We start from the raw sequence: 110,923 nt of genomic DNA, 5'->3' as shown, positions 1-110,923 counted from the left end.
ATGCCGGGGCCGTGGTCGACGACGTCGATGCGCACGTCACCGCCCGAGCGGCGCGCCTCGAGCCGCACCTCCTCGCCGGTCGGGGAGTGCCGCACCGCGTTGTGCAGGAGGTTCGCCACGACCTGGTGCAGGCGCTCGCGGTCGGCGGGCACCGTCAGGTCGGGCGGCTCGACGACGACGGGGAAGCGCAGCCCGCGCTCGGCGCCGACGAGCGCGGCCTCGTCGGCCGCCTCCTGCAGGAACTCGCGCAGCGGGAGGTCGGTGATGTCGAGGCCCACCGCGCCGGCCTCGACCCGCGAGAGGTCGAGCAGGTACGCGACGAGCCGCCCGAGCCGCTCGGTCTGGGCGAGCGCCGCGCGCATCGTCGCGGGGTCGGCCTCGCTCACGCCGTCGACGATGTTCTCGAGCTGCGCCTGCAGCGCCGTGACCGGGGTGCGGAGCTCGTGCGAGACGTTCGCGACGAGCTCGCGGCGCAGCGTGTCCGCCGACTCGAGGTCCTCGGCCATCGTGTTGAACGCCGCCGCGAGCTGGCCGACCTCGTCGTGGCTCGTGGCCTGCACGCGCTGGGAGTAGTCGCCGCTCGCCATCGCGCGCGCCGCCGCGGTCATCTCGCGCAGGGGCGACGTCATGCCGCGCGCGAGGACCTGCGTGACGACGAGCGAGAACGCGACGGCCAGCGGGAGCGTCCGGCTCGGGCCGAGCGAGTTGTGCAGGCCCAGCCACGTGACGAACGCCGCGAGGGTCACGGTCGCCGCGACGAGGATGCCGAGCTTGATCTTGATCGAGCGGAAGCTGTCGAGCGGGCGCACGTCCGGGAGCAGCGGCCGGCGCCCGTCCGCGCGCGAGTGCCGGGGGACCCCCGCGTTCACGGGGCCGGTGACGCCGAGGGTGCCGTCGCCGGCTCGAACGCGTAGCCGACGCCGTGCACCGTGCGGATCAGGTCCGCGCCGAGCTTGCGCCGCAGCGCCTTGACATGCGAGTCGACCGTGCGGGTGCCGCTCGCGTCGACCCAGTCCCAGACCTCCGCGAGCAGGCGCTCGCGGGTCAGGACGGTGCGCGGCGTCGCCGCGAGGGTCAGCAGCAGGTCGAACTCGGTGGGCGTGAGGTGGACCTCCTCGCCGGCCCGGTGCACGCGGCGCTGCGCGCGGTCGACGACGACGTCCCCGACCGTGAGGGGCGGGATCGCGTCGGGCTGGGTCGCCTGCAGCGCGGCCGCCTGCGCCGCGCGCTCGGTGCGCCGCAGCAGCGCCTTGGTGCGGGCGACGAGCTCGCGCATCGAGAACGGCTTGGTCATGTAGTCGTCCGCGCCGACGCCCAGGCCGATGAGCATGTCGGTCTCGTCGTCGCGCGCCGTGAGCATGAGGACGGGCACGGGTCGCTCGGCCTGCACGCGCCGGCACACCTCGAGGCCGTCGATGCCGGGCAGCATCACGTCGAGCACGACGACGTCGGGCTGCAGCCGGGCCGCGGCCTCGACGCCCGCGTGGCCGTCGCCGACCGTCTCGACGCGCCAGCCCTCCGCGGACAGGCGCTGGCTGATCGCCTGCGCGATGGCGGGCTCGTCCTCGACGACGAGGACGGTCGTGGTCGCGCCGGTGGTCTGCGCCGGGCCGCCGGCGCCGGGGGTGCTCGAGATCGCCATGCGCCCAGGGTGGCACAGGCCCGTCGGCCCGCGACGCACCCGCCGCCCGTGCCGATCCTGTGCCGCGGGCGCACGCCGGATGCCGCGCGGTCCGACGTTCCGTACGATGGTCCGACCATGAGCAGCTCAAGTAGCTGCCGGCGTCCTGCCCGGGCCTCCGAGCCCGGGTGCGACCATGCCGGCCCCTCCACTGCCCTCGTCCCCCGTGCCCTGACGACCGCCGCCGTGCCGTGCGGTCCGTCGGCCGTGCGCCGTCCCGTCGGTGACAGCAGCGTCCCCGCCGCCGGGAGGTCCGCGTGCTGACCGAGTGGCTCCTCGTCGGCCTCGGCGTCCTCCTGACCGCCGGCACCGCCGTGTTCGTCGCGAGCGAGTTCGCGCTCGTGACCCTCGACCCGGGCCTCGTCGAGAAGGACACCCGGCCCGACGACAAGCGCGGGCAGTCCGTCGTCAAGGCCCTGCGCCGGCTCTCGACCGAGCTCTCCGGAGCGCAGGTCGGCATCACCGTGACGACCATCCTGCTCGGCTACACGACGCAGCCCGCGGTCGGCCGGATGTTCGGCGGCGTGCTCGCCGACTCGTTCCTCGGAGCGGCCGTCGGGGGAGCGGTGTCCGTGCTCCTCGCGATCATCCTGGTCAACGGCTTCTCGATGCTGTTCGGCGAGCTCGTCCCCAAGAACTTCGCGTTGAGCCACCCGCTCGGCACCGCGCGCGCCGTCGCGCCCTTGCAGCGGGCGTTCACGACGGCGCTGCGCCCCGTCATCGCGTTCTTCAACGGCAGCGCCAACGCGCTCCTGCGCCGCGTCGGCGTCGAGCCGCGCGAGGAGCTCTCGGGCGGGCGGTCGCCGCAGGAGCTCGCGTCGCTCGTGCGTCGGTCCGCGGCCGTCGGGACGCTCGACGAGTCGACCGCGACGCTGCTGACCAACTCGATCGACTTCGAGGAGCTCACCGCCGTCGACGTCATGACCGACCGCCAGCGCATGGTCGTGCTGCGCCGCGAGCACACCGCGGCCGACGTCATGACCCGTGCGCGCGAGACGGGTCACTCGCGGTTCCCCGTGATCGGCGAGAGCCGCGACGACATCGTGGGCGTCGTCCACCTGCGCCGCGCGATCGGCGTGCCGTTCGACCGGCGCCCCGAGGTCCCCGTCGCCGCGCTCATGGTCGAGACCCCGCGCGTCCCCGAGACCGTCCGGCTCGGCCCGCTGCTCGTCGAGCTGCGCGACCTCGGGCTGCAGATGGCCGTCGTGGTCGACGAGTACGGCGGCACCTCCGGCGTCGTGACGCTCGAGGACGTCATCGAGGAGCTCGTCGGGGACGTCGCCGACGAGCACGACCGCCGGCGCGCGACGAGCGCCCGGCGCATCGACGGCTCCTGGGCGCTGCCCGGGCTGCTGCGCCCCGACGAGCTCACCGAGGTGACCGGCCTGACCGTGCCCGACGACGGCCCCTACGAGACGCTCGGCGGGCTCGTCATGGCCGTGCTCGGCCGCGTGCCGCAGGTCGGTGACGAGGTCGTCGTCGACGGCGTCCGGCTGCGCGTCGAGCAGATGCAGGGCCGGCGGGTCGAGCGTCTCGTCGTGCAGGCCGCGCCCGACGAGCCCGACGACGAGAGCGACGACGCCCCGCGCACGTCCGGCGCACGCGGGGGTGAGCGCGCATGAGCTCCGAGGTCGCACTCCTCCTCGGCGTCCTGCTGCTCGCCGGCAACGCCTTCTTCGTCGGCGCCGAGTTCGCCATCCTCTCCGCGCGCCGCAGCGCGATCGAGCCGCTCGCCGCCGCCGGGGACCGGCGCGCCAAGACGGTCCTGTGGGCCATGGAGCACGTCTCGCTCATGCTCGCGTGCGCGCAGCTCGGCGTGACCGTGTGCTCGACGAGCCTCGGCGTCGTCGCCGAGCCCGCGATCGCGCACCTCATCGAGGACCCGCTGCACGCGCTCGGCGTCAGCACCGACCTCGCGCACCCGATCGCGTTCGTCGTCGCGCTGCTGATCGTCGTGTACCTGCACGTCGTCCTCGGCGAGATGGTCCCCAAGAACCTTGCGGTGTCGAGCCCCGACAAGGCCGTGCTGTGGTTCGGGCCGCCGCTCGTGTGGCTCGGCCGGGTCGTGCGCCCGCTCATCCACGCGCTCAACTGGCTCGCGAACCACGTCCTGCGGGCGTTCGGCGTCGAGCCCAAGGACGAGGTCGCCTCCGCGTTCACCGCCGAGGAGGTCCAGTCCATCGTCGAGCGCTCGCAGGCCGAGGGTCTGCTCGACGACTCCCAGGGGCTGCTGTCCGGCGCGATCGAGTTCTCCGACAAGACCGCCGCCGAGGTCATGATCCCCGTCGACGACCTCGTCATGGCCCCCGAGGGCGCGACGCCCGACGAGATCGAGCGCCTCGTGGCTCGCACGGGCTACAGCCGGTTCCCCGTCGGGAGCCAGAACGGCGTGATCAGCGGCTACCTGCACCTCAAGGACGTCCTGTACGCCGACGCGACGAACCGCACCATGGCGGTCCCGGCGTGGCGGGTGCGGGCGCTCGCGGTCGTCGGCCCCGACGACGAGGTCGAGACGGCGCTCGGCGCCATGCAGCGGTCGGGTTCGCACCTCGCGCGGGTGGACATCGACGGCCGCGCCGTCGGTGTGGTGTTCCTCGAGGACATCCTCGAGGAGCTCGTGGGCGAGGTCCGTGACGCGATGCAGCGCCAGCAGCTCTGACCGGGGTGGTGCACGCGTTGTTCGTGCGTTGTTCACCCGCGGCGGGCGTCCCGGACGGCTCCTGGACGCCCGTCCAACGGGGTTGGATCGTCCCTGACCGTCCGTTATGGTTTCGTGACGCACCCTGCAGCCGGATGTCGTCCGGCCGTGCGGTCACCTGGCAGTCGTCCTGTCCCGACCAGTCGTGAGCGGAGGTTCCGTGGGGTCCGACCCGCTCGAGCCCGCTCCCGCGGCCCCCGTCTCGCGTCGTCAGCTCCGTGAGGCCGAGAAGGCCCGCCAGGCCGCCCTCGCCGCTGCGGCGGCAGCCGCCCCCGTGCCGTCCCTCGCGCCGGAGCCCACACGCACCCCGCGCGGCACCGAGCCCGCGGTCCGCGCCGGCGAGACGTGGGGCCAGGCCGCACCTGTCGCGACGCTCGCCGTCCCGCGCGGGACGGTCGCCGACGAGCCGCGACTCCTCGCGCGGGCCACGTCCCCGGACACGGCACGCGTCCTGCACCGCGGCCCCGCCGGCCCGGTCACGGAGACCCGCGGCGGCCCGGTGCCCCCCGCGGGTGCGGCACCCCAGGCGGGTCCGACCCGCGTCGCCTCCCGGGCGAGCCTGCGCGAGATCCGCGCCGTCGACGAGACCCGCGTGGCGCCTCGGACCGCTGCCGCCGACGAGACCCGCGTGGCCCCTCGGACCGCTGCCGCCGACGAGACCCGCGTCACCCGCTGGTCGAGCGTCGGGGACGCCCCCGCAGCGCCGCGTGCGTCTGCCGGTGGCGCGACCCGGGCCGCCCGCCGTCCCGCCGTCGAGGCGCCTCCCGCCGCCGGCCGTCCCGCGGTCGAGGACACCCGCGTCCCCGGCCGTGCCGCGATCGAGGAGGTCCGCGCCGCCGGCCTGGCCGCCGTCGAGCAGGCCCGCGTCGCCGGTCGCCCTGCCGTCGAGGAGACCCGCGTGGTGCGCCGTGGGAGCGCGCCCGAGGCCCCGGCAGCTCCGCAGCGCGACGGCGCGCTCCGCGAGACGCACGTCGTCCCGCGCACGCCGGCCGCCGACGAGACCGGCGTCGTGCCGCGCACGCCGGCGGTCGAGGAGACCCGCGTCGTCCCGCGCACCCCGGACGCCGACACGACCCACGTGATCCCCGCGACGCTCGACGAGCCGTCCGCGCACGACGCCCCGGCGGCGTCCGACGCGCACGTCGTCCCCGTCCGGTCGCGCCGCGCCGCGCGCTCGTCCGAGCCCGGCCCGGCCCGCGTGAAGCGCTCCGCGGCGAGCGCGCCCGCGAGGGGCATCGCGCACGGCCCGCGCGGCGGCACCTGGGCCGCCCGGACCGGCGTCGTCGCCGCGCTGCTCGGCGTCACCGTCGTCGTGCCGGTCGTCGAGAACGCGCTCCCGGGCGGCGGAGACTTCGGGGACCCCGCGGTCGTCGAGGCCGAGCTGCCCGACACCGTCGAGGCGCTCACCGCGTCGACCGCCTCGGGGCTTCCCCCGGCGTCGCTCGTGTCCGCGGACGCGAGCCCGATGCGCTCCGAGCTCTCTGCGAGCCGCAGCGAGGAGCGCGAGCCGCTCGCGGGCTGCGACGGCGCGACCCGTGCGGCCGGCGCCAACGGCCTGCTCGCGACCGAGGACCTGTGCACGCTCTGGGAGGGCAAGACCCAGCTGCGCGCCGACGCTGCCGTGTCGCTCGCGGTCCTCAACCAGGCGTTCATCGCGCGCTTCGGCGTCGACATGTGCCTGTCGAGCGGCTACCGGACGCTCGCGCAGCAGCGGTCGGTCAAGGCCCAGAAGGGCGGCCTCGCGGCGGCCCCCGGCAAGAGCAACCACGGCTGGGGCCTCGCGGTCGACCTGTGCTCCTCGGAGACCACGGGCGCCAAGTGGACGTGGCTCAACGAGAACGCCCCGTCCTTCGGCTGGGACAACCCCGCGTGGGCCCGCCCGGGCGGCAGCGGCCCGTACGAGCGCTGGCACTGGGAGTACACGAAGGGCGTCCAGGAGGACGGCGAGTTCTACGGCTGACGTCCGCCGTCGTGCGACGCGGTCGCGCCGCTCGCACTGAGCCGCGTCGCCCCTCGCCCTGAGTGCACCGGGCGGTGGATCGAGCGGCGCTGGAGCCGCTGACGGGCCGCGTGGTGTGCCGGGTCGCGGCGCCGAGCGCAACAGGTCGAGCCTCGGTCCCTCGGGGGTATGCCCTGCCGCGTGTCCGGAATCTCATGCTCTGAGTTATTTGCGAGGTTAAACGCTTTTGTCTCCTGAGATCGGTGTGTGAGCGCTCACACTCTCGTGCGCGCGGGGTGATCACCGCCTCGCGGACTACACCGGGCGTGGGCACGCCGGGTGATCTCAAGGAGGAGATGTGGCAGGCACGAAGCGGATCTCGGGAGCGCTCGGCATGGTCGCTGCGGGGGCGGTCCTGCTGGGTCTCGCCGGCTGCGCCGGCGGTGACGTCGCGGGCGAGGACGTGGGCAGCGACCCCCGCGACGACGGCATGACGACGGTCGGCTTCGTGGCCGTCGGTCCCGAGGGCGGCTGGCGCAACGCCAACGAGCAGGCGGTCCGGGACGCGTTCACCCCGGGGGCGGGCTTCGAGCTCCGGTACGCGCCCGCCGCGAGCCCCAGCGACCAGGCGTCGCAGCTGGACGCGTTCGCCACGTTCGTCGCCGACGGGGTGGACGTCATCCTCCTCACCGCCACGGAGGCCTCGGGCTGGGAGGGTTCGCTCGCGCGCGCCCAGGAGGCGGAGATCCCGGTCATCCTGGTCGACCGCGGGGTCGACGCCAGTGAAGACCTCTACGCCGCCCGCATCGCGCCCGACAACTTCAAGGTCGCGCTCGCGGTGGGCCTGTGGGCCGTCGAGACGTTCGTCGAGGGAGGGAACTACTTCGTGCTCGAGGGTGTCCCCGGGCTGTCGGTCGTCCAGGAGCGCAACGAGGGCTTCGACGCCATCGTCAGCACCGCGCCGGGCCTGACCAAGGTCGGTGCGCAGACGGCCAACTGGAAGACCGACGAGGCCAGGGCCGTCGTCGAGGCTGTCCTCCAGGCCCACGACAACGACATCCAGTTCATCTTCGCCCAGAACGACGAGATGGGAATCGGCGCCGCCCAGGCCGTGGCCGCCGCCGGCCTCGACCCGGGCACCGACGTCAAGATCGCCACGATCGACGGCACGACCGGCGCGCTCCAGGCCCTGGCTGCGGGAGACTTGAGCTTCGTCGCCCAGTACAACCCGTTCTTCGGCGACATCGTGGTCGACGTCGTCGACCAGGTGCTCGCGGGCGAACCGGTCCAGGCGATCATCACCGTCGAGAGCGACACCTTCGCCTCGCCCGAGCAGGGCCAGGCCGCGCTCGACACGGGCCTCGGCTTCTGAGATCGACACGCTCGTACCGAGGTCCGGGGGAGCGGGGGGTCGCCTGCCCGGCGACCCCCCGCAGCGCGCCACATGCGGGCGTCGTCCCCGGCCGTCTCCGCAGCCGGTGCTGCACGGCTGCGCGCCTAGAGCAGGCGCATGCCCCAGCGCACCGTGTGGCTCGCGCCCGGCTCGAGGCGCACCAGGCGCTCGCCGGTGCGGAACGCGTCCGCGATGCAGCTCATGGGCTCGCACGCGACGCCGCGGCGCATGATCCCGGGGATGTCGTTGCCCGTGCAGACCTGCCAGGTGTCCATCGTGTCGTCCATCCAGACCGCGGACGTGCGCCCGTCGGGTGAGGCCAGCTTGATCCAGGCGAGGCCGTCGTCGTCGCGGACGACCTCCACGAACGCGTCGTCGAGCGCGAAGCCGGCGAGCGGGCGGGGCGTGCGCATGTCGTCGTCGGCGCCGAGCGGCGCGGTGCCGGTGGGCAGGAGGCGGTCGTCGACGAGCACGCGCGTCGCGGCGTCGACCTGGATCGTGCAGTCGTCCACCGCGGCGTCGCCGGGGGAGAGCCACGGGTGGAACCCGACGCCGTACGGCGCGGCGTGCTGCCCGAGGTTCGTCGCGGTGACCAGCACCTCCAGCCCTTCGTCGGTCAGCGCGTACGTCGCGCGCACGCGGACCGGGAACGGGTAGCCGAGCGTCGGGACGACCTCGTGCTCGAGCGTCACCGACGTGTCCGAGACGGGGCTGCTCGGCGTGAAGCGCGCGTGCGAGACGAGGCCGTGCAGCGCGGTCATGCGGCCCGGCTCGTTCACGGGGACCTGGTGCTCGACGCCGTCGAACGTGTACTGCCCGTCGGTCAGGCGGTTGGGCCACGGCGCGAGGACGGCGCCCGAGTACGCGGGCGCGATCTGCTCCTTGTCGAACGGGAGCGCGACGTCGCGGCCACCCACCGAGTACTCGCGGATGCTGGCGCCCACCTCCGCGATCGTGGCGTGCTGGTCACCGCGCGCGAGGTGGTACTGACGTCCGGACGGAGCTGGGATGTTCACGTTCCCACGCTAGCGGGCCGGGCGGGGGCGGGGCTCCTCGGCGTCCTGTCGCCCCTGAGAGCCGGGCGGTGGCGGATCCGGGGTGTGGACAACCGGGCACGCGATGTCCGGATCCTCCCTATTGTCGGGTCGGCGCAGTGCGGCGACGGCAGGGGGCAGCGTGGACGGGGTCGAGATCCTCGAGACCGAGGTGCGCGCGCTCATCCGTCGCCGCGGGCTCGACCCGCTGCGCGACCGGCGCGGCGTCCAGGCACTCGTCGCCGACGTCCTGGCGGACTACGACGAGCGCAGCCTGCTCGGGTCGGTCCCGGTGCTGCCCGACCCGCCGGCCGCGCTCAAGGCCGTGCTCGACGCGGTCGCGGGGCTCGGGCCGCTGCAGCGCTACCTCGACGACCCCGAGGTCGAGGAGATCTGGATCAACGCCCCGGAGCAGGTCTTCGTGGCGCGCCGCGGCGAGCCGGAGCTCACGACCACGATCCTGACCGAGGGGCAGGTCCGCGACCTCGTCGAGCAGATGCTCAAGACGTCGGGCCGCCGGCTCGACCTGTCGAGCCCGTTCGTCGACGCGAGCCTGCCCGGGGGCGAGCGCCTGCACGTCGTCATCCCCGACGTCACCCGCCGGCACTGGGCCGTGAACATCCGCAAGTACGTCGCCCGGGCCCGTGACCTCGACGACATGGTGACGCTGGGCTCGCTGACCCCCGCGGCGGCGAGCTTCCTCGACGCCGCGGTCCGGGTCGGCCTCAACGTGCTCGTCGCCGGGTCCACGCAGGCCGGCAAGACGACGATGCTCGGCGCGCTCGCGGGCTCGATCCCGGCGCGCGAGCGGATCGTCACGTGCGAGGAGGTCTTCGAGCTGCGTCTCCTGCACCGCGACGTCGTCGGGCTGCAGTGCCGGCAGCCCAGCCTCGAGGGGACCGGCGAGATCCCGCTGCGCCGCCTGGTGAAGGAGGCGCTGCGCATGCGCCCCGACCGGATCGTGGTCGGCGAGGTGCGCGAGGCCGAGGCGCTCGACCTGCTCGTGGCCCTCAACGCCGGCGTTCCCGGCATGTGCACGTTGCACGCCAACTCGGCGCGCGAGGCCATCACGAAGCTGTGCACGCTCCCGCTCCTCGCCGGGGAGAACGTGTCCGACCGGTTCGTCGTGCCGACGGTCGCCGGCTCGATCGACGTCGTGGTCCACCTCGGCCTCGACGCGCGCGGACGCCGCCGGGTGCTCGAGGTGGTCGGCGTCCCGGGGCGCGTCGAGAACGGGGTCGTCGAGCTCGCGGACCTGTTCCACCGCCAGGGCGAGACACTCGTGCGCGGCGAGGGGTACCCGCCGCACGCCGAGCGGTTCGCGCGCGCCGGGATCGACCTGCCCGCGCTGCTGCGCGCCGGGCGCTGAGGCCGCGCCGTGGGAGTCGTCCTGGGTCTCGTGCTCGGCGCCGGGCTGTGCTGCGTGTGGTGGTCCCTGTGGTCCGCGCCCGTGCGCCGGACGCGGCGCAGCGACGGCTGGCAGGCGCGGACGCAGGACCTGCTGGTGCAGGCGGGTGCCGGTCAGGTGACGCCCGGGGCGCTCGCGGCGACGAGCGCCGCGCTGGGCGTCGTCGTGCTCGTCGTGGGCTCGGCCCTGACCCGCGCACCCGCGATCGCGGCGTGCTTCGCGGTCATGGCCTGCGCGGCGCCGTCGGCGCTCGTCCGGGGGAGGGCCCGACGGCGGCGCACGCAGCTGCGCGACGTGTGGCCGGAGATCGTCGACCACCTGGGCTCGGGCATCCGCGCAGGGCTCTCGTTGCCGGAGGCGCTCGGCCAGCTCGGCGACCGCGGCCCGGTCGAGCTGCGCGAGCCGTTCGCGGCGTTCGCCGAGGACTACCGCGCGACCGGCCGCTTCGGCGAGTGCCTCGACGCGCTCAAGGTCCGGCTCGCGGACCCGGTGGCCGACCGGATCGTGGAGGCCCTGCGGATCACGCGCGACGTGGGCGGGACGGACCTCGGCCGGCTGCTGCGGACGCTCTCCGGCTTCCTGCGGGAGGACGCCCGCACCCGCGGCGAGCTCGAGGCGCGGCAGAGCTGGACGGTGTACGCGGCCCGGCTCGCGGTCGCGGCCCCGTGGCTGATCCTCGCGCTCCTGGGCACGCGACCCGAGGCCGCGCACGCGTACAACTCGGTGACCGGGGGGCTCGTGCTGCTGGTCGGTGCGGCCTGCTCGGTCGTCGCGTACGCCGTCATGGTGCGCATCGGGCGCCTGCCCGAGGACCCGCGGGTGCTGCGGTGAGCGGGGCGCTGCTGGGGGCGTGGATCGGGCTGCTCGGCGGCGGCGGTGCGGCGCTCGTGTGGTCGCGGCTCGCTGCGCGGCGGGTCCGGCTCGACGACCGGCTCGCGCCGTACCTGCGCCCGCGGCGCTCCTCGTCGACGCTCCTGCGCGCGCCGGTCGTCCGCACGCCCTTCCCGACGCTCGAGCGACTCATCGCGCCCGTGATGGCCGACGGCGTCCGGGTGGTCGCGCGGTTCGGGTCCCCCACGGCCGACGTCCGGCGGCGCCTGGAGCGTGCCGGTCGGCGGGAGTCGGTCGAGGAGTTCCGCGCCGGCCAGGTCGTGTGGGGCGTGCTCGGGCTCGCGGGCGGGCTGTTCGTCGCGCTGCTGCTCGCCGCGACGCGGGGTGCGCCGCTCGCGCCGCTCGTCGTCCTCGTGGTGCTGGCCGGTGCCACGGGCGCCCTGGGCCGGGACTACCAGCTCTCGCGTCAGGTCGCCGCGCGGGAGACGCGGCTGCTCGCCGAGCTGCCGACCGTCGCCGAGCTCCTGGCGCTGTCGGTGAGCGCGGGCGAGGGCGCGGTCGGAGCGCTCGAGCGCGTGGTGCGGACGACGCGCGGCGAGCTCTCGGGCGAGCTCGCCCGGACGCTCGCCGACGCCCGCTCCGGCACGCCGCTGACCGTCGCGCTCGAACGGCTCGCGCACCGCACCGGGCTGCCCGCGCTCGCGCGGTTCGCCGACGGGGTCGCGGTGGCCGTCGAGCGCGGCACGCCCCTCGCCGAGGTGCTCCGCGCGCAGGCGCAGGACGTCCGCGAGCACGGGCGGCGCGTCCTCATGGAGTCCGGCGGGCGCAAGGAGGTCCTGATGATGGTCCCGGTCGTCTTCCTCATCCTGCCCGTGACCGTGCTGTTCGCGGTGTTCCCGAGCATGACCGTCCTGAACGTCGGCCGATGAGCCGCGCCGACGTGCCCGTGCCACCCCGGTCCCGCGCCGGCGCACCCTGGAGGAGAACCATGAGACCGAGCCGAATGCTCGACCGGACGACCACCCGACCCGGAGCGACCCGCGCTGAGGGTCGGGCCACGCCCACCGGGCGCGCGGCGGCGCAGCGGGGGACGGGCGTCCTGCGGCGGCTCCGGTCGCGGTTCGTGACGGGCGGGCACGAGCGCGGCGACGTGCCGGGCTGGGTGCTCGTGACCCTCATGACCGCGGGGCTCGTCGTGACGCTGTGGGCGGTCGCCGGACCCCGGCTCGCCGAGGTCTTCGAGGACTCGCTGTCGAGCGTGCAGGGCCCGGGCAACTGACGCCGTGACGGGGCCGGGGATCGGGATGCGTCGCGCGGCGCAGCACCTCGCGCAGCGCGCGGTCGGGTGCGACGCGGTGGGCGGTCGCGAGCGTGGCTCCGCAGCGGTCGACTTCGCGCTGGTCGGTGGTCTCATCACGCTGCTCTTCGCCGGTGTCGTCCAGATCGCGCTCGTCCAGCACGTGCGCAGCACGCTCGTCGACTGCGCGGCCGAGGGCGCCCGGTACGCGGCGCTCGCGGACCGCGCGCCGCAGGACGGTGTCGCCCGTACCCGGGCGCTCATCGAGAGCAGCCTGTCCGCCGGCTACGCGCAGGACGTCTCGGCCGCCCGGACACGGCTCGACGGGCTCGACGTCGTCGAGGTGACGGTGACGGCGCCGCTGCCCGTCGCGGGGCTGCTCGGGCCGGGCGGGGCGCTCACGGTCACGGGTCACGCGCTCGCCGAGGACGCGGCGCCGTGAGCCGCGGAGCCGCGGGCGTGCCGGCGGACGCAGCCGCACCGGCGTCGTCCGACGAGGGCAGCGCCGTCGTCGAGTTCCTGGCGCTGACGCTCGTGCTGCTCCTGCCCGTGCTCTACCTCGTGCTCGTGCTGGGCCGCGTGCAGGCCGCGACGTTCGCCGCCGAGGGTGCGGCGCGCGAGGCCGCCCGCAGCTACGTCCGGGCGGCCGACGCGTCGCTCGGGCAGCAGCGCGCGCTCGCGTCCGTCGGCCTCGCGCTGCGCGACCAGGGGTTCGACGAGGTCGAGCCCGCCGCGGCGCTGACCCTCAGCTGCTCGAGCCGCCCGTGCCTCGCGCCGGGCAGCGACGTCGCAACGTCCGTCGCCGTGGACGTGGCGCTGCCGTTCGTCCCGCCGTTCGTGCAGTCCGTCGTCCCGCTGTCCGTCCCGGTCGTCGGGCACCACGTCGCCGCCGTCGACACGTTCCGGGCGTCGTCGTGACGGCCCGGGCGCGGCGGAGGTCGTGGCTCGGGCGGGCCGGTGCCGACGACGGGCAGACGACGGTCCTCACGCTCGGGCTGGTCGTCGTCGCGCTGCTCCTGGTCACCGTCGTCGTCTCGGCGACCGGGGTGCACCTCGACCGCAAGCGGCTGCTCGCGACCGCCGACGCGACCGCCCTCGAGGCGGCCGACGCGCTCTCGACGGGTGCCTACTTCCAGCCGAGCGGCCCGGGCGGGACGACGTCGGGCGGGCAGATCCTGCTGACCGACCGGGCGGTCGAGGGCGCGGCCCGGGGCTACCTCGCGGAGAACCCCGAGATCAGCGACCGGTTCGTGCGCCTCGAGCTCGTCGACGCGACGGCCGTCGACGGCCGGTCGGCGCAGGTCCGGCTCCGCGCCCTGGTGCGCCCCGCGCTCGTCAGCTGGGTCACGGCCCCGTGGTCCGACGGCATCGTGCTCGAGGCCGAGTCGATCGCGCGCGCGTGGTGAGTGCGTGCCCCGCGCGTGGTCCGTGCGCACCGAGCGGGTAACCTCGACACCCGTGGCCACCACCGACTTCCCCGCTGAGCTCCGCGACCTGCGTACGACGCTCGACTCCATCCAGGCCGTGAGCGACCCGACGGCGCTGCGGGCCAAGATCGCCGACCTGTCCGAGAAGGCGTCGGCCCCGGACCTGTGGGACGACCCGGACGCCGCGCAGAAGGTCACGTCCGCGCTGTCGGTCGCGCAGGCCGAGCTCGACCGCGTGCAGAAGCTGCGCGGGCGCATCAACGACCTCGAGACGCTCGTCGAGATGGCGACCGAGGACGGCGGCGACGCCGACACCCTCGCCGAGGCCGAGGCCGAGCTGCTCGGGATCCGCAAGGACCTCGGGGAGCTCGAGGTCCGCACGCTGCTCGCGGGGGAGTACGACCAGCGTGAGGCCGTCGTCACGATCCGCGCCGGGGCCGGTGGCGTCGACGCCGCCGACTTCGCCGAGATGCTCATGCGCATGTACCTGCGCTGGGCCGAGCGCCACAGCTACCCGACGACGGTGCTCGACACGTCGTACGCCGAGGAGGCGGGCCTCAAGTCCGCGACGTTCGAGGTGAAGGTGCCGTACGCGTTCGGGCACCTGTCCGTCGAGGCCGGCACGCACCGCCTCGTGCGCATCTCGCCGTTCGACAACCAGGGCCGCCGCCAGACGTCCTTCGCGGCCGTCGAGGTCATCCCGCTCATCGAGCAGACCGACTCGGTCGAGATCCCCGAGGCGGAGATCAAGGTCGACGTGTTCCGCTCGTCGGGCCCGGGCGGTCAGTCCGTCAACACCACCGACTCGGCGGTCCGCATGACGCACATCCCCACCGGAATCGTCGTGTCCATGCAGAACGAGAAGTCGCAGATCCAGAACCGCGCCGCCGCGCTGCGCGTCCTGCAGTCGCGCCTCCTCCTGGTGCGCCAGGCCGAGGAGAACGCCGCGAAGAAGGCCCTCGCCGGCGACATCAAGGCGAGCTGGGGCGAGCAGATGCGCTCCTACGTGCTGCACCCGTACCAGATGGTCAAGGACCTGCGGACGGAGTACGAGGTCGGCAACACCTCCGCGGTGTTCGACGGCGACATCGACGGGTTCCTCGAGGCCGGCATCCGCTGGCGCCGGGGGCAGCAGCCCGACGCGTAGGGGCGAACTGCTCAGAACGGGCGTGCGCCGGTCGACAAGAGGGACGACCTCGACCGGGCAGGGGAGCACGAACAGGGGGATGGGCTCATCGCTGTGACGTACCTGCACGTACCGGGACGTACCGGGCGCGCGCGCCGGGTGACGTTCCCCGGTGCGCTCGATGGGGCACCGGGGCGGCGGCGTGTCTGGGGCCGAACGGCCGCCGGGCCTGCCTACGGTGGACGAGGCCAGAGCACGCACCCCATCCCTGCCCCCGAGACTGGCCCCGAGCCGTGATCCGATTCGAGAACGTCACCAAGGTCTACGCGCGCGGCGCGAGGCCTGCCCTCGACGCGGTCGACCTCGAGGTCGAGCGCGGGGAGTTCGTCTTCCTCGTCGGGGCCTCCGGGTCGGGCAAGTCGACCTTCCTGCGGCTCGTGCTGCGCGAGGAGCGCCCGTCCGCCGGCAAGGTCTTCGTCGCCGGCAAGGACCTCACGACGCTCTCGTCGTGGAAGGTCCCACACCTGCGCCGCCAGATCGGTGCGGTGTTCCAGGACTTCCGCCTGCTGCCCAACAAGACGGTCTTCGAGAACGTCGCGTTCGCGCTCCAGGTGATCGGCAAGCCGCGCCACCACATCCTCACGACGGTCCCCGACACGCTCGAGATGGTCGGCCTCGCGGGCAAGGAGAAGCGCCGCCCGCACGAGCTCTCGGGCGGTGAGCAGCAGCGCGTCGCGATCGCCCGCGCGTTCGTCAACCGGCCGTCGATCCTGCTGGCCGACGAGCCGACGGGGAACCTCGACCCGACCACGTCGCTCGGGATCATGCGGCTGCTCGACCGGATCAACCGGACCGGCACGACCGTGGTCATGGCGACGCACGACGACGAGATCGTCGACCAGATGCGCAAGCGCGTGATCGAGCTGTCCTCCGGCGAGCTGGTCCGTGACCAGTCGCGCGGTGTGTACGGCTCGGCGCGCTGAGAGGGCACCCCCGTGAGACTGCAGTTCATCCTCTCCGAGATCGGCATCGGCCTGCGCCGGAACCTGTCGATGTCCATCTCGGTCGTCCTCGTGACGTTCGTGTCGCTGACGTTCGTCGGCGCCGCCGCGCTCCTGCAGCTGCAGATCAACGCGATGAAGGGCGACTGGTACGACAAGGTCGAGGTGTCGGTCTTCCTGTGCCCCCGTGACTCGCCGGAGCCGACGTGCGCCGCGGGCGAGGTCACCGAGGAGCAGAAGGCCGCGATCCAGGAGGCGCTCGACTCCCCGGACATCGACCCGTACGTCGAGAAGATCTACTTCGAGTCGAAGGAGGAGGCGTTCGCGGCGTTCGAGAAGCAGTTCTCGGACCAGTGGTGGGCGGCGGAGACGACCGTCGACGACATGAACACCTCCTACCGGATCAAGCTCGCGGACCCGGAGAAGTACCAGGTCGTCGCGGACGTGCTGACCGGCCGGCAGGGCGTCGAGGAGGTCCAGGACCAGCGCGCGCTGTTCGACAAGCTGTTCCTGGTGCTGAACCGGGCGACGCTGCTCTCGGCCGGCCTCGCCGCTGTCATGCTGCTCGCGGCCGTGCTGCTCATCACCACGACCATCCGGCTCTCGGCGATGAGCCGTCGCCGCGAGACGGGGATCATGCGCCTCGTCGGCGCCTCGAACCTGTTCATCCAGCTCCCGTTCATGCTCGAGGGCGCCATCGCCGCGACCATCGGCGCCGCGCTTGCGGTGGCAGGGCTGTGGGTGGGCGTGAAGTATCTGGTGACGGACTGGCTCGGTGCGTCGGTCGAGTGGATCCCGTACGTCTCGACGGCGGACGTGTGGTTCGTGACCCCGTTCCTCGTCGCGATCGCGATCGGTCTCGCCGCGATCTCGTCCGTCGTGACGCTCAGCCGCTACACGAGGGTGTGACATGACAGAGCTGCAGCACGCCCGCCACCGGCGCCGGTTCGCGACCCGCGTGGTCGCCGCCGGTGTCGCCGGCCTGCTCGGGGTGCTCGCCGCCGTGCACGGCTCCGCGTTCGCCGACCCGCTCTCCGACCAGCGCCGCGCCGCCGAGCAGAAGGCCGCCGAGAACAAGGCCGCCCGCGAGCGCGTCGCCGCGTCCCTCGAGGGCATCAACGCCGAGCTCGCGCAGGCCGTGCTCGACCTGCAGGTCGTCGAGCAGCGCCTGCCCGTCGCGCAGGCCGAGCTCGCGACCGCCGAGGAGACGCTCCAGCGCACCGAGCGCGAGGCCGAGCTCATCGCGGCCCGGCTCGTCGACGCCGAGGAGCAGGAGGCCACGATCGGCACGACGATGGCGGCCGACACCGAGCGCGGGCAGAAGATCCGCGTCGCGATCGGCCAGATGGCCCGCGAGGCGTACAAGGGCGGCACCGGCACGTCGAGCATGGACATCGTGCTCGACGCGGAGAGCACCGAGGACTTCATCGCGCAGTACGGGCTCGTGACGACGGCGCTGCGCACCCAGACGCAGGCGCTCGACGAGCTGCGCGCCATCGAGGCGCAGAACCGCAACAGCCAGGCCCGCCTCACGGCCGTGCGCACCCGCATCACCGAGCTCAAGGCCGAGGCCGACCAGAAGGTCGTCGAGGCCGACGCCGCGCGGGACGAGGCCGCGGCGCGCAAGGCCGAGGTCGAGCAGCTCATCGTCCAGCAGGCCGCCAAGAAGGCGACCATCGAGTCGCAGAAGGCGGCCGCGCAGGCCGAGCAGCAGCGGATGGACGCCGAGGCCGCGGCGATCTCCGCCGAGCTCGCGAGCATCGCCGCGCAGCAGAAAGCCGCCGCGAAGGCCGCCGCCGAGGCAGCAGCCGCCGCCGCGAAGGCCGCCGGGAAGCCCGCCCCCGCGGCGCCGCCCGCGCAGGCCGGCCCGGTCGGCCGCGGGCTGTTCAGCAACCCGACGTCCATCAACCCCGCGTACGTGACGTCCGACTACGGTATGCGCCTGCACCCGACGCTCGGCTACGTGCGCCTGCACGCCGGCATCGACCTGCGGACCTACTGCGGCACCCCGCTGTACGCGGGCCGCGCCGGGACCGTGCAGTGGGCGCAGTACCGGTTCGGCTTCGGCAACCAGGTGATGATCGACCACGGGCTCGTCAACGGGAACTCGCTCATGTCGAGCTACAACCACATGACCCGCTTCGTCGTCGGCGCCGGGGACCAGGTCGGCGCGGGCGACCTCATCGGGTACGCGGGCAACACCGGCACGTCCGCCGCGTGCCACCTGCACTTCGAGGTGTACGTCGACGGCGGCACCACGAATCCGCGGCCGCTGCTCGGCATGTGACGCCGGCGGGCGTCCGGCGGGCTCGTCGGTCGGCCGGCGCGCCCGGGTGGTCGCGGTAATCCCTGCGGGCGGATCCCGGCTCGCGGGGTAGGCTCGACGACCGGCGAATCCGCCGACGTCCGTGAGCGAGAGGGTTGCCGTCATGGCGAAGGACACGGGGCGCAAGCTCGTCGCGTCCAACAAGAAGGCGCGCCACGACTACCTGATCGAGGACGTCTTCGAGGCGGGGCTCGTGCTCAGCGGGACCGAGGTCAAGGCGCTGCGCGCCGGGCGCGCCTCGCTGATCGACGGCTGGTGCGAGATCACCGACGGCGAGGCGTGGCTCGAGGGCGTGCACATCCCCGAGTACACGCAGGGCACGTGGACCAACCACGCGCCGCGGCGCAAGCGCAAGCTCCTGCTGCACCGCACCGAGATCGACCGGCTCTCGTCGAAGACGCGCGAGAAGGGCCAGACGATCGTCCCGCTCGCGCTGTACTTCCTCGACGGGCGCGCGAAGGTCGAGATCGCGCTCGCGCGCGGCAAGAAGGAGTACGACAAGCGCCAGGCGCTGCGCGAGCGGCAGGACAACCTCGAGGCCCAGCGCGCGGTGCGGGAGAAGCGCGACCGCTGAGTCGGCCGGGGCGACGCCCGGGCGCAGGACGGTCTGGCCCGCGGGGACGCGCCCGGCGGCAGCCGTCGGGCGCAGGCGCTCGCTCGCCCGCCACGCCTCCCGCCGGGGTCGGCTCCAACCCCGCTCAGGCGGGTCGCGCGCCCAGCGAGCGGCGCAGCGCCTCGGCGTCGGTGACCGGCAGGTCGCACACGAAGCCGCGGCACACGTACGCCGTGGGGCGCCCGTCCCGCAGGGTGCGGTCGCGCAGCAACGGGACGGTGTGCTCGCCCGCCGCGGCCGCATCGTCCCCCTCAGGCGACCCCGGCGTCCCAGCCTGCGCTGGGAAGGCGGAGTCGCCGCCGCCCACGGCCACGATCGCCCCCGGTGCGAGCCCCGCGCGGGCCGCCGTGACGAGCGCATGTGTCGCCGGGTCGTCCGGGTGCCCGACGACGGCGACCTCGCGCGGGCCGTCGAGCACCGCCTCGGCGAGCGCGAGCGGCCAGCCCGTCGCGCGCGGGAAGCGTCCGGAGACGGCCAGCGGACGGTCGAGCGCGTGCTCGGCGGCCTCGCGGTGCTCGGCGGAGCCGCTCAGCGCGGCATAGGTCAGGAGCGCGCCGGCCGCGGCCGACGGTCCCGACGGTGACGGGCCGTCCGCGATCTCCTGCGGACGCTGCAGCCGCGCCAGCACGGCGTCGGTCTCGTCGTCGGCGGTGTCCCAGAAGCTGCCCGCGTCGTCCCGGAAGTGCGCGAGCACCGTCCCGAGCAGTGCGCCGGCACGCTCGAACCAGACCGGGTCGCCGGTCGCGGAGAACAGCGTGAGGTAGCCCTCGGCGACGTCGGCGTAGTCGGCGAGCACACCGGGGGAGCGGCCGACGACGCCGTCGCGCGACGTGCGGGCCAGGCGCGGGCCGGTCGCGCCCTCGCGGACGTGCAGCGACCACAGCAGCTCGGCGGCGCGCGTCGCGGCGTCGACCCACTCGGGCCGGTCGAGCAGCGCACCGGCGTCGGCGAGGCCCGCGATCGCGAGCCCGTTCCACGCCGCGACGACCTTGTCGTCCCGACCGGGCTGCGGGCGCTGGTCCCGGGCCTCGAGGAGACGCGCGCGCACGTCGTCGAACCGGCCGCGCTCGCCCGGCGCGGGGTCGGTGCGCAGCTCGAGGACCGACGTCCCGTGCTCGAACGTGCCCTCCGGCGTGACGCCGAACAGCTCCGCGGCCCACGCGCCGTCCTCCGCCCCGAGGACGTCGACGAGGTCCTGCGGCGTCCACACGTACGTCAGACCCTCGACGCCCTGGGTGTCCGCGTCGAGCGACGCCGCGAACCCGCCCTCGGGCGTGCGCATCTCGCGCAGCAGCCACCCGGCGGCGCCCTCGACGACCCGCCGCGCGAGCTCCGAGCCCGTCGCGCGCCACCAGTGCGCGTAGACGCGCAGCAGCTCGGCGTTGTCGTCGAGCATCTTCTCGAAGTGCGGCACCGTCCACGTCGCGTCGACCGAGTACCGCGCGAAGCCGCCGCCGAGCTGGTCCGCCATGCCGCCACGCGCCATCGCCTCGAGGGTGCCCTCGGCCATCGCGAGAGCACGCTCGTCGCCCGTGCGGGCGTGCCGGCGCAGGAGCCACTCGAGCACCATCGACGGCGGGAACTTCGGTGCGCCGCCGAAGCCGCCGGACCGCGCGTCGTACTGGGTCGCCAGCGCGTCGAGCGCCGTCGCCGTCCTCCCCTCGAGGGTCTCGTGCGCGAGCGCGGCCGGGACCCCGGCGCCCGCGGGCGTCGCGGAGGCGAGCGCGTCGCGCAACGCAGTGGCGTTGTGCTCGATGTCGTGGCGCTGCTCGGTCCACGCCTGCCCGATCGCCTGGAGCACCTGCGGGAACGACGGCATGCCGCCCACCGGGCGCGGCGGGTAGTACGTGCCGCAGAAGAACGGCTCGCCGTCGGGCGTCGCGAAGACCGTCATGGGCCAGCCGCCCTGGCCGGTCATCGCCTGCGTGGCCGACATGTACACGGCGTCGACGTCGGGGCGCTCCTCGCGGTCGACCTTGACGGCGACGAAGCCTCGGTTCATCAGCAGCGCCGTCGCCTCGTCCTCGAAGGACTCGTGGGCCATGACGTGGCACCAGTGGCACGCGGCGTACCCGACGGAGATCAGCAGGGGCACGTCGCGCCGGCGCGCCTCCGCGAACGCCTCGTCGCCCCACTCGTACCAGTCGACGGGGTTGTCGCGGTGCTGCTGGAGGTAGGGGCTCGTGCTCGCTGCGAGTCGGTTCGCCACGGGGGTCCTTCGCGTCGTCGTCCGCCGTGCAGGCCGGTCCGTCCCACCGTCGCACGCGCGCGTCCGGCGTGCACCGGCACGGGCAGGTCTCGTGTGCGACGGCCCCGGCGGTTGTCGTGTCCGCCGGCGCCGGCGCCGGCGCCGGAGACGGCGATCCGGTCAGCGCGCGGCGGACGCCTTCGCGCGGTGCTCACGCCACGCACGCCACGCACCCGTCGACCACAGCGCCCAGACCACGAGCAGCGGCTGGAAGAGCAGCCGCACCGCCCGCGCGGCGTCGGAGTCGAGGCCGAACGCGTCCGTGCGCGTCACGAGCTGGGAGATGTTGCCGGGGAAGATGGCGACGAAGAACGCGGCGACGACCCACCCGACCACCGCCCGGTGCCGGCCGCCGACCGCGATCAGCGCCGCCCCGAGCGCGACCTCGACGACGCCCGACGCCACGACGACGGTGTCCGGGTCGAGCGGGACCCACGTCGGCACCTGGGCCCGGAACTCCTCGCGGGCCGTCGTGAGATGGCTGATCCCGGCGAACGCGAGGAACGCCCCGAGCGCGAGGCGGCCCGCGGTCCGGGGGCGCGTGCGGGTCGACGCCGGCTGCGCGGCCCAGGCGGGTGGGCCCCCGTGAGCGTCGTGGGTGCGGGCGGGGTGCGCGGCCATGTCCGGCCCTTCGTCGACGGGGTGGCCAGGCCACGGTAGGTGGCCGACTGCTCGCGTGCCGACTGCGGGCGCGCCCGTGATCGCGGCCTGCGCGACTCACGCGGGCAGGCGCCGCGGTGAGGCGGCGGCGACCGTCAGGGTCGGGGGAGAGCCCGCCCGCCGGTGCGCTCGCGCCCCCGCCCCCGGTGCCCGCGGTCAGTGCGCGGCGCGCAGCGTGTTCGCGCTGACCTTGTGCAGCAGCCGGCGCAGGTCCGCGGACTCCTCGGGCGTGAGGTCGAGGGCCGCGCCGATCGCGTCGGGCACCTGCGTGCTGCGCTCCTGCAGCTCGGCGCCCTTGGCGGTGAGCGAGACCAGGACCGAGCGCTCGTCGTCGGCGCGGCGGCGGCGGTCGACCAGGCCGGCGGCCTCGAGCCGCTTGAGCAGGGGCGAGAGGGTCCCGTAGTCGAGCTGGATCTCGTCGACGAGCTCGCGGACGGTGCGCTCGCCCTGGCACCACAGCACGCGCATCACGAGGTACTGCGGGTAGGTGAGGCCGAGCGCGTCGAGCAGCGGCCGGTAGACCGAGGTGAGGTTGCGCGACGCGGAGTAGATGTCGAAGCAGATCATCGCCTCGAGTGCGCCCGGCACGTCCTCGTCGGCCCCGGGCGGCGGTGCGTCCGGTCGTGCGCCGTCGGCCCGTGACCGGCGCGTGCGTGTGCTGTGCGTCGTGGCGTCGTCGCTCACTGCTCGCCCACCCCCCGTGGTCGCGCTCACGACCCCACCGTGCCGGACGGGACGTCGCGCAGGCGGCTGAGCCGCGACGGGATCGCCCCGGAGGGCAGGGTGGTGGTCATGTCGTCTCCATCGTAGGTGGCCGACGCGGAGGCGGCCCGGTCACCCGGGCCGCCCCCGCGGTGCGTCAGCTCGCGAGGAAGGCGAGCAGCGCCTCGTTGACCTCGTCCGGGTGCGTCGCGAGCAGGCCGTGCGGCGCGCCCTCGATCTCAACGTAGGTCGCCTCGGGCAGGCGCTTGCGGAACTCCCGCGCGGTGGCGTCGATCGGCAGGATGCGGTCGCCGGTGCCGTGCAGGATGAGCGAGGGCACGTCGACCTTCTCGATGTCGGCACGGAAGTCCGTGAGCCAGCTCGAGACGACCGCGTAGGCGGCGATCGGCGCGGACGACGCGGCGACGTTCCAGCTGCCGCGGACCGCGGCCTCGCTCAGGCGCGAGCCGAGGTTCTCGTCGAGGTTGTAGAAGTCGGCGAAGAAGTTGTCGAACCACGCGTGGCGGTCCTTCGTCGCGGCCTCGCGGATGCCCTCGAACACCGTGCCGGGGACGCCCGTCGGGTTGTCGTCCGTCTGCAGCAGGAACGGCTCGAGCGACGCGAGGAACGCGGCCTTCGCGACGCGCGCCGAGCCGTAGGTGCCGAGGTAGCGGCCGACCTCGCCGGTGCCCATCGAGAAGCCGACGAGCACGACGTCGTTGAGGTTCAGGGTCTCCAGGACCGTGTTGAGGTCCGCGGCGAACGTGTCGTAGTCGTACCCGCTCGTGACCTTGCTCGACTTCCCGAAGCCGCGGCGGTCGTACGTGATGACGCGGAAACCGTTGTCGAGGAGGGCCGCGGTCTGCTTCTCCCACGAGTGCCCGTCGAGCGGGTAGCCGTGGATGAGCACGACGGGCTGACCGGTGCCGTGGTCCTCGTAGTACAGCTCGATGTCCGTGGAGTTCTCGGTGCCGACGGTGATGAAGCCCATGGTGCGTCTCCTCGTGGTGATCGGTGGTCCTGCTGCGGTGCCCGGTCGGGCCGGTGCAACGGACACAACTGTATCGCGCACAAGGTGACCGTCAAGCCCTCTCGGGTGAACGGCCGGCGAACAGCCGGTGCTTGCGCTCGCGGCCTCGTCGCGCGACCCTGGAGGGGACGGGTTAGTAAGCACTGTGTACAAATAGGCCCGTCCGACTCATCCTGGTTCGACCCCCGAGCAGAGAGCGAGAGTCCCGATGAAGCGATTCCGCGAACGTTGTGTGCGCGCCGTCCTCGTCGGCGGGCTGGTGGGGGCGCTGGCCGTCCCCGTCGGGCTCGCGACGAGCGCCGGCGCGCACGGCTGGGTCACGTCACCCCCGAGCCGGCAGGACCACTGCAGGACGGGCGCCGCGCCCTTCGACTGCGGGCAGGTGCGGTACGAGCCGCAGAGCGTCGAGGCGCCCAAGGGCTCGATGCGCTGCAGCGGCGGCAACGCGCAGTTCGCCGTGCTCGACGACGCGAGCAAGCCGTGGCCCGTGACGTCCGTCGGGCGCTCGGTCACGTTCCAGTGGAAGCTCACCGCCGCGCACAACACGAGCACGTGGGAGTACTTCGTCGACGGCGTGCTGCACCGCACGTTCGACCAGGGCGGTGCGCAGCCGTCCGCGACGATCAGCCACACGCTCACGGACCTGCCGACCGGGCGGCACACGGTGCTCGCGCGGTGGAACGTCTCGAACACCGCGATGGCGTTCTACAGCTGCGTCGACCTGCAGGTCGGCGGCGGCACGACGACGCCCAGCCCGACACCGACGCCCAGCCCGACGCCGACGAGCCCGACGCCCACGCCGACCCCGACGCCGACCGACCCCGGTACCTGCGCCGCGACGCCGTGGTCCGCCGCGGCGGTCTACACGGGCGGCGCACGCGTCTCCTACGCCGGCCGCACCTGGCAGGCGCAGTGGTGGACGCAGGGCGAGGCGCCGCGCGCGAGCGACTGGGGCGTGTGGAAGGACCTCGGGGCGTGCGCGACGACGGCGGTGCGGACCGCGCGGACGACGGTCGCCTGACGCGTCGGGCACGTCCTGCTCCGCGGCGGGCCGGGTTCCTGACCCGGCCCGCCGCGGGGCGACGCCGTCCGACCCGTGCTCGCCGTCCGGCTGGTGCGCGCCCGCCCGGGTCGCTCGCGACGTCCGGCCCGGGCCCGCGGCCGCGACGCTGGCCGCCCCCGGGTGCGCGGGCCACACTGACGGCATGCGCCTGCCCGTGATGCCGCCCGTGGACCCGATGCTCGCGAAGTCCGTGCCGACGATCCCCGCGGGCCGGTGGTACGAGCCCAAGTGGGACGGCTTCCGCGCGATCGTGTTCCGCGACGGCGACGAGGTCGAGATCGGCAGCCGCAACACCAAGCCGATGCAGCGGTACTTCCCCGAGGTCGTGCAGTACGCGCTCGATCACCTGCCGGAGCGGTGCGTGGTCGACGGCGAGATCGTCGTGCCGTCCGCGACGACCGGCGGGCTCGACTGGGACGCGCTCCAGCAGCGCGTGCACCCCGCCGCGTCGCGGGTGCAGCTCCTCGCGAAGGAGACGCCCGCGATGCTGGTGCTCTTCGACGTGCTCGCGCTGGGTGACGACGACCTGACCAGCCGCCCGTACGTCGAGCGGCGCCGGGTCCTCGAGGGGCTCGTGCGCGGGAGCGGGCCGGTGTACGTCACGCCGTCGACCGACGACGCCGCCGTCGCGCAGGACTGGTTCCAGCAGTTCGAGGGCGCGGGGCTCGACGGCGTCGTCGCGAAGGGTCCGGACACCGTCTACGAGCCGGGCAAGCGCGTCATGCAGAAGATCAAGCACGAGCGCACCGCCGACTGCGTCGTCGCCGGGTACCGCCCGCACACGTCGGGCGACGACGCGCTCGGGTCGCTGCTGCTCGGGCTCTACCGGCCCGACGGCGTCCTGGCGTCCGTCGGGGTCGCGGCGTCGTTCACCATGGCGCGCCGCCGGGAGCTCGTGACCGAGCTCGCGCCGCTCGTGACGGACCTCGCGACGCACCCGTGGGGCGGCGAGCCGACCGGGCGCACCCCGCGCAAGGGCGAGACGAGCCGGTGGAACAGCGGCAAGGACCTGTCGTTCGTGCCGCTGCGGCCCGAGCGGGTGGTCGAGGTCGCGTACGACCACCTCGAGGGCGACCGGTTCCGGCACACGACGCAGTTCCGGCGCTGGCGCACCGACCGCGACCCGGCGTCGTGCACGTACTCCCAGCTCGAGGAGCCGGTGCGGTTCGCGCTCGCGGACGTGCTCGCCGCGGGCTGACGGACCGCGGCGCCGCCCGTCCGGGTCGCACCGGTGGCGGAGCAGGGCCGTCTCGGCGACGCTCGTGCGAGCAGCACCGCACGGACCGGTCGGGACACGAGCCGGGTCCGCGCCCACCGAGCCCGATCGGAGCCCTCCGTGACCCTGACCTCGCCCGCACCCGCCGCCGACGCCACGACCGCCGCCGGGTCGTCGACCCCGCGCCTCGCCACCCACTACGTCGACGGCGAGCACGTGACGGGCACGGGGGAGCGTGAGGTCGGGCGGGTGAGCCCGGTGACGGGCGAGCCGAGCCTCGTGCTCGTGCCCGCGACGCCCGACGAGGTCGACGCCGCCGTGGCCGCCGCGGACCGCGCCCGCACGGCGTGGCGCCGGACGTCGCCGGGGGACCGTGCCGCCGCGCTGCGAACGGCCGCCGCGGCGGTCCGCGCGGCTGCGGACGAGCTCGGCGCGGCGCTGACCGCGAGCACCGGGCGCCTGCTCGGCCAGTCGACGGGCTCGGCGCTCGTCGCTGCCGAGATCCTCGAGGAGGCCGCCACGACGGGCCTCGGCGCGACGGGGCGCACGCTGGCCGGATCGACCACCGCGGTCGATGTCGTGCGCCGCGAGCCCCACGGCGTCGTCGCGGTCATCACGCCCTGGAACGACCCGTACCCTGCCGCCGCCGGGCTCATCGCGGCGGCGCTCGTGACCGGCAACACGGTCGTCCACAAGCCGTCCGAGCGCAGCGCGCTGCCCGGGTGGGAGCTCGGCCGCACCATCGCCGAGGCCCTGCCCGCGGGCGTGCTCAACGTCGTCAACGGCGACGGGGAGACCGGGCAGGCGATCGTCGCCGACCCGCGCGTCGCCCTCGTCGCGCAGGTCGGCAGCTCCGCGACCGGGCGCCGCATCGCGGCCGTCGCGGGGGCGCGGGGCGCACGCGTCCTGCGGGAGAACGGCGGCAAGGACCCGATCGTGGTCGACGCAGGCGTCGACCCGGCGTGGGCCGCGCAGCAGATCAGCATCGGCGCGTTCGTCAACACGGGCCAGCTCTGCACCTCGGTCGAGCGCGTCTACCTGCACGAGGACGTCGCGGACGCCGTCGTCACCGAGCTCGTCGCGATCGCCGAGGGCATGAAGGTCGGGGCGCCCGACGACGACGCCACCGACCTGGGCCCGCTCGTCGACGCCCAGCAGCTCGCGGTCGTCGAGGCGCACGTCGACGCGGCGGTCCGCTCGGGGGCGGAGCTGCGCACCGGCGGCCTGCGGCTCGACGGGCCGGGCGCGTTCTACCCGCCGACCGTGCTCGAGGGGTGCACCGTGGACATGGACGTCATGACCGAGGAGACGTTCGGCCCGGTCGCGGCGATCACCCGGGTGCCCGACTTCGACACGGGTCTCGCGCTGGCCAACGAGGGCCGGTACGGGCTCGCGGCGACGGTCCTGACGCCGCGCCTCGACCACGCGCTGCTCGCCGCCGAGGAGCTCGAGGTCGGCACGGTCAAGATCAACGCGGTCTTCGGGGGCGCACCCGGCGGCTCGGCCGACCCGCGCCGCGACAGCGGGGCCGGCGCCGGGTACGGGCCCGACCTGCTCGCGGCGATGACCGTGCTCAAGGCCGTGCACCTCGAGCCCGCGGTCGTCGCATGAGCGGGCATACCGGGGCCAGCACCCGCGACGACGCGACGGACGACACCCACGCCGCCGTCACGCCGCTGCCCACGCCGTCCGCGCAGCTCGACGCGGCGGTGCAGCGGGTGCTCGGCGCGGACGCGCGGCTGCGGGAGTCCCAGCGCGACGCGCTCGACGGGCTGCGCGAGCGCGACACCCTGCTCGTCGCCCGGTCCGGCGCCGGCAAGACCGCGGTCTACGCGATCTCGACGCTCCTCACCGGCCGGCTCACCGTCGTCGTCTCCCCGCTCCTCGCCCTGCAGCGCGACCAGGTCACCGCGCTGCGCGAGGCCGGGCTGCGCGCCGAGGCCGTGAGCTCCGCCCGCACCGCGCGCCAGCAGCGCCAGGCGCTCGAGCTCGCCGCCGCGGGCGAGCTCGACGTGCTGCTGCTCGCCCCCGAGCAGCTGGTCCGCTCGGCGGTGATCGACCAGCTCGTGACCGCCGACGTCGGGCTCGTGGTCGTCGACGAGGCGCACTGCGTCGCGGAGTGGGGTCACGACTTCCGACCCGACTACCTGCAGATCGGCGCGGCCGTCGAGCGCCTCGGTCGCCCGCGGGTCCTCGCGATGACCGCGACCGCGTCGCCGCACGTGCGCGACGAGATCGTCGAGCGCCTCGCGATGCACGAGCCGCGCGTGCTCGTGCACGACGCCGACCGGCCCAACATCTGGCTCGGCGCGCACCACGCCGCGACCGAGCCCGAGCGCGACCAGCGGGTCGTCGCCTGGGTGCTCGAGCAGGAGGGTTCGGGCATCGTCTACGGGCGGACCCGCACGCACGTCGAGGCGCTCGCGGCCGCCCTCGCGGACGCCGGCAGGCCCGCGCTGGTCTACCACGCGGGGCTCCGGGCGGCCGACCGCTCCGCCGCCCAGGACGCGTTCCTGCGCGGCGACGCCGACCTCGTCGTCGCGACCAGCGCGTTCGGGATGGGCGTCGACCGGCTCGACGTGCGCTTCGTCGTGCACGCGGGCCCGTCGCCGTCGCTCGACGCGTACTACCAGGAGGTCGGGCGCGCGGGGCGCGACGAGGAGCCCGCGACCGCGGTGCTGTTCACACGGCCCGACGACTTCGGGCTCAACCACTACCTGCGCTCGGGCGGCGGTCCGAAGCCCGAGACGGTCCGCAAGGTGCTGCGCGAGCTCGCGAAGGAGCCGGCCACGCGCGACGAGCTCGTCGAGCGGACCGGGCTCACCAGCCGGACGCTCTCGCGCGTGCTCGGGGCGCTGCTCGGAGTCGAGGCCGTCCACCCGGACGGCGACCTGCTGCGTGCGGGCGACCTCACCCCGGCCAGGGCGCTCAAGGCCGTGACCGAGCGGCGCGAGCGGCTCCAGGAGATCGACACCACGCGCGTCGAGCTCGTCCGCACCTACGCGGACGCGACCGACTGCCGGCGTCGCCTGCTCCTCGAGCTGCTCGGCGAGGCGCACCCCGAGCAGTGCGGCCGGTGCGACAACTGCGAGCAGGGCACGTCGCTCGACGTCGCCGAGTCCCGGCTGCGCACGGGGGAGCACGTCGAGCACACCGAGTTCGGGACCGGCGTCGTGTCGGTCGTGGAGGCCGAGCGCGTGACCGTGCTCTTCGACGAGCGCGGGTACGTCACGCTCGACACCACGATCGCGCTCGACTCGGGGATCCTCACGGTCGTGCCCGGGCCGTCCGGTGCCGCCGTCGTGGGTGACGCGATGTCCGAGCCGCCCGTCGCCGAGGCGGGAGCCGCGTGACGGGCCTGCGGACGGCCGCGGACGAGCCGGTCGACTCCACCGGCACCGACGCCCTCGAGCGTGCGGACGCGCTGCTCGCCGGTGATGACGCACGCGCGCTGCACCGCGGGGCCCCGCGGGTGTCGACCACCCCCCGCCGGACGACGGTCACGCTCGGGGGCGCGGCCGAGGTCGTCGCGACCGAGCTCGGGGACCCGGACGCCCCCGGCCCGACCCTCGTGCTCGTGCACGGGATCGGTGTCTCCGGCCGGTACTTCGCACCGCTCGCCGACCTCCTGGGGGGCGAGCACCGCGTGCTGATCCCCGATCTGCCCGGGTTCGGTCGTTCGCCCCGGCTCAACCAGCGCCCGTCGGTCGAGAGCATGGCCGTGACCCTGCGCGACTACCTGCGCGCCGCGGACCTGGACCGGCCCGTGCTCGTCGGGCACTCGATGGGCGCCCAGGTGGTCGTCGAGGCCATGCGGCAGGCGCCCGGTGCCGCCGGGCGCGGCGTGTGCATCGGCACCGTGATCGACAGCGCCGCGCGCAACCCCGTGCGCCAGGCGCTGCGGCTCGCGCGCGACGGCCTGCACGAGCCGGTGCGGGCGAACGCGATCATCACCTCCGACTACCTGCGTGCGGGCCCCCGCTGGTACACGGCGATGCTCCGGCCGATGCTCGGCTACGCGACCGAGGACGCCGCCGCGCAGGTGACCGACGAGCTGCTGTTCGTGCGCGGCGAGAAGGACCCGATCTGCACGCGGCGCTGGCAGGACGAGCTGGCGGCGGCCGCCCCACGCGGGCGCAGTGCGGAGATCGCCGGCGCCGGGCACGTCGCGATGTACACGCACCCCGAGGCGGTCGCCGAGCTGTGCACGGGGGAGGCACCGTGAGCCCGTCGTCGGTGCTGGGCGTCCTCCGCAAGGGCGCATGGTGGGCCGCCGACTACGCCTACGTGTCGTGGTGGCAAGTTGCCGGGCTCGTGCGCCGCGCGAGCGCCGACGACTGGCTGCACCCGGAGCCGCGCGTCGAGCCGGACGTGCTCCTGCTGCCGGGCGTGTACGAGACGTGGAAGTTCATGCACCCGCTCGCCCGCGCGCTGCACGACCGCGGCCACGCGGTGCACGTCGTCGACCAGCTCGGCTTCAACGCCGGCGCGATCCCGGCCGCCGCGGACCTGGTCGCCGAGCAGATCCTCGCCGAGGACCTCCGTGACGTCGTGATCGTGGCGCACAGCAAGGGCGGGCTCATCGGCAAGACCGTCATGGGCCGCCCCGACGTGGGGGACCGCGTCGCCGGGATGGTCGCGATCAACACCCCGTTCGCCGGCTCGCCGTACGCGCGCTGGATCCCGCTGCGCAGCGTCCGGACGTTCCTGCCGACCGACGAGGTGCTGACCGCGCTGCAGGCGCAGCAGGTCCCGAACCACCGCATCACGAGCGTCTACACCCGGTTCGACCCGCACATCCCCGGCGGCAGCGAGCTCGTCGGCGCGCACAACGTGCAGCTCGCGACGCCCGGGCACTTCCGGGTGCTGAGCGACCCGGAGCTCGTGCCGCTGCTCGTCGAGGAGCTCGCGCGCCGCGTGCCGCGGTGACGTCGTCGGTGCGGAGCGCCCCTCGGCTGTCGCGCCGGGGTCGTCGCTCCCCGTGCGGGGCGCGTCAGTCGTCGATGCCCGCACCGCGCTCGTCAGGGTCGTCCGACCCCTGCGCCTTGCGCGCCTCGAGCAGCGGGACGACGAGCCAGATCACGCCGAGGAACACGAGCGTCGCGCCGCCCGCGACGTACCCCGCCGTGCGGTCCACGACGAAGTCGAACAGCAGGAGCGCCGCGCCGGTCAGCACGAGCGCGAGGAACGCCAGCCCGGCGCGGGCGAGCCGGTCGCCCCACTCGACGAGCTCCGGCTTGAGGCCCTTGCGGAACAGGATCCGGTGCAGGCTGACGGGAGCCGTGATGAGTCCGGTCGTGACGAGCGCGAGCGCCACGAGCACGAGGTAGACCGCGCGCTGGAACTCGTCGAGGTCCCCGAACCGCTGCTGGAACGGCACGGTGAGCAGGAAGCCCGTGAGGATCTGCACGCCCGTCTGCGTCACCCGCAGCTCCTGGAGCAGCTCGTTCCAGTTGCGGTCCATCCGCTCGGTGCGGGTCTCGCGACGGTCGTTGTGCAGCTCGAGCTCGTGCTGGGTCACCAGGTCCACCTCGTCGGGGTCGGGTCCGGAATGTCTGTGCGTATGGTGCCGCCTGCGGGCCGACCGCGCGCGGCGGGACCCGGCGGAGGGTCACATGGTGGACGCTCGTCCGACTGGCGACTCCGCTCGCGTCGTCGACGCAGGTCAACGGGAATGAACGGGACGGGTCCGCGTGTTGTGACGTACGATGAGCGACGCACGCCGGCCCCTCCGGGGGAGGGCGGGCAGTTGATAACTCAACACGGGGGTGATCGGTTTCGACGGTGATCGTCGAGCCAGGAGAAGCGGGCCGAGGACGCACGGTTATCTCGTAAACGATCCGTGCAAACCCATAGGTGCCAATACATCGCGCACCGACTTCGAACTCGCCGCCTGAGCTAGTTACGAAGTCCGTCAGCCCGAGAGTGCTCTCGACTCGGTAGCTGGCGTCATCTAGAGAGCCACTGCTCCCAGCATTCGTCGTCGGTGCTGGGGGGACTCTTAGACGACTGAGCCCGCTCGCGACATGCTTGCTAGATCGCGAGGGCTGAGAAAAAGCGCAGCAAGCTGCGCCCGGAGAAGTCCTGGTTTTTCGTCATCGGACGCGGGTTCGATTCCCGCCACCTCCACTGCTGCGAGCGCCGCAAGGCTGCCCCGGCACTCGAAGGCCGTCATCCCTCTCGCCGGGGGTGGCGGCCCTTCCTGTGCCCGGGGACCGTGCGCCGCGACGTCCGGGACGGGCGCTCGGTGTGTCAGCCCCTGTGCACGACCGCCGCGCTGCCCCCGCCCCGACGAGCAGGCTCGGCCACCGCGAGCAGTGCACCGCCGGGGAGGAACTCGATCGCGGTGGCCGCACCGATCTCCGGGTTGTCGGTGAACACGTGACCGAGGGCCTGGAGCGCCGTCCGGTCGAAGCCGGGCTCGGCCTGGACCGCGGCGGTGTTGCGCTGGGTTGCGCGCGGCGCTGCGACGGCGGCCGGCAGGTCCATCCCGAGCTCCAGGCGGTTCACGAGGATCTGCAGCACCGTCGTGATGATCGTCGACCCGCCGGGGGAGCCGAGCGCCAGGAACGGGCTGCCGTCAGCCAGGACGATGGTCGGTGCCATCGAGCTGCGCGGCCGCTTGCCGGGGCCGGGCAGGTTCGGGTCGTCGCCGCCCTGCGTGTCGGTGAAGGTGAAGTCGGTCAGCTCGTTGTTGAGCAGGAACCCGCGGCCCGGCACCACGATCCCGTTGCCGCCGAGCGACTCGATGGTCAGGGTGTACGCCACCACGTTGCCCCAGCGGTCCGCCGTGGTCAGGTGCGTCGTGGACTCACCGTCCGACACCTCCGTCCCGACCGACGCCGGCTCGCAGGAGGCGTAGTCGCCGTCCGGCACGCCGGGCGACACCGGCTTGACCAGGGCGGAGGCCGGGTCGATCAGGCACGCGCGCTCGGCCGCGAACCCGTCCGAGAGCAGCTGCTCCAGGGGTACGTCGACGAACGCCGGGTCGCCGACGTACCGGTTGCGGTCGGCGAACGCCAGCGCGCTCGCCTCGAGGTAGCCGTGCAGGGTCTGGGTCGTGTCGAACGGTCCGCCGGGACGCGACTCGAGGATGTTCAGGGCCTCGCCGACGGTCGAGCCGCCGGATGACGGTGGCGCCATGCCGTACACGTCGAGCCCGCGGTAGGACACGAGCGTGGGTGCACGCAGGGGTGCCTCGTAGGACGCGAGGTCACCCGGCTCGAGGAGCCCCGGGCGGACGACGAGCGGGCTGTGCCGGCGGACCGGCGGCCTCTGGACCGTGCGGACGATCTCCCGGGCGAGCCTGCCGGTGTAGAACGCGTCGACCCCGCGATGGGCGAGCACGTCGTAGGTGTGGGCGAGGTCGTGATTGCGGAAGACCGAGCCGACCGCGGGGGGTGCGCCGCGCCGCAGGAAGAGGTCCGCCGACGACCGGAAGGCGGAGAACCGCGCGACGTTCGCCGCGGTCTGGTCCGCGAACGTCTGGTCCACGACGAATCCCCGGCGCGCCACCTCGGTGGCCCCGCTCAGGGCCTGCCGCAGGTCCAGGGAACCCCACTGGTCGAGAGCCGTCGCCCAGGTCTGGGGAGTGCCGGGCACTCCGACGGACAGGCCGGACGTCACCGCGTCGGCGAACGGGATCGGCACGCCGTCCTCGACGAACGCGTCGCTCTGCATCGCCACCGGCGCGGTCTCACGCCCGTCGATGGTGTGGACCTGACCGGTCGCCGCGTCGTAGTACACGAAGAAGCCGCCACCCCCGATGCCCGCCGAGAACGGCTCGGTCACGCCGAGCGTCGCCGCGGCCGCGACGGCGGCGTCCACCGCGTTCCCGCCCCGGCGCAGCACGTCGAGGCCCACCCGGGTCGCGTCCGCGTCGACCGTGGTCACCGCCCCGCCGTACCCGGTGGCGACCGGCGCCTTGTCGTCGTGCCCCGGGTATGGCGGGTGCGCCGAGGCGGGCGCGACGCCCACCCCCAGTGCGAGGACGACGGTGGCGACGAGCGCCGCACGCGAGCCGATCTGCCGGGACGGTCGCATCAGGTCTCCTCGGGCGAGAGGCTGGTAGGTCCGTCCTACCACTCGCTGGCGGAGCCGTCGAGGAGCTGCCCGCGCGGACCGGGCCCGTACCGGCTCAGACGCGCGTGGTCACGGCCGGAACGCGCTGCCCACCTGCTCGGCGGCGCCCTCGGCGGCCGGGAGCACGCCCTGCCGGACGGCGCGGACCAGCGCGGCGTGGTCGGCCTCCGTCTGGTCGGCGTAGGCCCGGGCGAAGCGGGCCATCGACCGGTCGAGACGGTCCGACCGGCCGGCGTACCCGGCGATCATCGACGCGCCGCTCGTGCGCGCGTGCCCCTTGGCCAGCAGGCGCCCGACGATGCCGGCGTAGTCGGCCAGCGCCGCCGCGTCGATCGCGTCGATCGGGACGTTGCCCTTCATGTTCCGGAACTGCCGCACGTAGTACTGCCGGTCGTCCACCGTGGTCCACCCCAGCAGCGGGTCGCTGACCGTCTGCAGCGCCTGCTGGTACTCCACGACCCGCTGGCCCTGGTGCGCGTGCCACGCCGAGTCGCCGTGCACGAACGGCGCGAGCACCGACCGGCGCGCCTGCTTGAGCTGCAGGAACAGCACGTCGTCGGGGTCGCTGCCCTCGAGCAGCGCCACGTAGGCCCGCAGGCCGACGCTGCCGACGCCGACGACCTTGTGGGCGAGGTCGACGAGCGTGTAGCCGCCGAGGACGCGGCGCCAGTGCGGCGCAAGGGTCTCGAGGTAGTCGTCGAGCGCGGCCGCGAGGCGCTCGCTGTCGGGCTCCGGCACGCGCGTGACCAGGGGCGGCTTGTCGACGATCTGCCGCCGGCCCTCGTGCTCGTGGGTGAGCCGGGGGAGCGCGCGGTCGCTCGTCCGGTTCCGTGCCCGACCGGCGGCCCGCACGATCTCGGCCCGCAGCGACGTGTCGGTCGCGCTCTCGCGCAGCCGCTCGACGTCGAGCCGGTTGTACGAGCGCATGAGCAGCGGCTGCCCGGCGAGCAGGGTGACCTCCGACCGGTAGGCCGCGACGCACGACATGACGGCGTCGGCGCACCGGTCCTCGCTCGCCGCGTTCTCGCGGCCGGCCACCCAGATGCTCGCGACGAGCCGGCGCAGGTCCCACTCCCAGGCGCCGGGGTGGGCCTCGTCGAAGTCGTTGAGGTCGATGACGAGCTCGCCCTCGGGCGAGGCGTAGAAGCCGAAGTTCCCGAGGTGCGCGTCGCCGCAGATCACGGGGGTGATCCCGGTGGCGGGCAGGCGCGCGACGTCCTCGGCCATGACGACCGCGGCGCCGCGCAGGAACCCGTACGGCGACGCCATCATGCGGGCGACCCGGATCGGCACGAGCTCCTCGAGCCGGCCCTCGTGCGAGCGCCGGATCAGCTCGACGGGGTCGGGGCGGTCGTCGGGCGCGCTCCAGTGCGCGAGCGCCCGACGGGGGACCTCCTGGCGCAGGCCCTTGCCGAGCGCGAACCGCTCCTGCCGCGACGTCGGTCGCTTGCGCAGCGAGCTGAACGCCTCGCTCTCCGCCGTGGCGAGCACGGTGTGCCGTCCGGAGCTCGTCGTCACGCCGGCCACCTCCGCTCGCACGCCCCGGTCTCGTTGTACCAGACGGCGCGCCGCCGCGACGGGCTGCCCGGCTCAGGCCGACGTGGGCCGCCCGCCTGTGCCTAGGCTGCACGGATGGCCACCGTCATCCTCGTCCGGCACGGTCGCACCACGGCGAACGTCGACGGCGTCCTCGCGGGGCGCCTGCCCGGCGTGATGCTCGACGACGTCGGTCGCGAGCAGGCGGAGCGCACCGGGGAGCGGCTCGGCGTCGTCCCGCTCGTCGGGCTCGTGTCGAGCCCCCTCGAGCGCTGCCAGGACACGGCCCGGGCGGTCCTCGAGCGGCAGGCGGGCGCGCTCGAGGTGCGGCTCGACGAGGCCCTCACCGAGTGCGGCTACGGCGAGTGGCAGGGGCGGTCGCTCGGCGAGCTCGCGAAGGAGCCGCTGTGGTCGGTCGTGCAGACGCAGCCGGCGGCCGTCACCTTCCCCGGCGGCGAGTCGCTCGCGGCGATGCAGGCGCGGGCCGTCGCGGCGGTCCGGCGGCACGACGCGGCGTTCGAGGCCGAGCACGGCCCCGGCGCGGTGTGGGCGGCCGTGAGCCACGGCGACGTCCTCAAGGCCGTCCTGGCCGACGCCCTCGGGATGCACCTCGACCTGTTCCAGCGGCTCAACGTCGGCCCGGCGTCTGTCTCGATCGTCCGGTACGGCAGGACCCGGCCGGACGTCGTCGCGACGAACACCGACTTCGGCAACCTCGCGTGGCTCCGGTCGAGCGGTCCGGTGGCCGACGCGGCGGTCGGCGGCGGCGCGGGGCCGGGCGGCGTCGCCCGGCAGGATCGGGCGTCCGGCTCGTAGACTGGGGGCATGCGGACCCTCGTCCACGAGTTCGACTGGCCGGATCGCGTCGTCGTGGGCACCGTCGGGCGCCCGGGCGAACGGACCTTCTACCTGCAGGCACGCGACGGCGCGCGGTCGACGAGCGTCGCCCTGGAGAAGGAGCAGTCCGCGGTCCTCGCGGACACGATCGACGAGATGCTGAACCGGCTCATGGCCGAGGACGGCAACCGCGTGAGCATCCCGCCCGAGGCCCCCGCGGAGCTCGTCGACAACGAGCCGCTGGACCAGCCGGTCGAGGAGCAGTTCCGCGCCGGTGCCCTGCGCCTGGGGTGGGACCCGCGGACGGCGCAGGTCGTCATCGAGGCCTACCCCGTCGAGGTCGTGCAGGACGAGGACGCCGTCGACGAGCCCGAGGCCGAGGCCGACGAGCCGAGCGAGATGCTGATCGTGCGGATCCCGGTCGGCACCGCGCGCGCGTTCGTCCAGCGCACGCGCCGGGTCGTGCGCGCCGGGAGGCCGATCTGCCCGCTCTGCGGCGAGCCGGTCGACCCCGACGGCCACGTCTGCCGGCTGACCGACGGCGAGTGACGGCTCCGGACGTCGACCTCGACGGCGGCACGCTCGAGCTCGTCGGTCGGATCACCGCGGCGTCGAACGCGACCTTCGTCGGCAAGGTCGGTGACGTCGCGGTCGTCTACAAGCCCGTCGCCGGTGAGCGCCCGCTGTGGGACTTCCCCGACGGGACCCTCGCGCACCGCGAGGTCGCCGCGTACCTCGTCTCGGAGGCGACCGGGTGGGACGTCGTCCCGCGGACCTGGCTCCGGGACGGGCCGCTCGGGCCCGGGATGGTGCAGCTGTGGCAGGAGCCGGACGCCGAGCAGGACCCGGTCGACGTCGTGCCGGTCGCGGAGGTGCCGGCGCAGGGGTGGCGCACCGTGCTCGAGGGGCGGGACGAGACCGGGCGGACGGTTGCCGTGATCCACGAGGACTCCGCGGCGCTGCGGCGCATGGCCGTGTTCGACGTCCTCGTGAACAACGCCGACCGCAAGGGCGGGCACGTCCTGCCGATGGTCGGCGGGCACCGGTACGGGGTCGACCACGGGGTCACGTTCCACGAGGAGCACAAGCTCCGGACCGTGCTGTGGGGCTGGGTGGGGGAGCCGCTGTCGGCGGACGAGGTGGCGGGCGTCGAGCGCGTGCGCGCGGGGCTCGACGCGGAGCTGGGCGGTCGGCTTTCCGCGCTGGTGACCGAGGACGAGGTCGCCGCCCTCGTCGAGCGCTGCGACCGACTGATCCGAGCCGGACGGTTCCCCGCGCCGGGTGGCGACATGCCGGCCGTGCCGTGGCCGTTGTTCTGACGGGCGCCTGCCGCGACTGTCGGGCTGACCCGGCAGCCGAGCGTCACCGACCGTCCCTGCCGCGGCCCGGGCGTCCTCAGCTCACCAGTCCCCGCCGGTAGGCGTAGACCACCGCCTGGACCCGGTCGCGCAGGTCCAGCTTGGTGAGGATGCGCGAGACGTACGTCTTGACGGTCTCCGGACTGAGCACCAGGGCCGCGGCGATCTCGCCGTTGGACAGGCCGTCGGCCAGGAGACGCAGCACCTCGAGCTCGCGCGGCGTGAGTGCGCTGTCCGTGGGCTGCGGCGGCCGGATGCGTCCGGCGTACCGGCCGACGAGCCGGCGCGTGACCTCAGGTGCGAGCAGCGCGGCCCCGGAGGCGACGGTCCGGATGCCGTGCAGCAGCTGCGCGGGCGGGGCGTCCTTGAGCAGGAAGCCGCTGGCCCCGGCGCGGAGTGCCTCGTACACGTACTCGTCCAGGTTGAACGTGGTGACCACGAGCACCTTGACGGGCTGCGGCACACCGGCGCCGGCGAGCAGCCGGGTCGCCTCGATGCCGTCGAGCACGGGCATCCGCACGTCCATCACCACGACGTCGGGCTGCAACCGCCCGGCGAGGTCGACCGCGGCGCGCCCGTCGGCGCACTCACCGACGACCTCCATGTCCGGCTGCGCGCCGATGATCGTCGCGAAGCCGGTGCGGACCAGCGCCTGGTCGTCGCACACGAGGACCCGGATCGGGGCGGTCACGACGGCGTCCCGGCCGGGATGCGGGCGCGGACGACGAAGGCGCCGCCGGGCTGCCCGCCCGCGCTGAGCTCCCCGCCGAGCACGTCGACCCGCCGGCGCAGGCCCGCGAGACCACGTCCGCCGCCCGGGGCAGCGGGGGACCGGTCGCCGGCGCCGTCGGTGCGGACCTCCACGGTGATCGCCTCGTCGCTGTGCTGGACGTGGACGGTGGTGGGGCGGCCGTGCGCGTGCTTGAGCGCATTCGTCAGAGCCTCCTGGACCACGCGGTACGCCGTCGCCTCGGCGCTGCCCGCGCTCGCGGGCGGGTCGCCCTCCTCGGCGAGCTCGACCGGCTGACCGGCCCGGCGGGTCTGCTCGACGAGACCGGCGATGTCGCCGACGGCCGGCGCCCGCGAGTCCGCGTCACGCACCGCGTCGTGGCCCGGGTCGAGCACGTCGAGCAGGTGGCGCAGGTCGGTGATGGCCCGGCGGCCGGTGTCGGTGACGGCGGTCAGCGTCTCGTCGAGCGCAGCCGGATCCGCCGTCCGGTACCGCGCGGCCTCCGCCTGGACGACCATCGCGGTCACGTGGTGGGTCACGACGTCGTGCAGCTCGTGGGCGATGCGGGTCCGCTCGGCGGCACGCGCGCTCTCGGCGGCGTGCGCCCGGTGCTCCGCCTCGGCGGTGCGGGACTGCCGCACCCACACGCCGACGCACCAGGCCGCCGCGAGGACCAGGTAGAACGTGAGGTACCCGCTCACCTGCTCCCGGGCGCCGCTCCGGTCGAGCGCGACGGCGAGCGGGACGTACGCGGCGGAGGCCAGGAGAGCGGTCGTCCGCCGGAACCGGTCGAGGTGGGCCGCCGTGCTGACCAACGCGATCGGCAGGGCGATGCTCGCCACCGAGTGGTAGCCGCGGACCTGGTCGACGGCGAACCCGAGGGACACGAGCGCGAGGCAGACGGCCGGCAGGCGCCTGCGGACCCCGAGCGGCGCCGACTGCAGGGCGACGGCGGCGACGGCCAGCGCGTCCACCGGCCGGTGCGGCACGTCCCCGAGCTGCGTGCCCTGGTTCTGCAGCGACGGGACCAGCGGTGCGACGGCGACGAGGGCGGCGAGCGGCAGGTCGCGGACCGTGACGGCGAGGCCCCGCCACCTCGTCGCCACCCGCTCCCGGTCCATCACCGTCACACGCTAGTCGTGACGGGCGTGCGGTCCGCGCGTCGCCTGGCGGGGACGATCCGCCCGCGCCGGCGCGCCAGCCGCAGGAACACGACCGTGAGCGCCGCGCCCGCGAGCACCGCGAACAGGCTGCCCTCCGGGCCGAACGCGCCCCCGGACAGCAGGACGGGTCCGGACATGACCCCCTCGAGCAGGCCCTGCGGGGCGTCGCTGCCCGAGACCTCCGTACCGAAGATCCCCGCAGCGGCGAAGTTCCAGCCGGCGTGCAGCCCGATCGGCAGCCAGAGGGTGCGCGTGGCGGCGTACGCGGCACCGAGCATCCCGCCGGCCTCGATCGCGATCGCCACGGCGCCCCAGACCGTCGCGTCCGGGTTCGCCAGGTGCATCGCCCCGAACAGCACCGCGGTCAGCGCCAGGGCGCCCCACGTGCCCGCGCGCTCCTCGACGACCCGGAACAGGACGCCGCGGAACGCGAGTTCCTCCGTCACGGCCGTCGCGGCGGTGAACCCGATCAGGCCGAGCGCGACGGTCGCGGAGCCCCAGCCCTCGACCCGGTAGCCGCCGGTGAGCGCGATGCACGCGATCACGACGCCGAACATCAGCACCCCCAGCAGCACGCCCCGTCCGGTCGCCGAGCCGGCGCCCGCTCTGCCGACCTCGGTCGGTGCGCGGCGCTCGGTCCGCCGGACCACCCACGCGTACCCGGCCAGCGCCAGGCCGGCCGTCAGGGCGCCGAGCAGGAGGGTCAGGAGCCAGCTCCCCTCGACCGCAGCGATGGCCTGGCTGCCGACCAGGGTGATGACGAACACGGTTCCGAGCTGCTTCAGCAGGCGCACGACCGGCCTCTCTCCACGGGCCGCGGCGGGGTGCCGGGGCTGTGCCTCGAAAGTAGGGAGGCGGTGGGGGCGGGCGGGTCACCGTGGGGTGGGCAGTGGGGGTAGCTCTCGCGGGGGACACGGGAGGGGTCCGCGCCCCACGTGCGTGCCGCTGCGGTGCGGCAGCTGCGCGAGGTCCCCCGGCGGCGCGGGCAGGACGGCCGGGCCCTCGGCGGGCCTCAGTGGTCGGCGTGCGCGGACTTCTCCCGCGTCGAGGACCTGACCTCGGCTCCGGGCTCCACGACCACGAACTGCGCCATCAGCCCCTCGTCCTCGTGCAGCAGCAGGTGGCAGTGGACCATGTACGGCACGGCCGGGTCGGTGTAGTCCTCGAACCGCATGATCAGCCGGTACGTGCGCCGCGGCTCGAGGTACACCGTGTCCTTGGGACCGCCCAGCGCGGCCGGGGGCGCGCCGCCGTCGATGTCGAGCACCCGGAGCTGCACGTCATGGACGTGGAGGTTGTGCGGGACGGCGTCGTCGTTGCGGACCTCCCAGATCTCGGTGGCGCCGACCTCGACGGTCTCGTCGATGCGGGACATGTCCATGCGCCGGCCGTTGATCTCGCGCCCGGCGACCGAGAACGTCCGGGTCACGTCGGCGTCGGCCTCGCGCAGCGGTTCGAGCGTCGTCAGCACGTCCGCGACCTCGGGCGACGCCGCCAACGCGTCTGCGGCTCGCAGCTCCAGCACGTCGAACTCGTCGTTGGCGCCCATCGCGAACCCGGCGGCGACCCGCCCGAGGTCCGGCCGGAACGACCGCAGCCGCACGGTCTCGCCCGGCGTCATCGTCACGACGATCTCGGCGCGCTCGCCGGGGGAGAGGCGGACCCGCGTCGCCTCGACCGGTGAGGGCAGGAGCCCACCGTCGGACGCGACCTGGAGGAACGTCCGGTCGTCCGTGAACCCGAACGCGTACGTGCGTCCCGTCGAGCCGTTGAGCAGCCGCAGGCGCACCCGCTCGGTCGTGACCGTCAGGTGACCGCCGTGCACGCCGTTGGCGGTGACGAGCGAGCCGAGCACGCCGACCTCGCCGCCGTCGAGGTCGAGCGTCCCGTCGTCGTCCAGGTTCCGGTCCTGGACGACGACCGGCACGTCGTCGACCCCGTACGCGTGCGGGAGGCCGACGTCCGGCGCGGCAGGGTCGTCGAGCAGGAAGAACCCGGCGAGGCCGCGGTAGACGTGCTCCTCGGTCCGGCCGTGCGGGTGCGGGTGGTACCAGAGCGTCGCGGCGGGCTGGTCGACGCGCCACGTCGGGCGCCAGACCTCGCCGGGGTCGACCGGCTGGTGCGGGCCGCCGTCCATCGCCGCGGGCAGGTGCATGCCGTGCCAGTGGACGCTCGTCGGCTCGGGGAGCTCGTTGCGGACCTCGACCGCGACCTGCTCGCCGCGCGACGCGCGGAGGGTGGGGCCGAGCAGGTCGCCGTCGAAGCCCCAGGTGGGAGTCTCGATGCCGTCGAGGAACCGGGTCGTCCCCTCCTGCGCCGTCAGTCGGAACGTGCGGGTGCCGTCCGCCGCGACCTCGGACGGCGCGAGCGGCGGGACAGGGACGGGGGTGTCGAAGTCGTCGGGCGCGGTGACCGACGAGACCGAGACCGGGACACCGCAGCCGGCGACCAGGGCGACTGCGACCGCGACGGTCACGGCCGCGGCGGCCGTCCGCCTCACGACCGCCGCCCCCGCCCGCGCTGGATCGCCTGGCCGAGCAGCCCCGCGCCGGCGCCGAGCATCGCGACCCACGCGAGCTCCCACAGGGCGCCGAGCACGATCACCGGCCCGGTCACGCCGGCCCCGCGGCCGCCGACGACGACCGACAGCGTGACGATCGCCGCGCCGTACAGGACGCCGGCGAGCGTCGCCGTCGCGACGGGACGCGGCACGTCGCGCAGCCCGAGCACGCCGACCCACACCGCGGCGGTCAGGGCGAAGACCGTCAGCGCGAAGACGGGACCGTCCTGACCGGCGATCCCGAGGAGCGGCCAGAGCAGCACCGTGGCGGCGAGGCCGAGGACGACGCGCCACCGGACCGGGCGCGGGGAGGTGGTGGGGGGAGTCGTGGTGTCCATGCGTTCGACGCTAGGAACGGGGGGCCGCGCGGGAATCCGTCGGGTGTCGTCGGTGCACCCCGGTCTCTGTCGTGGCCGGCTGTCGTCAGGAGGCGACACCGGCAGTCGCCCGCTCGGGGATGTCCCCGGGGGCGGCGGCTTCCTACGCTCGGGGTATGGCCGTCCCACCTGCGTCGCCGTCGGACACCGGCGCCGGACCGGCGCGCCCCGGCCCTCGGGGCACCGGCGGCTCGGCGGGCGCGGCCGACCGGGCGTCGGCGCCTGCGGCCGACCGCGCCACGGCGCCCACCCGCCTCGGCTCGGAGCGCGCGGCCGACCTCGGGCTCGCCGCCGTGACGGTCCTCGTCGTCGCGCTCACGGTCGGCGCCGGGCTCGGGTCCGAGCGCGACCCGTCGGTGGTCGCGTACGTGTTCGCGGTGGGGTTCGGCGCGGTGCTGCTCGTGCGGCGCCGCCGGCCCGTCACGGTCCTGCTCGTCACGGTGCTCGGGATCTTCGCGTACTACGCGCTCGGCTTCCCGGCGATCGGGCAGGCGCTGCCGGCGGCGGCCGCGCTCTACTCCGCGGCCGAGCTCGACCGCACGCGCGCGGCCCTGACCATCGGTGGGGTGCTCGTCGGCGTCGCGGCGTACTTCCGGATCACCGAGGGCCTGCCCGCGACCTACCTGCTGAGCTACGAGCTGCTGACGAACGTCACGCTCGTCGTCGCCGCGGTCGCGCTCGGGGTCAGCGTCCGGGTGCGGCGCCGGTCCCGCCTCGACCAGGAGCGGCTGCGGCTCGCGTCCCTCGCGGAGCAGGAGCTCGAGGCCGACCAGCGGCTGCAGGCCCAGCGGGTGCGCATCGCGCGCGACCTGCACGACTCCGTCGGGCACACCGTCTCCGTCATCGCCGTGCACGCGAACGTCGCGGCGGAGGCGGTCGGGTGCGACGACGCGCTCGTCGCCGCGTCGCTCGAGCAGGTCCGCGCCGCCACGTCCTCGACGCTGCGGGAGCTGCGCTCGACCGTGCGGCTCCTGCGCACGCCGACGGACGACCCGGCGCACGGGACCGTCGGGCTCGCGGGGCTCGCCGCGCTCGCGGGGTCGACGCGCTCGGCGGGGCTCGACGTCCGGGTCGACCTCGACGTGCTGGACGACGCGGTCGACGGCGCGATCGGCGCGGGCGCCTACCGGATCGTGCAGGAGGCGCTGACGAACGCCCTGCGGCACGCCGGCGCGCAGCGCGTCGAGGTCCACGCTGCGCTCGCGGACGGCTGGCTCGACGTCGTGGTGCGGGACGACGGCGTCGGGGCGACGCGCACGCCGGCCGCGGCGGGCGCCGGGCAGGGGCTGCGCGGGATGGCCGAGCGTGCCGCGCTCCTGGGCGGGACGGTGACGTCCGGCGCGGCCGACGGCGGAGGCTTCCTCGTGCACGCGCGGCTGCCGGCGAGGCTGACCGCATGATCCGGGTCGTGCTGGTCGACGACCAGGAGCTCCTGCGCGCCGGGCTGCGCACGCTCGTCGAGCGCGACGGCGACATCACGGTCGTCGCCGACGCCGGGACCGGCCGCCAGGGGGTCGCCCGCGCGCGCGAGCTGCGGCCCGACGTCGTGCTCATGGACGTCCGGATGCCCGACCTCGACGGGATCGGGGCGACGCGCGCGATCGTCGCCGACCCCGCGCTCGCCGGTGTCGCGGTGCTCGTGCTCACGACGTTCGACGAGGACGAGCACGTCTTCGAGGCGATCCGCGCGGGCGCCGCGGGGTTCCTGCTCAAGGACGTCGCGCCCGACGAGCTCCGGCAGGCGGTCCGGGCGGTCGCGGCGGGCGACGCGCTGCTCGACCCCGCAGTGACCCGGCGCGTGATGCAGGCGGCGGCGGTGGCGCCGCGGGCGGACGACGGTGCGCGGCTCGCGGGGCTCACCGAGCGCGAGCGCGAGGTGCTGCGGGAGGTCGGGCGCGGTCGCTCCAACTCGGAGATCGCGGCGACGCTCCACCTGAGCCCCGCGACCGCCCGCACCTACGTGAGCCGCCTGCTCACCAAGCTCGACGCCCGCGACCGGTCGCAGCTCGTGGTGCTCGCGTACGAGACCGGGCTGGTGTCGCCGGGCGCACCCTCCGCCTGATCGGGCGGCGGAGCGGGCTCCCGGCCGTCCCGCGGACGGCCTACCGTCGGTCGGGTGGGCGACGCGGGGACGATGGTGGACGGCTACCGGATCGAGCCGTTGGGCGCGGACACCTGGGAGGCGTTCGCCGGTCTCGCGGAGCGCCACAACGGCGTCTGGGGCGGGTGCTGGTGCACCTACTTCCACCTGTACCCCGACCCGCCGGAGCGCCGGGAGCTCGGGAACCGCGACTTCAAACGGCAGCTGGTCCTGACCGGCAGGAGCCACGCCGCTCTGGTCCTGGAGGGTGACCGTGCGCTCGCCTGGGCGCAGTTCGGGCCCGTCGCCGAGCTGCCGAACATCCAGCACCGCAAGGAGTGGGAGAAGGGCCTGGTGCGGGCGCCCGACTTCCGGATCACGTGCCTGTTCGTGGACCGCGACCACCGGCGCCGGGGGGTCGCCGCCGTCGCGGTGCGCGGCGCCCTGGCCCTCATCGCCCGCGCCGGGGGCGGGCTCGTCGAGGCGTACCCGCACGACCTGCCGCCGGGCAAGAAGGTGTCCTCCTCGTTCCTCTACAACGCCACGCGGACGATGTATGAGGAGCTCGGCTTCGCCTACCAGCGCCCCAAGGGCAAGGGGAACTGCGTCATGACGACGGAGGTCGCGGCGGCGGGGTGATCGCGGCCCCCGTGGCCCGGCGACGCGCGTCCCCAGCGGGGGCGCTCAGCGCCCGACGGGCTGCCGCACGATCGTCCGCATCCGCTCGGGGGCGACGCGGCGCGGGTCCGCGAGGTACACCTCGTGGTGCCTGCCCCGGAGCGCCAGCCCGGCGTCGGCGGCGAACGCGTGCAGACGCTCGATCGTGGGTCCCTCCGCGGAGTAGGGCCCGTGGTGCATCACCTGGACGACCTCGCCCTCGTCGAGCACCTCGAGCCGCAGGCGCTCCGCGGCGGGTGCCTTGCCCTTGCGCGTCGCGGTGCCGAGCGCGTCGGCGACCAGCTCGGCGGTCACGCCGTCGTGCTGCGCGATGAGCATCGTCCAGAGCCAGTCGTCGCGGCGCCCGCTCGTGAACGTCGTCAGGTCGTCGGCCCACCACAGCCCCTCGAGCGGCATGACCGTCCACGGTGTGCCGCCCGACGCCTTGACCAGCGCACGGACGCCGTAGCTCACCGCGTACAGCGTCTGCACGGCCTCGGCGTACGCGGGGGCGACCGACGGGTCGCCGGCCCCGTCGACCATGAGGTAGCGGATCGGCGGGACGACGACGAGCTCGGGCTCGTCGGGCGCGCGCCACACGCCCGGGTGGGTGCGGCGGAGGTCGGGGTCGGTCGTCGTGGTCATCTCAGGACTCCTGGTCGGCGGGGGGACGGGCGGGGGTGACGGGCACGCAGACCTCGGTGATCCAGTGCGCGGGCTCGGGGTCCTGCGCGGGCGCGACGACGTAGACGTCGAGCAGCGGGCCGTCGAACGCGAGCCCTTGCTCGGCGACCCACGCGCCGACCGCGCCGACGGTCGCCCCGATCGCGTCGTACGGGCCGCGCAGCACGCCCACGGCGACGTCCTGGCCGGGCCGCTCGACGCACCGGACCTCGTCCGTCGAGGCGAACGGCGACGCGACCTCGCACAGCACCTCGACGTCCACGTCATGCTCACGGAACTCGGGGTCGTGGAGGACCGCCGCCGTCCAGCCCGGCGCGGCCGGCCGGCCGCCGGCAGCCGCGAGCGCCGGGTACAGGCGCTGCCACAGCACGCCCTCGTCGGCGTACGTGGGGATCGTGGCGCGCAGCGACGCGACGGTCCTGGCCGGGAGCCGGCGCACCGTCACGGGGACGGCCGCGGCCGGGACGTCGAGGGTCGCGAGCAGCCGGTCGACGTCGCCGACCCGGGCCAGCGCCGCGGCGGCCTCCCGCACGAGCCGGCCCCGCTGCGCCTCGAGCACCGCGCGGACCGCGGCCGGGTCGTCGACGAGGCCGGCGCACGCCGTGAGCTCGGCGACGCCCATCCCGAGGTCGCGCAGGGTCCGGACCCAGTCCGCGGTGCGCAGCGCGCGCGCCGAGTACGTGCGGTAGCCCGACGCCGGGTCGACCCGCGCGGGGGACAGCACGCCGTGCGCGTCGTAGTAGCGCAGCATGCGGACGCTGAGGCGCGAGAGCCGGGAGAACTCCCCGATGCTCAGCAGGTGGTCGTCGGGCATGCCCATGAGTCCACACCCTGACACCGTGCGAGGGTCAACGGCGGACGGCCGGGCGTGCGAGATGCCGGTCGGCGCTGCGCGCGGAGAATGGGAGACGACCGCCCGCACGCCGCGGGGTCGACGGAGGTGAGCCGCGTGGGCACGAGCCGGAGAGCGGGCGCGGGCCGCGGCCGGGCGGCGGACGCGGGCCGTGGTGCGGATCGCAGCCGGGCGGCGGGTGCGGTCCGCGACCGGGCGGCGGCCGCAGGCCGGGATGAGCACCGCGGCAGGGTGGCGGGTGCGGGCACGGACGTCGACCGCAGCCGCAACGCCGCCGCGTGGCTCCGGGCGGCGGCCGCCGTCGCGACCCTCGTCACGGGAGCCGTCGTCGCAGCGGTCTCGTGGGCCGACTCCGGGCCGTTCACGTTCGTGCTCGTCGGGGTCCCGGCGCTCGCGGTCGCGCCCGTGCTGCTCCTGCGGGCGCGACCCGGCGCGGCCGGGATCGCGGCGTGGGTCGCCGCGGTCGTCGTCCTCGGCTGGTCGGTGCTGACCGGGCTCGGGACCGGGGCGTACTTCGCGGCGCCCGGCGTCGTGCTGCTCGTCGCCGCCATCGCGACGCTGCCGGGTGGCGCCCCGGCACCGACCTCGACGCCGGCGTCGGGCCGCCCGGGCGGGGGCGACCGGCGCTCACCCTGACGCCCCGCCGCATCGCCCTCGCGTCGGGCCCCGGCCGCACCACCCCGCGGCGTCAGCCGGCCGCCAGCACCTCGCGCAGCCGCGCCGCGAAAGCCTCGGGCTGACCCGGCATCCCGTACTCGTCGCCGAGGAACCCGCCGTGGTTGCTCGGGAACACCGCGAGCTCCTCGCCGAGCTTCTCGGCGAGCGCGGCCGTGGTGCGCCACGTCATCGTGTCCTTGCTCTCGATGCCCGCGGCGAGCACGAGCGGCACCGACGCCGAGCGGAGCGCCTCGACGTCCGGGCGGTAGGCGACGACCGGGTCGGACGCGCCGGACAGCAGCGGGTCGGTGCGGGCGCCGTCGTCCTCGCCCGGCATGCCGAACATCGCCGGGTCGGGCGCCTCCGCGAGGACGTCGTCCGTGAACTCGCCCTGCCAGGACGTCATGGCGATGAACGACGCCATGCCCCAGCCCCAGCCCTTCGCGTCGAACGTGTCGCGGACGCGGCGCCACACGGCCTCCGCCTGCGCGGCGTCGGGCAGGACGGTGATCGCGGGGGGCTCGTGCGCGACGACGCGCACGACGTCCCCGGGGTGCGCCGTCAGGAGCGCGAGGGCCGTGATCGCGCCGCCGCTGCTGCCGAACAGCTCGACCGGCCCGACGCCGAGCGCGGCGACCAGCAGGTGCAGGTCCTCGGCCTGCTGCTCGGGCCGGTGCTCGGTGCTGCCGTCGTGGCGCACGCTGCGGCCGAGGCCCCGCGGGTCGTAGGTGACGACCGTGCGGTCGGTGAAGTAGGAGGCGAGCGTGGCGAAGCCGCCCGCGTCCATCGGCTGCCCGATCAGCAGCAGCGGCGGGGTGCCGTCGCCCGTCGGGAGGGGACCGCGGACGTCGTAGGTGAGCGTCGCGCCCGGGACCTCGAGGGTGTGGGTCGCGAGGGTCGTCGTGGTCATCGCCGTGCTCCTGTCGTTCGGTCCGGGGTGAGGGCGCTGCTCCGCGTCCGCCGGCAGTTCCGACTCCGTCGGGGGCGTGAACTCATCGGTCACCGGGCGCGCGTAGCTCAGAAGAGCAGGCCCTTCAGCGCCACGGTCCCGCCGGCCCCGAGGACGGCGAGCACGAGTCCGACGACCGCCTGCGTCCGCCCCACCGGCGCGTACCCCGCGGTCGTGAGCTGGCCGGCCCGGACCAGCCCCTGCGCGCACACGACGATCGCGGCGATCGAGGTGACGAGGAACGGGTTGACGAGCAGCGAGACCACGCCGAGCACCAGCCCCGCGGTCGCCCGCGTGTTCTTCAGCACGACGGGAGCCAGCGGTCGCGCGAGCCCCTCGAGCGGCCGGGTCTGCGCGCCCCACGCCGTCCCGTCCCACCAGCGCTCGACGCCCGGGGTCGCACCGTCGGGGTACCACCCCGGCGTGGCCGCACCGCGCGGGGCGGCGGGCTGGGGGAGGGTCGGGTCCGGTGCGTCGTGGCTCATGGCCTCATCCTCGGGCACGCGGTGCGTCGGCGGCCGCCACGGCGTCCCGGTACCAGGTGACGAACGCCTCCCCGGGCTCACCGGCGCGGCGACGCAGCGCCGAGCGGCGCAGCGCGAGCGGACGCAGCCCGATCCAGCTCGCCCGCGCGAGTCCCGGGGTGCCCGGGGGCACGCGCACGTGGTCCGCACGGGCGCTCTTGTCCTGCGACGTGATGCGCGTGACGCCGCACGTGCGCACGCCCACCGACAGCACGAGCACGGGCCGGTCCTTGGCGCCGGAGCCGTCCTCGAACGGCACCTGCGCGAACCACACCTCACCGGGTCGCGCCGCCGGCCCGCGGGGCCGGCGGAGCAGCCGGAGCACCGCGACGAGCGCGGCGACGGCGGCCGCCACGAGCCACGGGCGCTCCTGCAGCACCGCCGTGAGCACGGCGACGGACGACTCGGGCTCGGGCACCCGAGCAGCCTAGGTGGGTGAGCGTGGCGTCCGGCCGGCACCCGTCCGGCGTCACCCGTCCGTGCGGCCGGGCCGGGACCTTCGGACGGTGACCGGGCTGAGCGCCGTGCGTCGGGCCCGCGCGGGGGCGGGTGTTCACGAAACCGGCACGCGAACGTCCCCGCGGAGCGGCGTGCACGTCCTAGGGTGCGTGCGTGACCCTGGGCGAACCCGCGCTGCTGCGCATCAACCACGTGTCCGAGAGCGTCTCCACGGTGCAGGGCCACGGTGTGCACACCGCGTTCTGCGACCTCGCCGCGGCGCACGCGTCCCTCGGCTTCGACGTCGGGATCAACGAGGACTGGCGGGACGGCGTGCTGCACGTGCACACGCTCGGTCCCGCGAGCCTGCGCCGGCTGCGCCGCCACCGCGGGCTGCGCGTCGTGTCCGCGCACGTGACCCCGGGCTCGCTCGAGGGCAGCCTCGTCGGCGTGCGGCTGTACGGGTCGGCGTTCACGGCGTACCTGCGGACGTTCTACAACCAGGCGCACCTCGTCCTCGCGGTGAGCGCGGCCGCCGCCGCGGAGCTGCGCGAGATCGGGGTGCGGACGGCGATCGAGGTCGTGCCCAACGCGGTCCTGGCCGAGCCGTTCCAGGGCTCGCCGGCGCACCGCGTGAGCGCCCGCGCGGCGCTGGCCCTCGACGCGGACGACTTCGTGGTGCTCGGCGTCGGCCAGCTGCAGCCGCGCAAGGGCGTGCAGGAGTTCGCCGACTGCGCCCGCGCGCTGCCCGACGCCCGGTTCGTCTGGGTCGGCGGGACGCTGTTCGGTGCCGCGTCGGCCGGTCGCGGCGAGATGAGCCGGGTCGTCGCCGACGCACCGTCGAACCTGCGGTTCACCGGCCAGCTCGCCCGGCCCGAGGTGGCGCGCTACTGCCGTGCGGCCGACGTCTTCCTGTTCCCGTCGCGGCACGAGACGTTCGGGATGGCGCCGGTCGAGGCCGGCTTCGCGGGCCTCCCGCTCGTGCTGAGCGACCTCCCGGTGTTCGCCGAGGTGTTCGGCGCGCGGCCCGACGCGTACCTGCAGGCCGCGGACGTCGACGGGTACGTGGCGCACCTGCGGGCGTTGCGCGCGGACCCGGAGCTGCGCGCACGCGCGGGCGCCCGGGCCGCCGGGGCGGTCGCGCGCTACGAGGGGAGCCGCGTCGCGGAGCAGATCGCGGACCTGTACCGCATCTGGTCCGGTCTCGGTGTCCTCGGCACCGGCACGGCGCCGACCGCGCAGGTCGGGTAGCGGGGCACCGCAGGCTCGCCGAGGGGTGCCCGCGCGGGCCCCCGACCCGCCGTGCGCGCCGGCCGGGGTCCGCCCGCGTCACTCCCCGCGCACGTGGCTGTACAGCCAGTCGACCATCACGTCGTTCGAGTACGTCGGCACCCACGCGAAGTGCGGGTTGACCGGCGTCGTCCCGGCGGTCCAGGCGGTGAACAGCGTGTGGCTGCCCTCGGCCTCCGCGCGAGCCCACTGCGCCCGGGCGTTGGCCTCGTTCTCCTCGTCTGGAAGGTTCGCGGCCCACTCGTCACGGGTCACCGGCGTACCGGTCGCCTCGATGGCCGCCATGAGGTTCCAGTCGGAGTCCGCGCGGTCGAACAGCACCGTGGCGTCGTCGACCGAGTGCGTCGCCCAGATCGGGATGTCCTTGAGGACCGGCGCCGACGCCAGGTCGGCGTAGCCGGTGACCGGCAGGGCCGCGGCGAACAGGTCGGGCCGCTTCGGCAGGATGTCGAACGTCCCCATCGAGCCCATCGAGAGCCCGGTCAGGTACACGCGGTCCGGGTCGACGGGGTACGTCGCGATCGTCCGGTCCACGAGCTCCAGCAGGGCCGACTGCACGCCCGGCACCTCCCAGACCGACTGGCCCGGCTCGACCGGCTGGACCGACGGCGGCGGCGCCTGCGGCACGAGCACGAAGCTCGGGTCGGACGCCTGCCGGGACGGCTTCGCGAACGCGACGCCGAGCTCGTTCGCCAGGAGCTGCGTGGTCCCGTCCGTGCCGCGCTCGCCCGAGCCGTGCAGCGCGACGACGAGCGGGTACAGCGTCGCGTCCGGGCCCTCGCCGCGCCGGTGCCCGTAGTGCGGGCCCGCGGACCGGTCGCGTGCGGGGGAGTACAGGCCGTAGCGCAGCAGCACGCCCGACGACCCGGTCGAGGCGCGCACGGCGAAGTCGTCGACCACAGGGATGACGACGTCGTCGTTCGCGAGGGCGTCGCCCGTCTCGCGCAGGAGCACCCGGCCGCGGCGGTCGACGACGTCGTCGAGCACCTCGACGAGGTAGGCGCCCTCGAGCGCGTACCGGTGGTTGAGCGTGCCGTCGTACCAGAGCACCCCGGCGTTCGGGTCGTCCGCGGCGAGCTCGACGACCACGACGCGGCCGCGGGCTCGCGGTTCCCCGGGCTCGGCGGAGTCGCTGAGGTACACGTCGGTCACGGTGCGCGGCGCGGTGACGTCGTCGAGCGTCGCCCCCACCGCGAACGCGGCCTCGTCGAGGTCGGTGTACGGGGCGCTCACGACGCGGTCGAGCTCGAGCGCGACCGCGGTGACCGCGGCGCCGAGCGGGCCGACCTCGGCGACGACGTCGACGCCGACCACGGAGGCCGCGCCGCGCCCGTGCTGCGGTGCCTGCGCCGCGGTGGCGGGTGCCTGCACGAGCACCGCCGCGAGGAGGACGGCCGCCGCGGCCGCCGGGACGAGGTGTGCACGGACCGTCATCGGAGCCCCCCGAGGTGGTGGCGCGGTCGCCGTTGACCGCGCGCCCGCCCATTCAAGGGTCGGGCTGGACGGGGGTCAACGGACGAAACGGACGCCCCGGTGCACGAACGGGCCGAGACGCGCGCCTCGCCCGGCCCCACGAGGGGACCGGGCGAGGCGTGCCGGCGCGGCCGGGAGTCAGCGCGTGGTGTCGGTGCGGTGCTCCTCGTGGACGACGTCCGGGTCGACGCGGTGCGAGCCCGTGCCGGTGCCGGTGCTCGTGTCCGGGCGACGGCCGTCGGTCGGGACGTCCGGGTCGATCCGGTCGGCGCGGCCGAGCTGGTCGTCGAGCTTGGCGCGGGCGCCCTCGGCGTGCTCGGTGCGGCGGCGCGCCTCGGCCTGGAGCTCCGCGGCGTCCGCGGCGCGCTGGTCGGCCTCCGCCTGTGCGAGCCGGGCCTCGGCGTCGACGCGGGCCGCCTGGGCCTCGCGGCGCTGGACCTCGATGCGGTCCGCCTCGGCCTTCTCGCGGATGTCCCGCGCCTTCGCGCGCTGTGCCTCGGCCGCTCGCTCACCACGCTTGCGCGAGAGCGCGAGCAGCACCACGACGACCACCACCAGCACGACGACGCCGATGATGATCCCGACGGTCTGGCCGTCCATGATTCCTCCTGGGGGTCCGAGCGGGTGACCCCGCTACCCGACCGCCAACCGGCACCGGCCGCAACCGGAGGCGGTGGGACCGTCGCGGCGACGACCCCTTCGGGTGAACGTGCACGCACGCGTGCGGCCGGGTGATTCTGGTCCGGCGTCCAGGTTGCACCCGCCCGCGTCGCTCACTGCGGCGCCCCCTGTGCCGAATCGCACACCATGAGCGGGCCTGGGTCGTCGGGGCGGACGCTCGGCTCCCGACTGTTCGCCACGTACGCCGCTGCGAGCCTGGTGCCGATCGTCGGCATCAGCGCGCTCCTGATCGGCGGCGCCCGGTCCGACGCCCTGAACACCGGCCTGCTCCAGGCCAAGGCCCAGGCTGCCGTCATCCAGCAGATGGCCATCGGCCCGGCACTGCGGGACGCGCACCTCGACGGCACCGTCCGGGACGAGGCGCTCACGGAGGACGCCGTCCGCCGCCTCGGCGAGTCGACCCAGCTCGCCGTCTTCAACGCCTCGGTCGTGCACCTGCGGGTGCGCGACGAGTCGGGCCGCGTCCTGTTCACCGACGACGGCTCGGACCGGAGCCCGCAGCCCGCCGGCTCGGCCGACTTCCGTGCCGCGGTCGCCGGGACACCCGTCGCGAGCCTCGTCGAGGACGGCGTCGACGGGACGGTCGTGCGCGTGACCCAGCCCATCATCGTCAGCACCGCGGGGCGCGCGAGCGGCGTGCTCGAGGTCGAGCTGCCCTACGAGCCGATCCAGCAGAACCTCGACGCGAGCCTGCGCAGCACCTACGGGCGCCTCGCCGGTGGCCTCCTCGTGCTCTACGTCGTGCTGGCCTCGATCTCGTGGTCGACGACGCGGCGCCTGCGCCAGCACGCCGCCGAGCGCGAGCACGAAGCGACGCACGACCAGCTCACCGGGCTGCCCAACCGCGCGCTGCTGCGCGAGCGCGTCCGCCGGATGACCGACCGCGGCGCCGAGCCCCACGGCGCGCTCGCGCTCGTCGACCTCGACCGGTTCAAGGACGTCAACGACACGCTCGGCCACCACGCGGGCGACGTGCTGCTCGAGGTCGTCGCCCGCCGGCTGCAGGGCGCGCTGCGTCCCGACGACACCGTCGCGCGGATCGGCGGCGACGAGTTCGCGCTCGTCCTGCCCGGGGTCACGACCGCCGACGAGGCGCAGGCGCTCCTCGCGCGCGTCGTCGACGAGCTCGGCGCCGACATCGACCTGGACGGCACCCCGATCCGCATCGACGCCAGCATCGGCGTCGCGCTGAGCCCGCAGCACGGCGCGTCGTTCGCCGAGCTGCTGCGGCACGCCGACGCCGCGATGTACCGGGGCAAGCGAGGCACGTCGAGCGTCGTGATCTACGAGCCCGGGGCCGCGGAGGCGCCGACGGGTCACGGGCTGCTCATGCGCGAGCTCGCCGCGGCGCTCGACCGCGACGAGCTCGTGCTGCACTACCAGCCGCAGGTCGACCTGGTGACCGGTCGGGCGGTCGGCCTGGAGGCGCTCGTGCGCTGGCAGCACCCGACGCGCGGGCTGCTCCCGCCGGTCGAGTTCCTGCCGACGCTCGAGCAGTCGCACCTCATCGACCCGTTCACGGCGTGGGTCCTGGGGCGCGCGCTCGCGGACCGGGCCCGGTGGGCGGAGCTCGGCCGGGACCTGTTCGTCGCGGTCAACGTCTCGCCGCGCAACCTCACCACCACCGGGCTCGTCGGGACGGTCGCCGCGCTCCTCGAGCGCACCGGCACCCCGGCGGACCGGCTCACGGTCGAGGTCACCGAGAGCGCGTTCGGCACCGAGACCGAGCAGGCCGGCGACGTCCTGCGTGCGCTCGACGACCTCGGGGTGCGCGTCTCGCTCGACGACTTCGGCACCGGGTACACGAGCCTGCGCCAGCTCCGGAGCCTGCCGTTCGCCGAGGTCAAGATCGACCGGGCGTTCGTCGCGGGCGTCGCGTCGCCGGACCCCGACGCCGACCGTGCGGTCGTCGCGTCCGTCGTCGGGCTCGCGCACGGGCTCGGCTGCGTCGTCGTCGCCGAGGGCGTCGAGGACGACGCCGCGGCCGCGTGGCTCCGCGCCGCGGGCTGCGACGTCGCGCAGGGGTACCACTACGCGCGTCCCGGCCCGTGGCGCGACGTGCTCGGTCTGCACACCAACAGCACCCACAGCACCCACAGGACCGACAGCACCGAGAGCCAGGTGGTAGCGCCATGAGCACCCACGTCCTCCGCCGGACCACCGCCGTGGCCGCCGCGGCCCTCGTCGCGCTCGCGCTCGCCGCGTGCGCACCCGAGGCCGAGCCGGAGCCCGAGGCGCGGCAGGCCGCGTTCTCCCAGGAGCTCCACGACCGGCTCCCGGCCGAGGTCCGCGACGACGGCACCCTCACCGTCCTGACGTCGGCCGGCTACGCGCCCGTCATGTTCTACGCCGCCGACGGGCGCACGCTCGAGGGCTCCGAGGCGGACCTCGCGGCGGCGCTCGGGCGCGTGCTCGGCGTCGAGGTCGAGTTCGAGCCGGCCGAGTTCCCGACGATCCTCGACCGCCTCGCCGCGGGTGAGGCCGACCTGGGCATGTCGGGGATCACCGACACCGTCGAGCGGCAGGCGAAGGTGGACTTCGTCGACTACTTCCGCGCCGGGACGGCCATCCTCGTGCAGCACGGCAACGCGCACGGCATCACCGGGCTCGACGACCTGTGCGGGCGGCCCGTGTCGGTCGGCGCCGGGACGACGCAGGAGCTGCTCGCCGGTCGCCTCCAGGAGACGTGCGGCGCCGAGCCGCTCGCCGTCACGCAGTCGCTCACCGCGGCCGACGCGATGCTCGAGCTGCGCGCGGGCACGGTGCAGGCGACGCTCGTCGACTACCCGCCGGCGGCGCACCTCGCGAGCGACCCGCGCAGCCGCAGCGCGTTCGAGCTCGTGAGCGACGAGCAGCACGAGCCCGCGCCGTTCGGCATCGCGGTGTCGCGCACGAACCAGGGCCTGGCGCCCGTGCTGCAGGACGCCATGAGCGAGGTGCTCGCCTCGGGCGAGTACGAGGACGTGCTGGCCCGGTGGAACCTGCAGGGCGGCGCCGTCGACGAGATCACGCTCAACGCGGGGACGTAGCCGCGTGCGCCTCGGCCGGGCAGGGCCGGGCGGCGCCGGTGACCGGGCCCCGTAGAGTCGGGGCCGTGCACTGCTCGTACTTCGTCGCGGAGCGTTGCCGGTCGTGCACGCTCCTCGACCAGACGTACCCCGAGCAGCTCGCCGCCAAGCAGGCGCACGCGCAGGCCGTGCTCGGTCCGCGCCCGGACCTCGACTGGCTGCCGCCCGTCGCGAGCGTCGAGGCCGGGTTCCGGAACAAGGCCAAGATGGTCGCGGGCGGCACCGTCGACGCCCCGACGCTCGGGATCCTCGACCCCGAGGGCGCCGGCGTCGACCTGCGGGACTGCCCGCTCTACCCGCCCGCGCTGCACGCGAGCCTCCCGGTGCTCGCGGACTTCGTGACCCTGGCCCGGCTCACGCCGTACGACGTCGCGTGGCGCACCGGCGAGCTCAAGTACGTGCTCGTGACGCAGTCGCCCGACGACGAGCTCCTGATCCGGTTCGTGCTGCGCTCGCAGGAGTCGGTGGCTCGCATCCGCAAGCACCTGCCGGCGCTGCTCGCCGCGCTGCCGCACGCCGTCGTCGTCTCGGTCAACCTGCACCCCGAGCACAAGGCGACCGTCGAGGGCGAGCGCGAGATCCTGCTGACCGACGCCGAGACGCTGCGCATGCGCGTCAACGGGCTCGACCTGCACCTGCGCCCGCAGAGCTTCTTCCAGACCAACACCGAGGTCGCCGCGGCGCTCTACCGGCAGGCGCGCGACTGGGTCGACGAGCGCTCGCCCGGGGACGTCTGGGACCTGTACTGCGGCGTCGGCGGCTTCGCGCTGCACGTCGCCGCCCCGGGCCGCACCGTCACCGGGATCGAGACGAGCGTCGAGGCGGTCGCGAGCGCCCGGGTCAGCGCGCGCGAGGCCGGGCTCGACGGCACGCGGTTCCTCGCCGGGGACGCGACGGCGTTCGCGCTCGGGTCGGGCGGGTCCGAGGGGCGGGACGGCGCGCCGGACGTCGTGATCGTCAACCCGCCGCGGCGCGGCGTCGGGCCCGACCTCGCCCGCTGGCTCGAGCGCTCGCCCGTGCGCAGCGTCGTCTACTCGAGCTGCCACGCGGGGTCGCTCGCGCGCGACCTCGCCGAGATGCCGTCGCTGGTCCCCGTGCGCGGGCGCGTGCTCGACATGTTCCCGCAGACGATGCACTACGAGGTCGTCACGCTGCTCGAACGCCGATAGGCCGGCCCGGGACCCCGGGCGCGTCCCGGCGGGTCAGCGAGCGGTGAGGAGCGCGAGCACGATCGCGGCGGCCCAGGCCAGGCCGACGAGCACCGGGGTCGACGGGCGGGAGCGGACCCACGGCGGGCGGGCGTCGTGGCCCTCCTGGCGGGCACGCAGCAGGCGCTCCGCGACGAGCGGCGCCGCCGCCCGGTCCCGCGTGAGCGGCAGCGCGTCGGGGTGCACCGCGAAGAGCAGGGCGTCGGCGGCCGCCGGCCGGTCGTGGTCGAGGCGGACGACGAGCGCCTCGTCGTCCACGGCGACGGAGGTCACGCGGGGCCAGGCGACGAGCTGGTCCCGGAACCGGCCGCGCACGTGCAGCCACCCGGGCCGCACGTCGAGGTAGGCCTGACCCAGGAGCGACCAGGACCAGCCGACCGCGGGCGCCGCCGCCACGGTCAGCAGCCGCCACGCGCTGCCGCCGTCCTCGCCGAGCAGCCAGTGCAGCGACCCCCAGAGCACCGGCACGGCGAGCCACGGGAGCACCCGGCCGGTCCGTCGGGCGAACCTCTCCCAGGCGGCGTCCCGGCGCTGCGCGAGCCGGTCGGGCAGCGAGGCGTCGGCCTCGGGCGCCCAGCCGAGCGTGCGGGGCCCGTCCGCGGGGTCGCGGGGGACCGGTCCTGCGGCGTGACCCGCCCCGGGGTCGACGGCGGCGCGCAGGCGCAGGCGCCCCCGCGGGCCGCGGACCCCCGAGCGCGACACGTGCCAGACGCCCAGGTCTTCGAGCACCGCGACGGGGGCGCCGTCGTGCCGCAGACCGACGACCGTCATCGTGGTGAGGTCCCAGCCGGACACGGCGGCAGGTCCGGGCCGGAGGTCCGCGTCCGCCACCGCCTCGGGGTCCGGCGCGTCGGCGAGGCGCCGCGCCAGGGCCAGCAGCTCGTCGTCGCTGAGCGCGGTGACGTCGGCCTGCGGGCCGAGGTCCTCGCCGTCGTCGTCGTCCGAGTCGTGGTCGTGGTCGTCCCACCCGTCGTCCGCGTGGTCGCCGTACGTGCCGGCGTGGTCGACGCCGTGCCCGGGGCCCCGTGGATCTCCCTCGCGGTCGTCGAGCACCGCGAGCAGCCGGGGGGCCACCGCGAAGGGCCGCGTGCCGTCGTCCACGGCGTACAGGCGCACCCCCGCGTCGCGCGCCGACCACGACCCGCGCACGCGCAGCGCGCTGCCCGGCTGGGTGAGCAGGTCGTGCAACCGGCGCGTGCGCGCCCGCTCCGTGCCGAGCAGCGCGAGCCCGAGGAGCAGGCCCGTCAGGGCCGGGAGGAAGGCGAGGGTCGGGTCGAACGCGTCGTCGACCATCTCCGCGCGGCCCGTGGCCGGGTCGTAGCGGACCTCCACGGCGTCCCCGGGCTCGGGGTACGTCACGGGCAGCGGGACGCGGTAGCGCGTGCGGCCGACGACGACGGTCGCCTCGGTCACGTCGTCGTTCACCGTGTCGACGGTCGTGCGTGCGACGAGCGCGTCCCGCCGGAACTCGACCGCGGCGCTCGAGTCGTGCACGTACAGCGCCACGAACCCGGCCCCCACGAGGAGCGCGGCCGCGCCGCCGGCGACCCTCGACCACCGCGGCCGCACGAGGGCGTCGCGCACCCCGTCGGGGACCACCGGCCGGCGCAGCGCCGCTCGCGGCCCGCGCGCCCACACGTGCGCGAGCGCCCGCTGCCGCAGGCGCGTCACCGCGTCCGCCGTCGCCAGCACGGCGAGAACCGTGCCCGCCGCCCACCACAGCTCCGGCACCCCCGCGTGCAGGTCCGGGCTCTGCGCGGTGAGCAGCATGCCGGCGGCCGCGATCGCCGTGCCGAGGAGCGGGACGACGAGCACGAGCGCCACGGACGCGAACCAGACCGACTGCAGGACGCTCACCAGGACGTACCCGGGGTCCTCGATGTCCGCCGCGGTCGTCGTCAACGTCTCGTCCACCGTCGCCGCGGTTCCCGCGCAGACGAGCACGCCGACCACGACGAGGGTGCGGAGCAGCGCCACGGGCACGCGCTGCGCCCAGGCCCGGGCGTCGGGGGACTCGAGGGCGGGGACGGCGTCGGGGGGCTCGGGGCGGGAGAGCGAGGTCACCCGGGGATCTTCGGCACGCCGGGCATGATGCATGACCGCGTCCTCGACCCGCCAGCGCCCTCCTGGGGTCGTGTCCCCGGTCCGTGGTGGACTTCACCCGGCGCGGGGACGACGAGCGGAAGAGCGGGCATGACGTACGAGTTCGACGCGGAGCTGTGGCTCTGGCAGGCACGCAGCGACAGCTGGACGTTCGTGAGCCTGCCGCCGGACGTCGCGGACGAGGTGCTCGACGTCGCGGGCGGGCGCTCGCGCGGCTTCGGGTCGCTGCGCGTCCAGGTGACGGTCGGCGCGACGACGTGGCGGACGTCGATCTTCCCCGACTCGGGCCGCAAGACGTACGTGCTCCCGGTCAAGAAGGCGGTCCGCACGGCGGAGGGGCTCAGCGCGGGTGCGACGGCGCGCGTGCACCTCGTCGTGCTCGACGGCTGAGCGCGCGGTGAGGGCCGGGCGTCCGGGGCGTGCGGCGTGCGGCGCGCCGGGGCCGGTGGGCGCGTCAGGCGTCCGGCGTGCTCCGTCGCCCGCGGCGCAGCGCGACCACGACGACGAGCGGCCACAGCGCCTGCGCGCCGGCCACGAGCCGCTCGGTCAGCCCGGTCGCGGCGCCCCCGTCGGGCGTCGCGCCCTGGAGCTCCGCGACGAACAGCACGAGCAGCCCGGTCAGCACCCCCGCCGCTCCGAGCGCGACCCCGCGCCGCCGCACGCCGGACGCCCCCGGGCGCCAGGCGGCGCCGGGCCACAGCGCCAGCGCACCGAAGCCGATCCCGGCGGCGACGCCGTGCGGGTGGGAGAACGCGTCGACGGGCAGCGCCGCGACCGCGAGCGTCGCCAGCCCGCCCACGGCGTGCAGGGCGCGCGCGAGCCGGGGGAGCGGCCGCAGGCCGGCGGCCGTGGCGACGTGGGCGACGCCCGTGAGCGCGAGCCCCGCAGTCATGACCCACGGGGCCGTGACGTCCGAGGCCGCGAGCGCGCTGATCGTCTCGAGCACCGGGTCGAAGGTGCCCTGGAGGGCGGCGGCGAGCGTCCACCCGCCGATCATCCCGACGGGCGCCGCGACCGCGGACACGACCGCCCAGGCGGGGACGGTGGGCTCGGGTGCGCGGGTGGGAGTCACGCTCGGACGGTACGCAGCCACCCCGCCGTCCGCCTCCGCGGGCCGGGTGAACGCGCGCGGCGGGTGCGGGTCGAGCGGTCGTCGCCCGGGTTCGGCCTCAGCCGGTGAGGAGCATCGGGGAGCGACGCTCTACACGTCCTGCGAGCCGTGCCCGCTGCGCCTCGCGGCGTCGCTGTGGGCGGCCTCGTCCGTCGACCCGAGGACGGCTCTGATCGCCCGCGCGTCGGCGTCCCGCAGCGCCTTCGCGCGCTCGTGCGTCTCGACCGGGAAGGGGGCACCCAGGCCGTCCTCCGGGTAGCGGGGGATGACGTGCAGGTGGAAGTGGAAGACGGTCTGCGCGGCGGCCTCGCCGTCGCAGACGAGGAGGTTGATCCCGCGGGGGCCCAGGCTCGAGCGTCGCAGGGCCCGCGCCATGTCGTGACCGACCGACCACACATGGGCGCTCGTGGCCCGGTCGAGGTCCTCGAGCCCCGCGGCGTGCCGGCGGGGCACCACGAGCAGGTGGCCGTGCGTGACGGGGTTGAGGTCCATCCAGACCACGACCGTCTCGTCCTCGACGACGATGCTGGCGTCCGCCCGCCGCGCCACGACGGCGCAGAACACGCAGTCCTCGGCCACCGCTCCGTCGGTCATGCGCGGGGACGGTCCGGGAGCACCTCGACGTGCACCGTCCACGTCACGGGGACGCCGGGCTCGAGCAGCTGCGCGCGGCCGTCCTCGCGGGACGCGCTGAGCGCCTCCCGGGCGCCCGTCGCGGGTTCCAGCGCGACGACGCGCTCGCGCGCGAACATCCCGGCGTCGACCCACAGCGCGAGGTACGGCACCGACGCGACGTCCCACGAGAGCCGGAGCAGCGACCCGTCGGCCGCGCGCACGCCCGCCCACGACGCGGGGGTCTGCGGCGCGACCCAGATCTTGAGCGCCTCGCCCGCGTCGACGTGCTCGGCGTCCGCCAGCTCGGCGGTCCACGGCGCGCGCCCGTCGAGCCCGTAGACGCCGTCGACGTGCGTCGCCTCCGCGGGCAGCTCGATGCGCGCGTCCGGTCCGGGGGCGAACTGCGGGTGCGCGGCCCACTGGAACGGCACCGGCTCGGTGCCGAGCGCCTCCGCGGTGTAGACCAGCGCGAGCCCGGTCGGGGTCGGGTCGACCCGGCGCGCGAACCGGTACGGCAGCAGCCGGCTCTCGAAGCCCCACGACCCGTCGTCCTGCACGGTCCACGGCGTCGTCCAGGCCTCGCCGTGGTCGGGGAGCGCGACACCGTCGAGCACGTCGGCGTCGACGTTCGGGACGCACTCGTCCCAGCCGCACATCTCGGCGTCCGTGAACGACGCCGGGCCCCGCGCGGGTGGCGGCACGTCCGGGCCGGGGCCGAGGAGCCACTCGCGCCCCGAGGAGTCGCGCAGCGACGCGATCTTGGCGCCGCGCCCCGGTACGACGACCGCGACGAGCCCTCCGCCGCCGGTCACCTGCACCGCCGGCTCGCCGTGCCAGGTGGTCGTCGACTCGTGCGCGCGTGTCACCGTGCTGGTCTACCAGATCGACGAGCCCCCGCGGGTGCCGGTTCGCGTCGTGGCGACGGCGGTCTCCCGGCGACCTACGCTGCCCGGATGGACTGCGACGTCGTGGTGGTGGGTGCCGGGATCGCGGGGCTCGAGTGCGCCCGGACCCTGCACGAACGCGGGCTGCGCGTGGTCGTCCTCGAGGCCGCGGACGAGGTCGGCGGGCGCATCCGGTCGGAGCACGTCGACGGCTTCACGGTCGACCGCGGGTTCCAGGTGCTCAACCCGGCCTACCCGGCGGTCCGGGCGCGCGTCGACGTGGCCGCGCTGGACCTGCGCCCGCTGCTGCCGGGCGTCGCCGTGCGGCGCGACGACGGCCTGGCGCTGCTCGCGGACCCGCGCCGTGCGCCACGGCACCTGCGCGAGACGCTCGGCAGCGGGTACGTGCGTCCGCGCGAGCTCGTCGCGCTCGCCCGGTGGGCGGCGCCGGCGCTGGGACCGGTGCGCCGGCTGCTCGCGGGGCCCGACGAGGAGTTCGGGCGCTCGCTCGACGCGCACGGGGTCGACGGACGGCTCCGGCGCGAGGTGCTCGAGCCGTTCCTCGCCGGCGTGCTCGGGGAGGACGACGGCTCGTCCTCGGCGCAGTTCGTGCGGCTGCTCGTGCGCATGTTCCTGCTCGGGACCCCGGGCGTGCCGGCGGCGGGCATGGGTGCGTTCCCCGCACAGCTCGCGCGCGACTTGCCCCACGTGCGCCTGGGGCACGCGGTCGAGCGGGTGGAGCGGGTCGACGGGGCCGGGCGCTCCGCGGGCGGGCGGCGCGTGCACACCGCCGCGGGGTCGATCACCGCGCGGGCCGTCGTCGTCGCGACCGACGCGCCCGCCGCCGCCCGGCTCACGGGCGTCACGGTCCCCGCGACGAAGGGGCTCGTCACCTGGTGGTACGCGACCGACGACCCGCCGCGCACCGCGGGGGTCGTGGTCGTGGACGGGCGCCGCCGCGGGCCTGTCGTCAACGCCGCGGTGATGAGCGCCGCCGCACCGTCGTACGCGCCGCCGGGGCAGGGCCTGGTCCAGGTCACCGCCCTCCTGCGCGGCGCCGCACCCGCCGAGGCGGACGTCCGCCGCCAGGCCGGGGAGATGTTCGGCGTCGGCACGTCGTCCTGGCGCGAGCTCACCCGGCACGAGATCCCGGCGGCGCTCCCGGTGCAGCCCGCGCCGCTGTCGACCCGGCGCCCGGTGCACCTGGGCGACGCGCTGTTCGTCTGCGGGGACCACCGCGACACCGCGTCGTCCCAGGGCGCGCTCGTGTCGGGCCGCCGGACCGGCGCGGCGGTCGTGCGCGTCCTGCGCGGCTCGCCCGGCTGAGCCGCCCGTGCGCGTGCGGAGGTTTCGCCCGCGGACCCGCGCTGACGGCTGCGCGGACCCGGGAGGATGGGGCCATGGTCGAGCACGTCGCGCTGCGCCCGCGCCGCCCGCGCCGACCGCGCCGACCCGGTGGACCGAGCCGCCCCGGTCGCCTCCGGCGGTGGGCCGCCGTCGTCGCGACCCACGTGGTCGCGCTGGTGTGCGGGGCGGGCCTCGTGGTCGCCGCGGTGGCCGCGGTCGTCCTGGTGAGCGAGGTAGGCCCGCACCGCGACGCGGTCGCGCTGCGGGAGCACGGCGAGGACGCCCGAGGGGTGACGACCGGGGAGGGCTGCACGGTCGCGTTCGCGGCGCGCGGGCGGTGGGTCGAGGCCGAGCCCGGCTGCGACGAGCCCGACGCCGACCCCGAGCCGGTCACGGTCCGGTACCTGCCCGAGGACCCGCAGGTCGTGATGCTCCCCGAGGACGTCGCGTACTACGCCGACGAGGCGATCCCGGGAGGCCTGACCGCGCTCGGCGTCGGGCTCGCCCCGGGCGTCCTGACCGTGCTGGCGTGGGTCGTGAGCGGCCGCCCGCGCTGGTGGCGGCACCTGCGCGAGCCGTCCCTGCCCGACCCCTTCGACATCGCCGCGCTCGACCTCTGAGCGCACGGCCCGCGACGGCCGGAGCGCGGCCGACGCCCCCGCCGCCGGCGGACCGCCCGCCGGACCTCAGCGCGGGACGAGCCCGCCCCCGACCCACGCCCGGATCGCCGCGACGTCCGCCGGGCTGAGCTCCATGCGGGCCCCGCGGCACAGCCCGACGACGTTGTCCGCCCACGTCTGCGCGAGCTCGACGGCGCTGGGCTTCGTGGTGAGGTCGAGCCCCGCGAACAGCACGCCCGAGATCACGGTGTTGACCGACGCGCGCCCGATCGCCTCGCCCGCGGCCTGGCACGCGTCGCGCACGCGCCGGGCGGTCTCGGGGCGGACGAACGGGGTCGTGCGCACGTCGTCCGCGAGCGCCGTGAGCAGCACGCGGTAGCGCTCCGTCGGCAGGTTCGGGATGTCGGTGACCTCGACGACCTGGCGCTGCAGCGGGGGCAGGTCGACGGTCTCGACGGGCTGCAGGTCGGCCTCGCTGAACCGCTTGGGGTCCCAGACGAACCCCGGCGCGGGCTGCGGCGCGGTGCCCAGCTCGGGGACGGAGCGGGCGAGCCACGCGAACAGGTCGCCGGTGCTGTCCCAGCCCGACCCGCGCAGCGCGGGGTCGGCCTTCCACGCCGCCTGCGCGACGACGTCCCCGGGCAGCGGGCGCTCGGCCGCGCGCACGAGCCGCAGGACCGCCTTGCGGGCCGGGCTGGCCGGCGCGCGTCCGCCGCCCCGACCTGCGCCGGCCGCGGGCGGCTCCGCGGTGGTGCCGCCCGCTGCGGGGGCCGGTGCGCCCTCGACGGGAGCGAGCGTGGCCGGCGCCACGAGCTCGGCGGCCGGCGGCGGGGTCACGAGCTCGACGAGCTCGTCGGCGGTCACCACGGTGTCCGCGACCGCGCGGTACGCGCTCGCGGCCGGGCCGGCCGTGACGATCGTGACGCGCCGGTCCGCGGCCCGGCAGCGCAGCGCGAGCGGCGTGAAGTCGGCGTCGGCGGACAGGATGACGAACTCGTCGTACCGGGTCTGCGCGCTCAGCGCGTCCACCGCGTCGAGCACGAGGTTGATGTCGGCGCTGCTCTTGCCCTGCTGGGTCAGCGACGGGCAGTCCACGACGCTGAAGCCCGCGCGCGTGAAGTTCGGGCGGAACTGCGAGAACACCGACGGGTTGAGGTAGCACGCCCGCACGAGGAACCGGCGCGTGAAGTCGCCGTCGATGTCGCTGCCCTGCTCGAGCGCGCGCAGCCAGTCCCCGGGGTGCGCGGCGAACGCCTCGGCCGCCGCGGGGTCGAGCCGCTGCAGCCCGATGTACACGTTGTCGAAGTCGACGAACAGCGCGCAACGCAGGCGCCGGCCGTTCTCGGTGGTCTCGCTGGTCGTCGTCACCCTGGCATCCTCCCCGCCCGGCGGCGCCCCACGCACACCCGCGCCCGCCGGGCGTGTCCGCGGACGCCCGGCGCGACGTCGCGAACCGGGGCAGAACCCCCGAACAGGCGGGCCGCGAACCGCCGTGCGATCCTCGAAAAACGATCTCCCGAACCTGCGGACGAGGCGGTGCTGATGCGAGCGATGGTCTACCGGGGTCCCTACCGGATCCGTGTCGAAGAGAAGGACGTCCCGGCGATCGAGCACCCGAACGACGCGATCGTGCGGGTCGCGCTGGCGGCGATCTGCGGCTCCGACCTGCACCTCTACCACGGCCTGATGCCGGACACCCGCGTCGGGACGACGTTCGGGCACGAGTTCATCGGCGTCGTCGAGCAGGTCGGCTCGTCCGTCGAGAACCTCCAGGTCGGCGACCGGGTCATGGTGCCGTTCAACGTCTACTGCGGCTCGTGCTTCTTCTGCGCGCGGGGGCTGTACTCGAACTGCCACAACGTGAACCCGAACGCGACGGCCGTCGGCGGGATCTACGGCTACTCGCACACGACCGGCGGCTACCACGGTGGCCAGGCCGAGTACGTGCGCGTGCCGTTCGCCGACGTCGGGCCGCAGAAGATCCCCGAGTGGATCGACGACGAGGACGCGCTCCTCATGACCGACGCGCTCTCGACCGGCTACTTCGGAGCGCAGCTCGGCGACATCGAGGAGGGCGACGTCGTCATGGTGCTCGGTGCCGGGCCGGTCGGGCTGTTCGCGGCGAAGTCCGCGTGGCTCATGGGCGCCGGCAGGGTCATCGTCGTCGACCACCTCGAGTACCGGCTCGAGAAGGCGCGGACGTTCGCGCACGCGGAGACCGTGAACTTCACCGAGCACGACGACCTGATCGTGCACATGAAGCGGACGACCGACCACCTCGGGGCGGACGTCGTCATCGACTGCGTCGGCGCCGAGGCGGACGGCAGCTTCTTCCAGCACCTCACGGGCAGCCGGCTCAAGCTCCAGGGCGGCTCGCCGATCGCGCTCAACTGGGCCATCGACTCGGTCCGCAAGGGCGGCACGATCTCGGTGATGGGCGCCTACGGCCCGGTGTTCAGCGCGGTCAAGTTCGGCGACGCCGTGAACAAGGGCCTGACGCTGCGGATGAACCAGTGCCCGGTCAAGCGCCAGTGGCCGCGGCTGTTCGAGCACATCCGCAACGGCTACCTCAAGCCGAACGACATCGTGACGCACCGCATCCCGCTCGAGCACATCGCGGAGGGGTACCACATCTTCTCCGCGAAGCTCGACGGTTGCATCAAGCCCCTCATCGTCCCGAGCGCGAGCTGAGAGAGGACCTCCCCATGGCCTACACGCCCGAGAAGCCGCCGCTCCCCGAGACGTTCGACGAGCTGCGCGCGCGCATCCCCGGCTGGGGCGTCGACCGCGACCCGCGCGACCGCCCCGCGGTGCCGCGCGAGCGATTCGACCCCGGCGCGAGCGGCGCGCGCTGGGAGTTCCCGGAGCGCCAGGAGGAGAAGGTGCCGCGCGAGCGGTCGATCGAGCACGCGTTCCTCACGCCGGTCTTCGGCACCGCCGCGCCGCTCAAGGGCGTGTCGGGGGCGATCCGCCGGTTCGCGTACGCGCGGTACAGCGAGGCCCGCGCGGCGCACTGGCTGCTCCTGCTCGGCGCCGACCGGGTCGACGCGCTCGAGAGCGCGCTCGCGTCGTTCGTGACCCTGCGCCCCGACGACCCGATCACCGAGACCGGCGTGCTGAGCGAGGCGTCGCACCACCCGGTCGCCTCGCGCCGCGAGGGCAGCCGGGCCGACCTCGGGCACCAGGCGCTCGACCCGCTGCTCAACGCGGTGCCGTGGGTCGTCGGGGGCGGGCTCGCGTTCGCCGGGGTGCGGTCGGTCGTGCGGGCGCTGCGTCGCTGAGCAGGGGCGAGTCGCGGCCGCGGGAGCGGCGTCGCGGGCGCCGGCGGGAGCGCCTCGTCGACGAGCGACCGGGCCCGCGGCCCGGCCTGCGGACCGGAGCGGGGTCGCGGGCGCTCAGACCGGGTCGGGCTCCGTGCTGATGCGCAGCGCCGCGACGAGCTCGCGGTAGAGGTCGTCGGTCGCGAGCAGCTCGGCGTGGGTCCCGGTGGCCCGGACCCGGCCGGCCTCGAGCAGCACGATCAGCTGCGCGTCGATCACCGTCGAGAGCCGGTGCGCGATCGTCAGCACCGCGTGCTCGCGGCCGACGCGGTCGATCACCTCCTGGATCGCCGCCTCGGTGAGCCCGTCGAGCTGCGCGGTGGCCTCGTCGAGCAGCAGCACGTCCGGCTCGCGGACGACCGCGCGGGCGAGGGCGACCCGCTGGCGCTCGCCGCCGGACAGGCTCGTCGCGGACACCACCGTGTCGAGGCCGTCGGCGAGCGCCCGCACGCGGTCCCCGAGCCGGACGGCGTCGAGCGCGCGCCAGACCTCGTCGTCGGTCGCGTCCGGGTAGCGGATGACCACGTTCTCCCGCAGCGTCCCGGACAGCAGCGGGGTCTCCTGCTCGACGTACGCGAGGCGCGAGCGCACCGCGTCGATGCTCAGGTCGGCGAACGGCACGCCGTCGAGCCGGAGCGTGCCGCTGGTCGGGTCCACGAACCGCAGCAGCAGCGAGAACGTCGACGTCTTGCCGGCGCCCGACGGACCGACGATCGCGGTGTGCCCGCGGGCCGGCACGGCGAGCGACAGCTCGTGCACCGCCGGCTCGTCCGCGCCCGGGTAGGTGAGCGTGACCCGGTCGAGCTCGAGCACCGCCGGGGACTCCGCGCCCGCCGGCAGCGCCCCGCCGGCGTGCACGTCCTCGACCTCGATGCCCTCGGTCTCGCGGATGCGCGCGGCCGCGGCGACGCCGGACTGCAGCTGCGTGAACGTCTGGGTCAGCGTGGTGATGGGGTCGACGATGTTGAACGCGTAGAGCAGGAACGCCACGAGCGTCGAGACGCTGAGACCCCCCGCGTCGACCCGCCAGGCGCCGATCGCGAGGATCGCGATGATCGCGAGCTGGATGCCGCCGCCCGCGATCGACCACGCGACCGCGGTGATCCAGACCGCGCGCACGCTGTGCCGCGCCGACTCCTCGGCCTCGTGCACGATGCGCTGGACCTGACGCTCCTCGGCCCGGCTGGCCTTGACGGTCCGGAGCGCGCGCAGGCTCGTCTCGAGCACCGAGCCCAGCTGCCCCACGGAGGCCTGGGCGGCGCGCTGCGCGACCCCGATCCTCGGCAGCAGCACCCCGAGCAGCACGGCGACGACCACGATGGCCGCGAGCGTGCTGAGCAGCAGCGGCAGGTCGAGCACCGCCATGAGCACGACCGTCCCGACCAGCGAGACCAGCCCGTTGACGAGCTGCACCGCGCTCGACGACGCCGCCTCGCGCAGCAGCACGGTGTCGGAGGTGATGCGCGTGACGAGCTCGCCGGTCGGGCGCTCGGTGACGTCCCCGAGGCGACCGCGCAGGAACCGGTGCACGAGCGAGGTGCGCGCGTCGAGCACGACCTGCTCCGCGAGGCGCCCGAGCAGCACCCACTGCGCGAGCCCGCACACGAGCCCGAGGACGAGGAGGCCGACGAGGATCCCGACCGGGCGGGAGAGCGAGGCGCCCGTGCCCAGCGTGTCGAGAACCCACTTCGTGGCCAGCGGCATCGCCAGGGTCGCGGCAGTCGCACCCAGACCGAGCACGATCCCGACCGCGACGACCCGCGCGTGCGGCCGGACGAAGGCCCACAGGACCCGCAGGTTCTCCCACCGCAGCGGGACCTTCTCCGGGGTGTCGGTGCCGGTGGCGGTGGCTGTGGCGGTGGCGGTGGGCGTGGCGACCCCCGCCGTCGATGTGGCGTCGCCGCCGTCCGCGCGGTCGCCGCTCACGAGGCCGCCCCGGCGGCGCAATCCGCTGCAGACCCCGCGACGCGAGCCGCGACACCGTCGAGCAGCAGCGCCGAGCGTTCGGTCCACCACGCGTCCTCGGCGACGCCGGTCGCCGACTCCGCCTGCCGGGTCTCGACGACCGAGGTGTTCACTGGGGAGTCCTTACGCCGGAGACCGGCACCCTACGGCGTGAGGACGAGCCGGAGAAGTCCTCAGACGTCCGTCCTGGCGGCTGCGGCGGTGGCCAGGAGGAAGAACGACTGCGCCTCGGCCGACGTGCCCGGGCGGTCGAACCGCGGGGCCCCGCACACGGGCGTGACGAACCCGTGGCGGTCGACGCGGGCGCGGGCCACGGCGACGAGCGAGCGACCCACGGGGGCGTAGGACGGAGGCAGCCACCCGTCGGCGACCCCCGTGAGCACCGCGTAGGCGAGCATCTGCGCGAGGTTCGTCTCGGAGAACGTCGTCGGGTCGGTGACCACGTCGTGGAACACGCCGTCCGCGTCGCGGTGCGCGAGGCACGCGTCGATCACGTCCCGGGCGTGCGCGGCCGCGTCGACCCTGAAGCCGTCGTCGCCGCCGCGGCCGGGGCCGTCGGGGAGGGCGGGGTCGTCGAGCAGGTGCAGCGCACGGGCGATCCCCGCGACGACCCAGCCGTTCCCCGTGCCCCACGGCGCGGCGAGCGTGAGCCGGGCGGTGTCCTCGTCCCAGCGTGCCGCGTACAGGCCGGTGGCCTGGTCGACGAGCCGGGCGCGGTGCCCCGCGAGCTGCCGCGCGGCCTCCTCGACCTCGCCCGCGAGCACGAGCAGCGGCAGGACCATGTAGACCGAGTCGACCCACACCTCGCGCGTGCCGACGAGGTGCAGGACGGTGCCGTCGTCCGCGCGCGGTGCGTCGCGCACGATCCAGCGGACCTGGCGGTCGAACGCCTCGCGCAGCAGAGGGTCGCCCGTGCGCCGCGCCGCCCGCAGCACGGCCTCGCCGTTGGCCGCGGAGTTCACGATGCCGCCGTCCTCGATCTCGGCCAGCTTGCCCTCGGACGTCTGCCGGGTCACGGCGTCCCGCGCCATGACCTCGGCGAGGCCGGTCAGACCGAGGTCGAGCAGCGCGTGGCTCGCGACGCCCTGCTCCCACGACTGCCGCTGCATCGCGAGGAGCGCCGCGAGCACGCGCCGCTGGTCCGGGTCGAGCCGCGCCCAGGCGGCCGCGTCGTCGTCCATCGGGGCACCCTCCGCTCGTCGTCGGTCGTCGCCTCCGATCCTCGTCGGCGTGCGCTCGGACGGCGCGCCCGGGCGGCGCCGCTCCGGCGGCGCGGCGGGCGGCCGGTCAGCGCACCAGGCGGAAGAACGCCCGGAGCTCGGCGACGAACGACTCGGGCTGCTCGAGCGCAGGGAAGTGCCCGCCGCGCGCCGGCTCGCTCCAGTACCGGAGGTCGGTGAGGCGCCGCTCCGCCCAGCGGCGGGACGGGCGCTGGTTCTCGCGCGGGTAGACCGTGCCGCCGGCGGGGACGTGCACCGGGTCCGCGCCCGGGACCGTCAGGGCGCGGTGCACCTCGTCGATGCTCTCGGCGTAGAGGCGGGCCGACGACGCGCCGGTGCCCGGCAGCCAGTACAGCATCACGAGGTCGAGCAGGCGGTCGCGAGCGACGACGTTCTCCGGGTGCCCGTCGCCGTCGGTCCACGCCCAGGGCTTCTCGAGCACCCAGGCCGCCAGACCGGCGGGGGAGTCGACGAGCGAGTACCCGACCGTCTGGGGCCGGGTCGCGTGGACGCGCGCGTACCCCGAGTCCTCCTCGCCCAGCCGCAGGCTCTCCAGCGCCGTGCGCTCGGCGTCGGTCAGGTCGCCGAACGTCGCCGGGTCGGGCGCCACGAGCGGCGGCATGAGGTGGACGCCGGCGACGTGCTCCGGGTCGAGCCGTCCCAGCGCGGCGCTGACGCTCGTGCCCCAGTCGGTGCCCTGCGCCCCGTAGTGGTGGTGGCCGAGGCGCGCCATGAGCTCGGCCCACGCGGCGGCGATCCGCCCGACGCCCCACCCCGGCTCGGTGGGCCGGTCGCTGAAGCCGTAGCCCGGCAGCGACGGGACGACGAGGTGGAACGCGTCCGCCGCGTCGCCCCCGTGCGCGGGCGGGTCGGTGAGGGGGTCGATCACGTCGAACAGCTCGGCGACCGAGCCCGGCCAGCCGTGCGTCAGCACGAGGGGGAAGGCGCCCGGGTGCGGCGACCGCACGTGCAGCGCGTGGATGCGCAGGCCGTCGATCTCGGTCCGCACCTGCGGCCAGGCGTTCAGCCGCCTCTCGGTCGCGCGCCAGTCGTACGTCTCCGCCCAGGTCCGGCAGACGTCGCGCAGGTAGTTTAGCGGCACGCCCTGCGTCCAGCCGTCCGCCGTGGCGGGCTCGGGGAAGCGGGTGCGCCGCAGCCGGTCCGCGAGGTCGTCGAGCTGCTCCTGCGGGACGTCCACCCGGAACGGGACCACGGCGCGGCTCACGGCGACGCGGGCGGGTGCTCGGCGAGCCACCGGCGCCGCAGCGTCACGGGTGCGCGCACGAGCCAGGCGTCCGTGACGACCTCCGCGAGCTCGTCGGGGTCGAGCGCGCCGAGCCGCCCGAGCACGAGCGGGTACCCGTCGAAGTGCGGGGTCGTGAACCAGACGTCCGGCTCGCTCGTGAGCAGCGCCTCCTTGACGCCGAGGTCCTCGACCCACAGGCCGAGCGGGGCGTCGGCCGGCGCGCGCTCCCCGAGGGCCGCGCGGTCCGCGGGGCGCAGCGGCCGCTCGAACACGAAGGCGCGGCCGCGCACGGACCAGCGGCGCTCGGGCTGCTCGGTCGTCTCCGGCAGGGTCCCGGCGCAGCGGCGCACGTCCGCCCAGGTGGCCATGGCCCGACCGTACGCCGGGCCTCCCACACGCCACCGCCCCGCGGGCGCGGCGCCGGGGACGCCGGCGGGCGGCGCGGTCGCCGGTCAGCGCGCCGGGTGCTCACCCTCGCCGGAGGCCGTCGTGCCGCCGGTCCCGACCACGCCGGCCGCACCGACCGCGCCGGTCCCGCCGCCCGGACCCGCCGCCGCGGGAGCGCCCGCGAGGCTCCGCCCGAGCCGGCTGTGCCGCCGGCCGTAGAGCACGTAGATCACGAGCCCGATGACCATCCACGCGAGGAACCGCAGCCACGTCTCGAGCGGCAGGTTGATCATGAGCCAGCCGCACGCGACCACCCCGAGGATCGGCACCACGGGCGCGCCGGGCGTCCGGAACGCGCGCGGCAGGTCGGGGCGGGTGCGGCGCAGCACGAGCACGCCGAGGCACACGACGACGAACGCGAACAGCGTCCCGATGCTGACGAGCTCGGACAGCGCCGAGAGCGGGACGAAGCCCGCGAGGATCGCCACGGCACCGGCCACGACGACCGTGATGAGCCACGGCGTGCCGAACCGCGGGTGCACGCGCGCGAGCGACGGCGGCAGCAGGTGGTCGCGCGACATCGCGAAGAGCACGCGCGTCTGGCCGAGCATGAGCACGAGGATCACGCTCGTGATGCCCGCGACGGCGCCGAGCGCGATGAGCCGGGCCGCCCACGTGATGCCGACGGCCTCGAACGCCTCGGCGAGCGGCGCCCCGGTGTTGAGCTCGCCGTAGGGGACCATGCCGGTGAGGACGAACGACACCGCCATGTAGAGCACCGTGCAGATCGCGAGCGACCCGAGGATGCCGCGCGGCATGTCGCGCTGCGGGTTCTGCGTCTCCTCGGCGGTCGTGGCGACGATGTCGAAGCCGATGTAGGCGAAGAACACGACCGAGGCCGCGGCGACGACCCCGAACGCCCCGAAGTGCGTCGGCTCGAGGCCGAGGAACGCCTGCACGATCGGCTGGTGGAGCACGCTGCCGCCCGCACCCTCGGACGCCTCCGCGGGCGGGACGAACGGCGAGTAGTTCCCCGTGTCGATGTACATCGCGCCGAGGCCGATCACGAACAGCACGATCGCGACCTTGACCACGACGAGCACGCCCGTGAACCGGCTCGACGCCTTCGAGCCCCGGATCAGCAGCAGTGCCAGCACGACGACGATCGCGATCGCCGCGACGTCCGGCCGGGCGGTGTCGCCCGCGAGCCACGGCGGCAGGTCGAGCAGCGACGCGAGGTACGCGGACCAGCCGCGCGCGACGACCGCGGCGCCGAGCATGAGCTCGAGCAGCAGGTCCCAGCCGATGATCCAGGCCACGAGCTCGCCGAGCGTCGCGTAGGAGAACGTGTAGGCGCTGCCCGCGACGGGCACGGTCGAGGCGAGCTCGGCGTAGCAGAGCGCCGCGAGCCCGCACGTGACCCCGGCGAGGAGGAACGACAGGACGACGGCGGGGCCGGCGTTGGTCGCGGCCTGCTGACCGGTGAGCACGAAGATGCCGGTGCCGATGATCACGCCGACGCCGAACACCACGAGGTCCCACGCGCGCAGGGTGCGCTTGAGGCGGTGGCCCGGCTCGTCGGTCTCGGCGATGGACTGCTCCACGGACTTCACTCGCCAGATTCCCGCCATGGGGACCCCCGCTGCTGCGCTCGCACGTGTCTTCCCGGTCGGCCCGACACTAGCGGCGCACCTGCGCGGCCGCCCTGGGACGAGGGTCCGGCGTGCACGCCGCCGGGACCGGGTAGGCGCGCACGGGGCCCGGTGGCGCGCCGGACCTGCGGGCCCGACGCTGGAGGCTCGACCGACGACGGGAGCGCGCCATGGCTGACGACCTGCACAAGGGTGACGAGGTGACGTGGCGCAGCCACGGCACGACGGTGGAGGGGACGGTCGAGAAGAAGATCACCGCGGACACCGAGGCGGCCGGGCGCACGGTCCGGGCGTCCAAGGACGACCCGCAGTACCTCGTGCGCAGCGACAAGACGGGGCGCGAGGCCGTGCACAAGCCGTCGGCGCTCGACGAGGCCTGACCGCCGCCGCGTCGGTCAGGCCTGGCGCTCGGTCGGGCCCGGCGCCCGCTCAGGCGCGGCGCCCGAACAGCGCGAGCAGCCGCGTCTGCTGGTCCGCGTCGTCCGCGACGTCGAGCGGCCCGGCGAACGCGGACCCGGGAGCGAGCTCGTCGGTGCGCCCCGACCACTCGACGAGCAGCCGGTCGACCGTCGCGGGGTCGATGTCGTCCTCGACGCCGAGGCCGCGCGCGAGGTCCCACCCGTGCACCGCGAGGTCGGTGAGCATCTCGTCGAGGTAGTCGTGCGCCGCGGTGGGCCCGCGGCTGAGGTCGACGGTCCGCCCGAGCGCGCCCGGCTCCGCGAACGCGGCGAGCGACGCGGCGACCGCGGCGTCCCACGCGGCGACGGGGTCGGCGCCGAGCACGTCGCCGTCGAACCGGTCACCGACCTCCGCGACGGTCCGGCCGGCGAGCAGCTCGGGTGCCCACAGCTGCTCGGACGTCAGGTGGTTCACGAGGTCGCGCACGGTCCAGCCGGTGCACGGCGTCGGTCGCTGCCACGCGTCGGCGTCGGGCGGGCCGACGCGGTGGACCAGGCGGGAGAAGCGCTCGGCGTTCACACGGTGCAGGCTCAGCAGCTCGTCCATGACCCCAGGGTGCTCCGGGCGGGCCGCCCGCGCACGCGGGTCGTCGACGACGCGCGGCGCTCGCCGCCGGTGCCGCCGCGCACGGTCGGGACGCCACGCGCGGCGGCGTCCGCGCCGGTCGCGCGCCCCGCCGGGCGGTCCCCCCGGAGCCGGTCGTACGGTGGCCTCACGACCGCCACGCGGACACGGGAGGCACTCATGGGCTCGGTCAAGCTGCGTCACCTGCCGGCGCGTGCCGCGATCGGCGCGTACGTCCTCGACTCCGGCCTCGGCAAGCGGGGCGCCGACGCGGAGACGGCCGCGGGGCTGCACGGCATGGCGGCCCAGGCCTACCCGTTCCTTGCCGACGTCGACCCGCGGACGTTCGTGCGGGTGCTCTCGGCGGCGGAGATCGCGCTCGGTGCCGCGCTGCTGCTCCCGGTCGTGCCGACAGGGCTCGCCGCCGCGGGCCTCACCGCGTTCTCGGGCGGGCTCGTCGGGCTCTACCTGCGGACGCCCGGCATGACGCGCGAGGACGGCGTCCGGCCCAGCCAGGAGGGCATCGGGCTCGCGAAGGACGTCTTCATGCTCGGCAGCGCCGTCGGGCTGCTCGTCGACGTGGCGGGCGAGCGCGCGCGGACCGCCGTCACGCGCCTGCGGCCGTCTCTCCGCCGCAGCTCCTAGGGCAGCCCGCTCGGCCCGTCGACGCGGCGGTACCCGCGCACGTGCTCGACGACGAAGTCCTTGGGGTACGGCCCGGGTGGTGGCCCGCCGTCCGGGCCGGGGAACGCGTACACGTTCAGCATGAGCTGCATCGGGTACGCGGGGGACTGCGCGACGCGCGTGACGTGCACGCCGTCGACGAGGAAGTCGACGTGCTCGGGCGTCCAGTCCACCGCGTACGTGTGCGGCTCGCGCGCGTCGATCGCGAGCCGGTGCGCCGCGAACTCGTCGACGACCGCCGGGTCGCCGAACGGGTGCACGCCCATCCCGACGAGCGCGTGGTCGGGGTGCACGTCGCGCCCGAAGATCTCGGCGACGCAGATCTCCGCCGAGCGCTCGGGGGAGTCCTCGAAGCCGATCATCCACAGCGCGACCATGGCCGCCGGGTCGTCGGTCCCGCGGGCGCGCATCTCGACCCAGCCGTACTGCGGGGTCCACAGCCGCTGCTCGTCCTGCGCCTCGCGCACGACCACGTCGGGGTGGAACCGGTGCTGGCCGACGCGGCTGCCGACGGGGCCCGAGAACACTCCCGTCTGGAGCGAGGAGACCCGCAGCTGCCCGTCGAGGTCGGGGCACCACGGCGGCTGGTCCTCCTCGACGCGCAGCCGCAGCGTGCCGTCGCCCAGCGCGTACCGGGCGGCCGACGCGGCGCGCGAGCTCCACTGCGGGAGGTAGTGCGGGACCCACCGGGCCGGGTCGAGCGTCGTGCCGTCGAAGGTGTCCTCGAGCTCGAGGACGTAGCGGTCGGGGTCGGGCGGGCCACCGGGCGTGAGCCCGGGCCCCGGCCCCGCGCTCACGTGCGGTCCCGGGCCCACGGCACCTCGGACAGCGTCCGCCCGGTCTCGACGAACGTCTTGAGGTTGGACAGCACCGCGGCCCAGCCGGACGCCGCCTGGCCGCGGTCCTCCTCGGTCAGGTCGACGTGCGTCACCGTGAGCCGCGTGATCGTGCCGTAGCGCGCGACGTCGAACGTCACGCGCGAGGCGCCCTCGACGAGGTCCTCGCCGGGCAGCGCCCAGGTCGTCACGAGCCGGTGCGGCGGCTCGCTCTCGAGCACGGTGCCGACGACGTCCGCTGTCCCGCTGCCGTCGGTGCGCCGGTGCTCCCAGCCCGAGCCGACCTGCCAGTCGGACACGTTGCTGTGGCCCCAGTACTGCGCGGTCAGGTCGGCGTCGGTGAGCGCCTCCCAGACCTTCTCGGGCGTCGCGTCGATGTAGGTCACGTACACGAACGCCGGCGTCTCGGCCATGGCGTCCTCCGCTCGTCGTCGTAGCTCGGCGATCGCCCGCAGCCGCGGGCGCTCGAACTTGTCGATCCACCGCTCCTGGATCTCGTGGAGGGGGACCGGGTTGAGGAAGTGCAGCCGGGTCCGGCCCTGCCGCACGGTGCTGACGAGGTTCGCGGCCTCGAGCAGGTCGAGGTGCTGCGTCACGGACTGCCGCGCCATGCCCGTGCCGTCCGCGAGCTCGCCGAGCGTCTGGCCGTTCCGCTCGTGCAGCCGGTCGAGCAGCGCGCGGCGCGTGCGGTCGGCGAGCGCCTTGAACACGTCGTCCACGTCGCCGGCCACGCCTCAGGTTACGCAGGCATCTGCCTGCACGTCAAGGTCGCGGCTCGGCACCGGCGAAGAACGCGCCGAGCGACTCGGCGAGCGGGCCGGGCGCCTCCTCGGCCACGTGGTGCCCGGAGTCGATCCCGTGCCCACGCACGTCGCGGGCCCAGTCGCGCCAGATCCGCAGCGGGTCCCCGTAGAGCTCCTCGAGGTCGTCGCGCGTCGACCAGAGCACGAGCAGCGGCGGCTCGACGCGCCGCCCCGCGACCCGGTCGGCCTCCTCGTCCCGGCGGTCGACGGTCAGCCCGGCGCGGTAGTCCTCGAGCATCCCGCGCACGACGTCCGGGTCCCGCACCGCCGCCCGCCACTCGGCGTGGTTCTCGTGACCCATGACCGCGGGGTCGCCGCGGTACCAGGCGTCCGGGTCCGCGGTGATGACGCGCTCGGGGACCTCAGGTTGGGCGTAGAAGAACCAGTGCCACCACCGGGTCGCGAACGTCGCGTCCGTGCGCGCGAGGTGCTCGCTGATCGGCAGGCAGTCGAGCAGCGCGACGCGGTCCACGGCCTCGGGGTGATCCAGCGCGAGGCGCAGCGCCGAGTAGCTGCCGCGGTCGTGCCCGGCGACGCAGAACTGCGCGTGCCCGAGCGACCGCATCACCGTGAGCAGCCGCTCCGCGACCGCCCGCTTGGCGTGCGGCTCGTGCCCCGGCGCGGGGACCGGCTTGCCCGAGCGCCCGTACCCGGGCAGGTCGGGGCACACGACCGTGAACCCGCGGTCGACGAGCAGGGGCGCGACCCGGTGCCACGTCGCGGACGTGCGCGGGTGCCCGTGCAGCAGGAGCACCGCCGGGCCGCTCCCGCCGTGGCGGACGAGGAGGTCGACGTCACCGGCGGGGACGTGCTCCTCCGCGAAGCCCTCGAACACGGCTCAGTCGCGCGGGCTCAGCACGCAGAACTCGTTGCCCTCGGGGTCGGCGAGCACGACCCACGAGACGTCGTCGGCCTGCCCGACGTCGATCCGCGTCGCGCCGAGCGCGACCAGCCGCTCGACCGCCTCCGCCTGGTCCTCGTCGACGCGCGGCGCGAGGTCGAGGTGCAGCCGGTTCTTGACCTGCTTGTGCTCGGGGACCTGCACGAAGCACAGCCCCGGTCCACGCTCCTCGACCGGGACGTCGCGCGCCTGGTCGAGCGCGTGCGGCGGCACGATCGTCGACTCCTCGTCGTCCTCGTAGGCGACGACCCAGCCGAGCACCTGCGCCCACCAGGCGGACTGCGCCCGCATGTCGGCGCAGTCGACCACCACGGAGTACCAGCGGACCGGCATGGGCGTGCTCCTCGTCGTCGAGCTCACGCGCGCGCCACGGGACCGTTCCCACGGACGCGCGCTCCGTCGACCCTTGTCTACCGGCGCCCACCCACACCGCGCAGCCCCATATGCGCCGCCTGGCGGGTTCCGGACCTCGCACCCGCCCCGTCTTCCTCCGGCGCGGTCGCCTTCCTACGGTGGACCGGTGCGGCTCATGACGTGGAACGTGTGGTGGCGGTTCGGCGGGCCGGCGTGGCGCGCGCGTCAGGACGCGATCGCAGCGGTCGTCGAGGCGGTCCGCCCCGACGTCCTCGGGCTCCAGGAGGCGTGGCTCGCCGACGGCCGCTCGCAGGCCGACGAGATCGCGGCGCGCCTTGGGCAGCACGCGGCGTTCGTGCCGATCTCGGTGCCGCCCGTGCCCGAGCCCGCCGAGCACCCCGAGCAGGTGGGCGTCGAGATGGGCGTCGGGCTCGTGAGCCGCTGGCCGGTCCGCGCGGTGACCCGGCACGTGCTGCCCGCGCAGCACCGCGAGCCGCCCGCGGCGCTCGTCGCGACGCTCGACCACCCCGCCGGCCCGCTGCACGTCGTCGTGGCGTGCACCGAGTGGGAGGTCGACCGCGCCGACGACCACCTCGCGCAGACCAGGGCCCTCGCCGCTCTGCTGACCGATCCGGGGCTCGACGGCGACCTGCCCGTGGTGTTCCTGGGCGACCTCAACGCGGGCCCGGGAACGCCCGAGCTCGCGCCGCTCGACGCGGTCGCGACCGACCTGTGGTCCGCGGGCGGCGGCGACCCGGACGCGGTGACGCTGAGCTCCGCGGTGCCGTTCGCGCCCCTCGAGGCCGTCAAGCAGATCGACCGGCGCATCGACCACGCGTACGCCCGGCCGGGGCGGCCCGGTGCGTCCGTCGTCGCGCACGGGAGCGTGCTCGCGGGGACCGCGGAGGTCGACGGCGTGCTGCCGTCGGACCACTGGGCGGTCGTCACCGACCTCGACGTGTGAGGCCCCCCGGCGCCGCGCCACGACCGGAGGGCCGGTGCGCCACACGGACCCACCGGCCCGCCGTCGGTGCGGGTCCGCAGGAGGTCAGGACGAGACGTCCGCCGTCGTGAAGCGGCTCCACGCGAGGGCCCCGAAGAGGACGACCCACGCGCCCTGCACCGCGAGCCCCTGCGCGAGCACGTCCCAGCCGACCTCGACGCGCAGGAACTCCGCGAAGTCGAGCCAGTGGTGCGTGAGCAGCCCGCCGTGGATCGCGGACAGCTGCGGCAGCGTGTCGAGCACCGCCGAGACGATCGCGACCACGACGGTCGCCGCCATCGCCCCGACCGGCACCTCGGTGAGCGTCGAGAGGAACAGCCCGACCGCCACGAGCCCGGTCATCGACAGCGCGACGTACGCGACGACGCCGGCCATGCGACCGATGCCGGTGCCGAGCGGGATGGTCGACCCCGACAGCAGCGCGACGTCGTCGAGCCCGAAGTACGCCGCCCCGGTCACGAACGCCATGACGGCGATCGCGAGGACCGCCGCGCCGGCGAACGCGAGCGCGCCGAGGGCCTTGACCCCGAGCAGCCGCGTCCGCGAGACGGGCACGGTCAGCAGGTAGCGCAGCGTCCCGGCGGACGCCTCGCCCGCGACCGCGTCGCCCGACGCGATGCCGATCGTCAGGGGCAGCAGGAACGGCAGGCACAGGAACAGCGCGGCGACCACGAGGAACAGCCCGTTGCCCGTGACCCGTCCGACGAACCCGGGACCCTGGCCGCCGAGCGCCGAGTCCTGGGTCACGAACAGCACGGTGCCGAGCAGGACCGGGACGGCCGCGAGCCCGGCGAGGAGCACCTGGTTGCGGCGCCGGCCGAAGACGAGCCGGAGCTCGCTGCGCATCAGCCGGGACCACGCGCCGCGGCGGCGCGCGGTGGAAAGCGGCGCCGTGGACGTCCCGGCGACGGGACCGTCGAGGACCTCAGCGTGCGACATCGAAGCCCTCCCCGGTCAGCGCCACGAAGACCTGCTCGAGGCTCGGGCGCGTGACCTCGAGCCCCACGAGGTCGAGCCCCGCGTGCACGATCGCCGCGGAGATCTTCTCGGGCGGCGTGCTCGCGAGCAGCGCGCGCAGCGTCGGACCGTCGGTGGTGACCTCGGTGAGCCCGAGCCCGGTCAGCACCTCCGCGACCGCGCCGACGTGCGCGAGCGACGTCGTGACGCCCACGTGGGCGGTGCCGCGGTCGGTCAGCGCCTGGCGCTCGCCCTGCAGGAGCAGGCGGCCGCGGCTCATGATCCCGATGTGCGTGCAGACCTGCTCGATCTCGGCGAGCAGGTGCGAGGACACCAGGACCGTGGTGCCGGCGTCGGCGAGCTCGCGCACGAGGTGGCGGACCTCGCGCGTGCCCTGCGGGTCGAGGCCGTTCGTCGGCTCGTCGAGCACGAGGAGCTCGCGCGGGCGCAGCAGCGCGGCGGCGAGCCCGAGCCGCTGCTTCATGCCGAGCGAGTACTGCCGGTACGGCTTCGCGGCGGCGGCCGAGAGCCCGACGCGCTCGAGCGCGTCCTCGGTGCGCCGGCGGGACGTGCGGGGGTCCGCCGTGGCGTCGCTCGCGTCGAGCCGCACGAGGTTCGCGCGCCCGGTCAGGTACGGGTGGAACGCGGGTCCCTCGACGAGCGCGCCGACCCGGGGGAGCACCGTCGCGCCGGCCTCGGGCATCGCGCCGTCGAGCAGCCACGCGCGCCCGCTCGTCGGGCGGACGAGGCCGAGCAGCATCCGGATCGTCGTCGTCTTGCCCGAGCCGTTCGGGCCGAGGAAGCCGTAGACCGAGCCGCGCGGCACGTGCAGCCCGAGCCCGTCGACCGCGACCTGACCCGAGCGGAAGCGCTTGGTCAGTCCGTCGGTCCGGACCGCGAGGTCGTGGTCCCCGGGCACGCCGCCGGCGGCGGGCAGCTGGTCGCTGCTCGCCGCCGGGGCCGTTCCGGTCGCCACGGTCGTCCCCGTCACGCCATCCCGCGCAGGGTGTCCGCCGGGACGGCCCCCGCCAGGACGCGCCCGTCGGTCGTGACGAGCACGCTGAGCAGCGACGAGCTGAGCAGCCGGCCCTCGGGGACCTCGGTCGTCAGCTGGTCGTACAGCGCGCTCGTGTCGAGGTCCGGCACGCCGTGCTGGCCGTTCTCGTCGGTGGGGGCGAACTCCTCGATGAGGTCCTGCGCGCTCTCCGAGCCGAACGTCTTGCCGGCGCCCGGGACGCTCGTGAGGGCGGCGGGGTCGCCCGCGACGAGGTTCGCGACGTCGAGCCCGGTGATCTCGGTGACCGACTCCCAGCCGGTGCCGGTGACCGTGACGCCCGGGGGGAGCTCCTGCGCGTCCTTCGCGGACGGCACCTGAGCGAGGTCCGCGGCGCTCGGCAGCGGGACCTCGACGTCCTCGACGCTCGCGTCGGCCGGTGCCGAGAACGCGAGGACCGCGTCGTCGGGCGCCTCGAACGCGACGTCGGTGAACCCGATCTCGAGCGCCGGGGCGTCGGCGTCCTGCGTGCTCCACACCTGCACGCGCAGCGGCGTCGAGGTCTCGGCGTCGACCGCGACCACGGTGCGGGCGATCAGCGTCTCGGCGTCGGCCTTCGGCGTCACGACGAGCTGGTACGCGTCGCGCCCGGCGACGGTGAGCTCGGCGTCGAGCGTGACCGACGAGAACTGCTCGGCCTGCGCGAGCACGTGGCCCGCGACCTCGTCGGGCGTCGGCAGCCCGCCCGCGACCTCGGGGAGCGTCCCGGCGCGGGCCTGCTCGGCGAGCGCGTCGTAGCGGGCCTGGTCCTCGGCGCTCAGCGCGTAGTGCACGACCTCCTCGTCGGCGCTCGAGTACGTCCACGCCTCGGCGCCGTCACGCACGACGGAGTACTCCGAGACCGAGCCGAGCAGCGAGACGCGCGAGCGCTCGGTGCCGTCGGTCCACACCCGCAGCGTCGAGCTGCCGCCGAGCAGCGCGATCGGGTCCGCGCCGCCGACCTCGCCGAACGGGATCTCCGGCAGGCCGAGCCGCGCGGTGTAGACGAGCGTGCCGCTCATCGGGACCGGCTGGGCGGCGGCGACGGAGCTGATCAGCTCGGCCGGGGTCACGTCGGGCAGGCCCTCGGCGCCCGCGGAGGCGAGCAGCGGGGGTGCGACGAAGGCGCCGGCGACGGCCACGGCGGCGACCGCCGGGACCGCCCAGCGGACGCGTGGGGACAGGGATCGTGGGGTGCTCGAGGGCTCGGTCGTCTCGGTCATGGCTCCACTGTGCGCCCCGGCGCCTGAGGGCGCGCTGAGAGGTCGCCGGCGCCGCGGGTGGGGCGCGCGGCGTGCGCGGTGGGATGCTCGTCCCGTGCGGGTCCTGGTGGTCGACGACGAACGCGGGCTCGTGCGCGCCCTGCACCGCGGGCTCACGGCGGAGGGCTTCGCGGTCGACGTCGCGTTCGACGGCGCGACGGGCCTGCACCTCGCCACCGAGAACGAGTACGACGCGATCGTGCTCGACATCATGCTGCCGCGCCGCAACGGCTACGACGTCGTCACGGACCTGCGCGCGCTGGGCGTGTGGACGCCCGTGCTGCTGCTGAGCGCCAAGGACGGCGAGCACGACGTCGCCGACGGCCTCGACGTCGGCGCCGACGACTACCTGACCAAGCCGTTCTCGTTCGTCGTGCTCGTGGCCCGGCTGCGCGCGCTCGTGCGCCGGCCCGCGCACGCACGCCCCGCGGTCCTGCAGGTGGGCGACGTGGTGCTCGACCCCGCGACCCGTGTCGTGACCCGCGCGGGCGAGGTCGTCGCGCTCACGACCCGCGAGACCGCGCTGCTCGAGTACCTCATGCGGCACGCCGACCGGGTCGTCGGCAAGGTCGAGCTGCGCGACCACGTGTGGGACGGGTCGGGGGAGGACCTCAACGTCGTCGAGGTCTACGTCGGGTACCTGCGGCGCAAGCTCGGGCGCGACGTCGTCGCGACCGTGCGCGGTGCGGGGTACCGCGCGGCCGGATGACCGGGACGGTGGCGCCGGGCGGCGGCGTCGCGTCCGCGCCCCGGCCCGTGCCGACGGGTGGGCCCGCGGGACCGCCGGTGCCGCTGCCCGCGCCCGACGTCGCGCCGGCCCGCGGCCCGGGGCGCTGGTCGCTGCGCCTGCGGCTGACGCTGCTCACGTCCGGGGTGCTGTGCGCGGGGCTCGCCGCGGGTGCGCTGATCCTCACCAACGTGCTCTCGGTGAGCCGCGTCGACGCGCTCGACGACATCGCGCGCGACCGCGCCCTCACGGTGGCGACGCTCGTGGGCGACGACCGGCTCCCCGAGGCGCTCCCGGTCGGCGAGCCGGGCGAGCTCGTCCAGCTCCTCGACGCCGGCGGTGCCGTCGTCGCGTCGTCCCCGAACGCGAGCCGCACGCTCCCGGTGCTTCCGGCGGACGCGGTGCGGGGGCTGCGCGCCGAGGCGGTCGCGGCCGGTGACGTCCTCGTCACGGGGACCGACCGCAGCGCGTACGACGGGGACGCGCGCGTCGCGGTGCTGCCCGCGACGTACGGCGACGCGCCCGTGACGGTCGTCGCCACCGTCCCGCTCGCGGAGGTCCGCGGCCTGCTCGACGCGCTCCGGCTCGCACTCGTGGGCGTCGTGCCGGTCCTCACCGCGCTGCTCGCGGTCGTCATCTGGACCGTCCTCGGCCGCGCGCTGCACCCGGTCGAGCAGCTCCGGCAGGCCGCCGCGCAGGTCGCCCGCACCGGCGGCCCGGGCTCGCTGCCCGTCCGGCGCGCGCACGACGAGCTCGGCGCCCTCACGCGCACGCTCAACGAGATGCTCGACCGGCTCGAGGTCGCGGCCGCGCGCCAGCGCACGTTCGTCGGCGACGCGGCGCACGAGCTGCGCTCGCCCCTCGCGTCCCTGCGGACGTCCATCGAGGTCGCCCGCGCGCACCCCGACGCCTACAGCGGCGCCGAGCTGGCGGAGGACCTCGAGGGCGAGGTGCTGCGCATGCAGGCGCTCGTCGACGACCTGCTCCTGCTCGCGCGGGTCGGGTCGACCCGCGCCGACCGCGTCGAGCTCGACCTGCTCGACGTCGTGCGGGGCGCCACCGAGGCGTCCGGGGCGGTCGCGGCGCGCACCGACGTGAGCCTCACGGTCACCGGGTCCGGCCGCGCGCACGCCGACCCCGCGGCCACCACGCGCGTCGTGCGCAACCTGCTCGACAACGCCGTCCGGCACGCCGCCGCACGCGTCGAGGTCACGGTCGCGGACGGTGCGGTCACCGTGGACGACGACGGCGCCGGCATCCCCGCGCCCGACCGCGAGCGCGTGTTCGAGCGGTTCGTGCGGCTCGACGACGCTCGTGAGCGGGAGGCCGGCGGCAGCGGGCTCGGGCTCGCGATCGCGCGGGAGGTCGCGCGCGAGAACGGCGGGGACGTCGGGCTCGGGGACGCGCCGCTCGGGGGTGCGCGCGCGGTGCTGCGGCTGCCGCGCTGAGACCGGGCGCGGCGCCCCCGGGGCGTGCGACGCCGGTGCCGGGCGGCGACGCGACGTGCTCCCGACGCGCGAGACCGCGCTGCGCGCCGCGGCGAGCGCGCGTCAGACTGACCGGCGATGAGCTCGACAGCCCGCCGCACGCCGGCCTTCCTCGACCGCCGGTCGCTCGCCGGGGTGTACCTGCCTGCTCTCGTGTTCCAGGTCGGCCTCGGGGCGGCCGTGCCGATGGTCGCCGTGACCGCGTCGCAGCGTGGCGCGTCGCTCGCGCTCGCCGGGCTCCTCGCCGCGATGGTCGGCGTCGGCCAGATCCTCGGCGACGTGCCCGCGGGCTGGCTCGCGTCGCGGGTCGGCGACCGCCGGGCGATGCTCGTCGCCTCGGGCGTCGCGGCGTTCACGCTCACGGGTGCGGCGCTGTCCCGGGACCTGCTCGTGCTCGCCGTGTCCGTGCTCGGCACCGGCGCGACCGCGTCGGTGTACCAGCTGGCGCGGCAGTCGTACCTCACCGAGATCACGCCCGTCGAGACCCGTGCCCGGGCGCTGTCGACGCTCGGCGGGGTCAGCCGCATCGGGTCGTTCCTGGGGCCGTTCGCGGGGGCGCTCGCGGTGCACCTCGGCGGGACGTCCGCGGCGTTCGGCCTCGCGGTCGCCACCACGCTGCTCGCGGGGGCCGTCGTGCTCGCGGTGCCGGACGCCGCCGGGGCCGAGACGGTGCGGCGGCGCACCGCGGCCCGGGTCCCGGTGCGTGCGGTGCTGCGCGAGCACCGCCGCGTCCTGACCTCCCTGGGCGTCGCGGTGCTCCTCGTCGGCGCGGTGCGCGGCGCCCGCCAGGTCGTGCTGCCGCTGTGGTCCGAGCACCTCGGGCTCGCGCCGGCCACGACGAGCCTCGTGTTCGGGCTCTCCGGCGCGGTCGACATGCTGCTCTTCTACCCCGCGGGGCACGTCATGGACCGGCGCGGGCGCCTGTGGATCGCGGTCCCGTCGATGCTCGTCCTGGGCGTCGCCCTGCCGCTCGCCGGGACGCTGCCGGCGCTCGCCGTCGCCGCGATGGCGCTGGGCCTCGGCAACGGCATCGGCTCGGGGCTGCTCATGACGCTCGGCGCGGACGTCGCACCGCCGGCGGCCCGGTCGCAGTTCCTGGGAGCGTGGCGGCTCCTGCAGGACTCCGGCGTCGCCGCCGGTCCGCTCGTCGTCGCCGGGGGAGCGGCGCTCGGCAGCCTCGCGCTCGGCGTGGCCGCGACGGGCGGGCTGGCGCTGCTGGCGGCCGTCGCGCTCGGGGTCACGGTGCCCCGCTGGTCGCCGCACGCGAACCGGCGCACGCGCGAGGCCGCGGGGCTCGCCCGCGACGGCACGCTGGCCTGACGCCGGTGCCGGTGGGACGTCGGCGCGCCGGACAGAGGTCGGCCCGGCGCGCCCGGCACCTGGGCGTGCGGGGCTTCGACAGTGTGGGCGCGCCGCCCTACGGTGTGCGGCGTGGACGAGTCGACTGCCCTGCGCCGGACGTACCGACCTGCCGCGCGGCCGACCGTGCACCTCGGCCGACGGGTCGTGACGGCGCTCGCGCTCGTCGCCGTGCTCGCCGGCTGCGTCCCGTCACCGACGAGCCCGCGCGAAGGAGATCCCGTGCCCGGAGCAGCGCCCGAGCGGTTCACGATCGTCCCCGACGACTATCACGTCCCTTACGCGGGGACGGCCGAGGACGGGCGCCGGTTCTTCCTGAGCGACGAGCTGTTCAGCCCCGAGCCCGGCGGGCCCTCGTACGTCGGGCTGTTCCTGTGGCACGCCGACGGGACGTTCGACGAGGTGCGGGTCGACGCGGTCGCGCGGCCCGACGGGGTCCCTCCCATGCAGGCGGTCCCGGCCGGCGCCGACGACCTGGTGCAGGCGCGGCTGGCCGAGCTGGGGGACCACGTGCTGGAGCCCGTCGACGTCGAGCCGTTCCTCGAGGAGGTCGACGGGACCGAGTTCGGGTGGCGCTTCCAGGAGTACGACGGCACGGCGATGCTGAACATCGAGCCGGGCAACTTCATCGCGTACTACGAGCCGTGGGACGGGCTCGAGTACGACACGTGAGCGGCACGGGCGGACGCGCCCGGTTCCGCCCGGCCGCAGTCCCGACGTGTCGCCGGCCGGTTCAGTCCAGCCGCGCCGGGTCGACGAGGCCCCAGTACGCCGGCTTCGCCTGCAGGTCCCCGTCGAACAGCAGCGGCGCCTCGTACGGGCGCTCGGTCGGCCACGCGCGCAGCCAGCTCCGCGCGTCGTAGAGCCCCCACACGCTGAGCGACGAGACGGCGCCCGGGTGCCGGCGGAACGCGGCGAGGAGGTCCTGGTAGTACCGGCCCTGCTCGTCGAGCCGCTCGGGTGGTGTGCGGTCGAGCACCTCGTCGGGCGACTGCGCGATCGCGACGTCGAGCTCGGTGACGGCCTGCCGCACGCCGAGGTCCTCGAAGGTCGCGATGGTGTCCTCGATCCGCGAGACCGGCACGCCCAGGTTGACGTGCATCTGGTGGCCGACCCCGTCGACCGGGACGCCCTCGTCGAGCAGCCGCCGCACGACGTCGGCGGCGGCACGCCGCTTCGCCGCGCCCTCGGTGCCGTAGTCGTTGAGGTACAGGACGGTGTCGGGGCCGAAGACCTCGCGCGCGATCCGGAACGCGTGGGCGACGTACTCGGGGCCCAGCACCGCGTACCACCGGTTGCGGCGCAGGCCGTCGTCCTCCTCGGGGTCGATCGCCTCGTTGACGACGTCCCACGTGCGCACCGGGTTGGCGTCGCCGTAGCGCTCCTGGAGGTGGCCTGCGACGGCCCGCACGTGCGCCTCGAGCCGGGCCAGCAGGAGCGCCTGGTCCTCGGGGCTCTGCCCGAGCTCGCGCCCGTCGGGGGCCTCGAAGAACCAGTCGGGCGTCGAGCGGTGCCACACGAGCGTGTGGCCGTGCACGGTCAGGCCGTGCGCGACCGCGAAGTCGAGCACCTGGTCGGCCTGCTCGAACGTGAACTCGCCTTCGTGGGGCTGCAGGCTCGAGGGCTTGAGGGCGTTCTCGGGCGTGATCGTCGAGAAGTGCCGCGTCAGGAGCTCGGCGGGCGCGCCGTCGAGGTCCTGACGGCCGACGGCGGTGCCCACCGGGAAGTCGCCCGCGAGCGCGTCGCGGAGCGCGGGGATGTCGGTCTGCACCGGGGGCGCCTCCTTGGTCACGGTCACGTCGTCGACGAGCAGGTCGGCGAGGGTGCCGGTCGACTCGACGTAGAGCTCGGGGTGCTGCGAGCCCTCGGGCAGCGTGTACGCGGTGCGCAGCTCGACCCACGCGTCGGTGCCGACAGACGTGCGCACGAGGTGGTCGTAGACCCGCTCGCCGTCGGCGTCACGCCGGACGGTGAGCTGGAGCTCGTCCTTCGCACCCTCCTCGGCCGCACCGTCGGCCGCGCCCTCGCCCGCGGCGGCGCCGTCGGCATCCCCGCCCTCGCCGCCGTCCTCGCCGTCCCCCGCCCCGTCCGGCGTCGCCGCGGCGGGCGCCAGCCGCACCCACACCGACAGCACGTGCTCCGTCTCGGCGGTCAGCACGCCCTCGAGGTCGAGCAGCGCGCCGTTCCAGGCCTCGCTGCGCCCGCTCACGAGCAGGCTCGACGCACCGCTGCGCGCGTCGCCCTCGCGGGTCGCGACCTCGGCGCTGCCGAGGCCCTCCCAGCCGTCGGTGCCGTCCTCGAACTCGCTCGACAGGACGGTGCTCACGCGCTCGGGCGCGGCGGTGGCGATCGGCTGGCTCTCGGTGCGCCCGGGTTCCGGGCTCGGCGAGAGGGGCCCCGCGAGCAGGACCACGACGAGGACGAGGGCGCCGGCCGCGAGGACCAGCGCAGGGATGAGGCGTCGCACGACGGCGCAGCTCCCCCCGGTCGGTGGCACGTCGGTGGCTCCACCGTACGCAGACGGGCGCCACCCGGAGCAAGTGCGTCACGGGCCCCGAGGGGGCTTCGTGACGCACCGCACACGGGTGGCGCCCGGTTCGTCGTGGTCTGTCTCAGTGCACCCCGGCGGGAGCGGACCCCGCGCCCTCGACGCTGTGCGCGCCGTCGCCGTGCCCGGCGTCCCGCGGGACCCGCACCGCGAACGCCGCGGGGATCGCGAGCACCGAGATCACCGCGCCCACGAGGAACGCGGCGTGCACCCCACCGGCCATGGACGTGACGGGCCCCGCACCGGTGTCGGTGAGCGTCGCCGCGCGCGCCGTCAGCACCGTGACGAACAGCGCCGTCCCGGCCGCGCCCGCGACCTGCTGGACCGTGCCGACCATCGCGCTGCCGTGCGAGTACAGGTTCGGCGTGAGCGAGCCGAGCGACGCGGTGAACAGCGGCGTGAACATGAGCGCGAGCCCGACGCTGAGCACGACGTGCCCCGTGAGCAGCAGCCACGGCGAGCTCTGCTCCCCGAGCGTCGCGAGCAGCCACGCCGCGATGCTGACGATCGTCGCGCCCGGGACGAGCAGCACGCGCGGCCCGAACCGGTCGTAGGCGCGGCCCACGGACGGCGCCAGGAAGCCCATGAGCAGGCCGCCCGGGAGCATGAGCAGCCCGGTCTGCAGCGCCTCGAGGCCGAGCACCTGCTGCGCGTAGAGCGGGAGCAGGATGATCGTGCCGAACAGCGACATCATGCTGATCGCCATGAGCACGATCGCGACGGTGAACACCGGGGAGCGGAACGTGCGCAGGTCGAGCAGCGCGGCGTCGGTCCGCTGCAGCACGAGCTGGCGGGCGACGAACAGCCCGAGCGTCACGAGCCCGACGCCCAGCGCGGTCCACGCCGCGCTCGCCCCACCGCCCGCGGCGGACTCGCCGACGCGGCTCAGGCCGTACACGATCCCGCCGAACGCGAGCGCCGAGAGGACCACCGAGAGGACGTCGACGCGGGCCTCGCGCGGCGTCGTGAGGTTGACGAGGCGCGCGGCCCCGAGCGCGAGCGCGCCGACGGCGATCGGGAGCACGAGCCCGAAGAGCCAGCGCCAGTCGAGCACGCTGAGCACGAACCCGGAGATCGTCGGCCCGAGGGCCGGCGCGACCGAGATGACGACGGAGATGTTGCCCATCGTGCGGCCGCGGCTCGCGGGCGGCGTGACGGTCATGACGGTCGTCATGAGCAGCGGCATCATGATCGCGGTGCCGCTCGCCTGCACGACGCGGCCGAGCAGCAGCACCTCGAAGCCGGGCGCGAGCGCGCACACGAGCGTGCCCACGCTGAACAGGCCCATCGCCGCGAGGAACGCCGCTCGCGTCGTCGTGCGCTGCAGCACGAAGCCCGTGATCGGGATGACCACGGCCATCGTCAGCATGAAGGCGGTCGTGACCCACTGCGCGGCGCTCGCCGTGATCGCCAGGTCCTCCATGAGGCGCGGGAGCGCGACCCCCATGACGGTCTCGTTGAGGATGACCACGAACGCGGACACCAGGAGCAGCGAGACGGCCGTGCGGTCGCGGGCCGTCATGCGGTCGGGGGCGTGGGTCGCCGCGGGGTCGGACGGGTCGGTGGGCCCGGGGGCGCCCGGTAGGGCGTTCGGGACCGGTTCGGTCCGGGTCTCGGTCACAAGTCACACCTGTCGCTCGGGAGGAACGGGGACGCGCGGCGTCGCGCAGTGCGCCTCGCGCCGGTGGTGCGGCGCGGGCGGGGGAGCGACCAGTGTGCTCGCCCCCACCGACACGGGTCGACCTCTTTGCGGGCGAGAACTCATCGGTCGGCGCACGTCGATCTCGCGGGCCGCCGTTCGTGTAGAAGGTGAGAGGCCGGCACGGGGTCGGCCGTGATCCCCCAGGAGGGGTTCCCATGACGCAGTACCTCCTCAGCGTGATGCAGCCCGACGGCCCGGCGCCCGAGCCGGAGGTGCTCGGACCGATCATGGCCGCGGTCGAGGCGCTCGACGCCGAGCTGCGCGCCGCCGGTGTCTGGCTGTTCACCGGCGGCCTGCACGACGCGAGCACCGCGACGGTCCTGCGCGCGCAGGACGACGAGGTGCTCGTGACCGACGGCCCGTACCTCGAGGGCAAGGAGCACCTCGGGGGCTTCACGGTGATCGACGTCCCCGACCTCGACGTGGCGCTCGGCTGGGGCCGCCGCATGGCGCGCGCCACCGAGCTGCCCGTGGAGGTCCGCCCGTTCCAGTTCGCCCAGGGGCGCTGACTCCCGCATGACGACGGTCGGCCTCGCGGACGTCGAGCGGGTGTTCCGTGCGGAGCACGCGCGGGCCGTCGCCGTCCTCACCCGCGTCCTCGGCGACCTGGACCTCGCCGAGGACGCGGTGCAGGACGCGTTCGCGGCGGCCGTCGAGCGCTGGCCCGTCTTCGGTCTGCCGCCGAGCCCCGCGGGCTGGGTGCTCACGACCGCGCGCCGCAAGGCGATCGACCGGATCCGGCGCGAGTCGACCCGCGCGGACCGCCACGCGCAGGCCGCCCTCCTGCACGCCTCGCCCGAGCCGACCGAGGAGGGTCCCGTGCACGACGACCGGTTGCGCCTCGTGTTCACGTGCTGCCACCCGGCGCTCTCGCCCGCGGCGCGCGTCGCGCTGACCCTGCGGATGGTCGGCGGCCTCACGACCGCCGAGATCGCCCGCGCGTTCCTCGTCGAGGAGCAGGCGATGGCGCAGCGGCTCGTCCGCGCGAAGGCCAAGATCCGCGACGCGCGCATCCCGTACCGCGTCCCGGACGACGCCGAGCTGCCCGACCGGCTCCGTGCGGTCCTCGCGGTCGTGTACCTGGTCTTCACCGAGGGGCACACCGCGAGCGCCGGCGACGCGCTCGTGCGCGCGGACCTGTGCGCGGAGGCGGTCCGGCTCGCGCGCCTCCTCGCCGAGCTCATGCCCGACGAGGAGGAGGTGGTCGGCCTGCTCGCGCTGCTCCTGCTCGTCGACTCGCGCCGCGCCGCCCGCACCGGGCCCGACGGAGCGCTCGTGCCGCTCGCGGAGCAGGACCGCGGCGCGTGGGACCAGGCGCTCGTCGCCGAGGGGCAGGACCTCGTGCGGTGGTGCCTGCGCCGCGGGCGCCCCGGGCCGTTCCAGCTGCAGGCCGCGATCCAGGCGGTGCACGCCGACGCGCCGGACGTCGCCTCGACCGACTGGGCGCAGGTCCTCGCGCTCTACGACCACCTGCTCGCGCTGACCGGCTCCCCGGTCGTCGCGCTCAACCGCGCGGTCGCGCTGGCGGAGGTCGAGGGGCCGGCGGTGGCGCTGGCGGCCGTCGACCCGCTCGGGCTCACGACGTTCCACGTCCTCCACGCCGTCCGCGCCGACCTGCTGCGCCGGCTCGGCCGCCGCGAGGAGGCGGTCGCGGCGTACGACGAGGCGCTCGCCCGGTGCGCGAACGGCGCCGAGCGGGCGTTCCTCGAGCGGCGCCGGCGCGAGCTCGCCTGAGCACGACCGCCGTGGCGCACACCCTCGGGACCCGGGCACCGATGAGTTCGGCGCGCCCGCGCGGTCTCCCCGGTGTCCGCCCCCGAGCCTCGAGAAGGCAGGTCCCCGTGCCGCTGCTGCGCGTCCACAACCTCGCGATGTCGCTCGACGGCTACGTCGCCGGCCCGCACCAGGGCCTCGAGAACCCGCTCGGCGTCGGCGGCGAGCGCCTCCACGAGTGGGCGTTCGCGACGCCGTCGTTCCACGGCGGCGAGGGGCGCGCCGGCGACGCCGCGGGCGAGCGGGGCGTCGACGACGACGTCGTGCGGCGCGGCGAGACCGGGATCGGCGCGACGCTCATGGGCCGGAACATGTTCTCCCCGGTGCGCGGCCCGTGGCCCGACGAGTCCTGGCGCGGCTGGTGGGGGCCGAACCCGCCGTTCCACCACCCCGTGGTCGTCCTGACGCACCACCCGCGACCGTCGCTGACGATGGAGGGCGGCACGACCTTCCGCTTCGTCGACGACCCCGACCGCGCGCTCGACCTGGCCTTCGACGCCGCCGACGGCCAGGACGTGCGGCTCGGGGGCGGTGCACGGACCGTGCAGCTCTACCTGCGCGCCGGCCGGGTCGACGAGCTGCACCTGGCGCTCGTCCCGATCTTCCTCGGGGCGGGCGAGCGGCTCTTCGACGACCTCGACGGCGGCCCGACGGGCTTCACGTGCGCGGAGCTCGTGAGCTCGGCGACGGTGACGCACGTGCGCCTCGTCCGGACCGGACCGGACGGGCCGGCCGCGCCGGACGGGTCCGCCGGGCGCGACGCGGCAGCCGCGCGGGACGCGGGAGGAGACGCGAGCTGACCGCCGCCCGGCGACCCGGTGCCGCGCGCGGCGCGCTCGCCTCAGGACCCCTCGCGCACCGACCCGGACCCGTCGACGTCCGACGTGACGCGTGCCCCGCCGGTGTGCGTGACCGACCCGCTCCCCGACACGCTCGCGTCGAGCGTCCCCGTGACGTCGACCTGGGCGCCGCCCGAGCCCTCGACCGCGACCGCCGCCTCGCGCGTGCGCAGGTCCGCCGCGTCGTAGCCGCCCGAGCCGTCGACCGTGACGCTCTGCCGCTCCGCCGTCCCCGCGAGCGCGATGCTGCCGGACCCCTGGTTGCTCGCGACGACCTCCTCGACGTCGACGCCCTCCACGCGGACGTCCCCCGAGCCCTCGACGAGGATCGTGAGCTCGTCGCCCGCCGCGACGCCGTCGTCGACCCGTACCTGCCCCGAGCCCTCGACCCGGACCGCGTCGAGCCGGTCGACCACGAGGCGGTACTCCACCTTCCCGGTCCGCGACCAGCCCGGCCGGTCGTCGTGGTCGAGCACGAGGACGCCGTCGCGCACCTCGCTCGTGAGCTGCGCGAGCACGTTGCGGCCCGCGGTGACCGTGAGCGAGGGGTCGTCGCCCTGCTCGACGACGAGGGTCCCGGACGTCGCGAGCTCGACGGCCGTCACCCCGTCGGCGGGGCGCTCCTCGGTGCGCTCGGGGCCGAACGCCGCGGCACCGCAGCCGGTGAGCAGCAGCAGGGCGCCGGCGGAGGCGACGGCGAGCACGGGACGCAGCGACATGAGGACCTCACGATGGGCACGGGGCCCGGGACGTCCGGACCTCCACCACCGTCGCACCGGCCGGGAGGCGGGTCATCGGGTACGACCCTGACCCGCCCCCTGAACGGCCCCTGAGCCCCGGCGCCGCCGGGTCAGCCGCGCGGGACGATGCTGCGCAGCGCGCCGAGCACGACGCTCGCCGACCGCTCCGCGGCGTCGTCGACGTGCGTGAGGAAGTCGTCGTTCGCCGCCGGCCCGCACAGGTCAGAGATCCCGCGCACCGAGAGGAACGGGACGCCGTACAGGTGGCACGTCTGGGCGAGCGCCGCGGTCTCCATGTCCGTGGACAGCGCGTCGGGGAACGACGCGCGGATCGCGGAGACGAGCGAGGCGTCGATGAACGCGTCGCCCGAGAGCATCGTGCCCGCGCGCACCGTGAGGCCGTCGTGGGGGACGCCCAGGGTCGCCTCGAGGAGCGCCTCGTCGGCGACGAACCGGGCCGGCATGCCCGGCACCTGCCCGAGCGCGTACCCGAAGGCGCGCGCGTCGGCGCCCGAGTACACGAACTCGGTGCCCACCACGACGTCGCCGACGCGGACCTCCTCGCCGATGCCGCCGGCGCTCCCGGCGCTGATCACGACGCTCGGGCGCGTGCCGCTGATCGCGACGGCCGCGGCGGTCGCGGAGCTCACGAGCCCGATGCCGCACTGCACGAGCAGGACGCCGCGGCTCTCGACCGACAGGACCCGGTGCAGCGCGTGGCCGACCTGGGCGACGGGCCCGACGAAGTCGGCGCGCTCGGCGAACGCCTCCGCCTCGTCGGCCATCGCGGCGACGACGACCGCGTCCACCGCGATCACGCGGTCACCTGGCTCCACCCGTCGCGCGCGGCGAGGAACGTGCGGGCGGCCTCCTGCGCACCCTCGAGCGTGTGGTTCGCGCCCCAGCCGCACTGCACCTCGTTGGCGGCGGGCACCTCGGTGGCCGTCGTGATGTCCTCGAGCGTCTCCTGCACGAGGCCCATGACCGCCTCGGGCTCCCAGTCGCCCTCGAGGATCAGGTAGAAGCCGGTCTGGCAGCCCATCGGGGAGAAGTCGATGACCTGCGACGAGTGGTTGCGCGAGTGCTCCGCGAACATGTGCTCGAGCGAGTGCACGACCGGCATCTCGAGGTGCCCCTTGTTGGGCTGGGTGAAGCGCACGTCGAACTTGCTCAGGACGTCGCCCGCCGGCAGGACCTTGCGGTCCGCGAGGCGGATGTACGGCGCGGCGACGGTGCGGTGGTCGAGGTTGAACGACTCGACGTTCATGCGGGGCTGGTTCACGGTCGGCCTTCTCGTCAGGACGGGCGGGGTTCGCCCCATTGTGTCGCACGCGTCCGGCGCGCGTCGGGCACGCGACGGCGTGCTCGCGCCGGCGGGGTTAGCGTGCTGGGCATGGTCCACCGCAGCGCGAGCACCCCGTCCGTCGTCGCCGTCACCGGGGGCTACGTCGTCCCGGTCGCCTCCGAGCCGCTCGACGGCGGCACGGTCCTGATCGAGGACGGGCGCATCGTGGCCGTCGGGCTCCACGTCGCGGTGCCCGACGGCGCGCACGTCGTCGACGCGACCGGCCGCTGGGTGCTGCCCGGCTTCGTCGAGGCGCACGGCCACGTGGGGATCTGGGAGGAGGGCGAGGGTGTCGCGGGCGACGACGTCAACGAGATGACCGGCCCGGACATGGCGGCGGTGCGCGCGGTCGACGCGGTGAACATCGACGACGAGGGCTTCCGCGACGCGCTCGCGGGCGGCGTGACGTCGGTCGTGGTGAAGCCCGGGTCGGGCAACCCGATCGGCGGGCAGACCGTCGCGATCAAGTCGTGGGGCGGGCGCACGATCGACGAGCAGGTCCTCTCGGCGTCCGTGAGCGTGAAGTCGGCGCTCGGGGAGAACCCGAAGCGCGTGTACCGCGAGAAGGGCCAGACGCCCTCGACCCGGCTCGGGACCGCCAAGATCATCCGCGAGGCGTTCGTCAAGGCGCAGCACTACGCCGCCGCACGGGCTGCCGCGGTGACGAAGGGCGAGCCGTTCGCGCGCGACCTGGGCCTCGAGACGCTCGTGCGCGTGCTCGACGGCGAGCTCGCGTGGGACCAGCACTGCCACCGCCACGACGACATCGCGACCGCGATCCGGCTCGCCGACGAGTTCGGCTACCGGCTCGTCGTCAACCACGGCACCGAGGGCCACAAGATCGCCGACGTGCTGGCCGAGCGCGGCATCCCCGTGATCTACGGCCCGATGCTCACCAACCGCTCGAAGGTCGAGCTCCGCGACCGGGGCATCGAGCACCTCGCGACGCTCGCGGCCGCCGGGGTGCGCGTCGCGATCACGACCGACCACCCCGTGGTGCCGGTGAACTTCCTCGTGCACCAGGCGACGTTCGCGGTCAAGGAGGGCCTGCCGCGCGCGACCGCGCTCGAGGCGCTCACCGTGAACCCGGCGGCGATCCTCGGGCTCGACGAGCGGGTCGGGTCGCTGCGCCCGGGGCTCGACGGCGACGTCGTGATCTGGTCCGGCGACCCGCTCGACGTGCACGCGCGCGTCGAGCACGTCCTCATCGAGGGCGTCAGCGTCTACGCGTGGGACGACGCCGCGCAGGCCGGGCGCGTGGTCGAGCGCCGGGAGCGGTTCGCGGGCTGAGCCGCCGCTCAGCGCCCGCTCACGCTCCACCGGCCCGCAACGAGGTCGAGCAGCCGCGGCAGGATCACGTCGCCCGCGACGCGCAGGCCGTCGTGCAGGAACTCGTTGGTGACCCACACCTGGGTCGCGCCGACGCGGGACGCGGTGTCGAGCGCGAGGTCGAGGTCGACGTACGGGTCGTCGTAGTACTGCGCGGCGGCCACGGGCACCTCGTTCGACGCCAGGCGGTCCACGTCGTACAGCGCGGGCCACGAGGTGCGTGCCGCGAGCTCCTCGGCGACGGCCCGGAACGGGCGCAGCGACGCGACCTGCTCGTACATCCACGGGTACATCGCCTCGCCGCTGAGCAGGAGCGGCCGGGCGCCGGTCCCGAACGTCTCCCACCGCTCGTGCTCGGCCTGCGCCGCCCACCCGCCGGCGCGCTCGCCCTGGTGGTAGATGACCTCCTGGAGCACCGCGTACAGCGGGTTGTCGACGAACGACGTCTGCTGCGCGACGGCCGCGAGGAACGGGTCGGCGAGCTCGCCGCGCGTGTCGAGCGCGGTGTCGAGCAGCCAGTGCAGCGCGTCGACGCCCGTGCTCATCCCGAGCGGCATCCCCAGCGTCTGCAGCCGCTCGACGGTAAGCACGTCGCCGTCGGGCAGCCGGACGTCCCCGGCGGCGACGCGGTCCGCGACCTGCCCGAGCAGCGCGACGTCGCCGGGGTACCGGCGGGCGAGCTCGCGGTTGCGCGCGACCTGCCGGGGGTACGTGTGCGCGTAGGTCTCCTCGGCGCTCGCGGTCAGCGGCGGCAGGCCCCCGGTCACGAGGCACTCCGTGAGCGCCTCGGGGTGCCGCGAGAGGTACGCGAGCGTGACGAAGCCGCCGTAGGACTGCCCGAGGGTCGTCCAGCGACGACCGCCGTAGACGGTGCGCCGCAGCTCCTCGGCGTCGGCGACGATCGCGTCGGCCCGGAAGTGCGCGAGGTAGGCGGCGGCCTCGGCGGGCGTGCCGAGCGCGGCGACCTCGCGGGCCGCGACGCGCGTCGAGCGGCCCGTCCCGCGCTGGTCGAGCAGGACGACGCGGTGCGTCGCGAGCAGGGGCGTCCACCAGCCGCTCCCGAGCGGGCGCGGGCTCGCGCCGCCGGGCCCGCCCTGGAGGAACAGCAGGAGCGGGAGGTCGTCGCCGTCGCGGCGGGGGTCGACGAGCTCGCGCGCGAAGACCTCGATCGGCGCGTACCGCTCGGGGGCGGACCAGTCGACCGGGACGGGGACGCGGTGCTCGCGCACGACGAGGCCCGGCACGCGGTGCTGCGTCGACGTCGGCGCGCCGCTCATCGGCCGGCTCCGGTCGCGGAACCGGGCATCGCGGCCCCGGCCGGGGTGGCGTCGCGCGCGCCGCGGGCCACCGCGAGCGCCCACCCGACGAGCGGGACCTGGAGCGGCAGCCGCCCCCACGCGACGACCCGCCGCGCGGTGAGGCCGGGTGCCCCGCGGCGCGTGCGCAGCGCCATCGTGACGTTGCCCGGGAACACCGCGACGAGCAGCGCCGCCGACGCGAGCGCCCCCGCGTGCCGGGTCCGCGCGGGGACGAGCGCCGCGGCGCACGCGAGCTCGGCGGCGCCGCTGCCGAGCACCCAGGCGCGCGGGCTGCCGAGCGGGCGCGGGATGAGGGGCTCGTACACGCGCGGCACGACGAGGTGCAGCACGCCCGAGAGCGCGAGCACCGCGCCGAGGACGGCGGCGGAGGCGGGGGAGGCCGGGCGCGGCCGGGAGGACGAGGTCATCGGCCCACGGTAGCGGCGGGCCCCCGGGGTGGGCGGAGGAGGGGTGTGCGACGCGGTCAGCGCGGTGCGGGTGCGGCCGCCGCGCGCGGTGCGGGGACGCCGTCCCGCCGGAGCGGCGCCGCGGGGGCCCGCGTACGGGTGATCTCCGCGATGACCGCCGGGATCCCTGCCGCGGGACCGGGGCGCGCGAGGCCGAACCCCTGGGCGGCGTAGCAGCCCATCTCCGCGAGCATCGCGAAGGTCGGGTCGTCCTCGACGCCCTCGGCGACGACGGACAGCCCGAGGTGCCGCGCGAGCTCGATGGTGGACCGGACGATCGCCTCGCTCGCGCGGTCCTGCGCGATGCCGCCGACGAACGCGCGGTCGAGCTTGAGCCGGCCGACGGGGAGGCGGTGCAGGTAAGCGAGCGAGCTGTGGCCCGTGCCGTAGTCGTCGACCGCGAGCTCGACACCGAGCCGCTCGAGCGCGTCGAGCGCCTCGAGCGCACGCTCGGGGTCGCTCATCGCGCTGCTCTCGGTGATCTCGAGCTCGAGGGCCGACGCCGGCAGCCCGTGACGCTCGAGCGCGGACCGGACGTCGGAGACGATCTCGGGGTCGAGCAGGTTCTGCGCCGCCAGGTTCACCGCCACCGCGATGTCGAGACCGTCCGCGCGCCAGCCCGCGACGGCGCGCAGCGCCTGGTCCAGGACGTCGCGCGTGAGCGGTCCGATGACACCCGTGCGCTCGGCGGTCGGGATGAACAGGTTCGGGGTCAGCAGGCCGTGCTCGGGGTGCTGCCAGCGGACCAGCGCCTCGACGGCGACCACGCGCCCGGTGCTGACCTCGACGATCGGCTGGTAGTGCAGCACGAGCTCGCCGCGGGAGATGGCGCCCAGCAGCGTCCCGCCGAGCGACGGCGCGAGCGTGCTGCCCGAGCTCATCGAGGCGTCGTAGCGAGCGGGCAGGCGCGAGCCGCGCTTGGCGGTCGACAGCGCGACGTCGCCGCGGTGCAGCAGGTCGAGCGGGTCCGTGCCGTCGTCGGGCGCGACGACGAGGCCGACGCTCACCTGGACGCGCACCTCGAGGTCGTCGAGGCGGACCGGGCGGGCCAGCGCGTCGTGCACCGACTGCGCCAGGGTCATCGCGGTGCCGCTCCCGGGCACGTCACGGAACAGGATCGCGAACTCGTCGCCGCCCGGCCGCGCCACGAGCCCGGCGCCGCCCGCGAGCGTGCGGAGCCGCTCGCCGATGCGGATGAGGACCTCGTCGCCGATGCGGTGCCCGAACGTCTCGTTGATCTCGCTGAACCGGTCGACGTCGACCAGCACGAGCGCGACGCGGGCGCGCGGTGCTGCGAGGGCGTCCCGGATCGCCCGGACCAGCAGCCGCCGGTTCGCGAGCCCGGTCACGATGTCGGTGTCGGCGGCCCCCCGCAGGCTCTGCGCCTGCTCCTCGAGCCACCGCGTCATGCGCGCCATCCGGATGAGCGAGAGCACGGTCAGGGCGACGGCGGCGACCGCCGCGGCCCACACGTCGACCGTGCCACCGAGCACGAGCTGCACGACGAGCACCGTCGGGGCCATGAAGACCGCGGGGCCGACGAGCATCAGCCGCTGACGGCCCTTGCGCTGCTCGGGCTCAAGCGCACGCTCGGACATCAGGCGCATGCCGGGGTCGAGCGTCGCGGCGCCGAACAGCGCGTAGGCGACGAGCCAGCCCGCGTCGAGCAGGAGCACGTTCTCCTCGAGCGCCGGCACGAGCGCCGAGAGCTGGAACAGCGCGTCGACCGCCATGAGCAGCCCCGTGGCGCTCACGAGCAGGACCGACGCGGTCGACCGGGCGCCGGGTGCCGTCAGGAGCCGGACCAGGAGCCCGATCAGGATGATGTCGACGACCGGGTACGCCGCGCCGACGACGGTGCTCGCGAGATCGAGCTCGGGGTCGCGCAGCGCGGGTGCGACGAGCGTGACCCAGGCGACGAGCCCGAGGCCGATGGACACGAGCAGGCTGTCGATCGCCGCCGTCGGGTGCCGCTCGCTGCCGCGGGCCCGGGCCAGCATGAGCAGCCCGGCGCCGAGGAACGGGTACGCCCCGAGGTAGACGACGTCCGCGGCAGACGGGTACGGGTCGGTCTCGAGCACGAGCTCGAACCACGACCACAGGAAGTCCCCGACGGTCATGAGCGCGATGCCCGCCGTGAGCAGGTACCAGGGGAGCCGGGACGACGGGGCGTTGCGGCGGATCCCGACCAGCATGACCCCGACGGAGAGGAAGCCGACGGACACGTACACGATGCCGCGCGGGAAGCCCAGCGGGAGCAGCAGGTGCAGCAGGGCGACCGCGGAGGAGGCCGCGAGCCAGCGGGACCACGCGCTCCTCACCCAGATCACGCACCCATCCCATCGACGACGAGGTCCCGCGGCACCGGGACCTCGGCCGCGCGGCGACCGGACCCCGGCGGGTCCTTCGTTGAGGTGATCGGCCGAGCACGGCGGAGCGAGAGGGGTGCACGGGGTGAAAGCGTGCATCTGGGTCGGGTCGAACCGGGTGCGGGGGCCGGGTGCGGGCCGCGCCACCGCCCGCAGGAACGCCCCGGGTGCGGCGCCCGGCCGGGCGGCGGCGCGCCCGGCGGGCGGTCAGCCGACGACCTTGAGCCCCACGACGCACCCGACGATCCCGAGCAGCAGGAGCACGCGCACGAGCGACACCGGCTCGGCCCCGGTGGCCATCGCCCAGGCGACGGTCAGCGCCGCCCCGACGCCGACCCACACCGCGTACGCGGTCCCGGTCGGCAGCTCGCGCATCGCGTACGCGAGCCCGCCCATGCTCAGCACGAGCGCGACGGCGAACAACACCGTGGGGAGCCAGCGCGTGAGCCCCTCCGACCGCCCGAGCGCGGTCGCCCAGACGGCCTCGAGAACACCGGACAGCACCAGCACGAGCCACGACATGACGATCTCCCTCGGCGCCGTCTTGTCGCACTCCGGGTACGGCGCACCTCGTCCGGGAACCCGTGGGGGCCCTGCTCCCAGGGTCGCACGCACCGGGGGCGGGGCGTCGGCCGGTCCCGGTGAGGTCGGTCACCGGCCGGCCTCGCGCGGGCCGCCGGCCCTAATCGATTCGCGCCTGCGCGCGTCCTGGCGTGCTCCGGGGCGCGCCCGTCAGGCTGCCAGTCCGGCCCGCGCGCTGTCCCCGCGCTGCCGTTCCCCGCCCCCCTCGAGAGGGAGACCTGCGCCATGACGACGTCGTCCGCACACCGATCTCACCGCCCGCTCCTCGCCCTGCTCGCGGTCGCGGCGCTCCTCCTGGCCGGCGTCCTCGCCGCCGCCCCCCCGAGCCGCGCGGCGGCGGCCCCGGTCCGCATCATGGCCCTCGGCGACTCGATCACGGGCTCGCCCGGGTGCTGGCGCGCGCTCCTCTGGCAGAAGCTCCAGCGCGGCGGTCACACCGACATCGACATGGTCGGCACGCTGCCCACGCAGGGCTGCGGCATCGCGCACGACGGGGACAACGAGGGCCACGGCGGGCTGCTCGCGACCAACGTCGCCTCGCAAGGCCTGCTCACCGGCTGGCTCGCCCAGACCCGGCCGGACGTCGTGCTCATGCACTTCGGCACGAACGACGTGTGGAGCAACCGCTCGACGGCGCAGATCCTCGCGGCCTACACGACGCTCGTGGAGCAGATGCGCGCGAGCAACCCGCGCACGAAGGTGCTCGTCGCGCAGATCATCCCCGTCGCGCCCCCGACGTGCGGGGAGTGCGCCCAGCGCACCGTCGACCTCAACGCCGCGATCCCCGCGTGGGCGGCCTCGCTCTCCACGAGCACGTCGCCGATCACGGTCGTCGACCAGTGGACCGGCTGGAACCCCGCGGCGGACACGTCCGACGGCGTGCACCCGAACGACGCCGGGATCGTCAAGCTCGCCGACCGGTGGTACCCGGCGCTCGCGGGCGTGCTCGACGGCGTGACCCCGACCCCGACGCCCACCGCGACCCCGACGCCCACTCCCACCGCGACCCCCACGCCGTCGGCGACGCCGACCCCGACGCCCACGACGGCGCCCGGCACCGGCTGCACGGCGGTCTACCGGGTCGCCAACAGCTGGCAGGGCGGGTTCATCGGCGCGGTCACGGTCACCGCCGGCTCGGCGCCCGTGAGCGGCTGGACCGTGACGCTCACGCTCCCGAACGGCGGCGTCGCGAACGTCTGGGGCGGCCAGGCGAGCGCGTCCGGCAGCGCGGTGGCGGTGCAGAACGCCGCGTGGAACGGCTCCCTCGCCGCGGGCCGCAGCACCGAGGTCGGCTTCCAGGGCACCGGCTCCGGCGCCGGTGCGACCGTCAGCTGCGCGGCGCGCTGACCACGAACGCCGGCGCGCCCCCGGGTGCGCCGACGACCGGCGGGCGGACGCCGGTGGGCTGACCGGCGCAGGGCTGCGTCAGCCGCGGTGCCCCGGTCCTCACGGGCCGGGGCACCGTCCTGCGTGGGGCCGGCGCTGTCCGGCGGCTCTTCGTGAGGTTGGCGCGGTCCGGCGGCTCGTGTGTCGGACGCCGTCGGACTGCCTTGTGGCGGACCCCGTCGGACCGCTGGTCGCCGCCACGGGCCGCCCGGAGCCAGGACGACGCCGGACGCGGGGGACCGAGGCGGCAGCAGAGGGCGGAGGCAGCCGTGCCCGCCCGCGAGACCACACGACCGCGTACCCGCCCCCCGGAGACGACAGAACCGCCCCGGCCGAGGCCGGGGCGGTTCTGTGTGCTGGGTGCCGACCCGTGGGGGTCAGCGAGCCGATCCGAAGATCAGAGGGGCTGGATGTTCTCGGCCTGCGGGCCCTTCGGGCCCTGCGTGACGTCGAACTGCACCTTCTGGTTCTCCTCGAGCGAGCGGTAGCCGCTGCTCTGGATGGCCGAGTAGTGCGCGAAGACGTCGGCGCCGCCGTCGTCAGGCGCGATGAAGCCGAAGCCCTTTTCGGCGTTGAACCACTTCACGGTTCCAGTCGTCATGGTTGCTCCCTTGCGGGTTAGGGGACGACCCCGGGTGTCGGGGGCGATATCACGGTGTCGTCGTCCGCTCCCTAGAGAACGCAACGCCGAGGCTCAGCCCCGACGGTCAAGGACGTGCGAATCACAGTAACTCCGGGCACGACAATAGCCGGTGTGCGGCCCGGATGCGAGACCTGCTCGCGTGTCCGCTCCCCGCGGACGGCTCCCGGCTCCTCAGTCTCCGCTCCCCGAGGGGCCGAGCGCGACTCCTGGACCGGGTGATCACGGGCCACCGGCGGGCGGAGGGCCCCCGCGGGGCGTGCCGAGGGTGCGACGCGCACGGGGGTTCCCCGGGGCGGGTGCTCGCCGTACCGTCGGGAGCATGTGCCGGAACATCCATACCCTCCACAACTTCGAGCCGCCCGCGTCGCACGACGAGGTGCATGCCGCCGCGCTGCAGTACGTGCGCAAGGTGAGCGGCTCGACCGTGCCGTCGCAGGCGAACCGCGAGGCGTTCGATCGCGCGGTCGAGGAGATCGCGCACGCGACGCGCCACCTGCTCGACGCGCTCGTCACCTCCGCACCGCCCAAGGACCGGGAGGTCGAGGCGGAGAAGCGCCGGGCCCGGTCGGCCGAGCGGTACGCCACGGCCTGAGCCCACGGCCGGGCGACGGGAGCCGCCGCCCGGCCGGGCACGGGCTCAGGCGTCCCGGTGCGCGCGGTAGTACTCGATGAGCCCGCGCGTCGACGGGTCCTGCGCCGCGATCGCGTCGGCGTCGCCGGACACCGCGGGGGAGATCTGCATCGCGAGGACCTTGCCGAGCTCGACGCCCCACTGGTCGAAGCTGTCGATGCCCCACACGACGCCCTGGACGAACGTGATGTGCTCGTAGAGCGCGATGAGCTGGCCCAGGACGGACGGCGTGAGCGAGGGCGCCATGATCGACGTCGTCGGGCGGTTGCCCGGGAACACCCGCGCCGGGACGATCTCCTCCGCGACGCCGTCGGCCCGCACCTCGTCGGCGGTCTTGCCGAACGCGAGCGCCTTGGTCTGCGCGAAGAAGTTCGACAGGAACAGCTCGTGCACGTCGGCGTCGCCGTCGCGCAGCGGGTGCGCGGGCGTCGCGACGGCGATGAAGTCCGCCGGGATGAGCCGCGTGCCCTGGTGGATGAGCTGGTAGAACGCGTGCTGGCCGTTCGTGCCGGGCTCGCCCCAGAAGATCTCCCCGGTGTCCGTCGTGACGGGCGTGCCGTCCCAGCGCACGGACTTGCCGTTCGACTCCATCGTGAGCTGCTGGAGGTAGGCCGGGAAGCGGTGCAGGTACTGCGCGTACGGGAGCACCGCGTGGGTGTGCGCGTCGAGGAAGTTGACGTACCAGACGTTGAGCAGGCCCATCAGCACGGGCACGTTCTGCGCGAACGGCGTGCTGCGCAGGTGCTCGTCGACGGCGTGGAAGCCGGCCAGGAGGTCGCGGAAGCCGTCGGGGCCGATCGCGATCGCGAGCGAGGTGCCGATCGCCGAGTCGAGCGAGTACCGGCCGCCGACCCAGTCCCAGAACCCGAACGCGTTCGCGGGGTCGATGCCGAACGCCGCGACCTTGTCGAGCGCGGTCGAGACCGCGACGAAGTGCTGCGCGACCGCCTGGGTGCGCGCCTCGTCGGTGTCCTCGATCGCGCCGGCCGCGAGGAGCTGCTCCCAGAGCCAGGTGCGGGCGAGCCGGGCGTTGGTCAGGGTCTCGAGCGTCCCGAACGTCTTGGACGCGACGATGAACAGCGTCGTCGTCGGGTCGAGGCCGCGCACGGTCTCGGCGAGGTCGGTCGGGTCGATGTTCGACACGAACCGCACCTCGAGCCCGTCCTGGACGTAGGGCTTGAGGGCCTCGTACGCCATCACCGGGCCCAGGTCGGAGCCACCGATGCCGATGTTGACGACCGTGGCGACGCGCGCGCCCGTGACGCCCGTCCACTCGCCGCTGCGCACCTTGTCGGCGAACGCGGAGACCTTCGCGAGCTCGGCCTGCACGTCGGCGTCGACGTCCTGGCCGTCGACCTGCAGCGCCGGGGACGCGCCCGCGGGGCGGCGCAGGGCGGTGTGCAGCACCGCACGGTCCTCGGTCACGTTGATGTGCTCGCCCGAGAGCATGGCCTCGATGCGCCCCGGGAGGCCGACCTCGTCGGCGAGCCGTACGAGGAGCTCGAGGGTCTCGTCGGTCACGAGGTTCTTGGACAGGTCGACGTGCAGGTCGCCGACCGTCCGGGTCAGGCGCGTCGCGCGCTCGGGGTCGGCGGCGAACCAGCCGCGCAGGTCCGGCGTGAGCGCGGACCGGTGGGCCGTGAGGTCCTTCCAGGCGCTCGTGGTGGTGGCGTCGGTGGGTGTGGTGGTCACGGTGCTCCCTCTCGCGATGTCGTGGCACCACCGTATTGCGGCGCGGGGGGACGGTCCTGGGACGTCCGCCCGCGCCGGTCCGGGGGCACCCGACGGGACCGCCGGGTGCTGCCTAGAGTGGCGCGCATGAGCCGCCTGCCGACCGCCGTGATCGCCGCCGTGACGCTCGTCGTCGGGTTCGCCGTCGCCCAGGGGACGGGGGTGCGCTGGCTCGGCGGGGTCGTGCTCGCCGCCGGGCTGCTGTGGTGCGCAGTCCGCTCCGCGCCGGCGGCAGGACTCGTCCGCACCGCTGCGGCCGGGCTGGTGGTGCTCGCCGCGTTCGTCGCCTCGCACCTGGCCGCGGACGCGCTCGGGCCGTGGCCGTCGGTCCTGCTGGCGGCACTCCTCGCGGGTGCGGGCGTGTGGTTCCTGGTCGACCGGGCCGTCGCGCGGCGTGCCGTCCGGGCGACGACGCACGCCTGACGGGTGCCCGGTCCGGCGTCGACCCGGGCGCGGCAGGATGGACGCATGACGTCCCCGCCGCCCCTCGTCGTCGCGTGCGGGCTCGTGACCCTCGACGTGCTCCAGGACGTCGACCACGTGCCGGCGCCCGACGAGAAGCTCGTCGCGAGCCGGCTCGACGTCACGTTCGGGGGCCCGGCGGCGAACGCCGCGGCGACGGCCGTCGCGCTCGGCGTGCGGGCGCAGCTCGTGACCGCGCTCGGGTCGGGTCCCGTCGCGGCGCTCGTGCGCGCGGGCCTCGACGAGGCGGGCGTCGAGGTCGTCGACCTGCTCGACGGTGCTCCCGCGTCGCCGGCCGTCTCGAGCGTGCTCGTGACCCGCCGCACGGGGGAGCGCGCCGTCGTGTCGGTCAACGCGAGCGCGTCGGGCGACCTCGCGGCCGCCGCTCGTGCCCGCGCCGGTGCGGTGCTCGACGGCGCGGACGTGCTCCTCCTCGACGGTCACCACCTTGGCGCGGCGCTCGTGCTCGCCGCGGCCGCCCGTGCGCGGGGCGTCCCCGTGGTGCTCGACGGCGGCAGCTGGAAGCCGCGCACCGACGAGCTGCTCGCGCACGTCGACCATGCGGTGCTCTCGGCGGACTTCCGCCTGCCCGAGGACCTTCGCGGCGGCGCGCCGGACGACGATGAGCTCGCCGCGGTGTCGCCCGCCGAGCAGGTCCCCGCCACGGTCCCGCCCGGGGAGCAGGACCTCGCCGCCGTCGCGCGCCTCGGCCCGGCGTTCGTCGCGCGGTCGGCGGGGCCCGGGCCGGTGCGGTTCCGCCGCCGGGTCGCCGGCGCGCCTGGCCCGGAGATCGGCACGGTCGCGCCGCCCGCCGTCCCGCAGGAGGACGTCGTCGACACCCTCGGGGCGGGCGACGTGCTGCACGGTGCCTTCGCGGAGCAGCTCGCGCGCGGCGTCGATCCCGTGACGGCGCTCGCCGCCGCCACGCGCGTCGCGAGCCTCTCGGTGCGAGCACGGGGTGCACGGGGCTGGGTCGCCGGCGCCGCGGCGCGCGCGCGCTGAGCGCTCGCAGCAGCCCGGGTGCGCACCCGGATGTGCACACCGACCTGAGACCGCGCTGAGACGGCCGGTTCGCGAGCCGGTCCCTCGCCGGTGACCATGGGGCATGTCTGTCGCCGAGTCCGCCCGCACCCGCCTCGCGACCGCGCTGCTCGGACGCGTCGCCGGGGACGACCACCGCGACAAGCACGACCGCATCCACTTCACGCCCGGCGACCGCTGGTTCGAGCCCGGGAGCGCCATCCAGCGCGTGCACGGGGACGCCTCGATGTTCGTCGGCGGGCTGCGCGCGCTGCTGCTCCAGTCGCTGCACCCGCAGGCCATGGCGGCCGTCGCGGGGCACTCGGGCTACCGCGGCGACCCGTGGGGCAGGCTCCAGCGCACGAGCACGTTCCTCGCCGTCACGACGTTCGGGACCGCCGCCGACGCCGAGCGCGTCGTCGGGCACGTGCGCGAGGTGCACGAGCGCGTCCGCGGCAAGGACGAGGACGGCGTGCCGTACCGGGCCTCCGACCCGCACCTGCTCGACTGGGTCCACGTCGCCGAGGTCGACAGCTTCCTGCGGGCGCACCAGCTGTACGGCGAGAACCCGCTCGACGAGGCGGGGTGCGACGCGTACGTGGCGCAGGCCGCGGTCGTCGCCCGCAAGCTCGGCGGGGCCGACGTGCCGACGGACGTCGCGTCGCTCGAGCGCGCGCTCGCGCGGTACCGGCACGAGCTGCGCGGGACGCAGGCGGCCCGGGACGCGGCGCGGTTCCTGCTCGTGCACCCGCCGCTGCCGCTCGCCGCACGCATGCCGTACGGGGCGCTCGCCGGGGCCGGCGTCGCGATGCTGCCGCGGTGGACGCGTCGTCCGCTCGGCCTGCCGTACGCGCCGCCGGTCGAGGCGACCGTCGTGCGGGCGTCGGGGCACGCGATGGTCCGGGCGATCCGCTGGGCCCTCGCCGACTTCTGACGGGCGCGAGCCCCGCGCCGGACGCAGCACGCCCGGCCCGCCGCAGGGGGGGTGCGGCGGACCGGGCGTGGTCCTGGGGTGACGCGAGGTCACCGAGAGGGTCGTGCGGGGTCGGGGTCGACGGGCGACCCCGGGGTCAGCGGTAGACGATCGCGGACGGGGTGTACCCGCACGCGGCGGACGGTCCGGAGGAGACCTTGGTGGGCTCGCCCGAGGTGACGCCCTTGTATTCGTCGCAGATCGCGATCTTCTTCGAGGGGTCCCCGACGATGGTCAGGCCGGACAGGGTGGCCTTGTCGCCGAGGTTGGGGTTGATCCCGACGAGGGACTTGGCCGGGGCCGTGATCGTGACGTTCTGGACGACGACGGTGCGGGCGTACTGCTTGGAGCAGTTGCCGCACGAGCGGTAGAGCTTGCCGATGTCGGCGACCTGGAAGTTCTTGATGACGAAGGTGCCGGGGCCGTTGTGCTGGAAGACCTTGTCGGAGGCGGAGCGGGCGCCGCCGCCGTTGATGGTCATGGTCTGCGAGGCCGCGGTGCCCTTGAACGTCGCGGCGTCCTCCCCGACGTCCTCGAACCACACGTTCTCGATCGTGCAGGTCCCGAGGCAGTGGATGCCGTCGCCCGCGCCCGTGCCCAGGATGACGTTGCGGAGCACCGCGCCGTCGGCGAGCTTGAACATCGGCGGCTGGCCCTCGGCCTGGTCTCCTGAGGAGATCCCGTAGTACCGGACGAGACCCAGGTCCTTCGTGCCGCTGATCTCGATGGTCGCCGAGACCTTCTGCGACGACGTCGGCGTGGGCCACGCGCCCGTCGCGGGCGGGGTGGTCGGCTGCGCGGTGGCGGTCGGCGTCGCGCTCGCGGTCGGCTTGGGGGTGGCGCTCGCGGTCGGCTTGGGGGTGGCGCTCGCGCTGGGCTTGGGCGTGGCGCTCGCGGTGGGCGCCGGAGTCGTCGGGCTCGGGGCGCTGCCCTGGGCGACGAGCGTGAACTGCTGGTGGTTGGCGTTCGTGTCCGCGGCCTGCTCGAGGCGCGCGCCGTTCTCCTTGGACGCGCCGACGACCTGGAGCGCGAGGCCGCTCGCCCGGTTGACGAGCTTGATGCGGCCCGACGAGCCGGCCGCGACCGTGAACTGCTGCGTCGCCGCGCCCGCGGGCGTCGACTGCGTCGCGAGCGAGCCGGAGCCGGTCGCGATCGTCAGGGCGAGGCCCGAGTGCCGCGCGCGGACCTCGTAGTACCCGCCGGCGACCGGGACGAACCGGAACTGCTGGTTCGTCGCGCCCGTGGGCGTCCACTGCGCGACGGCCGTGCCGGAGGCGGTCGAGGACCCGGCGACGTCGACGGCCTTCTTGCTGCGCCAGCTGACGAGCGAGTACCAGGCGCCGGTGTCGATGCTGGGCGCCGCCTGCGCGGAGCCGGCGAAGGCCACGCCGCCGAGGGCGGCGACCGCGCCGACCACCAGGGTGGCGACGACGCGGGACCAGGCCGACCGGCCGCCTCGCGCGCGTCTGGGGTGCTGCATGTTCACGCTCACTACCTTCCGTCGTCCGCCGCGCGGGGGCGCAGCGGGGGAGGCCGCGCTGAGGCGGGCCGTCGATCGGGGGAGGCGACGACCGCACGCGGCGTCGTCACGGTAGACGGGCGTCCGAAATGCCGTCAATGACCGGTGTACAACGTGAGAGATTCCTCACCGCAACGCCCTGACCTGCGGGAGCGTGCGCACGGGCCTTGCGCGGCGGTGTGCGCGCCGAACCGCTTCGACGAGGCCCTCCCGGGAGTGCGCGGCCCGTCAGCCGCCGAGCGCCTCCCGCACGAGCGGGACGACGCGCGTCCCGAGCAGCTCGATCGCGCGCAGGGACTCCTTCTGCGGCACGCCCGAGAGGTCCATCTGGAATGCCTGCCGGTCGTGGCCCAGCACCTCGTGCAGCGCGACGACCCGCTCCGCGACCTCCTCGGGCCCGCCGACGAAGTAGGCGCCGCCGCGGGCCGCCTGCGACTCGAACGAGATGCGGTTGGGCATCGGGAAGCCGCGCTCCGAGGCGATCCGGCGCATCGAGTCGTGCCAGTACGGGTAGAAGAAGTCGCGTGCGGCGCGCCCGTCGTCCGCGAGGAAGCCCATGCCGGCGACCGAGACCTTCCGGGTCGAGGCGTCGTGCCCCGACTGCTCGTGCGCGCTGCGGTAGAGGTCGACGAGCGGCGCGAACTGCGCCGGCTGCCCGCCGATGATCGCGTAGCTGATCGGTAGGCCCAGCACGCCCGCGCGCACCGACGACTGCGGGTTGCCCCCGGTCGCGACCGCGATGTCGAGGTGGCGCCCACGGCCCGGCCGGTCGTAGGGGCGCGGCAGCACGAGCGCGTCGTCGAGGGCCGGGCGGAACCGGCCGGACCACGTGACGCGCTCCTCGGCGTCGAGCCGGAGCAGCAGCCCGATCTTCTCGTCGTAGAGCGCGTCGTAGTCGTCGAGCGAGGCCCCGAACAGCGGGTAGGACTCGACGAACGAGCCGCGCCCGGCGAGCAGCTCGACCCGGCCGCGCGAGAGCAGGTCCATCGTCGCGAACTGCTGGAACACGCGCACCGGGTCCTCGGTCGACAGGACCGTGACGGCGCTGCCGACCGTGATGCGCTCGGTCTGCGCGAGCGCGGCCGCGATGACGGTCGACGGCGAGGAGATCGCGTAGTCGGGCCGGTGGTGCTCGCCGATGCCCACGTAGTCGAGGCCGACCTCCTCGGCGAGGCGCACGCGCTCGAGCACGTCGGCGAGCCGCTGCGCGGGGTCGGTGACGGCGCCCGTGACCGGGTCGGGGTGGATGTCGCCGAACGTGTAGAAGCCGAGTTCCATGGCGTCGACAACGCTCCGGCGCGCGGCGTGCTTCCCGCCGGCGGCCGTCAGCCCGGGATGAGCCGGTTCAGGCCCAGGGTCACGCCGACCGAGACCGCGCCGCACAGCGGCAGCGCCCAGGTCAGCAGCGTGTTCGCGCGGCGCGAGCGACGCCCGACCGTGGCGGGGTCCTCGAGCGGAGCGGCGAGGACGTCGGCGTCGTCGAGCGTGCCGCGCAGCTGCGCGACGAGGGCCGGCACGACGAGGGCCGCCGCAGCGACCGCGGTGAGCGGCGCGGCGGGCACGGTGACCCCCACGCCGGGGAGCAGGTGCGCGGAGAGGAGGCCGAGTCCGATCGCGGCCCACGCCCCGGCCTGCATCACGATCCACGCCAGCCACCGACGTGTGGTGCACCAGCGGACGAACGTGGTCAGGTGACGGACCAGGAGGCCGAGGCAGGCGAGCGCGACGACCGTCACGGCGAGGTGCGCCGCGCCGAGCCGCACCGGCTC

109 protein-coding genes, 1 other RNA gene and 1 riboswitch (1 of these 111 cut by a window edge) are annotated in these 110,923 nt (G+C 75.3%); of the genes, 55 read left to right on the top strand and 55 right to left on the bottom strand.

Going from position 1 to position 110,923, the window contains the following annotated elements:
- Both CCE01nite_RS12705 and CCE01nite_RS12700 read right to left on the bottom strand, forming a co-directional pair.
- Positions 1-869: the 5' portion of a HAMP domain-containing sensor histidine kinase gene (locus CCE01nite_RS12705; RefSeq protein WP_141372462.1), read on the bottom strand. 208 nt of this gene lie to the left of the window's left edge; 869 of the gene's 1,077 nt are visible here — the first part of the coding sequence; it begins with the start codon at positions 867-869; its stop codon lies off the left edge, out of view.
- Positions 866-1,642 carry a response regulator transcription factor gene (locus CCE01nite_RS12700; protein WP_141372460.1) on the bottom strand — a complete coding sequence of 259 codons (777 nt, stop codon included), beginning with the start codon at positions 1,640-1,642 and terminating at the stop codon, positions 866-868. The genes CCE01nite_RS12705 and CCE01nite_RS12700 overlap by 4 nt, the downstream gene beginning before the upstream one ends.
- Before the next feature lie 296 nt (positions 1,643-1,938).
- On the opposite strand from CCE01nite_RS12700, the gene CCE01nite_RS12695 reads away from it, so the two are divergent.
- The 4 genes from CCE01nite_RS12695 to CCE01nite_RS12680 all read left to right on the top strand — a co-directional run bounded on the left by CCE01nite_RS12695 (position 1,939) and on the right by CCE01nite_RS12680 (position 7,690).
- Positions 1,939-3,303, top strand: coding sequence for a hemolysin family protein (locus tag CCE01nite_RS12695; RefSeq protein WP_141372458.1), 1,365 nt, complete (start codon positions 1,939-1,941; stop codon positions 3,301-3,303).
- Positions 3,300-4,340 (top strand): hemolysin family protein, encoded by a 1,041-nt coding sequence (locus CCE01nite_RS12690; RefSeq protein WP_141372456.1) that lies wholly within the window; start codon positions 3,300-3,302, stop codon positions 4,338-4,340. Before CCE01nite_RS12695 ends, CCE01nite_RS12690 begins: the two co-directional genes overlap by 4 nt.
- 199 nt (positions 4,341-4,539) lie before the next feature.
- Positions 4,540-6,339, top strand: a complete 1,800-nt coding sequence (locus tag CCE01nite_RS22405) for a M15 family metallopeptidase (protein ID WP_141372454.1) — start codon at positions 4,540-4,542, stop codon at positions 6,337-6,339.
- A 337-nt stretch (positions 6,340-6,676) separates the two neighbouring features.
- Positions 6,677-7,690 (top strand): substrate-binding domain-containing protein, encoded by a 1,014-nt coding sequence (locus tag CCE01nite_RS12680; protein ID WP_034624639.1) that lies wholly within the window; start codon positions 6,677-6,679, stop codon positions 7,688-7,690.
- Positions 7,691-7,815: 125 nt separating this feature from the next.
- Here the strand turns inward: CCE01nite_RS12680 and CCE01nite_RS12675 are convergent, their stop codons facing one another.
- Positions 7,816-8,727, bottom strand: a complete 912-nt coding sequence (locus CCE01nite_RS12675; protein ID WP_034624640.1) for an aldose 1-epimerase family protein — start codon at positions 8,725-8,727, stop codon at positions 7,816-7,818.
- 160 nt (positions 8,728-8,887) lie between these two features.
- On the opposite strand from CCE01nite_RS12675, the gene CCE01nite_RS12670 reads away from it, so the two are divergent.
- From CCE01nite_RS12670 to smpB, 12 genes are all read left to right on the top strand, one after another.
- Positions 8,888-10,114, top strand: a complete 1,227-nt coding sequence (locus CCE01nite_RS12670; RefSeq protein WP_034624641.1) for a TadA family conjugal transfer-associated ATPase — start codon at positions 8,888-8,890, stop codon at positions 10,112-10,114.
- Positions 10,115-10,123: 9 nt separating this feature from the next.
- Positions 10,124-10,984 (top strand): type II secretion system F family protein, encoded by an 861-nt coding sequence (locus CCE01nite_RS12665; RefSeq protein WP_034624642.1) that lies wholly within the window; start codon positions 10,124-10,126, stop codon positions 10,982-10,984.
- Complete coding sequence (locus CCE01nite_RS12660; protein ID WP_034624643.1) at positions 10,981-11,913, top strand: type II secretion system F family protein; 933 nt, start codon at positions 10,981-10,983, stop codon at positions 11,911-11,913. Before CCE01nite_RS12665 ends, CCE01nite_RS12660 begins: the two co-directional genes overlap by 4 nt.
- Positions 11,914-11,987: 74 nt before the next feature.
- The gene (locus CCE01nite_RS12655; protein ID WP_371861043.1) at positions 11,988-12,263 is read left to right on the top strand and encodes a hypothetical protein; all 276 of its coding nucleotides are present in this window, start codon (positions 11,988-11,990) and stop codon (positions 12,261-12,263) included.
- A gap of 4 nt (positions 12,264-12,267) precedes the next feature.
- The gene (locus CCE01nite_RS12650; protein ID WP_246056516.1) at positions 12,268-12,723 is read left to right on the top strand and encodes a TadE/TadG family type IV pilus assembly protein; all 456 of its coding nucleotides are present in this window, start codon (positions 12,268-12,270) and stop codon (positions 12,721-12,723) included.
- Positions 12,720-13,199: a pilus assembly protein gene (locus tag CCE01nite_RS12645; RefSeq protein ID WP_246056514.1), complete on the top strand. Its 480-nt coding sequence runs from the start codon at positions 12,720-12,722 to the stop codon at positions 13,197-13,199. Before CCE01nite_RS12650 ends, CCE01nite_RS12645 begins: the two co-directional genes overlap by 4 nt.
- The gene (locus CCE01nite_RS12640) at positions 13,196-13,687 is read left to right on the top strand and encodes a pilus assembly protein TadG-related protein (protein ID WP_034624644.1); all 492 of its coding nucleotides are present in this window, start codon (positions 13,196-13,198) and stop codon (positions 13,685-13,687) included. Before CCE01nite_RS12645 ends, CCE01nite_RS12640 begins: the two co-directional genes overlap by 4 nt.
- A 52-nt stretch (positions 13,688-13,739) precedes the next feature.
- Entirely contained in the window at positions 13,740-14,855 is a 1,116-nt protein-coding gene (prfB, locus tag CCE01nite_RS12635; RefSeq protein ID WP_034624645.1) for a peptide chain release factor 2, read from the top strand.
- A 272-nt stretch (positions 14,856-15,127) separates the two neighbouring features.
- Entirely contained in the window at positions 15,128-15,817 is a 690-nt protein-coding gene (gene ftsE / locus CCE01nite_RS12630; protein WP_034624646.1) for a cell division ATP-binding protein FtsE, read from the top strand.
- 12 nt (positions 15,818-15,829) lie between these two features.
- Entirely contained in the window at positions 15,830-16,744 is a 915-nt protein-coding gene (gene ftsX / locus CCE01nite_RS12625) for a permease-like cell division protein FtsX (protein ID WP_034624647.1), read from the top strand.
- Position 16,745: 1 nt separating this feature from the next.
- Entirely contained in the window at positions 16,746-18,122 is a 1,377-nt protein-coding gene (locus CCE01nite_RS12620) for a M23 family metallopeptidase (protein ID WP_084142411.1), read from the top strand.
- A gap of 142 nt (positions 18,123-18,264) precedes the next feature.
- A complete protein-coding gene (gene smpB / locus CCE01nite_RS12615) occupies positions 18,265-18,735 on the top strand; it encodes an SsrA-binding protein SmpB (protein WP_034624648.1) in 471 nt (156 codons plus the stop codon).
- A gap of 124 nt (positions 18,736-18,859) precedes the next feature.
- On the opposite strand, the gene CCE01nite_RS12610 is transcribed toward smpB, so the two are convergent.
- From CCE01nite_RS12610 to CCE01nite_RS12595, 4 genes are all read right to left on the bottom strand, one after another.
- On the bottom strand, positions 18,860-20,983 hold the full coding sequence (locus CCE01nite_RS12610; RefSeq protein WP_034624649.1) for a thioredoxin domain-containing protein: 2,124 nt from the start codon (positions 20,981-20,983) through the stop codon (positions 18,860-18,862).
- 159 nt (positions 20,984-21,142) lie between these two features.
- A complete protein-coding gene (locus CCE01nite_RS12605; RefSeq protein WP_052103347.1) occupies positions 21,143-21,643 on the bottom strand; it encodes a DoxX family protein in 501 nt (166 codons plus the stop codon).
- Positions 21,644-21,838: 195 nt separating this feature from the next.
- Complete coding sequence (locus CCE01nite_RS12600; RefSeq protein ID WP_307722741.1) at positions 21,839-22,396, bottom strand: MarR family winged helix-turn-helix transcriptional regulator; 558 nt, start codon at positions 22,394-22,396, stop codon at positions 21,839-21,841.
- A 145-nt stretch (positions 22,397-22,541) separates the two neighbouring features.
- The gene (locus tag CCE01nite_RS12595) at positions 22,542-23,375 is read right to left on the bottom strand and encodes an alpha/beta fold hydrolase (RefSeq protein WP_034624650.1); all 834 of its coding nucleotides are present in this window, start codon (positions 23,373-23,375) and stop codon (positions 22,542-22,544) included.
- A gap of 247 nt (positions 23,376-23,622) precedes the next feature.
- On the opposite strand from CCE01nite_RS12595, the gene CCE01nite_RS22400 reads away from it, so the two are divergent.
- From CCE01nite_RS22400 to CCE01nite_RS12565, 6 genes are all read left to right on the top strand, one after another.
- Positions 23,623-24,435, top strand: coding sequence for a lytic polysaccharide monooxygenase (locus tag CCE01nite_RS22400; protein ID WP_052103350.1), 813 nt, complete (start codon positions 23,623-23,625; stop codon positions 24,433-24,435).
- A 184-nt stretch (positions 24,436-24,619) separates the two neighbouring features.
- Entirely contained in the window at positions 24,620-25,675 is a 1,056-nt protein-coding gene (locus tag CCE01nite_RS12585) for an ATP-dependent DNA ligase (RefSeq protein ID WP_034624651.1), read from the top strand.
- Between the two features lie 138 nt (positions 25,676-25,813).
- Entirely contained in the window at positions 25,814-27,304 is a 1,491-nt protein-coding gene (locus CCE01nite_RS12580) for an aldehyde dehydrogenase family protein (RefSeq protein ID WP_211254497.1), read from the top strand.
- Positions 27,301-29,046 (top strand): RecQ family ATP-dependent DNA helicase, encoded by a 1,746-nt coding sequence (locus CCE01nite_RS12575; protein ID WP_084142412.1) that lies wholly within the window; start codon positions 27,301-27,303, stop codon positions 29,044-29,046. Before CCE01nite_RS12580 ends, CCE01nite_RS12575 begins: the two co-directional genes overlap by 4 nt.
- Positions 29,043-29,918: an alpha/beta fold hydrolase gene (locus CCE01nite_RS12570; protein WP_052103352.1), complete on the top strand. Its 876-nt coding sequence runs from the start codon at positions 29,043-29,045 to the stop codon at positions 29,916-29,918. Before CCE01nite_RS12575 ends, CCE01nite_RS12570 begins: the two co-directional genes overlap by 4 nt.
- Entirely contained in the window at positions 29,915-30,622 is a 708-nt protein-coding gene (locus CCE01nite_RS12565; RefSeq protein WP_052103375.1) for an esterase/lipase family protein, read from the top strand. The genes CCE01nite_RS12570 and CCE01nite_RS12565 overlap by 4 nt, the downstream gene beginning before the upstream one ends.
- 64 nt (positions 30,623-30,686) lie before the next feature.
- Here the strand turns inward: CCE01nite_RS12565 and CCE01nite_RS12560 are convergent, their stop codons facing one another.
- On the bottom strand, positions 30,687-31,214 hold the full coding sequence (locus CCE01nite_RS12560; RefSeq protein WP_034624682.1) for a DUF6328 family protein: 528 nt from the start codon (positions 31,212-31,214) through the stop codon (positions 30,687-30,689).
- 243 nt (positions 31,215-31,457) lie between these two features.
- On the opposite strand from CCE01nite_RS12560, the gene ssrA reads away from it, so the two are divergent.
- Positions 31,458-31,825, top strand: a transfer-messenger RNA (tmRNA) gene (ssrA, locus tag CCE01nite_RS12555).
- A gap of 120 nt (positions 31,826-31,945) precedes the next feature.
- Here the strand turns inward: ssrA and ggt are convergent.
- Together ggt and CCE01nite_RS12545 are read right to left on the bottom strand one after the other, a co-directional pair.
- Positions 31,946-33,736 (bottom strand): gamma-glutamyltransferase, encoded by a 1,791-nt coding sequence (gene ggt / locus CCE01nite_RS12550; protein WP_034624652.1) that lies wholly within the window; start codon positions 33,734-33,736, stop codon positions 31,946-31,948.
- A 108-nt stretch (positions 33,737-33,844) separates the two neighbouring features.
- Positions 33,845-35,293, bottom strand: a complete 1,449-nt coding sequence (locus tag CCE01nite_RS12545; RefSeq protein ID WP_034624683.1) for a DUF2252 domain-containing protein — start codon at positions 35,291-35,293, stop codon at positions 33,845-33,847.
- A 114-nt stretch (positions 35,294-35,407) separates the two neighbouring features.
- On the opposite strand from CCE01nite_RS12545, the gene CCE01nite_RS12540 reads away from it, so the two are divergent.
- Genes CCE01nite_RS12540 through CCE01nite_RS12530 form a run of 3 tightly spaced genes read left to right on the top strand, consistent with a single transcriptional unit; the run spans position 35,408 to position 37,467 of the window.
- Complete coding sequence (locus CCE01nite_RS12540; protein WP_034624653.1) at positions 35,408-36,127, top strand: MSMEG_4193 family putative phosphomutase; 720 nt, start codon at positions 35,408-35,410, stop codon at positions 36,125-36,127.
- A 9-nt stretch (positions 36,128-36,136) separates the two neighbouring features.
- Positions 36,137-36,697, top strand: coding sequence for a DUF3090 domain-containing protein (locus CCE01nite_RS12535; protein WP_034624654.1), 561 nt, complete (start codon positions 36,137-36,139; stop codon positions 36,695-36,697).
- Positions 36,694-37,467 carry an SCO1664 family protein gene (locus CCE01nite_RS12530; RefSeq protein WP_034624655.1) on the top strand — a complete coding sequence of 258 codons (774 nt, stop codon included), beginning with the start codon at positions 36,694-36,696 and terminating at the stop codon, positions 37,465-37,467. Before CCE01nite_RS12535 ends, CCE01nite_RS12530 begins: the two co-directional genes overlap by 4 nt.
- A gap of 76 nt (positions 37,468-37,543) precedes the next feature.
- Here the strand turns inward: CCE01nite_RS12530 and CCE01nite_RS12525 are convergent, their stop codons facing one another.
- The 5 genes from CCE01nite_RS12525 to CCE01nite_RS12505 all read right to left on the bottom strand — a co-directional run bounded on the left by CCE01nite_RS12525 (position 37,544) and on the right by CCE01nite_RS12505 (position 42,297).
- Positions 37,544-38,197 (bottom strand): response regulator, encoded by a 654-nt coding sequence (locus tag CCE01nite_RS12525; protein WP_034624656.1) that lies wholly within the window; start codon positions 38,195-38,197, stop codon positions 37,544-37,546.
- Positions 38,194-39,357 carry a sensor histidine kinase gene (locus CCE01nite_RS12520; RefSeq protein ID WP_084142416.1) on the bottom strand — a complete coding sequence of 388 codons (1,164 nt, stop codon included), beginning with the start codon at positions 39,355-39,357 and terminating at the stop codon, positions 38,194-38,196. Before CCE01nite_RS12520 ends, CCE01nite_RS12525 begins: the two co-directional genes overlap by 4 nt.
- A gap of 5 nt (positions 39,358-39,362) precedes the next feature.
- Positions 39,363-40,193, bottom strand: coding sequence for a CPBP family intramembrane glutamic endopeptidase (locus tag CCE01nite_RS12515; protein ID WP_034624657.1), 831 nt, complete (start codon positions 40,191-40,193; stop codon positions 39,363-39,365).
- Between the two features lie 218 nt (positions 40,194-40,411).
- Complete coding sequence (locus CCE01nite_RS12510; RefSeq protein WP_052103357.1) at positions 40,412-41,899, bottom strand: multicopper oxidase family protein; 1,488 nt, start codon at positions 41,897-41,899, stop codon at positions 40,412-40,414.
- Entirely contained in the window at positions 41,896-42,297 is a 402-nt protein-coding gene (locus CCE01nite_RS12505; RefSeq protein WP_034624658.1) for a hypothetical protein, read from the bottom strand. Before CCE01nite_RS12505 ends, CCE01nite_RS12510 begins: the two co-directional genes overlap by 4 nt.
- 155 nt (positions 42,298-42,452) lie before the next feature.
- Between CCE01nite_RS12505 and CCE01nite_RS12500 the strand changes: the two genes are divergently transcribed.
- The 3 genes from CCE01nite_RS12500 to CCE01nite_RS12490 all read left to right on the top strand — a co-directional run bounded on the left by CCE01nite_RS12500 (position 42,453) and on the right by CCE01nite_RS12490 (position 45,055).
- Entirely contained in the window at positions 42,453-43,736 is a 1,284-nt protein-coding gene (locus tag CCE01nite_RS12500) for a sensor histidine kinase (protein WP_211254498.1), read from the top strand.
- Positions 43,733-44,398 carry a response regulator gene (locus CCE01nite_RS12495; protein ID WP_034624659.1) on the top strand — a complete coding sequence of 222 codons (666 nt, stop codon included), beginning with the start codon at positions 43,733-43,735 and terminating at the stop codon, positions 44,396-44,398. The genes CCE01nite_RS12500 and CCE01nite_RS12495 overlap by 4 nt, the downstream gene beginning before the upstream one ends.
- Positions 44,399-44,470: 72 nt before the next feature.
- Positions 44,471-45,055 (top strand): GNAT family N-acetyltransferase, encoded by a 585-nt coding sequence (locus CCE01nite_RS12490; RefSeq protein WP_034624687.1) that lies wholly within the window; start codon positions 44,471-44,473, stop codon positions 45,053-45,055.
- Positions 45,056-45,100: 45 nt separating this feature from the next.
- Here the strand turns inward: CCE01nite_RS12490 and CCE01nite_RS12485 are convergent, their stop codons facing one another.
- Both CCE01nite_RS12485 and CCE01nite_RS12480 read right to left on the bottom strand, forming a co-directional pair.
- Positions 45,101-45,718, bottom strand: coding sequence for a GyrI-like domain-containing protein (locus tag CCE01nite_RS12485; RefSeq protein ID WP_034624660.1), 618 nt, complete (start codon positions 45,716-45,718; stop codon positions 45,101-45,103).
- A gap of 1 nt (position 45,719) precedes the next feature.
- Positions 45,720-46,577 (bottom strand): MerR family transcriptional regulator, encoded by an 858-nt coding sequence (locus CCE01nite_RS12480; protein ID WP_034624661.1) that lies wholly within the window; start codon positions 46,575-46,577, stop codon positions 45,720-45,722.
- Positions 46,578-46,841: 264 nt separating this feature from the next.
- Between CCE01nite_RS12480 and CCE01nite_RS12475 the strand changes: the two genes are divergently transcribed.
- Positions 46,842-47,246: a hypothetical protein gene (locus CCE01nite_RS12475; protein WP_034624662.1), complete on the top strand. Its 405-nt coding sequence runs from the start codon at positions 46,842-46,844 to the stop codon at positions 47,244-47,246.
- 52 nt (positions 47,247-47,298) lie between these two features.
- Here the strand turns inward: CCE01nite_RS12475 and CCE01nite_RS12470 are convergent, their stop codons facing one another.
- The 3 genes from CCE01nite_RS12470 to CCE01nite_RS12460 all read right to left on the bottom strand — a co-directional run bounded on the left by CCE01nite_RS12470 (position 47,299) and on the right by CCE01nite_RS12460 (position 49,158).
- A complete protein-coding gene (locus CCE01nite_RS12470; RefSeq protein WP_034624663.1) occupies positions 47,299-48,177 on the bottom strand; it encodes an alpha/beta fold hydrolase in 879 nt (292 codons plus the stop codon).
- Positions 48,178-48,284: 107 nt separating this feature from the next.
- Complete coding sequence (locus CCE01nite_RS21820) at positions 48,285-48,701, bottom strand: DUF2510 domain-containing protein (RefSeq protein ID WP_034624664.1); 417 nt, start codon at positions 48,699-48,701, stop codon at positions 48,285-48,287.
- A 4-nt stretch (positions 48,702-48,705) separates the two neighbouring features.
- Complete coding sequence (locus CCE01nite_RS12460) at positions 48,706-49,158, bottom strand: type II toxin-antitoxin system PemK/MazF family toxin (protein ID WP_052103358.1); 453 nt, start codon at positions 49,156-49,158, stop codon at positions 48,706-48,708.
- A gap of 194 nt (positions 49,159-49,352) precedes the next feature.
- On the opposite strand from CCE01nite_RS12460, the gene CCE01nite_RS12455 reads away from it, so the two are divergent.
- The gene (locus CCE01nite_RS12455; protein WP_052103361.1) at positions 49,353-50,429 is read left to right on the top strand and encodes a glycosyltransferase; all 1,077 of its coding nucleotides are present in this window, start codon (positions 49,353-49,355) and stop codon (positions 50,427-50,429) included.
- Positions 50,430-50,507: 78 nt separating this feature from the next.
- On the opposite strand, the gene CCE01nite_RS12450 is transcribed toward CCE01nite_RS12455, so the two are convergent.
- On the bottom strand, positions 50,508-51,902 hold the full coding sequence (locus CCE01nite_RS12450) for a prolyl oligopeptidase family serine peptidase (RefSeq protein ID WP_034624665.1): 1,395 nt from the start codon (positions 51,900-51,902) through the stop codon (positions 50,508-50,510).
- A gap of 177 nt (positions 51,903-52,079) precedes the next feature.
- Entirely contained in the window at positions 52,080-52,541 is a 462-nt protein-coding gene (locus CCE01nite_RS12445; RefSeq protein WP_052103363.1) for a hypothetical protein, read from the bottom strand.
- Between the two features lie 207 nt (positions 52,542-52,748).
- Between CCE01nite_RS12445 and CCE01nite_RS12440 the strand changes: the two genes are divergently transcribed.
- The 3 genes from CCE01nite_RS12440 to rlmC all read left to right on the top strand — a co-directional run bounded on the left by CCE01nite_RS12440 (position 52,749) and on the right by rlmC (position 56,859).
- The gene (locus CCE01nite_RS12440) at positions 52,749-54,758 is read left to right on the top strand and encodes a putative bifunctional diguanylate cyclase/phosphodiesterase (protein WP_084142414.1); all 2,010 of its coding nucleotides are present in this window, start codon (positions 52,749-52,751) and stop codon (positions 54,756-54,758) included.
- Positions 54,755-55,651: an ABC transporter substrate-binding protein gene (locus CCE01nite_RS12435; protein ID WP_034624666.1), complete on the top strand. Its 897-nt coding sequence runs from the start codon at positions 54,755-54,757 to the stop codon at positions 55,649-55,651. Before CCE01nite_RS12440 ends, CCE01nite_RS12435 begins: the two co-directional genes overlap by 4 nt.
- A gap of 65 nt (positions 55,652-55,716) precedes the next feature.
- Positions 55,717-56,859, top strand: coding sequence for a 23S rRNA (uracil(747)-C(5))-methyltransferase RlmC (rlmC, locus tag CCE01nite_RS12430; RefSeq protein WP_034624667.1), 1,143 nt, complete (start codon positions 55,717-55,719; stop codon positions 56,857-56,859).
- A 33-nt stretch (positions 56,860-56,892) separates the two neighbouring features.
- On the opposite strand, the gene CCE01nite_RS12425 is transcribed toward rlmC, so the two are convergent.
- Positions 56,893-58,962 carry a hypothetical protein gene (locus CCE01nite_RS12425; protein ID WP_034624668.1) on the bottom strand — a complete coding sequence of 690 codons (2,070 nt, stop codon included), beginning with the start codon at positions 58,960-58,962 and terminating at the stop codon, positions 56,893-56,895.
- 129 nt (positions 58,963-59,091) lie between these two features.
- On the opposite strand from CCE01nite_RS12425, the gene CCE01nite_RS12420 reads away from it, so the two are divergent.
- Positions 59,092-59,391: a DUF1905 domain-containing protein gene (locus CCE01nite_RS12420; protein ID WP_034624669.1), complete on the top strand. Its 300-nt coding sequence runs from the start codon at positions 59,092-59,094 to the stop codon at positions 59,389-59,391.
- A gap of 64 nt (positions 59,392-59,455) precedes the next feature.
- Here CCE01nite_RS12420 and CCE01nite_RS12415 read toward each other — a convergent pair whose 3' ends face one another.
- From CCE01nite_RS12415 to CCE01nite_RS12405, 3 genes are all read right to left on the bottom strand, one after another.
- Positions 59,456-60,073, bottom strand: a complete 618-nt coding sequence (locus CCE01nite_RS12415) for a DUF998 domain-containing protein (RefSeq protein WP_141372450.1) — start codon at positions 60,071-60,073, stop codon at positions 59,456-59,458.
- Between the two features lie 129 nt (positions 60,074-60,202).
- Complete coding sequence (locus tag CCE01nite_RS12410; protein ID WP_141372448.1) at positions 60,203-60,706, bottom strand: HIT family protein; 504 nt, start codon at positions 60,704-60,706, stop codon at positions 60,203-60,205.
- Positions 60,703-61,593 (bottom strand): aldose epimerase family protein, encoded by an 891-nt coding sequence (locus CCE01nite_RS12405; RefSeq protein WP_141372447.1) that lies wholly within the window; start codon positions 61,591-61,593, stop codon positions 60,703-60,705. Before CCE01nite_RS12405 ends, CCE01nite_RS12410 begins: the two co-directional genes overlap by 4 nt.
- Before the next feature lie 87 nt (positions 61,594-61,680).
- Between CCE01nite_RS12405 and CCE01nite_RS12400 the strand changes: the two genes are divergently transcribed.
- Together CCE01nite_RS12400 and CCE01nite_RS12395 are read left to right on the top strand one after the other, a co-directional pair.
- The gene (locus CCE01nite_RS12400; protein WP_141372445.1) at positions 61,681-62,937 is read left to right on the top strand and encodes an NAD(P)/FAD-dependent oxidoreductase; all 1,257 of its coding nucleotides are present in this window, start codon (positions 61,681-61,683) and stop codon (positions 62,935-62,937) included.
- Positions 62,938-63,011: 74 nt separating this feature from the next.
- Positions 63,012-63,578: a hypothetical protein gene (locus tag CCE01nite_RS12395; RefSeq protein ID WP_141372443.1), complete on the top strand. Its 567-nt coding sequence runs from the start codon at positions 63,012-63,014 to the stop codon at positions 63,576-63,578.
- A gap of 66 nt (positions 63,579-63,644) precedes the next feature.
- Here CCE01nite_RS12395 and CCE01nite_RS12390 read toward each other — a convergent pair whose 3' ends face one another.
- Positions 63,645-64,946: an NYN domain-containing protein gene (locus CCE01nite_RS12390; protein WP_170223969.1), complete on the bottom strand. Its 1,302-nt coding sequence runs from the start codon at positions 64,944-64,946 to the stop codon at positions 63,645-63,647.
- Positions 64,947-65,120: 174 nt separating this feature from the next.
- Between CCE01nite_RS12390 and CCE01nite_RS12385 the strand changes: the two genes are divergently transcribed.
- Both CCE01nite_RS12385 and CCE01nite_RS12380 read left to right on the top strand, forming a co-directional pair.
- The gene (locus CCE01nite_RS12385) at positions 65,121-66,269 is read left to right on the top strand and encodes a zinc-dependent alcohol dehydrogenase (RefSeq protein WP_141372439.1); all 1,149 of its coding nucleotides are present in this window, start codon (positions 65,121-65,123) and stop codon (positions 66,267-66,269) included.
- Between the two features lie 14 nt (positions 66,270-66,283).
- On the top strand, positions 66,284-66,859 hold the full coding sequence (locus CCE01nite_RS12380; protein WP_141372437.1) for a hypothetical protein: 576 nt from the start codon (positions 66,284-66,286) through the stop codon (positions 66,857-66,859).
- A 114-nt stretch (positions 66,860-66,973) separates the two neighbouring features.
- On the opposite strand, the gene CCE01nite_RS12375 is transcribed toward CCE01nite_RS12380, so the two are convergent.
- The 6 genes from CCE01nite_RS12375 to CCE01nite_RS12355 all read right to left on the bottom strand — a co-directional run bounded on the left by CCE01nite_RS12375 (position 66,974) and on the right by CCE01nite_RS12355 (position 73,347).
- On the bottom strand, positions 66,974-68,824 hold the full coding sequence (locus tag CCE01nite_RS12375) for an ABC transporter ATP-binding protein (protein ID WP_246056511.1): 1,851 nt from the start codon (positions 68,822-68,824) through the stop codon (positions 66,974-66,976).
- The gene (locus CCE01nite_RS21350) at positions 68,821-68,976 is read right to left on the bottom strand and encodes a hypothetical protein (RefSeq protein ID WP_170223968.1); all 156 of its coding nucleotides are present in this window, start codon (positions 68,974-68,976) and stop codon (positions 68,821-68,823) included. The genes CCE01nite_RS12375 and CCE01nite_RS21350 overlap by 4 nt, the downstream gene beginning before the upstream one ends.
- 60 nt (positions 68,977-69,036) lie before the next feature.
- The gene (locus CCE01nite_RS12370) at positions 69,037-70,044 is read right to left on the bottom strand and encodes a glycoside hydrolase family 88 protein (protein WP_141372435.1); all 1,008 of its coding nucleotides are present in this window, start codon (positions 70,042-70,044) and stop codon (positions 69,037-69,039) included.
- A gap of 106 nt (positions 70,045-70,150) precedes the next feature.
- A complete protein-coding gene (locus tag CCE01nite_RS12365; RefSeq protein ID WP_246056508.1) occupies positions 70,151-71,338 on the bottom strand; it encodes an epoxide hydrolase family protein in 1,188 nt (395 codons plus the stop codon).
- A complete protein-coding gene (locus tag CCE01nite_RS12360) occupies positions 71,305-71,697 on the bottom strand; it encodes an MmcQ/YjbR family DNA-binding protein (RefSeq protein WP_141372433.1) in 393 nt (130 codons plus the stop codon). The genes CCE01nite_RS12365 and CCE01nite_RS12360 overlap by 34 nt, the downstream gene beginning before the upstream one ends.
- An 84-nt stretch (positions 71,698-71,781) precedes the next feature.
- Positions 71,782-73,347, bottom strand: a complete 1,566-nt coding sequence (locus CCE01nite_RS12355) for an amino acid permease (protein WP_141372432.1) — start codon at positions 73,345-73,347, stop codon at positions 71,782-71,784.
- 191 nt (positions 73,348-73,538) lie between these two features.
- Between CCE01nite_RS12355 and CCE01nite_RS12350 the strand changes: the two genes are divergently transcribed.
- Positions 73,539-73,748, top strand: coding sequence for a hypervirulence associated TUDOR domain-containing protein (locus CCE01nite_RS12350; RefSeq protein WP_034629473.1), 210 nt, complete (start codon positions 73,539-73,541; stop codon positions 73,746-73,748).
- Between the two features lie 49 nt (positions 73,749-73,797).
- Here the strand turns inward: CCE01nite_RS12350 and CCE01nite_RS12345 are convergent, their stop codons facing one another.
- On the bottom strand, positions 73,798-74,373 hold the full coding sequence (locus CCE01nite_RS12345) for a TIGR03086 family metal-binding protein (protein WP_034629470.1): 576 nt from the start codon (positions 74,371-74,373) through the stop codon (positions 73,798-73,800).
- 198 nt (positions 74,374-74,571) lie between these two features.
- Between CCE01nite_RS12345 and CCE01nite_RS12340 the strand changes: the two genes are divergently transcribed.
- Positions 74,572-75,036 carry a hypothetical protein gene (locus CCE01nite_RS12340; protein ID WP_034629505.1) on the top strand — a complete coding sequence of 155 codons (465 nt, stop codon included), beginning with the start codon at positions 74,572-74,574 and terminating at the stop codon, positions 75,034-75,036.
- On the opposite strand, the gene CCE01nite_RS12335 is transcribed toward CCE01nite_RS12340, so the two are convergent.
- The 4 genes from CCE01nite_RS12335 to CCE01nite_RS12320 are packed head-to-tail and all read right to left on the bottom strand — an operon-like array spanning position 75,033 to position 77,948.
- On the bottom strand, positions 75,033-75,872 hold the full coding sequence (locus tag CCE01nite_RS12335; RefSeq protein WP_034629500.1) for a glycoside hydrolase family 16 protein: 840 nt from the start codon (positions 75,870-75,872) through the stop codon (positions 75,033-75,035). The two genes, CCE01nite_RS12340 and CCE01nite_RS12335, sit on opposite strands and share 4 nt — an antisense overlap.
- Positions 75,869-76,642: an ArsR/SmtB family transcription factor gene (locus tag CCE01nite_RS12330; RefSeq protein WP_211254550.1), complete on the bottom strand. Its 774-nt coding sequence runs from the start codon at positions 76,640-76,642 to the stop codon at positions 75,869-75,871. The genes CCE01nite_RS12335 and CCE01nite_RS12330 overlap by 4 nt, the downstream gene beginning before the upstream one ends.
- A gap of 31 nt (positions 76,643-76,673) precedes the next feature.
- Positions 76,674-77,549 (bottom strand): alpha/beta fold hydrolase, encoded by an 876-nt coding sequence (locus tag CCE01nite_RS12325; RefSeq protein WP_034629469.1) that lies wholly within the window; start codon positions 77,547-77,549, stop codon positions 76,674-76,676.
- A 3-nt stretch (positions 77,550-77,552) separates the two neighbouring features.
- A complete protein-coding gene (locus CCE01nite_RS12320; RefSeq protein ID WP_034629467.1) occupies positions 77,553-77,948 on the bottom strand; it encodes a VOC family protein in 396 nt (131 codons plus the stop codon).
- Positions 77,949-78,144: 196 nt separating this feature from the next.
- Here CCE01nite_RS12320 and CCE01nite_RS12315 point away from each other — a divergent pair, with 196 nt between their 5' ends.
- Positions 78,145-78,933 carry an endonuclease/exonuclease/phosphatase family protein gene (locus CCE01nite_RS12315; protein WP_246056527.1) on the top strand — a complete coding sequence of 263 codons (789 nt, stop codon included), beginning with the start codon at positions 78,145-78,147 and terminating at the stop codon, positions 78,931-78,933.
- 84 nt (positions 78,934-79,017) lie between these two features.
- Here CCE01nite_RS12315 and CCE01nite_RS12310 read toward each other — a convergent pair whose 3' ends face one another.
- From CCE01nite_RS12310 to CCE01nite_RS12300, 3 genes are read right to left on the bottom strand one after another with little or no spacing between them, the layout of a single operon-like run.
- Positions 79,018-79,911 (bottom strand): ABC transporter permease, encoded by an 894-nt coding sequence (locus CCE01nite_RS12310; protein WP_034629464.1) that lies wholly within the window; start codon positions 79,909-79,911, stop codon positions 79,018-79,020.
- Positions 79,898-80,866: an ABC transporter ATP-binding protein gene (locus CCE01nite_RS12305; protein WP_034629486.1), complete on the bottom strand. Its 969-nt coding sequence runs from the start codon at positions 80,864-80,866 to the stop codon at positions 79,898-79,900. The genes CCE01nite_RS12310 and CCE01nite_RS12305 overlap by 14 nt, the downstream gene beginning before the upstream one ends.
- A gap of 50 nt (positions 80,867-80,916) precedes the next feature.
- Positions 80,917-82,185: a LolA family protein gene (locus tag CCE01nite_RS12300; protein WP_034629458.1), complete on the bottom strand. Its 1,269-nt coding sequence runs from the start codon at positions 82,183-82,185 to the stop codon at positions 80,917-80,919.
- Positions 82,186-82,279: 94 nt separating this feature from the next.
- On the opposite strand from CCE01nite_RS12300, the gene CCE01nite_RS12295 reads away from it, so the two are divergent.
- The 4 genes from CCE01nite_RS12295 to CCE01nite_RS12280 all read left to right on the top strand — a co-directional run bounded on the left by CCE01nite_RS12295 (position 82,280) and on the right by CCE01nite_RS12280 (position 86,469).
- Entirely contained in the window at positions 82,280-82,933 is a 654-nt protein-coding gene (locus CCE01nite_RS12295; protein ID WP_034629455.1) for a response regulator transcription factor, read from the top strand.
- The gene (locus tag CCE01nite_RS12290) at positions 82,930-84,399 is read left to right on the top strand and encodes an ATP-binding protein (RefSeq protein ID WP_084142666.1); all 1,470 of its coding nucleotides are present in this window, start codon (positions 82,930-82,932) and stop codon (positions 84,397-84,399) included. The genes CCE01nite_RS12295 and CCE01nite_RS12290 overlap by 4 nt, the downstream gene beginning before the upstream one ends.
- A gap of 117 nt (positions 84,400-84,516) precedes the next feature.
- Positions 84,517-85,758 carry an MFS transporter gene (locus CCE01nite_RS12285; RefSeq protein ID WP_034629450.1) on the top strand — a complete coding sequence of 414 codons (1,242 nt, stop codon included), beginning with the start codon at positions 84,517-84,519 and terminating at the stop codon, positions 85,756-85,758.
- Between the two features lie 111 nt (positions 85,759-85,869).
- Complete coding sequence (locus CCE01nite_RS12280; protein ID WP_034629447.1) at positions 85,870-86,469, top strand: hypothetical protein; 600 nt, start codon at positions 85,870-85,872, stop codon at positions 86,467-86,469.
- 61 nt (positions 86,470-86,530) lie between these two features.
- Here CCE01nite_RS12280 and CCE01nite_RS12275 read toward each other — a convergent pair whose 3' ends face one another.
- On the bottom strand, positions 86,531-88,264 hold the full coding sequence (locus tag CCE01nite_RS12275) for an endo-1,4-beta-xylanase (RefSeq protein WP_052104081.1): 1,734 nt from the start codon (positions 88,262-88,264) through the stop codon (positions 86,531-86,533).
- A 145-nt stretch (positions 88,265-88,409) separates the two neighbouring features.
- Entirely contained in the window at positions 88,410-89,867 is a 1,458-nt protein-coding gene (locus CCE01nite_RS12270) for an MDR family MFS transporter (RefSeq protein WP_084142668.1), read from the bottom strand.
- Between the two features lie 335 nt (positions 89,868-90,202).
- On the opposite strand from CCE01nite_RS12270, the gene CCE01nite_RS12265 reads away from it, so the two are divergent.
- From CCE01nite_RS12265 to CCE01nite_RS12255, 3 genes are all read left to right on the top strand, one after another.
- Positions 90,203-90,556 (top strand): YciI family protein, encoded by a 354-nt coding sequence (locus tag CCE01nite_RS12265; RefSeq protein ID WP_034629444.1) that lies wholly within the window; start codon positions 90,203-90,205, stop codon positions 90,554-90,556.
- Positions 90,557-90,563: 7 nt separating this feature from the next.
- Complete coding sequence (locus tag CCE01nite_RS12260; RefSeq protein WP_034629441.1) at positions 90,564-91,781, top strand: RNA polymerase sigma factor; 1,218 nt, start codon at positions 90,564-90,566, stop codon at positions 91,779-91,781.
- Between the two features lie 107 nt (positions 91,782-91,888).
- Positions 91,889-92,620 (top strand): dihydrofolate reductase family protein, encoded by a 732-nt coding sequence (locus CCE01nite_RS12255; protein WP_084142664.1) that lies wholly within the window; start codon positions 91,889-91,891, stop codon positions 92,618-92,620.
- Positions 92,621-92,661: 41 nt separating this feature from the next.
- Here CCE01nite_RS12255 and CCE01nite_RS12250 read toward each other — a convergent pair whose 3' ends face one another.
- The 3 genes from CCE01nite_RS12250 to CCE01nite_RS12240 all read right to left on the bottom strand — a co-directional run bounded on the left by CCE01nite_RS12250 (position 92,662) and on the right by CCE01nite_RS12240 (position 94,666).
- Complete coding sequence (locus CCE01nite_RS12250; RefSeq protein WP_034629438.1) at positions 92,662-93,378, bottom strand: head GIN domain-containing protein; 717 nt, start codon at positions 93,376-93,378, stop codon at positions 92,662-92,664.
- A 131-nt stretch (positions 93,379-93,509) separates the two neighbouring features.
- Entirely contained in the window at positions 93,510-94,217 is a 708-nt protein-coding gene (gene mtnN / locus CCE01nite_RS12245) for a 5'-methylthioadenosine/S-adenosylhomocysteine nucleosidase (protein WP_034629434.1), read from the bottom strand.
- Positions 94,214-94,666: an S-ribosylhomocysteine lyase gene (locus tag CCE01nite_RS12240; RefSeq protein ID WP_034629431.1), complete on the bottom strand. Its 453-nt coding sequence runs from the start codon at positions 94,664-94,666 to the stop codon at positions 94,214-94,216. Before CCE01nite_RS12240 ends, mtnN begins: the two co-directional genes overlap by 4 nt.
- 126 nt (positions 94,667-94,792) lie before the next feature.
- Here CCE01nite_RS12240 and CCE01nite_RS12235 point away from each other — a divergent pair, with 126 nt between their 5' ends.
- Entirely contained in the window at positions 94,793-96,034 is a 1,242-nt protein-coding gene (locus CCE01nite_RS12235) for an amidohydrolase (protein ID WP_034629428.1), read from the top strand.
- 8 nt (positions 96,035-96,042) lie between these two features.
- Here the strand turns inward: CCE01nite_RS12235 and CCE01nite_RS12230 are convergent, their stop codons facing one another.
- The 4 genes from CCE01nite_RS12230 to CCE01nite_RS12215 all read right to left on the bottom strand — a co-directional run bounded on the left by CCE01nite_RS12230 (position 96,043) and on the right by CCE01nite_RS12215 (position 100,729).
- Positions 96,043-97,350 (bottom strand): alpha/beta fold hydrolase, encoded by a 1,308-nt coding sequence (locus CCE01nite_RS12230; RefSeq protein WP_034629425.1) that lies wholly within the window; start codon positions 97,348-97,350, stop codon positions 96,043-96,045.
- Complete coding sequence (locus tag CCE01nite_RS12225; protein WP_141372429.1) at positions 97,347-97,799, bottom strand: DoxX family protein; 453 nt, start codon at positions 97,797-97,799, stop codon at positions 97,347-97,349. Before CCE01nite_RS12225 ends, CCE01nite_RS12230 begins: the two co-directional genes overlap by 4 nt.
- A gap of 56 nt (positions 97,800-97,855) precedes the next feature.
- Positions 97,856-100,168: a putative bifunctional diguanylate cyclase/phosphodiesterase gene (locus CCE01nite_RS12220; RefSeq protein ID WP_034634918.1), complete on the bottom strand. Its 2,313-nt coding sequence runs from the start codon at positions 100,166-100,168 to the stop codon at positions 97,856-97,858.
- 246 nt (positions 100,169-100,414) lie between these two features.
- Positions 100,415-100,729 carry a DMT family transporter gene (locus CCE01nite_RS12215; protein WP_174774695.1) on the bottom strand — a complete coding sequence of 105 codons (315 nt, stop codon included), beginning with the start codon at positions 100,727-100,729 and terminating at the stop codon, positions 100,415-100,417.
- Positions 100,730-100,740: 11 nt separating this feature from the next.
- A riboswitch (guanidine-III (ykkC-III) riboswitch) is annotated at positions 100,741-100,804 on the bottom strand.
- A gap of 210 nt (positions 100,805-101,014) precedes the next feature.
- Here CCE01nite_RS12215 and CCE01nite_RS12210 point away from each other — a divergent pair.
- The gene (locus tag CCE01nite_RS12210; RefSeq protein WP_034634920.1) at positions 101,015-102,136 is read left to right on the top strand and encodes a GDSL-type esterase/lipase family protein; all 1,122 of its coding nucleotides are present in this window, start codon (positions 101,015-101,017) and stop codon (positions 102,134-102,136) included.
- Between the two features lie 436 nt (positions 102,137-102,572).
- Here CCE01nite_RS12210 and cspE read toward each other — a convergent pair whose 3' ends face one another.
- Positions 102,573-102,776, bottom strand: coding sequence for a transcription antiterminator/RNA stability regulator CspE (gene cspE / locus CCE01nite_RS12205; RefSeq protein WP_034634923.1), 204 nt, complete (start codon positions 102,774-102,776; stop codon positions 102,573-102,575).
- Positions 102,777-103,137: 361 nt separating this feature from the next.
- Between cspE and CCE01nite_RS12200 the strand changes: the two genes are divergently transcribed.
- Positions 103,138-103,410 carry a DUF2277 domain-containing protein gene (locus CCE01nite_RS12200; protein WP_034634925.1) on the top strand — a complete coding sequence of 91 codons (273 nt, stop codon included), beginning with the start codon at positions 103,138-103,140 and terminating at the stop codon, positions 103,408-103,410.
- Positions 103,411-103,455: 45 nt separating this feature from the next.
- On the opposite strand, the gene pgi is transcribed toward CCE01nite_RS12200, so the two are convergent.
- The gene (pgi, locus tag CCE01nite_RS12195; RefSeq protein ID WP_034634928.1) at positions 103,456-105,141 is read right to left on the bottom strand and encodes a glucose-6-phosphate isomerase; all 1,686 of its coding nucleotides are present in this window, start codon (positions 105,139-105,141) and stop codon (positions 103,456-103,458) included.
- A 126-nt stretch (positions 105,142-105,267) separates the two neighbouring features.
- On the opposite strand from pgi, the gene CCE01nite_RS12190 reads away from it, so the two are divergent.
- The 3 genes from CCE01nite_RS12190 to CCE01nite_RS12180 all read left to right on the top strand — a co-directional run bounded on the left by CCE01nite_RS12190 (position 105,268) and on the right by CCE01nite_RS12180 (position 107,596).
- Entirely contained in the window at positions 105,268-105,603 is a 336-nt protein-coding gene (locus CCE01nite_RS12190) for a hypothetical protein (protein WP_034634930.1), read from the top strand.
- A gap of 45 nt (positions 105,604-105,648) precedes the next feature.
- Complete coding sequence (locus CCE01nite_RS12185) at positions 105,649-106,644, top strand: PfkB family carbohydrate kinase (RefSeq protein ID WP_034634932.1); 996 nt, start codon at positions 105,649-105,651, stop codon at positions 106,642-106,644.
- 103 nt (positions 106,645-106,747) lie between these two features.
- Complete coding sequence (locus CCE01nite_RS12180; protein ID WP_034634934.1) at positions 106,748-107,596, top strand: oxygenase MpaB family protein; 849 nt, start codon at positions 106,748-106,750, stop codon at positions 107,594-107,596.
- Between the two features lie 136 nt (positions 107,597-107,732).
- Here CCE01nite_RS12180 and CCE01nite_RS12175 read toward each other — a convergent pair whose 3' ends face one another.
- The 3 genes from CCE01nite_RS12175 to CCE01nite_RS21345 form a co-directional block, all read right to left on the bottom strand.
- A complete protein-coding gene (locus tag CCE01nite_RS12175) occupies positions 107,733-109,115 on the bottom strand; it encodes a pectate lyase (RefSeq protein ID WP_141372427.1) in 1,383 nt (460 codons plus the stop codon).
- Positions 109,116-109,382: 267 nt separating this feature from the next.
- Positions 109,383-110,432 carry an LLM class flavin-dependent oxidoreductase gene (locus tag CCE01nite_RS12170; protein WP_034634370.1) on the bottom strand — a complete coding sequence of 350 codons (1,050 nt, stop codon included), beginning with the start codon at positions 110,430-110,432 and terminating at the stop codon, positions 109,383-109,385.
- 47 nt (positions 110,433-110,479) lie between these two features.
- Positions 110,480-110,923, bottom strand: a 444-nt coding sequence (locus tag CCE01nite_RS21345; protein WP_218026475.1) for a hypothetical protein, incomplete at its 5' end; no start/stop codon positions are given.

It is taken from the genome of Cellulomonas cellasea, assembly GCF_006538745.1.
Classification (GTDB): domain Bacteria; phylum Actinomycetota; class Actinomycetes; order Actinomycetales; family Cellulomonadaceae; genus Cellulomonas_A; species Cellulomonas_A cellasea.
Note: the sequence above shows the minus strand (reverse complement) of the source record. Positions and strands in the feature narration are given on the sequence as shown.

What these genes read in the sequence shown, in the direction of transcription:
- CCE01nite_RS12700 (WP_141372460.1), bottom strand. Translation starts at nt 1,642, where the DNA reads ATGGCGATCTCGAGCACCCCCGGCGCCGGCGGCCCGGCGCAGACCACC.
- CCE01nite_RS12690 (WP_141372456.1), top strand. Translation starts at nt 3,300, where the DNA reads ATGAGCTCCGAGGTCGCACTCCTCCTCGGCGTCCTGCTGCTCGCCGGC.
- CCE01nite_RS12655 (WP_371861043.1), top strand. Translation starts at nt 11,988, where the DNA reads ATGCTCGACCGGACGACCACCCGACCCGGAGCGACCCGCGCTGAGGGT.
- CCE01nite_RS12620 (WP_084142411.1), top strand. Translation starts at nt 16,746, where the DNA reads ATGACAGAGCTGCAGCACGCCCGCCACCGGCGCCGGTTCGCGACCCGC.
- smpB (WP_034624648.1), top strand. Translation starts at nt 18,265, where the DNA reads ATGGCGAAGGACACGGGGCGCAAGCTCGTCGCGTCCAACAAGAAGGCG.
- CCE01nite_RS12605 (WP_052103347.1), bottom strand. Translation starts at nt 21,643, where the DNA reads ATGGCCGCGCACCCCGCCCGCACCCACGACGCTCACGGGGGCCCACCC.
- CCE01nite_RS12595 (WP_034624650.1), bottom strand. Translation starts at nt 23,375, where the DNA reads ATGGGCTTCATCACCGTCGGCACCGAGAACTCCACGGACATCGAGCTG.
- CCE01nite_RS22400 (WP_052103350.1), top strand. Translation starts at nt 23,623, where the DNA reads ATGAAGCGATTCCGCGAACGTTGTGTGCGCGCCGTCCTCGTCGGCGGG.
- CCE01nite_RS12585 (WP_034624651.1), top strand. Translation starts at nt 24,620, where the DNA reads ATGCGCCTGCCCGTGATGCCGCCCGTGGACCCGATGCTCGCGAAGTCC.
- CCE01nite_RS12575 (WP_084142412.1), top strand. Translation starts at nt 27,301, where the DNA reads ATGAGCGGGCATACCGGGGCCAGCACCCGCGACGACGCGACGGACGAC.
- ggt (WP_034624652.1), bottom strand. Translation starts at nt 33,736, where the DNA reads ATGCGACCGTCCCGGCAGATCGGCTCGCGTGCGGCGCTCGTCGCCACC.
- CCE01nite_RS12540 (WP_034624653.1), top strand. Translation starts at nt 35,408, where the DNA reads ATGGCCACCGTCATCCTCGTCCGGCACGGTCGCACCACGGCGAACGTC.
- CCE01nite_RS12535 (WP_034624654.1), top strand. Translation starts at nt 36,137, where the DNA reads ATGCGGACCCTCGTCCACGAGTTCGACTGGCCGGATCGCGTCGTCGTG.
- CCE01nite_RS12520 (WP_084142416.1), bottom strand. Translation starts at nt 39,357, where the DNA reads ATGGACCGGGAGCGGGTGGCGACGAGGTGGCGGGGCCTCGCCGTCACG.
- CCE01nite_RS12505 (WP_034624658.1), bottom strand. Translation starts at nt 42,297, where the DNA reads ATGGACACCACGACTCCCCCCACCACCTCCCCGCGCCCGGTCCGGTGG.
- CCE01nite_RS12500 (WP_211254498.1), top strand. Translation starts at nt 42,453, where the DNA reads ATGGCCGTCCCACCTGCGTCGCCGTCGGACACCGGCGCCGGACCGGCG.
- CCE01nite_RS12495 (WP_034624659.1), top strand. Translation starts at nt 43,733, where the DNA reads ATGATCCGGGTCGTGCTGGTCGACGACCAGGAGCTCCTGCGCGCCGGG.
- CCE01nite_RS12490 (WP_034624687.1), top strand. Translation starts at nt 44,471, where the DNA reads ATGGTGGACGGCTACCGGATCGAGCCGTTGGGCGCGGACACCTGGGAG.
- CCE01nite_RS12485 (WP_034624660.1), bottom strand. Translation starts at nt 45,718, where the DNA reads ATGACCACGACGACCGACCCCGACCTCCGCCGCACCCACCCGGGCGTG.
- CCE01nite_RS12480 (WP_034624661.1), bottom strand. Translation starts at nt 46,577, where the DNA reads ATGGGCATGCCCGACGACCACCTGCTGAGCATCGGGGAGTTCTCCCGG.
- CCE01nite_RS12470 (WP_034624663.1), bottom strand. Translation starts at nt 48,177, where the DNA reads ATGACCACGACGACCCTCGCGACCCACACCCTCGAGGTCCCGGGCGCG.
- CCE01nite_RS21820 (WP_034624664.1), bottom strand. Translation starts at nt 48,701, where the DNA reads ATGAGCCACGACGCACCGGACCCGACCCTCCCCCAGCCCGCCGCCCCG.
- CCE01nite_RS12450 (WP_034624665.1), bottom strand. Translation starts at nt 51,902, where the DNA reads ATGACGGTCCGTGCACACCTCGTCCCGGCGGCCGCGGCGGCCGTCCTC.
- CCE01nite_RS12445 (WP_052103363.1), bottom strand. Translation starts at nt 52,541, where the DNA reads ATGGACGGCCAGACCGTCGGGATCATCATCGGCGTCGTCGTGCTGGTG.
- CCE01nite_RS12440 (WP_084142414.1), top strand. Translation starts at nt 52,749, where the DNA reads ATGAGCGGGCCTGGGTCGTCGGGGCGGACGCTCGGCTCCCGACTGTTC.
- CCE01nite_RS12435 (WP_034624666.1), top strand. Translation starts at nt 54,755, where the DNA reads ATGAGCACCCACGTCCTCCGCCGGACCACCGCCGTGGCCGCCGCGGCC.
- CCE01nite_RS12420 (WP_034624669.1), top strand. Translation starts at nt 59,092, where the DNA reads ATGACGTACGAGTTCGACGCGGAGCTGTGGCTCTGGCAGGCACGCAGC.
- CCE01nite_RS12410 (WP_141372448.1), bottom strand. Translation starts at nt 60,706, where the DNA reads ATGACCGACGGAGCGGTGGCCGAGGACTGCGTGTTCTGCGCCGTCGTG.
- CCE01nite_RS12400 (WP_141372445.1), top strand. Translation starts at nt 61,681, where the DNA reads ATGGACTGCGACGTCGTGGTGGTGGGTGCCGGGATCGCGGGGCTCGAG.
- CCE01nite_RS12395 (WP_141372443.1), top strand. Translation starts at nt 63,012, where the DNA reads ATGGTCGAGCACGTCGCGCTGCGCCCGCGCCGCCCGCGCCGACCGCGC.
- CCE01nite_RS12385 (WP_141372439.1), top strand. Translation starts at nt 65,121, where the DNA reads ATGCGAGCGATGGTCTACCGGGGTCCCTACCGGATCCGTGTCGAAGAG.
- CCE01nite_RS12380 (WP_141372437.1), top strand. Translation starts at nt 66,284, where the DNA reads ATGGCCTACACGCCCGAGAAGCCGCCGCTCCCCGAGACGTTCGACGAG.
- CCE01nite_RS12370 (WP_141372435.1), bottom strand. Translation starts at nt 70,044, where the DNA reads ATGGACGACGACGCGGCCGCCTGGGCGCGGCTCGACCCGGACCAGCGG.
- CCE01nite_RS12360 (WP_141372433.1), bottom strand. Translation starts at nt 71,697, where the DNA reads ATGGCCACCTGGGCGGACGTGCGCCGCTGCGCCGGGACCCTGCCGGAG.
- CCE01nite_RS12355 (WP_141372432.1), bottom strand. Translation starts at nt 73,347, where the DNA reads ATGGCGGGAATCTGGCGAGTGAAGTCCGTGGAGCAGTCCATCGCCGAG.
- CCE01nite_RS12350 (WP_034629473.1), top strand. Translation starts at nt 73,539, where the DNA reads ATGGCTGACGACCTGCACAAGGGTGACGAGGTGACGTGGCGCAGCCAC.
- CCE01nite_RS12345 (WP_034629470.1), bottom strand. Translation starts at nt 74,373, where the DNA reads ATGGACGAGCTGCTGAGCCTGCACCGTGTGAACGCCGAGCGCTTCTCC.
- CCE01nite_RS12340 (WP_034629505.1), top strand. Translation starts at nt 74,572, where the DNA reads ATGGGCTCGGTCAAGCTGCGTCACCTGCCGGCGCGTGCCGCGATCGGC.
- CCE01nite_RS12320 (WP_034629467.1), bottom strand. Translation starts at nt 77,948, where the DNA reads ATGCCGGTCCGCTGGTACTCCGTGGTGGTCGACTGCGCCGACATGCGG.
- CCE01nite_RS12315 (WP_246056527.1), top strand. Translation starts at nt 78,145, where the DNA reads ATGACGTGGAACGTGTGGTGGCGGTTCGGCGGGCCGGCGTGGCGCGCG.
- CCE01nite_RS12310 (WP_034629464.1), bottom strand. Translation starts at nt 79,911, where the DNA reads ATGTCGCACGCTGAGGTCCTCGACGGTCCCGTCGCCGGGACGTCCACG.
- CCE01nite_RS12300 (WP_034629458.1), bottom strand. Translation starts at nt 82,185, where the DNA reads ATGACCGAGACGACCGAGCCCTCGAGCACCCCACGATCCCTGTCCCCA.
- CCE01nite_RS12290 (WP_084142666.1), top strand. Translation starts at nt 82,930, where the DNA reads ATGACCGGGACGGTGGCGCCGGGCGGCGGCGTCGCGTCCGCGCCCCGG.
- CCE01nite_RS12285 (WP_034629450.1), top strand. Translation starts at nt 84,517, where the DNA reads ATGAGCTCGACAGCCCGCCGCACGCCGGCCTTCCTCGACCGCCGGTCG.
- CCE01nite_RS12270 (WP_084142668.1), bottom strand. Translation starts at nt 89,867, where the DNA reads ATGACGGCCCGCGACCGCACGGCCGTCTCGCTGCTCCTGGTGTCCGCG.
- CCE01nite_RS12265 (WP_034629444.1), top strand. Translation starts at nt 90,203, where the DNA reads ATGACGCAGTACCTCCTCAGCGTGATGCAGCCCGACGGCCCGGCGCCC.
- CCE01nite_RS12260 (WP_034629441.1), top strand. Translation starts at nt 90,564, where the DNA reads ATGACGACGGTCGGCCTCGCGGACGTCGAGCGGGTGTTCCGTGCGGAG.
- CCE01nite_RS12250 (WP_034629438.1), bottom strand. Translation starts at nt 93,378, where the DNA reads ATGTCGCTGCGTCCCGTGCTCGCCGTCGCCTCCGCCGGCGCCCTGCTG.
- CCE01nite_RS12240 (WP_034629431.1), bottom strand. Translation starts at nt 94,666, where the DNA reads ATGAACGTCGAGTCGTTCAACCTCGACCACCGCACCGTCGCCGCGCCG.
- CCE01nite_RS12235 (WP_034629428.1), top strand. Translation starts at nt 94,793, where the DNA reads ATGGTCCACCGCAGCGCGAGCACCCCGTCCGTCGTCGCCGTCACCGGG.
- CCE01nite_RS12230 (WP_034629425.1), bottom strand. Translation starts at nt 97,350, where the DNA reads ATGAGCGGCGCGCCGACGTCGACGCAGCACCGCGTGCCGGGCCTCGTC.
- CCE01nite_RS12225 (WP_141372429.1), bottom strand. Translation starts at nt 97,799, where the DNA reads ATGACCTCGTCCTCCCGGCCGCGCCCGGCCTCCCCCGCCTCCGCCGCC.
- CCE01nite_RS12215 (WP_174774695.1), bottom strand. Translation starts at nt 100,729, where the DNA reads ATGTCGTGGCTCGTGCTGGTGCTGTCCGGTGTTCTCGAGGCCGTCTGG.
- CCE01nite_RS12210 (WP_034634920.1), top strand. Translation starts at nt 101,015, where the DNA reads ATGACGACGTCGTCCGCACACCGATCTCACCGCCCGCTCCTCGCCCTG.
- cspE (WP_034634923.1), bottom strand. Translation starts at nt 102,776, where the DNA reads ATGACGACTGGAACCGTGAAGTGGTTCAACGCCGAAAAGGGCTTCGGC.
- CCE01nite_RS12200 (WP_034634925.1), top strand. Translation starts at nt 103,138, where the DNA reads ATGTGCCGGAACATCCATACCCTCCACAACTTCGAGCCGCCCGCGTCG.
- CCE01nite_RS12190 (WP_034634930.1), top strand. Translation starts at nt 105,268, where the DNA reads ATGAGCCGCCTGCCGACCGCCGTGATCGCCGCCGTGACGCTCGTCGTC.
- CCE01nite_RS12185 (WP_034634932.1), top strand. Translation starts at nt 105,649, where the DNA reads ATGACGTCCCCGCCGCCCCTCGTCGTCGCGTGCGGGCTCGTGACCCTC.
- CCE01nite_RS12180 (WP_034634934.1), top strand. Translation starts at nt 106,748, where the DNA reads ATGTCTGTCGCCGAGTCCGCCCGCACCCGCCTCGCGACCGCGCTGCTC.
- CCE01nite_RS12175 (WP_141372427.1), bottom strand. Translation starts at nt 109,115, where the DNA reads ATGCAGCACCCCAGACGCGCGCGAGGCGGCCGGTCGGCCTGGTCCCGC.
- CCE01nite_RS12170 (WP_034634370.1), bottom strand. Translation starts at nt 110,432, where the DNA reads ATGGAACTCGGCTTCTACACGTTCGGCGACATCCACCCCGACCCGGTC.